Below are 114,264 nucleotides of genomic sequence, written 5' to 3' on the forward strand. Positions count from 1 at the left end.
AGGATCAGGTCGCGTTCGTCGACTTCAGCATGCTCGAGAACATGGCGGTGGTGCCCTCGATGATCGCCGGCGCGATGGGGATCGCGGTCCAGAGCGAGGATCCGCTTGCCGTGATCCTCGGCCATATTCGCGATCGCCCCTTTCTGCTCATCCTCGACAATTGCGAGCACGTCATCGAGGCGGTCGCCGGAATCGTCGAGCGGATCGTCGAGGAAGCGCCCCGGGCGCGCGTGCTGACCACCTCGCGCGAGCCGCTGCGCGTGCGCGCCGAACATGTTCTCCGCCTCGACGCGCTCGGCTACCCCGAGGACCTATCCGGACTGACGCGCGATCAGCTGCTGGCCTATCCCGCGGTGCAGCTCTTCCGGGAGCGTGCCACCGCCGCCGACAGTGCGTTGGTGATCGACGAGGACGACGCCCGGCTGCTCGCCGAGATGTGCCAGCGCCTCGGCGGGATGGCCCTGCCCATCGAGCTGGCCGCCGTCCGGGTCGCCACGCACGGCATCGAAGCCACCGCGCGCCAGCTCGGCGAGCGCTTCAGCCTCGGCTGGTCGGGCCGGCGCACGGCGCAGCCGCGCCAGCAGACGCTTCAGGCTACGCTCGACTGGAGCTATGATCTGCTCTCCGATGCCGAGCGCGTCGTGCTCGAGCGGCTCTCGATCTTCGTCGGCCCCTTCTCGATCGACGCCGCGCTGGGTGTGGTGGCGGATGCGGGGATCGGATCGGACGAGGTTGCCGTCGCGCTCGACGAGCTCAGCTCCAAGTCGCTGATCGCCCCCGATCGCTCGCGCCGCACTGGCACCTATCGGCTGCTCGAGATGACGCGCGCTTATGCCCGCGAAAAGCTGGTCGCGCGGGGCGATGCGGCGCACCCCACCATCGCCCGCCGCCACGCAGCCTTCTTCCTCGCCGAACTTGAAATGGCCGAGCAGGAGGAGGGCGTGCTGCAGGACGCCAGGCCGCTCCGCCCCCAACTCGGCAATATCCGCAGCGCGCTCGACTGGTGCTTCGGGCCCGAGGGTGATCGCAGATTGGCCGTACGCCTCGCTGCCGCCAGCGCACCTGTATTTCTCAACCTGTCGCACCTGATCGAGTGCCGCACCTGGTGCACCCGCGCGCTGGGGGAGATCATGGACGATCAGCGCGGCAGCGCGCTGGAACTCGAGCTTCAGGCGGCGCTCGGCATCACGCTGATGTTCACGCGCGGCAACAGCGAGGCGGCGGGGAATGCGCTCGTCCGCGCGCTCGAAATCGCGACGACGCTCGACGACAAATGGAACCAGCTGCGCCTGCTCGGCCGGCTCCATATCTTCCACGAGCGCGTCGGGGAATATGCCGTCGCGATGCGCCACGCCGAGCATGCGGTCGCGGTTGCCGAGGTGATCGGCGCGCCCGAGGCGATTGGCGTCGCCTATTCGCTTTCGGGCATCTCGCATCATCTCGCGGGAGACCAGAAAACCGCGCGGCACGCGCTCGAGCTTTCGCTGCAGATGAGCCCGCCTTCGGCCCGGGGTCGGACCATTCACTATGGCTTCGATCATCGCAACCGCTCCGGGATCGCGATGGCGCGAACCCTGTGGCTCTCGGGCGATGCCGAACAGGCCGGCCGGCTGGCACGGCAGTTCGTTCGCGAGGCGGCGCGGCTCGATCATCCGCTCACGCATTGCATCGCACTGATCTGGTCGCTGTCGGTCTTCCTGTGGATGGAGGATTTCGCCGCGGCCGAGGCCGATCTCGCTGCCTTCACCGAATGCGCCCAAGTCAATGCGCTGGGCCCCTATATCGCCGCGGCCGCCGGCTTTCGCGGCGAGCTGGACATCCAGCGCGGTCGGACCCGCGACGCGCTCGGCGCAGTCGAGGAAAGCCTCTCGCGGCTACGCGCGGCGCGCTACGAGCTGCTGACCACGCCCTTCTCGATCGCGCTCGCCCGCGGCCTCGCCGCGGAGTCGCGGACCGGCGAGGCGTTGGCGCTGGTCGATGCCACGCTCGCGTGCTGCGAAGCCAATGGCGAGCGCTTCGCGGTGCCCGAGCTGCTCCGTCTCAAGGCTGGGATCGTGCGTTCCACCGGGGCGAAAGATGCGGGCATAGCGCTGCTCGAAGAAGCGCTCGCCCTCAGCCGCGAACAAGGCGCGCGCGGGTGGGAGCTGAGAGTGGCCGCCGACCTCGCCGCCAGCGATCCGCGGCCCTAGCTGGGCTAGGCTGCAGCCATTTCGATCCGGTGCGAGATCCCAATCGCCTCGAGGAAGCGATCGTCGTGACTGACGACCAGAAGCGCGCCGTCGAAGGCGCCCAGGCCGGCCTCGACCGCAGCGATCGAGTCCATGTCGAGGTGATTGGTAGGCTCGTCCAGCACGAGCAACGGCGGCGGCTTCACTCCACCGAGTACGCAAGCCAGCCCCGCACGCAGCAGCTGCCCGCCGCTGAGGGTCGCTACGCGGCGATCGGCGGCATCGGCCCTGAACTGGAAGCGCGCCAGCGCCGCCCGGCAATCATTGTCGATCATGCCGGGATTCAGCGCCCGGAAATTTTCCGCGATCGAGACTCCGGGGTCGAGAATGCTTACGCGCTGGTCGAAATAGGCGAATGGCACATGGACCGTCGTTCGCCCTTCCCATGGCGCCAGTTCGCCCGTGATCACCCTGAGCAGGGTGGATTTGCCGGAGCCGTTCGGGCCGCAGATCGCCACCCGCTCCGGGCCGGTCAGATGCAACGACACGTCGTTCAGCAATGGCTGGTCCGGAGCATATCCGAAGCGGACATGCTCCACGTCGAGCACGCGCATTCCTGCCGCAAGGCCGCTCGATGCCAGTTGCAGGGTCATGGTCGTGGTCCGCTCGAGGCGGCTTCTCGCCGCGGCGAGCGACTGATCGGCCTCCGCGCGCATCCGGTCCGCGAGGCGCGCGCCCTCCCCGCCGCTCTTCTCCGCACGGTCGCGGCGTGCACCCACCAATATGCGCGGCAGATCCCCCCGCGCACCCCGACGGCCGCCCGCGGCATCGCGGCGCTGCTGCCGCTCCACGGCTTGCTGTGCCTTGCGCGCGACCTCTGCGGCCCGACGTTCCGCCGAGGCGAGATCGCGCTCGATCGCTTCCTGCTCGACCGCCTTGCGTTCCCGATATGCGCTCCAATTTCCGCCGTATCGCGTCGCGCCGAGCGAGGTCAGCTCGACGATTGCGTCCAGCGATTCGAGCAGCTCGCGATCATGGCTGACGACCAGCGCACCCGCGCACCAGCCGTCGAGCAGTTCGCGAACTGCGCGACGGCCGTCACGGTCCAGATTGTTCGTAGGCTCGTCGAGCAAAACGAAATCGGGTTGCTGGAACAGAACGCCGGCGAGCGCCGCGCGGGTCCGTTGCCCGCCGGAAAGGCTGACGAGACGCGCATCCAGCTCCGCGTCCAATCCTACCTTGGCCAGCGCTTCGGCAGCGCGCGCTTCGAGCATCCAGTCGGCCTCGGTCAATTCGTCGATCGACGCCCTGCCTGCCTCCGCCTTGCGCAACAGCTCGACGCCGGCAGACGCACCCATGAGATCGGCAACCGTCTCGAACGGGGATATCTGAACCGTCTGGCGCAAGGTGCCTACCGAGCCGTCCACCACGATGCGGCCGCGATTCGCGGTCAGATCGCCCGAAATGAGCTTGAGGAGCGTGCTCTTGCCGACGCCGTTGCGGCCGATGATTCCGGTGCGTTCGGCCTGGAAGCTGAGCGAAAAGTCCGAAAGGACGGTGTGTCCGTCAGGCGAGGACCAGGAGAGGTTGGAGATGGTAATGGAGGGCATGGATCGTGGCTTTCCTGACGGCGAGATTTGAAAACGCTGCTGTCAGGGCCAAATCCATGTCGCTGCACACTCCGCTTGGTTGCGCCCGGAGATAGGAGGCGAGCCGCCGCGCGACAAGCGGTGCCGCATTCCTTGTTGTGGAGGATGCGATCGATCCAAAATGAGCGTCCGCTTTCGGGATTGGTCGTCACGTAGCTGAACGTCCGCGATTGGGGTGCGTAGCGGCCGGCACGATGAGCTTGAGATCGAATTGCGGCAGGCGCCCATTGCGGACATCAACGACGGCGCTACCATTCAAGCGTGAGACGGCCGCCTGTTCCCTTTCTCGTTGCGCTAATCGTCGCGGCTTGCTCTGCCTCCCAGCCTGCCGGAGCTGAGCGCTATCATCGCATCCAAATGGCGGGTTCGCCTGAATGTCTTGCTCAAGTGACGGAGCAAGCGTTGACCGGACAATGGGACAAATTGGACGCGCCGGAGTTTCAGGGTCGAGGCGTTCGTTCGAACAGGGCCCCGATGGCGACCACGCTCCCGGAGCCCGCCTCGACGACGAAAGGCCGCGTCGAATCCGGCGCGACGTCGAATCGCGCGCGTCCGCGCAGCAGCCGGAGCCTTCGCTCGCGCGCCGCCAATCGTATCTCGATCGCCGAGTGCCGGTCGAGCGTGACGCGGGAGCCGTCCGAAAGTCGCAGCGAGCGCACGCCTCCCTCGGCGACGGCGCGCTCCGGGCTCGCTCCGGCGAGTTTCCCCTGCCAGACCGCATGAAAGGCAGCGAACCCGCCCGCAGTGAGGAGGAGCAGCAGAATCCCCTCCGCAGCGGCCCATCCGTGGGGGATCCGCGAAGCCGCGCGCGAAAGGTCCCGATCCAGCGCAACCTTGGAGTGCGCGAGGAACATCGAGCGGTCCCAGGCCTGTTCGAGTCGTGCGCAGGCTCTCGCATTGCCGGGCTCCGCGCGCCAGCGCTCGAATGCTGCGCGCTCCTCGGCGCTCGCGGCGCCGCGCAGGAGCGCGAACCAGCCCTCGGCCGAGCCGGGCAGCCGCGAGCCCCGCAGGGCGTCAACTGGCACTTCCTCAAGCCTGAAGAACCGCGCGTCCCGCTGCGCGGCCGCTGAACAGGCAGCCCCCCAGGAACGTGCCTTCGAGCGAGCGGTAGCCGTGCATGCCGCCGCCTCCGAAGCCGGCTGCTTCGCCGACCGCGAACAATCCGCCTACAGGCTCGCCATCCGCTCGAAGCACGCGCGCGTCGAGGTCCGTTTCGAGCCCGCCCAACGTCTTGCGAGTGAGAATGTTGAGGCGGACGGCGATGAGCGGACCATTGGCCGGATCCAGGATCGGGCGTGGCGGCGCGGTGCGCATCAGCTTCTCCGCCAGGCCGAGCCGCGCGTTGCGAATGCCCATGAGCTGGAAGTCCTTGGAGAAGCGGTTGCCGAGCTCGCGGTCTCGCGCGACGATCGCCTGCTCGATGCGGGCGCGGTCGAGCAGACACGCTCCCCCGACGCGGTTCATGCCTTCGACGAGCGTGGCGATGTCACCCGCGACAACAAAGTCCTCGCCGCGCTCCTTGAACGCCTCGACCGGGCCCGGCGCGCGTTTCCCGACGGCGCGTCGAAGCGTCCGCCTCAGGCTTCTGCTCACCAGATCCGGATTTTGCTCGGAACCTGAGAGCGCGAACTCCTTGCGGATGATCGACTGGTTGAGCACGAACCAGCTGTAGGGATTGCCGCCCTCGAGCAGATGGCGAAGCGTCCCAAGCGTGTCGTACCCGGGATAAAAGGGCGCAGGCAGCCGCTCGCCGGCCGCATCGAACCACATCGAGGAAGGTCCCGGCAGAATGCGGATGCCGTGATTGCGCCAGATCGGCCGCCAGTTCCTGAGGCCCTCGACATAGTGCCACATGCGATCGGGATGGATCAGATTCCCGCCCGCCGCCTGCGCGATGCCGATCATCCGTCCATCGACATGGGCCGGTACGCCCTGTACCATGAAGGCGGGCGGCGCGCCCATGCGCTCGGGCCAGTTGCGGCGCACCAGGTCGAGGTTCCCGCCGATGCCGCCGGACGCGACGACCACGCTGCGAGCCTCAAGCCGGAAGCCTGCACGCTCTTCGCGCGAACTGGCCACGCCCCGCAGCGCATCGTCGGATGCCAGAACCGCGCCCGATACTCCCGTCACGCGTCCGGCTGCCGTCTCCAGCGCATCGACCCGGTGGCGCCACAAGAAGCGCAACCTCCCACCGCGCTCGGCCTCGCGCGCTCGATCCGCGAACGGCTTCACAACACCGGGGCCGGCTCCCCACGCGATGTGGAACCGCGGAACCGAATTGCCGTGGCCCTGGGCCCGTCCATCCCCCCGCTCCGCCCAGCCGACGATCGGCACGAGCGAGATGCCGAGCTCCCGGAGCCAGTCCCGCTTTTCGGTTGCGGCAAAATCGACATAGGCTTCCGCCCAGCGACGCGGCCATTTGTCCTCGGGCCGGTCGAACCCTGCTGTGCCGAGCCAGTCCTGCCAGGCCAGCGCATGGCTGTCGCGGATCCCCAGGCGCCGCTGCTCGGGTGAATCGACCAGGAACAAGCCGCCGAGCGACCAAAAGGCCTGACCGCCCAGATTCTGCTCGGGTTCCTGGTCGACCACGATCACCGAGGCCCCGCCTGCTGCCGCCTGGGTGGCCGCGACCAGGCCTGCAAGCCCGGCGCCCACGACGATCACGTCCGCTCCCCTGCTCTCCATCAGCGTACCTCTCGCCGCAGGATCTTTCCCACGTTCGTCTTCGGAAGCGGCTCGTTGCGGATCTCCACGACTGAGGGCACCTTATACCCGGTGAGCCGCTCGCGGCAGTGCGCGCGAACCGCATCCTCGGACAGATGCGGCGTGCGCGGATAGATGACCGCCTTGATCCGCTCGCCCTTCACCGCGTCGGGGACGCCGATCACGGCGACCTCCGCGACGTCGGGGTGGCTTGCGATCACTGCCTCGACCTCGGCGGGATAGACGTTGAACCCCGAGACGAGGATCATGTCCTTGATCCGGTCGATCAGCCGGACCTCGCCGTCGCGGCCCATCACCGCCACGTCGCCCGTCGCGAGCCAGCCATCCTGTGAAAGCACGCGCGCGGTCTCCTCCGGCTGGCGCCAATAGCCGCGCATCACCTGCGGGCCGCGCACGCAGAGCTCGCCGGGTTCGTCCAGCCCCGCCCAGCTCCCGTCCGCGCGCCGCATGCGAACCTCGGTCGACGGCACCGGCAGACCCACGGTGCCGCTGTAGCCCATCACCTCGGGCGCGGAGAAATCGACAGGACGAATGCAGACTACGGGCGCGCATTCGGTCAGGCCATAGCCCTCGACCAGCGGCTTGCCCGTGAGGGCCTCCCAGCGTGCCGCCACCTCGGAATGCGTGGCCATACCGCCCGCGATGGTCAGCCGGAGGGCCGAGAAATCCCGTCCGTGGAAGCCCGGCTCGTCGAGCAGGCTGGCGAACAAGGTGTTCACACCGGCGAGGCCGGCGAACTGCTCCTTGCGCAATATCCAGCTCACCCGCCTGGTATCGCGCGGATTGGCGATCAGCACGTTGCGGCCGCCGACACCGGTGAACATCAGCAGGTTCGCGGTCAGCGAGAAGATATGGTAGAGCGGCAGCAGCGTGACGTTGGTCAGCACCTCGGCATCGCCGATCTGCGACATCACCCAAGCGCGCCCCTGGAGCACATTGGCGACGACATTGCGGTGCGTGAGCATCGCGCCTTTGGCGATGCCCGAGGTTCCACCGGTATATTGCAGGAACGCCAGATCCTCCTGCGCGATCGCCACCCGCTGCAACGACAGCCGGCGCGCGCGGCGCATCACTCGTTTCCACCAGTGCACGCCCCGCCTTGGATAGGGCGGCGTGCTCCGGCCGCCAGCGCGCATCATCAGCCCGATCGCGCGGCCCTTGATCGGACCGAGCATGTCTCCGATCGAAGTGACGACGACATGGCGAACTTCGGTCCGTGCGGCAATCGAGGCGAAGGTGGCCGCGAACATGTCCATCACCACGATGACGACCGCGCCGCTGTCGCGCAGCTGATGCTCCAGCTCGTGCGCAGTGTAGAGCGGGTTGACGTTCACGACCACGGCGCCTGCGAGCAGCGTGCCGAACAGCGCCACCGGATATTGCAGGCAGTTGGGCATCATCAGCGCGATCCTCTCGCCCTTTTCGACGCCGAGGCTCTGCAGCCACGCGGCGAAGGCTTTCGCGTCACGCAGCACCTCGCCATAGGTGCGGCCCGTGCCCAGGCTGACGAACCCTTCGCGATCTGCATAGCGCAAGGCGTCGCTCTCGAAGACGTCCGCCATGGTTCCCGCATTCTGCAAGACATCATCGATGCTGGCGGGCACCCCGGGGCGATAGAAGCGGGTCCAGAACCGCTCCGCCCAAAGCCTGTCCGCATCGTCGAGCGGCATCGGACCCGCGATCATTTCTCGACCGCCGCCACCACGCCCTGGCCGCCGGCGGCGCAGATCGAGATAAGGCCTCTTCCCCCGCCCCGCCGGTCGATCAGGCTGGCAAGCGTCGCAAGGATCCGCCCGCCGGTTGCCGCGAAAGGATGGCCTGCGGCCAATGAGCTGCCGTTGACGTTGAGCCTGGCACGGTCGATCGGTCCGGGCGGAACCGTGCGGCCCAGCCTGTCGCGCGCGAAGTCCGGATCCTCCCAGGCAGCCAGTGTGCATAGCACCTGCGCGGCGAATGCCTCGTGCAGCTCGTAGAAATCGAAATCCTGGAGCGTGAGGCCGAGCTTGTCGAGCATGCGCGGCACAGCATAGGCGGGCGCCATCAGAAGCCCTTCCGCCCCGCTTGCGAAGTCGACCGCGGCAGCCTCGCCCGCGCGCAGATAGGCGAGGATCGGCAACCCACGCTGGCGTGCCCAGTCCTCGCTCGCGAGCAGCACTAGGGCAGCGCCGTCGGTCAGCGGCGTCGAGTTGCCGGCGGTGAGCGTGCCGGTATCGCGATCGAACACCGGCTTGAGCGCGGCGAGCTTGTCGATGCTGCTGTCGGGCCGAAGATTGTTGTCGCGCGCCAACCCGCGCCACGGCGTCACCAGATCCGCGAAGTCGCCGCGGTCATAGGCCGCGGCCAGGTTGCGATGGCTGGCGACGGCCAGCGCGTCCTGGTCGGCGCGGGCGATACCCCATCGCTTGGCCATCAGTTCGCAATGCTCGCCCATCGACAAGCCGGTCCGCGGCTCGGCGTTGCGCGGCAACTCTGGCCGGAGCACCATGCTGGGCCGGATGGATGCCAGCGCCCGCAGCCGGCGCCCGGTGGTGCGCGCACGACTTGCCTTCAGCAGCGCGCGCCGAAAGCCTTCGTTGAGCGCGAGGGGGGGATCGGAAGTCGTGTCCACCCCCCCGGCTATCCCTACGTCGATCTGGCCGAGCGCGATCTTGTTGGCGACCAGGATCGCAGCTTCCAGCCCGGTGCCGCACGCCTGCTGGAGATCATAGGCCGGGGTATCCGGCGAAAGGCTGGTCGAAAGCACCGACTCTCGCGTAAGATTGATGTCGCGCGCGTGCTTGAGCACTGCGCCCGCGGCGACCTCGCCGAGCCGCTGCCCGGAAAGATCGAAGCGATCGACCAGCGACTGGAGCGCGGCGGTCAGCATTTCCTGGTTCGATGCATCGGCATAGACGGTGTTCGAGCGAGCAAAGGGAATCCGCCGACCGCCGACAATCGCCACACGGCGAAGTGCGCTACTGCTCTGCATGAGGTTCCTCTTGAAATGCCGGGCCTTTGGCCAACCGGCCGACTAGGTGCAGCCGCTCGCCCGCGCCGTCTCGCACCGCCAAATCCACGGCAGGATCGCGGCTGCCGACAAAGAAGCTGGCTCGGCCGGGCAACAGAATCGGCGCACGGAAGGATATGTCGATGGTGATCCGATCGACGGGTTCCGGCAGCGCGAGCGCCAGCGCTCGCGCCTTGGTCCACATGCCATGCGCGATCGGCCGCTTGAATCCGAACAGCCGCGCGCCGAGCCAGGATAGGTGGATCGGGTTGCGATCGCCCGAGAGACGCGCATAGCGGGGTGCGATCGCACGCGTGACGGTCTCGGCCGCGATCTCGGTCGTGGCGCCTTCGGCAGAAAGCGTGGCGAGCGGCTCGCCGAGCCGCGAGGGCGCACCGATCCGCAAATAGCTGCTCTCGCTTTCCCAGACGGTCTTCCCGTTCTGGCCGGCCGTTGCCGCTATGGTGAACGCCTGCCCTCGCGGATGGGTGCGCAAAGCCCCGCACACTGCCGAGACAGTCAACGGCGCGTCCGGGGCGATAGCGCGGTGCTGTACAATGCGGTTGGCAACATGGACCAGCCCGGCAATCGGATAGGGAAAGCCCCGCAGCATCATCAGCTTGAGATGCAGCGGAAATGCAAGCAGATGGGGATAGGTGGGCGGCACTCCATGGCCGTCGTCGAACCCGCATAGCTGGCGATATCTCGCGAGATGTGCCGGATCGATCATCACCCGGGGGCGAACGAGCCGCTGACGCGGCAGCACCGGATGTAGCGGCGAGGGCCTGGCTAGCGTCGTCAGACCTGCGAGCAGCACCGCCGGCAGCGAGGGAGGCTCACCGACGATCACCGTTACGGGCTCCACAGCGCTCACGCTCCCAGCAGGCTCTGGCCGCACACGCGGACGACCTCCCCGGAAATGCCGCCGCTGCCGGTGTCCGCAAGCCAGGCAATCGTCTCGGCAACATCCTCGGGCCGCCCCCCCTGCCCCATGGAGTTCATTCGCCGGCCTGCCTCGCGGATCATGAAGGGAATTGCGGCGGTCATTTGGGTCTCGATGAAGCCCGGGGCGACAGCATTGGCGGTGATGCCTTGCGACGCTAGGTCCTTCGCGAGCCGCTGAATCCATCCGATCACCCCGGCCTTGGACAGCGCATAGTTGGTCTGGCCCAAATTCCCCGCGATCCCGCTCAACGATGAAACCGCGACGATCCGGCCTCCCCGCCGGATCTGCCCGGCATCGAGCAGCGCCGTGGTGATGCGCATGGGCGCGGCGAGATTGACTTCCATCACCGCATTCCAGCGCTCGGCAGTCATGCGCGCGAGGGTCTTGTCCCGCGTGATGCCGGCGTTATGGACAACAACGTCATAGCCGCCGCGGACACGTGCATCTGCTGCAATCCGCTCCGGCGCATCCGCCGCGGTGACGTCCAGCGCCAGCATGCTGCCCCCGAGCCGGCTCGCCTGCTCGGCGAGCGCCGCCTGCGCCGCCGGAACGTCGAGCGCTACGACATGCGCACCTTGGCGCGCGAAGGTTTCTGCGATCGCGGCGCCTATCCCGCGCGAGGCGCCGGTGACCAGCACCCTGGGCCGCGCGCCACCCGTCGCCGGAGGCGCTGCGCCCATCCCGATCCGGATCGCCTGTCCCGAGACATAGGCGGAGCGGCCGGAGAGCAGAAACGCCAGCGTGCTCCCCAGCGCCGGCGTGCCTTCGGCGCAGACGTAGAGCAGCTGGACGGTGATCGCCTTGCGCACCTCCTTGGCGAGCGATCGGACGAATCCTTCGAGCCCGCGCGACACCGCCGCCGCTTCATGCTCCGCTGCCTGCTCGGGACTGCGCGCAAGGAGCACGATGCGCCCATGCGGCTGCACGGCGTGGAGGTGCCCCTGGAAGATCGCGTGGAGCCGTGCGGTAGCGGCTATGGTGCGGCAACCGGTCGCATCGACAAGAAGGGCATCGATGTCCTCCCCTGTTGCGCTGCCTGCTGGCATGAGCGCGATGCCGAGCCGCGCGAGCTCCGCCTCGGCCAGCGTCGCCAGCTCGCCGCCGCCGGCATCTGCCAGCAGGGCCCGGCGGACGATCCGTTGCGGGTTGCGGTTGATCGGCACCGGCTGCGGCAGGCCGAGCGCGCCGGTGAGCCACTGCCCGGGGCCGGAATTCGCGAAGCGCAGATAGCGGTCGGTCATTCCGCTGCCTCCGCTGCCCCCCGATCGTTTTCCGCTTCGCGCCGTCGCCGCAGGCCTTCCGCCATGCCGAAGTCGCTTGGGAAATCGTCGACCTGGATTGCGATATCGGCGTGCTCGGCGAACCGGAGGACCGCGGCACGTTCTTCGGCATCGATCAGTCCCGCCGCCTGCGCCTGCGCTGCCCATTCGCCCAGCGCGCGGAAGTTCTGCGGCAGGCGCGCGATGCGCCCGGCGCGGATCGCGGGACCGAGGCGCCGCTCGATCGCCGCCACGGCCGGATAGAGCGCGAACGCGATATGCGTCGCTGCGATCGGATCGATTTCCATGCGCGGCGTCCACGAGCCGGCCAACAGCCGCTCGCGTGCGCCGCCAGGGGATTGGACGAGCTTCGCGACGGCGGCTGCAAGGCGATCGTCAGGCCCATCGACGCGTCCGCCGAAGGGCCGGACGAGCAGCCGCAGCAGCCACGCGGCGGCGCGGCTCGGATGGTTGGCGATTGCCTCGCGCAACGCTGTGTCCGCGCGCGCCAGGGTATCGCGCGCCGCCCAATGCACTAGCGGAAGATCCTCGGCAGGGCGCCCCTCGTCTTCGAACCGCTTGAGCACCGCGGACAGGATGAAGAGCTGGGAGAGCAGATCGCCTAGCCGCCCGGTAACCGTCTCGCGCCGCTTGAGCGTGCCGCCCAGGGTCGCCATCGAAAGGTCGCTGGCCAGCGCGAGCCCGGTCGAGAGCCTTGTCGCCCGTCGGTAGTATCGGGCGAGCGCCGGTGCGCAGCCGTCAGGCGCGCGAAGCAATGCGCCGGCCGGCGTCGCGAAGAGAAATGCGCGTGCGGCATTGCGCAGCACGAACCCGAAATAGCCGAACAATGCCGTGTCGAACGCGACGAGCCCGGCGCGATCCTGCGCCTGCGCCGAGCGCATCAGCGCAAGCACATAGGGATGGCAGCGGATCGCCCCCTGACCGAAGATGATCAGCGCGCGCGTCATGATGTTCGCGCCTTCGACGGTGATCGCGATCGGGATCTGCTGATAGGCGCGCGCGAGGAAATTCCCCGGTCCCATACAGATGCCCTTGCCGCCGATCAGATCCATCCCGTCATTGACGATCAGCCGCGCGCGTTCGGTGACGTGATATTTGGCGATCGCCGAGATGACCGAGGGCTTCTCGCCCTGATCGAGCGCGCTTGCCGCAAGCCGGCGCGTCGCGTCGATTGCATAGAGATGCCCGGCCATGCGGGCGAGCGGCTCCTGCACCCCTTCGAACATGCCGATCGGCACGTTGAACTGGCGGCGGATCGCGGCATAAGCGCTCACGCTGCCTACCGTGAGCTTGGACATGCCGACGTTGGAAGATGGAAGCGAGATCGCCCGCCCCGCCGCCAGGCACTCCATGAGCATACGCCAGCCATTTCCTACCTGGTCGCGGCCGCCGATCACCATTTCCATGGGTACGAACACATCGGCGCCCGCGGTGGGACCATTCTGGAACACCGCATTGAGCGGCCAGTGGCGCCGGCCGATCTCCACGCCGGGATGACCGCTCGGGATCAGCGCGCAGGTGATCCCGAGATCCTCCTCGCCACCGAGCAGTCCATCGGGATCGCGGACGCGGAAGGCCAGGCCGAGCACCGTGGCGATCGGCGCGAGCGTGATGTAGCGCTTGTTCCAAGTGACGCGGAACCCCAGCGTCTCGCGCCCTTTCCAGACGCCCCGGCAGATTATGCCGGTGTCGGTGATCGATGCAGCATCCGAGCCCGCATAAGGGCTGGTGAGCGCAAAGCAGGGAATTTCCTCTCCGCGGGCGAGGCGCGGCAGATAATGGTCTTTCTGCGCCTCGGTGCCATAGTGGAGCAGCAATTCGGCCGGCCCGAGCGAATTGGGCACCATCACCGAAACCGCCGCCGCGGAGCAACGCGTCGACAGCTTCTGGATCACCTGGCTGTGCGCATAGGCGGAGAAGCCGAGTCCGCCGTAGTGCTTCGGAATGATCATCCCCAGAAAGCCCCGCTCGCGCGCATAGGCCCAGGCCTCAGGGGAGAGGTCCTGCCAGACCGAGGTGGTCTCCCAGTCGTTGGCAAGATCGCATAGCTTCTCCGTCTCGACGTCGAGGAAGCGTTGCTCCTCCGGCGTGAGCTGGGGAGCGGGCGTGTCGAGGAGCCTGCGCCACCTGGGGCTGCCCGCGAACAGCTCGGCATCCCACCATATCGTGCCTGCGTCGATCGCGGCCTGCTCGGTCGGGCTCATGCGCGGCATCACCCGGCGGAATGCTGGGAGGAGCGGCCGCGAGATCAAGCTGCGCCGCAGCGGCCGGATTGCAATCACAAGGAGAGGAAGCAGCGCAACGGCCAGCACCGCTCCACTCCCAATGCCTGCCAACCCTAGGCCAACGCCCGTTCCCAGCCAGGCGGCAAGCACCCCAAGCGCGAGCCAGGCGGGCGCACCGGCAAGGGTCAGTCCGAAGGCCGCCACGATCAACACGCCGATCCAGAACGCCATTCCGATATCTCCCTGGCAGCGGAACTATATTGACATTAATGTCAATATTATCCAGCGGCAGTCAAGCGGCAAGTTCCGATGGAAAGGTCGCCGGGGCGAAATGCCTGAGGTAGGGGCCGGCAAAAAAATGCCGGGCGGCCTGCGCGCCCTCAGCGCCGGGTCGAGGGGCGCCTCCGCATGGGCGCGGCGAGTTGCCGCCCGGCTAGTCGGTGAGAGAATCCCCGAGCCGGGGGGCCGAACCGCCCGGCTCGGGTGACGAGTCAGGGAATGGTGAACGATAGCGCCGGCGTGGTCTTGACCTTGCCGGTGATGCTGCAGGGATTTCCGCCCGAGGTCGACGGCAGCGTCGCATTGGCGAAGGTGATTTCACCCGTCGCCTGATTGAAGGAGCCGGTCAGGTTGCCGGCGCAATTGCCGGTGATCGCGGTAACCACGACACCATTGATCGTGATCGAGCTCGTCGACGTGGAAGTAACCGCATAGGGCGTTCCCGAGAAGACGATCGACCCGCAGAGGCCGCCGGTGAGATTGATGCTCGTCACGCTTGCCGCGCCGCTGGAGCTGACGTTGCCGCTACCGGTCAGACCGCAGCTTAGCGTGATCCCCTTGGTGACGGAGATCGTGCCGACGTTGGTCAGGGTGAAAGGCCCGGTCGGAGAAACCGTCTGGGCGGACGCTTGAGGCACCAAGAACGCAGCGGACGCCAGAACGGCACCCGCGGACAGGATTTTCTTGATCATCATTCCTCTCCTTCGTTTTTTTGGGCATTGGAATGCCCGTTCGAAGGCGGCACTTCCTGCCACCCCCACTTCGAAAGACGCGCGCGGCGCGATTTCGGGGGGAGCAGCGCGGGAAATAGAGTTCAAGGAAAGCATCAATGCGGGCCAGTCGCAGGCAAGAAGCCACCAAATTGACGACCGATCGGTCAAGTCGCTCCCTCGCGGCTCCGATCGGATCGGGAGAAACGCTGGTAGATCGAGCATGCGCGGGGAAGACGACACCGCCCACCGCTCTTTGCGGCCTGGGCGCGTCATGACGGTGTCCACGGGCAAACGGCGCAAGCGCAAGGCAGAGGAGGCGCGCGAGGAGGCGCTCGTCGCGGCGCGCGCCTTGCTCCTCGAGAAAGGGCCGGCGGCAGTCACGCTTGCCAATGTCGGCCGTGCGATCGCCATGTCGCACTCCAATGTGCTCCACCATTTCGGCTCGGCCGCAGGGCTCCAGACTGCGCTGATGGAAGCAATGATCCGCGATCTCGCCGATGCGCTGGGAGATGCGGTGAGCGCGCTTCACACCGATGCGGACGCGCCCTCACGCTTGGTCGACAAGGTGTTCGATGCATTCGGCGAGGGTGGCGCCGGCCAGCTCGCCGCTTGGCTGGTGCTCGCGCGCGAGCTCGAATATTTCGACACGCTGGAGAGCGCGGTGGCGGATCTGGTGGCCGCAGTGCGGGCACGCGTGCCCCTTGCCGCGGACAGCGAGCCGCGGATCCGCGGAATCGTTCTGCTGATCGCCGTCTGCGCCTTTGGCGACGCGCTGATCGGACCGCACCTGAGGCGAATGCTGGGACAGGACGACGCCGCAACGCGCGAGCTGATCGCCCAACTGCTCCCGCGCATGATCGCGCCGGCGCTCCCGACACAATGATCGGCTCCCGCTAGCGGGCGCGGCGCCAGGTCTGGGTTCGGCAGAGGAACGCGGCGATGCACCCCCTCACCTTGAGCGTGTGGGCGTCGACGAGAGTGAGCGTGCCCGACGGTGCTCGATTGCCAGTTTCCGGATCGTAGAGCGGCCCACCCTTCCACTTCTCCGGACCGCCGGTGAACCCGTTCAGCACGCGCAGGCCCATCACCTTGCGGTCGCGGAGCGCAGGATCCGGATTGCGCACGTCGCGCTGGTCCCGGTTTGCGCGAAGCGGCGCACCGTCGAGGACGCGCCCGCACAAGGCTTGGCCGCAAGGATGGATTTCGACCACCCCCCCCTCACGCTCCGTATGCCAGCGTCCGATCAAAACCTTGTCGGTGGCTGCCGGACCCGCCACGACGACACCAGCGGCGGGTGCCGGCACCAGAGCCAATGCAGATGAGAGCAGCAATGCCCCCGCCGCAAGAAGTTGGGAACGCAACATGTCCGGCATACGCCGCCTCCATACTGACACACATGTTCATAAACCCATTATAAACATTGATGTCAATATGGAGGCTGAGCGCTCCCCCTTTTAGAATCGCTTGGCTAGGCGGAAGCCGAAGATGCGCGGCTCGAGCGTGAATATGTTGGTGGTGAGGCCGGTGTCATCGGAGTTGGTGAAGGCGTCGGTGATCGGCGTGTCGTTGAGCACGTTCTTCACATAGAATTGCGCCGTCAGGTCCCAGGGGACATTCTCCAGCGTGATCGCCAGGTTTACATTGTCCCACCCGCGCAATCTGTCGTACTCGGTGTTGTAGACGCGGGCATAGCTCGGCCCCTGGCGGTAATAGTCCCCGCGCAGCGTCACCTTCCATTCGTTCAGAAACAGGCTGTACTGCGCGCCCAGGTTGAAGGTCAGGCGCGGAGAGTTGGGCAGTTCGTTGCCGCTGAGATCGGCATAGAAGCCACGTCCCCCGTTGGGCGCGCCGCTGCGCGGATCCGTGCTCCCGAACGGCGCAATCGGACTCAGCGTCGGATCATAGGGCAGCAGCGGATCGTAAAGGAACCCGAAGAGGGCATAATAGGGTACCTGCCCCTCCGGCAGCTCGGGCTCGTAATCGCCCAGCCGGCTCGAGGCGCTGCAAAGCGCCGCCAGCGCATAGGGCCCGATGCCGCCATCGGGCGCTTGGGTCAGCGGGGAGTTTAGGATCGCCTCCACCGCTACGCGCGGCGCAACGCAGTTGGACGGCACTTGCACCCAGGGGCGCACGACCACCCAGTCCGGATTGCCCTGGGTTCGGTCCATCACATCGATCGATTGCTCGCCATCGGCGATGCGCGTTCGCAGATAGCCGAGGTTGGCGTCGAGGCGAAAGCTGCGCGAGGGCTGCCACCACGCCTCCAGCTCCAGCCCCATCGACGTCGAGTCGATATTCTCGTTGAGCGAGATGCGGTCGACGATCTGCGACACCTGATAGTTGGTGTAATCATAGTAGAAGCCGGTCAGGTTAAGTCCGGCCTTGCCGTTCGCGAAGACGTTCTTGGTGCCGATCTCGAACGCGTTGACATATTCGGGCTCGAAGGTCTGCGCGAGCGGCTGATAGCGCACGATCTCGGGATCGAAATCCACGCGGGGCGGATTGGCGCCGCCGCCCTTGTAGCCGTGCGCGAACGAGGCATAGACGAGCGTGTCGTCCGAAAAGCCGACGTCGGGCTTCCAGTCGAGCACGGCGCGGCCGCTGAAGCGCTGCCATTTCTGCACGATATCCGGCTGCGGCGGATAGCCGATCGCCACCTTGCCGCCCGTCGAGCCGGTGAGCACCGGTCCAATCCCCAGGAGCAGCTGGCTCGGATAGGGCGTGCTCGTCTTGGTGTCGTTGGTGTAGCGAAGCCCGCCGGTCAGCTTCAGCCTGTCGGTGAGCTTGTAGTAGAGCTCGCCGAACAGCGCCCAGGATTCGGTCTCGACGACGTTCTTGCTACGGAAATAATTGTGGCCGTCCCCGTTGATCCGGTCCAACGAATTGGGGTCGACATAGATGCAGTCGGCAGTTGCGTCATCCGGTCCTGCCGGCTGGCACGGGCGTGTTCCGATCGTGTAGCGATTGTTGTCGAAATCGAACTGGGCGTCCAGATTGTAGAAATATTGCGCGCTCAATGTGAACAAATTGCTGAACACATAATAGTCATCCTGCGAGTTGAACTTGAGGTAGTTCGCGCCGAGGTTGAAGTTGAGCGCGCCGTCCCACGCGGATTGCAGCCGGACCTCCTGGGTCCACTGCTCGTTGCGCGACTGGCTCAGATCGACCGAGAGGAAGCGATCGGAGGCGCCGAGCTGGGGATCGGTGAATATGCCTCCCGGCGTCAGGTTTGGTGCGTAGACGGGAAGGTCCAGCGGCCCGCGAAGATCCGGATTGGTCGAATCGTTGAAGATCGGATTGGAAGCGAAGCGGCTATAGTCCTGTGACGAATAATAGCGATCGCGAGCATAGGCGGTCTGCGACACCAGTTGCAGCCCCTGCCCGACTTCCACATCCAGATTGAGCTGGAAGAAGTCGTTCTTCGCGCGGAAGACCGGATCGTAGCTGGTCGATATCTCGCGCAGGTCGCGCGACTGGGTGACGCCTTCGAAAGGGTCCGTGAGCTGCGGCACAGCGAAAACCGGCGTGCCATCGGGCAAGTTGCCGAGGCCGATGTTGCTGGCAAGGAAAACATGGGGGAAGCTCTCGGCATTCGGAACGCCGAACGCGGCGTCCGAGAAGAGCGTCCGCGCAAGGCATCCCTGGCTGAAGCGAGCACGCAGCGCCTCCGGAACCGGCGTCTCTCCTATCTGCTCGGGTCCCGGATCGCGCGTGCACAGCTGCTTGCCGCTGCGCGAGCGATTATCGTCCTCTTCGAAATGCTGCCAGATGAAGCTCGCCCGTACGCCGGCGGTGGGCTCCCACAGCGCCGAGACGCGGGTCGACCAGAGATCGCGGCCGTTCACTCGCGTGTCGTTGAAGCTGTTGTATTCGAACCCGTCGCGCTTGGTGTAGGCACCGGCGGCGCGGATCGCGAGCGTGGAGGTGATCGGCACGTTGATCATCGCCCGCGCGCGCCGCGTCTCGTAGCTCCCGATTTCTGCCTCCACCTCCGCCTCGAAGGTCTCCGCCGGCAGTGCCGGCAGCACGTTCACCACGCCTGCGGTTGCGTTTCGTCCATAGAGCGTGCCTTGCGGACCGCGCAGCACCTCGACACGCTGAACGTCAAAAAACTCTTGCTCGAACAATCGGTTACGAATCAGAGGGGTGTTGTTGAAGCTCACTGCGACCGCAGGATCGGTGCTCGCCGATACCGCCTTGGTTCCCACCCCGCGGATCGAGAAATTATATCCGGAAAAATTGCTCTTCGAGAAGGTAACGTTCGGGATCGAACGCAGCAATTCACCGCCGGTCTCGATCTTGAGGTTGTCCAGAGTCTCCCCCGAAAAGGCGGAGACCGCGATGGGTACGTCCTGAATCGATTCCTCGATCTTCTGCGCGGTCACGATGATCTCGTTGTCGACCGCCTCCTGCGAAGCAGTCTCCTGCTGCTGCGCTTCAGCGGGCGCCGACGCTGCCGCAGGACTCGCCACCACCACATAGAGATTGCCGCGACGGCGATACGTCAGCCCCGAGCCTTGGAGGAGCGCCGTCAGCGCCGCGTCGACGCCGCTGGTGGCCATGTAACGCGGCGCGACCTTGCCTTGGGTGAGTGTCGCGTCTGCAAGGATCGAGACCCCGCTCTGCATGGCCAGGTCCCGCAAGGCGGTGGCGAGCGGCTGCGCTTCGATCCGGAACATCGTCTCGCGCGAAGCCGCTTGAGCCGGAGCAACCGTCGCCACCAATCCCAAATGGGCGACCCCGATCAGCAAGAAATGACGCAGCTTCGGCGCGGTAGCACCCATAGATTCCCCCTCCTGAGCGGAGCGTGCCCCGCATCGCCTGCTGCGATTATCCGCAGTCTAGAGATATGACGCACTTGGGAAATGGTCGGGGGGATCGATGAAAAAATATTGGTCGGCCAGCGTGGCAGGAAGCAGATCTACATCTCGCAACTGCAACATTCCGTATCACGCCGCAGCGCACAACTTACACGAAACGGCCCTTTTGCGTCGGAAGTGGGCACTATTGACAAACATGTGAACAAAAACATTCCTTCCGGCGGCGGAGGTTGCTGTGCTCAGGCTGGAAGGGGTGTCCAAATACTACGCAGCGCCTGACGGAGCGTTTGCGGTGCTTCAAGACGTGACGCTCGCGGTAGGCAGCGGCGAGTTCTGCGCGATCGTGGGGCCTTCTGGGTCCGGGAAGAGCACGTTGCTGAATGTGATAGGGCTGCTCGATCAGGCGAGCAGCGGCAGCCTGTCGATCGACGGCTTGCCCGCGACCGGCTGCTCTGCACATGAAAGCGCGCGCCTGCGCAACCGCCTGATCGGCTTCGTCTTTCAATCCTTTCACCTGCTGCCTCGCCTCACCGCCTGGCAGAATGTAGCGCTGCCGCTGCAGTACCGCGGAGTGCAGCGGGCCGACCAGCGCGCGGCGGCAGAGGCGATGCTGGCCCGCGTCGGGCTATCCGACCGGAGCGATCATTTTCCCGGCCAGCTGTCCGGAGGCCAGAGCCAGCGCGTCGCGATCGCGCGCGCCCTGGTGGGCTCTCCCCGGCTGCTGCTTGCGGACGAGCCCACGGGCAGTCTCGACAGCGGTACCGCGCGCGACATCATGGCACTGCTCGCGTCCCTGAACGACATGCTTTCGGTGACGATATTGATGGTGACGCATGACAGGGACCTGGCGGCCGCCTGCTCGCGCCGGATCGCGATGCGCGACGGCAGGGTGCTGGATGGCTCGTCGGGAACCGAAGCATGATCGCCAGCCTGCCGCGCCACAACGCATTGGGGAGCGACACCTGGTCCGAGGCGTGGAGCAACCTGCGCTCGCAGGGGCGCCGGTCCGCGCTGGCCTTGCTCGGAATCGTGATCGGAACGGCGTCGATCATCGCCATGCTGAACGGCGGGCACATGGCCCAGCGTGAGTCGCTCAAGCTCTTCGCCAAGCTCGGTGTCGACATGCTGCAGATCCAGGCAGCGCCGTCCGGGGATCGCGCGGCGGCATTGTCGCGCGCCGCGATCGACGCCCTGCCGGCGACCGACCCGGACGTGCTGGAGGCGGTCCCGCTGGCTACCGGCCGATCGTCGGCGCGGGCGAATGCCCATATGGCCGATGTCGCCACGCTCGGGGCACCCGCTGGCTTCGCAGCGTTCACCGGTCTGCGCATTGCCGAGGGGCGGCACCTGCGGCCCATCGACGATTGCGCGCTTTCCGCAGTGCTGGGCAGCGCCGCCGCGCGCGCGCTTTCGGGACCTGCAGCGCAGGTCGGCCCGGGCAGCGCCATATCGGTAGGCGGCTATGGCTACACGGTGGTGGGCGTACTGGCGCCGGTTGCGCCCGAGACGCTCGATCCGGTGGATTACAACATGACCGTGCTGACGTCGCTCGGCTGTGCCAGGCGTCTCGTCCCGAACGAGGGCCCGAACGCGCTGCTGGTCCGCTTGCGCCCCGGCGCGAACACCCAGGCGGCAAGCGAGCGGATCAGCGCCAGGCTCACGCACCCCGATATCAAGCTCACGGTGCTGGACGCGCGATCGATCCTGCGCACCATGCAGGAGCAAAAGGCAGTGCACGCGCGCATGCTGACGGGGATCGGTGCGGTGTCGCTGCTGGTCGGAGGAATCGGCGTGATGAACGTCATGCTGATGAGCGTGATGGAGCGTCAACGCGAGATCGGCCTTCGCGCTGCCATCGGCGCCACGCCCACCGACATCCGCTCGCTCTTCATGGCCGAAGCCGTGCTGCTGAGCGGCGCAGGGGGTGTCCTGGGCTCGGCGCTGGGCGCAGCGATCAGCTTCGGTATCGCGCGCAGCTCCGGCTGGGACTTCAGCCTCGCGCCCTGGACGCTCGCGCTCGGTCCTGCCGCCGCCGGTGGCATGGGCCTCGTCTTCGGCCTCTATCCCGCCATCACTGCATCTCGGCTCAACCCGATCGAGGCGCTGCGTGCGGACTGATGCCCTGCCCTGTCGCCCGAGCAGCGGCATGGGAGCGCTGCTCTGCGGATTCGCCCTGCTCGCGTCGCTCAACGCACGGGCGCAGACGGCGTCGCCTTCCGCGCCGATACCCCCTCCTTCGGGCGTTCGCCCGTCGATGATCGGCAAGCCCGTTCCGCTGAGCCTGATCGATGCCGTGGCGCTCGGCCTGCGCGACAATCGCACGATCCGGGCCGCCTTCCTCGAACGGGTCGCGCAACGTTTCCGGCTGCACGCGGCGGAGCAACGTTTCGCCCCGCGGCTGGATATCGTCGCCGATCTCTACCGCGAGGATATCGCCGGCGCCGTCATCGGCAGTGCGAGCGTCGGCGGCACCGGCAGCCTGCTGCTGCCCAGCGGCGCGCAGATCGGCTTCGTCTGGGACCGGCGCGAGCGGCTCGACGGGCGCGGCAACGCCGATGCCGCCAGCCTTGCGATCACCCAACCGCTGCTGCGCGGCGGTGGCTTCGCAGTCAACCGCGCTCCCGTCCGGATCGCGCAACTCCAGGATTCGATCGATCGGCTTTCGCTCAGGAACACGCTCTCGGAGGGAATCAGCCGCATTGTGTTCGCCTATCGGGCGCTGCAGCAGGCGCAGGCGCAGGTCCGGCTCGCCGAGCTGGCGCTTGCGCGCACGGCGGAGCTGATCGCCACCAATCGCGAGCTGATCGACGCTGGCCGGATGGCGGCGGCAGACATCGTCCAGTCGGAAGCCGATCAGGCGAACCAGCAAGTGGCGCTCTATCAGACACGCCAGCAGCGCAATTCCGCGCAGCTCGCGCTGCTCGAGCTCCTCTCGGTCGATCCCGGCACCAACATCGTCGCCTCCGATCCAATCGCTGCAGAACAGGTGCCGGTTGACCTGGAACGGGCGATCGCCATTGCCCGCGCGAGCCGGATGGACCTCCTCGCGCAGCAGCGCGTGGTGCAACAGGCCCGCGAAGGGCTGCGGATCGCACGCAACCAGCGGCTTTGGGACCTGTCGCTCGTCGCCGCGGCGACCCGGGTCGGCGGGCGGGATCCGGCGCTCGGACCACTGCCCGCGCAGACGGACAATCGGATAGGGGTTCAGCTGGCGATTCCGCTGGGGGACCCTGCGCCGCAGCTGGCAGTGGTGGAGGCGGACACGGGGCTGCGCACCGCCGAGCTTCAGCTGGAGGCGATCGACCAGGCCGTCGAGACCCAGGTGCGAGACGCAGCGCAACGGGTGGAGGCCGCCTGGCTGCAGGTCGAAGCAGCACGACGCTTCAAGGCGCTCGCCGCACGAGCAGTCGACGTCGAGCGCGAGAAGCTCGCCGCAGGACGTTCGAGCAACTTCCAGGTGCTGTCGCTGCAGGACGGCCTCCGCGCCGCGGAGGTTCAGGAAGTCGCCGCGGTCGTCGCCTATCTCGATTCGCTGACTTCTTTCGATCTCCAGATCGGCGCGACGCTCGACAGCTGGAACATCGAATGGAGTGACCAGTGAAGCGCCTTGGGGATCTTGGCCGGGCGAAGCGGCTCGGCATTTGGCTGGTCGCAGCCGCGCTTTTGCTGGGCGGCTTGGGGTGGTGGTGGACCCGCGCGACTGCCGACGAAGCCGGCGCGGGCCCGGAGCACAGCCTGCTCGTGCAGCGGCAGCCTTTCGTCGCCAGCCTGGCGTTCGCGGGCAAGATCGCGCCCGGAGACGCGATCGCGGTGACCGCGCCGTTCGACGGAACCGTGCGCGCGGTCCATTTCGTCTATGGTTCCCATGTTGCAGCGGGCGAACCCTTGCTGGCGCTCGACACAGAAGAGATCCTAGCCGCGCGCAACCAGGCCGAAGCGACTTATCTCAAAGCCAGCAAGCCGGCGGCTGAAATAGCCAATTGGAAGCAGGCCCCCGAAGTGGCCGCGGCCCGGCGGCGAGTCACCCTCGCGGCACTCGAGCTGGCGCGGCTAGAACGCGAGCTCCGCGAAAGCCGGCGGCTGCTCGACAAGGGGCTCATCCCACGCAACGAGCACGACGGTGTGGAGCAGCAGCTCGCCGCTCAACACATGGCTGCCGCCGCGGCGCGCGACGAGCTGGCGGAAACGCTTGCCCGCGGCGATGGCGTTGCCGCGCGCGTGGCGCGTCTCGACCTCGAGAATGCGCATGCCGAACTGCGCCGAAGCGAAGGCGACATAGGCAAGGCCCTGGTGCGTGCCCCCGCTTCCGGCGTGATGGTGGCGCCGCCGGTCGCAGGCGCGCGAGGCGCGGAAGGGCCGCTTCATCCAGGTACCCGCGTCACTCGCGGGCAATTGCTCGCCACGCTCGCGCGCGACGGCGGTCTTTCAGTCACTTTCGAAGTCGACGAAGCCGATGTGAATGCCCTAGCGGTGGGGCAGCCGGTCGTGGTCACCGGATCGGGCTTCGCAGGGCTCGCGCTGCGCGGACGGCTGAGCGCCGTCGCTGCGGAGACTTCGTCCTCGGGGCCGGCAACCGGCCCCACCCGTTTCGTTGCGCGAGCCCAGCTCGATGCCCTTCCTCCGGGGCAGGCGAGCAACGTCCGCATCGGCATGACCGCCGCGGTCGCGGTAACCACCTATCAGGCACCGGCAGCGATCGTGCTGCCGCCCGAGGCGGTGCAGGGAAGCGCTCCCTTGGCGCGTGTCCGGGTGCGTGCCAACGGAAGAATCGTCGACCGGCAGATCCGGGTGGGTCGTGTGACGCCGGCCGGCGTCGAGGTCCTGTCCGGGCTGCGCGCGGGCGAGACAGTCGTCTGGACCCAGCCGTCTCCGGCCGCAGACACGCAACAGCAGGCCAGCTGATATGTTCGCGCTGCGATCCCCCCCATTCATGCCGGTTGGCGTCAATCCCTTCAGGGAGGGGGCAACCACCGAAGGCCTGGCCTTCGGCGCGACGGGATGGATAGCGCGATGTGGAGGGGCGCGTCGACATTGCAGCGGGAGAAGGCCGTGAGCGGCGCGTCTCCCGCGCATCCGGACCTCGCGGGCTGGGCACGGCAGCACGGCCCTGCCCTTCGCAGCTATTTCGCCCGGCGCGTCAGCGAGGTGGATGCCGACGATCTCGTGCAGGAAGTCTTCCTTCGGCTGCATGCGATGCGGGGCGACGCGCCGATCCAGAATGTCGACCGGTTCATCTTTACTGTGGCCCGCAACATTCTGATCTCCCGCCACCGCTATCTCAAGGCCCGGCATGCCGGCGCACATGAGCCGCTGACCGAAGCCTCCGACCCGGTAGATACGCTCTCCCCGGAACGCATCGTCATCGGCGCAGATGAATATGAACGGACCGTCCAGGCGATCCTCGCATTGCCTCCACGGGCACGCGCCGCGTTCCAGTTCCATCGTTTCGAGAAAATGACGTATCAGGAAATCGCCGTTCGCATGGGGATATCGCGCGATTCGGTGAAGGAACTGATCCAGCGCGCGCTGGTGCGGCTCGCTGAACTGCTGGATAGCGACGCATGATACGGCGACTGCGCCCGCAACGCGAAGCTCGCCGGTTCCGCGCCGCGGACCTCCTGCTGCGCCGCCGGAGCGGCGAAGACGGACCGGAAGAGCCTGCGACCTCGCTCGACGAAGAGGCGATGCTCGAGATGGAGCGTATCTGGTCACTCACCGGAATGGTGGCCGACGATCCACGAATCCGCCGATCGGTCGATGCCGATCTCGCGCGCCTCCAAGCGGTCGCGCCGACAAGGCGCTTTGCGGCCATCGCGGCTGCGCTGGTGCTCGCAGTCACCGGGCTGATTTCCCTCGTATGGATGGGGGACGAGCCGGCCACGCGCATCGCCGCCGCGCCTGCGCCCAGCTTCGCTACCGAAGTAGGCCAGCGCAAGCGGATGATCCTCCCCGATTCATCGCGAGTAGCGCTCGACACCGACAGCGAGATCGCCATTCGCATGGACGACACCGCGCGCACCGTAACGCTTCGACGCGGCCGCGCCTATTTCAAGGTGACCAAGGACCCTAAACGTCCGTTCGTCGTGGTGGCGGGAGACAAGCGCGTGCGAGCGGTCGGCACTGCCTTTGAAGTGCGGATCGACGCCGAAAGGGTGATCGTGACCGTCGTTGAAGGAACGGTAGAGGTCGCCGAACGCCGCGGCGCCCAGCCAGCGGCGCATACCGCCCGCATCGACGCCGGAACCCAGCTCGTCACCCTCGCCCGGAACGATTGGGCGATTCATCGCATCGACCCGGACCAGGCGACGACTTGGCTTACCGGCCGGCTGTCCTTCGTCGATGAGCCGCTCGCGATGGCCGTGGGTGACATGAACCGCTATGCACGCCAAAAGCTGGTCTTCCGCAACGGCCAGGTTCCGGACGAACGGATTCTCGGCGTCTTCCGAGCAGGCGACACGCTGGCCCTTGCTCAGGCGATCGAGATGAATGGCTTCGCCCGGATCGTCAAAATCACCCCCGAGCAGATCGAAGTCGAAGCGGAGTAAGTGTGTCGGCCGTCAGAGCTGACAGGTGGCGCACCCGGCCTCGCCGGGCTCGCTCGAATTCCAGATCCCCAGGAGACTCAAATGTTCCGCTGCGCCCGGCTCAAGGAGCAAGCCGCTGGTGGCTGCGCTCTTCTCCACGGCAGCGCCAGATCGTCGTGGAGGATGACACGTATCCGCGCGCAGCTGCTCGGGCGCGGGCGTTACCTTCGCGCTGATTGCCGCCGGGATCGCCTATTCGCTGTGGAAGACGCGCGGTGCTCCAGAAGCCGATAGGCCTTCAGAGACGAGGCCTGATGATCCGGCTCGCAGTCCTTAGACGCCGCCGCAAGATCTTACCATTCACGCTCGCTCGGGGCGTTTGGTCCGTGCGGCGCGGCGATAGTCGGAAGGAAGAACCCCCATTATCCCCGCAAAAACGCGGGTGAAATGTCCAAGGTTGGAGAAGCCAACGCGAAGCGCTGCCTCGGTAACGGATGCTGCCTCGTCCTCCAGTATCTCCGCCGCCCTGGCGATGCGCATGCGCTGAAGACAGGCAAGCGGCGTCATTCCGCTGGTTTCCCGGAATGAACGAAAGAAGTGGCCGGTGGATACGCCCGCGACGGTCGCGAGGGCCGAAACCGAGATCGGCTGGCCGATATGGGTACGGATATAATCCTGCACTGCGCGCATCTGTCGGTCGGTGAGCCGGCTGGCCGTTCGTTCGTCAGGCAACGCGCCGTGGCGCCGGCTGAGATAGTGCACAAGTGCAGCCGCCATACTTTCGGCATAGGCGGGATCGAAATCCCCATCGAGGCGATGAAGACGTGCGCATTCGGCAACGGCAGCAACGACGAACGGGTGGCGCTCATTGGTGAAGGCTCCCGCGGACGGGGCTGAGGTGTCCGGCCATAGGCGGGAGAACATGTCGGTGGGGAGCGAGATCGAGGCCCAGCGGGAACGCACGTCCTGCAAGACGAAGCGCCGCTCACAGCCTGCTGGTACGAACGAGACCGCGCCCATGGTCTCAGGCCCTTGGAAGCGGTGGCCGCAGTCGGCGCGGACCTCAAGTTGGCGCGCGCCTCCGGTCAGGGTGACGAACAGCATGTCGTGGGAGGTTCGGATGAAGCCCTCGACGAGTGGTGTGGCAGCTCGACTTCCGGTGTCGAACGCTCCGCCGGCGAAGGGTGCGTTCACCCAATCGCTTGCGCGCGGAGTGACCCTGCGGATGTCGGGCTCTGCATTTGACATCGTGACGTCCTCAGCGGGGCATCGCTCATACGCAGGCGTCACGATCGGACCAAGATAGATCAGGATGCGACGAGCGGCGGCAAGGCCAAGCCGTTACTAGCGGGGTATGAGCCGGATGTCAGAGAAGGATTTATGCTCACGCGTCGTAACTTTGTCCAAACCTGCGCCGGTGTGGCAGCAGCGGCTGCTTTTCCTGGACTTGCCCTGGGCCAAACCGGGGAGCCACATCGGCGGACCATCCCAAAAACTGGCGAGGCAATCTCCGCGATCGGCCTCGGCACCTTCCTGACGTTCGATCTGCTGCCCGGCGCCGACCGCCGGCATCTCGCGCAGGTGATGAAGACCTATGTCGTGGGCGGCAGCAACGTGGTCGACACGTCACCGCTCTACGGCATGGGCGAGGTCAATGTCGGCGACGTCGCGGCGATGTTCGGAATGAACGACCAGCTATGGATCGCGAGCAAGGTGTGGGAAACGGGCGAGTACCTCGGGGACTCCAGCCACGCCCGCCAGAGCCTTGACCGATCGATGCAGCGGCTCTGGCGCAGCCGGATCGATGCGGTCCAATGCCATAGCCTCGTCAATGTCGACACAGTGCTGCCGCGGCTGAAGGAATGGAAGCAGGAGGGACTGATCCGCCATATCGGCGTCTCACACCACGACGATGCCTATTACGAGCCGCTCGGCCAATGGATCGAGCGCGGCGATCTCGATCTCGCCCAGCTCCACTATTCGATCGCGATGCGAGAGGCGGAGGAACGGCTGCTGCCGATGGCGGCCGATAAGGGCGTAGGCGTGCTCGTTAATATGCCCTTCGAGAAGGCGAGGCTGTTCAACCTCGTCGGATCGCGGCCGCTGCCCGATTTCGCGCGCGAGCTGGGGATCGCCAATTGGGCGGACTATTTCCTCAAATGGGTGCTCGGCCATCCGGCAGTGACGTGCGTGCTGTGCGCGACTTCGGTGCCCGCCCATGCGGAGGAGAATGTCGCAGCGCTGCGCGGCGAGATCCCCGATGCCGATATGCGGCGACGCATGGCCCGCTACGTCGAAGCGCTGCCGGGCTATGACGGTCTGCTGCGAGCGCCTTGGTATCCCGGCAAGCAGTATCGCGGTGTGATCGCCCGCGCGCAGAACGGCAACAGATGACCATTATCTGCGGAGGGACGATAGGAGAGCAGAAATGGCAGATGAAAATCGCGTCTGGTTCATCACGGGCGCCTCTTCCGGGTTCGGACACGCCCTGGCCGAAGCGGTGTTGGCGCGGGGGGAGCGAGCGGTCCTCGCCGCGCGCCGGGCCGAGCGCCTGGCCTCGCTCGCGGAGCGTCACGATGGACGAGCCCTGGCGCTTGCGCTCGACGTCACAGATGCCGATGCGCGGACCAAGGCCGTTGAGGAAGCGATCGAGCGGTTCGGACGGATCGATGTGCTGGCCAACATTGCCGGCCGCGGATCGCTGGGTGCGGTGGAGGAATTCGCGCCCGAACAGCTGCGCGAGCAGATCGAGCTCAATTTCATCGCGGCGGCCGAGCTCACCCGCGCCGTCCTGCCCCATATGCGCGCGCAGGGCTCCGGCCATATCCTCAACCTCACCAGCATCGGCGGGCTCGTCTCGATCGGCGGGTTCGGCGCCTATTGCGCGGCGAAGTTCGCGCTCGAAGCGTGGAGCGAGGCGCTTCGCGACGAGGTCGCGCCGCTGGGCATCCGGGTCACGATCGTCGAACCGGGCAGCTTCCGCACCGAGTTCGCGGGCGACGTCAACATGCGGCCGCTACAGCAGATCGAGGCTTATCGTCCCGTCATCCAGCCGGTCGAGGCGTTCCTCGACGGACAGGCTGGCCGCCAGGCCGGCGATCCGGACAAGGCGGCGGCGTGCATGATCGCGGTGGCCGAAAGCGAAACGCCGCCGCTCAGGCTGATGCTTGGCGCTGACGCCTACGAGCTTTGGGACCGCACCGTCGCTGCACGCAACGCGGAGCTGGCCGCCTGGCGCGAACGCGGCGAGGCGACCAGCTTTGCGGACGCGCAGATGACGCGGATCGGCGGCGCAAGCGGCCATGGCTAAGGCGCGCCGACGCCGCGCGGATGGCTCACGACCGGGAGGCGTTGAAATGCGCGGCGATGGCATCCGCCGCCGCGGCGATCAGGCGCGGATTGTCGTAGAAGTCGACATGATTGGCCGAGGTCAGCCACAGTTCGGACTTGCGCCCGCGAACTTCGGCGAGGAAGCGGCGCGCAAGGTGCGGCATCGCCGCCTGATCCGAATGGACGACCAGCACCGGCACCTCGATCGCGGAAGCATAGCCGATCGCGTCCCAGCTCAGCACCTCGGCATAGGACTGGACGGCAAAGCCGTTGACGTAATTGGAGTGAGCGGCGCGGCGGCCATAATAGTCCCAGGCTTCGGCAAAGGGCATCGCCACATCACCGCCGTCCGGCCCCACCGCAGGAATGGTCTCGGAAGACCCGGTCCTCTCCAACCGTTCGCGCGCCGCCACCCCGCGGGCAATCAGCCGATCCAGATCGGGCATTCGCAGAAGGTGGCCGAGGTGGTCGCAATCTTCTCCGGCCTTCAGCTTGCTTCCGGAGGCACTGCGTATCGCGCATAGCGTACATCAGGTTCGCGCGCGGCAGGTTATCAACGGATCAGGTCACGCGCAAACTTAAGACCATGCTGCGGCAGGCGGGCTGCGCCTTCCATGCTGCCCACCGATCGCGGTGTGGGACGGTGGGACGCGGCGCATTATCAAGCCACCAAGTAGGTAGATCCTGCGAGATGTGCGCGGTGTGCACGTAACCTCCACGACCTATGCACGGGAAAGGATAAGCTCGATCATGTAATTTCGCGCTGCTGGTGCATGGCTGGAAAGCAAGCGATTGAGCGATGGCACCACGATCAAATGTGGAGAGGAAAGATGCGCATCTCCGAAAGCGAAACAGCCGCGCCAAAGGCAGTGGAGCGAGCGCATTTTCAGGCGGAGCTGGATGTACTGCGAGTGCGGGAAAAGGCGCACACGCGCGCAGGCGACGAAATCGCGGCTGCGCGGCGCCGGCTTCCAATGGTTGCGGTGGACGGAGCCACCCGGATTGTCGGCAAAAATGGCCCCACGACGTTGCTGGATGCGTTCGAGGGCCGGCGAATGCTGATCGCCTATTACTACAATGTGGCTCATCGGCAGGCCGGCAGCAAGGCAATGCCAGGGATGCACATGGTTCACCTCGCAAGTCCGTGAGCTGAGCTACCTGCATTCCCGCGACGTGACCTACGCCACGTTCTGCCAGGGGCCGTACGAAGAGAGCGTGCGGTATCGCGATTTCATGGGGTGGGACGTGCCGTGGTATTCGGTCACGGATTCACTCGACACCCTGCTGGCTGGCCGCGAAGCCGGCAGCATGTATCTCATCTGCTACCTGCGCCAAGGGTCCGATGTCTTTGAGACGTACTGGACGACGCGTCGCGGTGTCGAGGCGATGGACAATAGCTACCGGTTGCTGGACCTCACCGTCTATGGGCGACAGGAGGAGCAGGAGGTGTCGCCGCCGGGCTGGCCGCAAGGTTGGGGGGAAAACGACCGCGTGCATCCGTTCCGGATTGACGGACGGCCGATCGCGCAATGGCCGCGCCTGAACGCCGGCGTTTCCGACGATCTGGGCAACTGACCGCTAAGAGCCGCCGTGCGGCGCGCGTGACAGACAAGGAATCAGCAATGATCAAATGGCGCCTGACGACAACCTGCATCGCGGCGATGATCGTCGCCGCATGTTCGTCCGAACCGCCAAGCGCCGGAAATGAAGGCGAACCAGCGCGATCGATCGTGCGGACGGGCCCAGTCGTCGATTCCTTCCATTTGCCACGCGACCTCGAGATTCAGGTGGCGGAGAGCGCGCTGCCGCGGCATCTGCAGGAGCGGGCCACGATCTACGTGCTCAACCCGCGCAAGGGCTTTGAGGTCGCCCGGGCCGGGACGAACGGCTTTCACGCCTTCCTCGCCCGAATCGGTGACGATGCATTTCGCGGGAACTGGTCGTTCACCGAGTACCGGACCGATATCATCTATCCGATCGCGTTCGACGAGGTCGGATCGAAGGCCAACATGCGGGTGTTCTTCGACGCGGCAGAGTTCCAGGCGCAAGGCACCCCACCTGCCGATCTCAAGAAGCTGATCAAGCAGCGGTATGCATCGGGATACTACAAGGCGCCGGATCGCGGCGGCGTGTCGTATATGCTCTCCCCGATCCTGCGGACCTATATCGATCCCGAGAATTCGGGAGACGTCGAGACGTCGACCAACCCGCACATCATGCACTATGCGCCCAATGTATCCAATCAGGCGCTCGGCGGGGTGAAGCCGAGCATCAATCCGTTGACCTTCATCATCCAAGAGGGGCCTCATGGTTTCGCTGTCCAGCACCTCGGGGAAAAGGAGATGGCCGCGATCAAGAACCATTATGCACCAATGCTGGACCGGCTTTGCGGCCTCAATCCGCTGTGGTGTCTGCCCGACGATGGCAAGCAGTGACAGCCTCCACGGCGCGAATTTGAGCCGCTAACCGCTTGGCAGCGTGTGCCTGGTTAGGGCTGCGGACGCCTTGCAGCGGGATGTGTTTCGCCGATTACGCAATTTCGTCGCGACCCTCCTCGACCGCGAGCGCAAGAATCCGATCGCGCAGTGTCAGGACGGCTTGGCGGGTTTCTCCCGCACGCACGCAAACGAAGTGGCTGGCGGGATTCTTCATATTCTCAGACGTTATGGTCGTTAGCCTCCCGTCAATCAGCCAGTCGGCCGCAAGGGGTTGACGAATCAGCGCGACGCCGAGCCCCACCTCTCCCGCTGCGAGCACCGTATCATAATCCTCGAAACGACGATCCTGCCATCGCGGCCGGTACGAGATCCCGAACCTGCTCAGAAACGCCCGCCACTGCGATATATCGGAGTCGTGAAGCAGAGGCCATTGAAGCAACTCGGCAATCGCCGGCGCGGCGCTCATTCGGCTGCGCAGGTCGGACGAAGCGGCCGGCGCGAGCGTTTCCTCGACAATTTGCCTCGCTTCGACGCCAACCCATGTGCCGCGCCCGTAGCGGACCACGACGTCGGCTTCCCGGGCATCCAGGTCCATTACCCGATGATCGAGAGACAGGTCGATATGCGTGTCGTTTCGCTCGATGACAGGGAGGCGGCGCAGCAGCCAGAGCCGCGCGAATGACGGGACGACCGACATTCGGACGGTCTGACGGCCGCGTCTCGGCCGCCATTGCTCGGCACTCTGCGATAATCCGGCGAGGCTCTGCCGGGCAGCGTTGACAAAGCGGAGCCCCGCCGGGGTCAGCCGGACACCTCTGCCATGCCGCTCGAAGAGTGACGCACCCAGCCAATGCTCAAGCGATGCGATCCGGCGACTGACCGAGCCGTGCGTAAGACCTAGCTTCGCGGCAGCCGCGCTGAACGATCCTTCCTCCGCCGCTGCTAGCATCGCCGTAAGGCCATCGAGCGGCGGGAGATCGTATGAGCTGTGCGCCATACGCACATCATCGCAACGACCTATGTGCGAGGTCAAGTAGCGTTCGACATGTGATTATCAGCGGATGTCATACTTTACTGCTAGGATAGGTCTGACCGCTGTATCGCTACTCACTTTGCTGGCCGGCTCGCCCGTGCTCGCTCAGAGGGCCGACGATAACGCGATCGCCGACGCGGAGGATGCTTTCGGTTCCAACGATGGCGGCGAAGTGCTCGGCATCTACAATCCAAACTCCGTGCGTGGCTTCTCTCCGATCGACGCCGGCAATGTGCGATTGGAAGGTTTGTATTTCGACCGCCAAGGCGATTTTTCGCCAAGGCTCGTGGAAGGCAACCGGATCAGGGTCGGCGCCTCAGCAGTCAGCTATGCCTTTCCGGCGCCATCGGGCATAGTAGACTATCGCCTTCGTACGCCCGGCGACGATGCAATATTGAGCGGAGTGATCCAAGCCAACAGCTGGGGTGGCGCGCTAGTCGAGATAGACGCGGCCCTGCCGATCAGCGATGTGCTGAGTGTCGGCGCAGGCGCAAGCTTCAGCCGGAGCGAATACCCGTCGGGCAACAACGCCGACATCACCAACTTCGCCGCTATCGCGCACTGGCAGCCAATGCGTGGCACCGATATGAAACTCTTCGCAAGCCGCACGCGCATCGCGGATGAGGATATTTACCCCATCATCCTGGGTAACGGCGTCGAGACACCGGACCGCCTGACGCGGCGGCGCTTCCTGGGTCAGCCTTGGGCGGATGTCGAGACCGAGCGTTACACGTTCGGCGCGATGGGACGCACCAGCATCGCCGGCTTTGCGGTGCGGGCCGGACTGTTCAGGTCGGACAACGAGGTGCGGGAGGGCCACAATATCTTCCTTCGCGCCGGACCATTGGGAACGCCGACGGATCGCATCGTCAGCGCCTATCCGGGTCGAGCCGGGGTTTCGAGCAGCGGAGAGCTAGGTGCGGCGCGCATGTTCTCCACGAACGCTTTTGAACATCGCGTCCAGCTCGTGGTGCGCGGACGCGCGCAAGACCGCCGATACGGCGGTTCAGTCCGACGCGCGGTCGGCTTTGCGCCGTTCGGAGAGGCCGATTATGTCGCCAGGCCGGACTTTGCCTTTTCGGCTCAATCCCGCGACCGCGTTCGCCAATGGTCGATCGGCCTGGACTATCAGGTGCGGGTGAGCGGTCTTGGGCAATTCAGCCTCGGCGCGCAGAAGGTCGACTACAGCAAGCGGGTGACCGCGCCAGGCGGCCCCGCACCAGAGTCGCGCGATAGGCCCTGGCTGATCAACGCGACTGCCACGATCGATCTGACTTCTCAGGTGTCGCTTTATGGTTCGTTGACGCGGGGTCTTGAGGAGAGCGACGTGGCGCCGGAAGCTGCGGCAAATCGCGATGAAGCGCCGCCCGCGATACGCACGCGACAATTCGATGCCGGCGCGAAAATCCGTGCCGCAGGGATGGCGCTGATCGCCGGCATATTCGATATTCAACGACCCTATTACGGTGTTGCTGGGAGCAATCTGTTTCGGCAGTTGGGCACCGTGCGACATACAGGAGTCGAGGCGTCTTTGAGTGGGTCGCCTGTGCCTGGGTTGACGCTGATCGCAGGCGGATCTCTTATCCAGGCTCGCTTGACAGGTGACGAAGTCTCCTCAGGTGCGATTGGCAGCCGGCCGATCGACGTGCCATCCCGCAAGCTCGTCGCCAGTGCTGATTGGCGTCCGCCTTCATCCTCCATATCTGTCGACGCTACCGTCGAGCATGTCGGGCCGAACACGGCGGACGCGCTCAACCGGGTTCGCGTTGCACCCTACACGACGTTCAACGTTGGACTGCGCGACCGCTTCGCGGTCGGTCGGTCGACCGTCCTTTTCCGCCTTCAGGCCACGAACCTGTTTAATGCTTACGGCTGGGAAGTGGCAGGCGATAACGCCTTCGTTTATGTCCAACCTCGTCAAGTGATAGCTAGATTGGTGATGGATTATTAGCCTCTGAAGGTCGCTGGCTGGCCAATCTGAGCGAGTGCCAGCTCCCCCGGCGGTGAGAACGTCGAAGAGGCTGCACTGGGCCGCAACGAGAGCGCTGAGCCGGATCATCCGACCTCCGATCTCTCCATTCTCCGACCGGCGTACTGCGTAACAGAGACGGCTCTTGAGGGATATGCGGCGGCAGACGGCGGTCTATGGCGCGCCCGGAAGGTTCGAACTATCTGTTGGTCGTGACACTACCTGAGTGAGTTTCGTCCGCTTTTGGGTGCTATTATTCACGCCTGAACGTCTCAAATGAGGGCGCATTCCCGTCCGGCCGGTATGGGCCGTGAGTGGTCGGTCCGCTTTTGGGCGCGAGATGGTCCATAGCTGCCGATCGACATCGGTCTCAGCGGTCTGACCGCTGACCCTCAGGCAAGCCGGCGGTCTGCTTCCGAACGGCTGGAAACGACAGCCGATGGAGATCTGCCCCCGCATGGCGCTCAATCGGATCACGCCCGACCGGCCTTTGCGATGCGTAACACCGTGCCTCTTATTCGTAAGAAATCAACTTTCCGATGCTTCTCGGCATCTCCGCACCCTCGAAGTCGGTAGATAGACTGACCGGCAGCCACTCCGCAGCAACCTGTCTGCGCCTGTCCTCGGCCGCCTCGATCATGGCTACCGCATGGGGGCCTAGGACAAGGTGTTCGGGTAGGTCCGGCTTGTCCGCCAGGGCGAAAATCACCGCCGCATACCGGCCCGGATCGCCTGGTTCATGCCCAGCGAAGCCTCTCGCGAATTCGAGCAATTTGCCGATCGTCGGTTGGTAGTCGGGGAGCACGTCCAGATCTCGGGCGCTCGCCACGCGAGTCCATTCGGTCCGCATGCTGCCGGGTTCAACTGCCACTACCCGTACGCCAAACGGTGCCACCTCCTTGCCGACGGCCTCGGAGAACCCTCCGACTGCGAATTTCGCGGCACAGTACGCCGCACTACCTGGATGGCCCACTCGACCCGAGCTGGACGAGATATTGACGATCAACCCAGAGCGCTGCTCGCGCATCACTGGAATCGCCGCGCGCGTCGGGCTGACGACACCATAGAAATTTGTGTCCACCACTGCCTTGAAGGCTGCTTCCGGCATCTGCTCGAACGGTGCGATCTCGGCATAGCCGGCATTATTTACCAGCACGTCAAGCCGGCCGAACTGCTCCACCGCGTGCTGGACGGCGAGGGTAGCCGCATTGGGATCGGTTACATCGAGCTCGAACAGCGTAACTCGATCGCCGTACAGACCCTGCAAATCCGCGAGGCGCTCAAGGTCTCGGGCCGTGGCGACCAGCCGGTCACCCTCTGCGAGCACGGTCTCCGCCAAATGGCGTCCAAGCCCACGGCCGCTCCCCGTGATCAGCCACACTTTCTGGCCGGTCCCTGTCATTCCAATTCTCCAGTAATGAAGGCCATGTCGTGGTGGCAGGGGTCATCTGCCCGAAGCGGCAGTCTCGATAAGCTCGGTGACTTCGCCCGGGTGAGACACCATCACCGCATGCGAGGCGCCCTCGATGACGACCGCCTTCCGTGCACGCGCCCGTTCGGCCATGAACTTCATCACCGCGGGAGGTATATTTCGGTCGGCGGTGCCGTAGATCATGTAGGATGGCAGCGTCTTCCAGCTGGCGACGCGCGACGGTTCGCCCAGCGCAGACAGCGTTACAGGGCGTTGCGTGGCCGCCATCGTCGCGGCCTGCGCTTCGGGAACGTCGGCGGCGAACTGGGCGCGGAACTTTTTGGGACGGATGTAGAGATCCTTCCCGCCATCGGGGAGCGCGATCGTCGTCAGGCTGTCGCCCAAGGTGCTGCCCGGGAATTTCGCGGAGAGCGTGAGGCTTGATTCTCCGGTGTCGGGCGCAAAGCCGGCGACATAGACCAGCGCCTTCACATTGGCATTGCCGTTGGCCGCCTCGGTAATCACCGGGCCGCCATAGGAATGGCCGACCAGCACGACCGGCCCCTTGATCGACTTGACGATACCCGAGACGGCGGCGGCGTCGCTCGCGACCCCGCGCAAGGGATTAGCGGCGGCGATGACGGCATAGCCGTCCTTCTCGAGCCGGGCGATGACCGAATCCCAGCTCGAGCTTTCGGCGAAGGCGCCGTGCACGAGCACGATTACCGGTTTGTCGGGCGTGGCTTGGGTCTGAGCCAAAGCGGAACCGGAGAGGAACAAGGCTACGGCAAGCAGCAGGCTGGCACAGCGCATGAAGGGTCTCCTTTTAGGGCTTTAGTTGACGGGCATGGAGAGTCGGGGCGGCTGCAGGCTGTCACGCAGCCAGTCGTCGAACCTGAGCGTCGCGATACGCGCCCCGGGACCGGGCAGCAGCGAGCGCTCGCCAAGTGCGGCGCCGAAATAGGGCGCACCAATATCCACTACGATCCGGCGGGTATCCTCGAAGGCGGTGGCGATCTCGGCTGCCACCTGATCGAGCCGTAGCTGCTCCGGCCCGGCGACTTCCACCATGTCATTGAACGGATCGCTTAATGCCGCGTCGGCTAGCATGTCGGCCAAGTCCTCGCCCGCGATCGGCTGGACGAGCGCCGGCGCAATGGAAATGTCGCGGACCGTACCGGCCTGCACCACATCGCGGACGAATTCGAAGAACTGAGTCGATCGCAGGATCGTGAACGGAATGCCCGATCCGGCGGCCATCTCCTCCTGCGCCTTCTTGCCGCGGAAATAGCCACTGGCGAGCAGGCCGTCGGTACCGACGATCGACAGGACGATGTGATGGCGCACTCCGGCGCGGCGTCCCGCCTCGAGCAGGTTTCGGCTGGAGGTCTCGAAGAAGCGCAGCGCCGCATCGCCGTCATCGGGCGAGACGTTGGTGACATCGATCACCACCTCCGCCTCGTCCAGCGCTTCTGCCAGCCCCGTCCCGGTGACGCTGTCGACGCCGGTGCGGCGCGACGCCTCGACGACACGAAGGTCCTCCTGGCGCAGGTTGCGCACCAGCCGCTCGCCGATCCGGCCGCGGCTGCCGATCACCGCAACCTTCATATCAGTGCCTCGATCGAAGACGTGTCGATCGAGGGAAGCGGCACGAACAACCCCTCCTCGAGAAGCGCCTGGCGGACGGTGGGCCGTTCGGCGACGCGCTGGAAATAGCCGAGCATCGACGGCGATATCAGCACGTCGAACGCCTGCGCCCAGCGCAGCATGACGAAGAGATAGGCGTCGGCCACCGTGAAGCGCGGACCGAACAGATAGAGCTCGTTAATATGTTCTTCGATCAGCGCCAGCCGCCGGGCGACAGCTTCGCTGGCCGAGGCGCGTTCTGCCTCATCCTCGGAATGCCAGAGGGGCTTGAACGCCACGTGCAACTCGGTCGAGAGCCACGACAGCATCTCGATTAGCCGGGTGCGACCGAGGGGGCCGCCCGGCGCCAGTCCCGGATCCATGCCGGCGATGAACTCGAGGATCGCAGTGTTCTCGCTCACCGCATTGCCGTCATCGAGCACCAGCAAGGGCACGTAACCCTTGGGGTTGATCGTGACATAGTCATAACCGTGCTCGGTGGTCTTGGTCTTGATGTCGACCCGCTCGAACTCGGCGGCGAGGCCAGCCTCGTGCAGCGAGATCCGGCCCGACAGGCTGCAGGCGCCGGGGGCGTAATAGAGTTTCATGATCTGGTCTCCTGGGGAAGGGTGGGCAAGCGCAGGGTGACAACGGTTCCGACGCCGAGCTCGCTCTCGATCGAGACGCTGCCGCCTGCACCGCGGACAAAGCGTTCGACCATGGGCAAACCGATGCCACCCAGGCCGTCGCGCCTGGTGGTGAAGAATGGATCGAAGGCGCGCGCGAGCACTTCGGGCGGCATACCGGACCCGCGATCACCGACGCGGATGTCGACCGATCCGGCCACGGCGAGGGCGTCGATGCGCACGCTCCCCTGCCCGCCCATCGCATCGCGTGCATTGAGAACCAGGTTGAGCATTGCGCGGCGCAACCCGGTGGAGTCGCAGGCGATATCGGGCAGCCCCGGTTCGATCGCAATGTCGAGGGTCAGTCCCGCATCTTCGCGGGCGACGATCAGCGTTGCGATGTCCGCCAGACAACTGGCGATATCGCAGCGCGGGAGCAGCGCGGCGGTATCGCGGGCACGCACCACGGACTGCCGAACAATCGTGCCAGCGTGGTCGAGCGAGGCCCGAGCGCGATGCAGGATCGGATCACGGCGACTCCCCGGCATTTCCGGCGCGCGGGCGATGATGTTAAGTGCGGAGCTCGCGATCTGGATCAGGTTGCCCAAATCGTGGAGCACTCCTGCGGCAGCGACCGCGAACTCGTTATTGCCCTGCGGCCCTTCGATGGGCGGCAGGATTTCGGCTGCGGGCGGTTCAGGCTGACAGAGCATCGCGTCGTCCTTTTCTAAAAGGGGGGCCGCAGGGCGCAGAGTGGGTGGCCCCGCGGCCCCGCCGATCAGGCAGCGGCCGCCGCCGGCGCCTCGACGGGATGGACGGCGCGCAGGCTGATCTGCACCCGGTTCCACAAGTTAATCGCGCCGATCGACAGCGTCAGCCAAGCGATCTCGGCCTCGTCGAACTGGGCCTGGAGCATGGCGTAGTCGGCATCCGGTGCATGGCTCTTGCCGATGCGGGTGACCACTTCAGTCCAATTGAGCGCGGCGCGCTCGCGATCGGTGAAGGCCGGGGAATCGCGCCAACCGTCGAGCAGGTGGATGCGCTGGTGGCTCTCGCCGTTCTTGATTGCGTCCTTCACGTGCATGTCGATGCAGAAGGCGCAGCCGTTGATCTGCGAGGCGCGGATCTTCACCAGCTCGAGCAGGCTGTGCTCAAGGCCGCTCTTCTCGATCGCCGCTTCGACGCCGATCATCGCCTTGGTTCCTTCGGGCGCGACCTGGAAGATGTTCATACGGGGGGTCATGGATAGTCTCCTTGCTTGGGGGTCAGAGGTTGCGGGCGGCGCGACGGTCGCGCAGCGCGAACAGGGTGAGGCCGGCGCCGATCAGCGCGGGCAGCGAGACGGCAGGGAAATCGCGCAGCAGCACCGAGGGGCCGCAGATTCCCACCGCGACTTCCCAAAGGTGGAAGAGGGCGTGGCAGGCGAGCCAGAGCGTCGCCCCACCCCACAGCACCAGGCGCACCTCGCGCCGGAACGCGCCGATCAGGAACGCCGCGCCGATGAACAGGAAGATGATTCCGATGTCGCGGATGAAGTGCTGGTTGAACGGACCGGTGGTGGTCACGCCGGGCACGGCGAAATACCAGCCGATCGGCGAGACGAGCATGTAGGCGCCATTCGCCAGGCCGCCGACGCCGAGCAGCACGGCGAGGAAGATGCAAAGTTGGCGCAGCACCGGCATGCCCTCGCCCGCGGGGATAGCACGCGCGCTCATTTCGTCACCGGCGCGGGCACATTGGCGAGCCACCAGTCGAAGCCGGTGGTGCCGAGCCGGGCATCGGGCCCGGGCATCAGTGAGGCGTCGTCGATCGTGACACCGAAATAGGGCGCCGCCGGATCGGCGACCACGCGGCGCGGATCCTCGTCGAACGCGAGTACCCGCGCGACGAGTTCGTCGATGCGCCAGGCCTGAGGGCCCGCCACTTCGATCATGCCGTCCACCGGCTCAACGAGCGCAGCCCGGGCCACGGCGGCCGCGACATCCTGCGCCGCCATCGGCTGAAAGCGCGCGGACGGGAGGCGGACCGTGTTGCCCTCGGTCGCCGAATTGGCGATGCCGCGCAGGAACTCAAAGAACTGGGTGGCGTGGATCAGCGTGAACGGGACGCCCGAGGCGGAGATCCCCTTTTCCTGAGCGAGCTTCGCCTGGAAATAGCCACTGGCCTGAAGCCGATCGGTACCGACCACCGAGAGCGCGATGTGGTGACGCACTCCTGCCCGCTTCTCGGCCGCGGCGATATTGCGCCCCGCCTTCTCGAAGAAATCGAGCGCCGCCGGGCCGTCGAGCGTCGGCGAATTGGAAACGTCGATCACCACGTTGGCGCCTTCCAGCGCGCGATCGAGACCCTCGCCGGTCAGCGTGTTCACGCCGGTATTGGGGGCGGCCGCGAACACGTCGTGCCCGTCTTTGGCGAGCAGGGCGACGGTCTTCGAGCCGATCAGGCCGGTACCGCCAATCACTACGATCTTCATGTCTCTTCCTTTCCGTTGGGGATCAGGCCGGCGCGAGAGAGCGCTGGAGCCAATGTTCGAAACCGGTGTCGCCCGAGCGCACCGTCTCGCCCGTGACCAGCGCATCGACTCCCGGCCGCGCGCCGAAGAAGGGTGCGGCGACGTCGACCAGCACGGGGCGGTAATCCTCGGCAGCCGTCAGGATCTGCTGGGCGAGATCGGGCAACGCATAGATGTTCGGGCCCGCGACCTCGACGATTGCGTTAATGGGATCGCGAAGCGCCACCTGCATCAGCACCCGCGCAGCGTCATCCGTGGCGATCGGCTGGACGCTGAGCGGCGGCACGCGGACCGATTCCTCGCTCCGTCCGGCGTCAAGGATGGCGTCGATATATTCGAAGAGCGGGGTCGAGCGGACGATGGTGAAGGGAATGCCGGAAGCCACGACCAACGCCTCCTGCGCGTGCTTGCCGCGGTAATAGCCGCTGCCGATCCGCTCGGCGCCGATCGCTGAGAAAGTGATGTGATGCCCGATGCCCGCCATGTGCTCGGCGGCGAGAAGCGTGGCTCCGGCTGCCTCGAAGAAGCGCAGCATATCCACCGGATCTACATAGCCCGGGTTGGAGGCATCGATGACGATCTCGGCACCCTCGAGTGCCCGATCGAGTCCGGCCCCGGTGACGATGTCGATACCGGTCGAGCGCGCGGCGACCACGACATCATGGCCCGCCGCTTCGAGTTGGCGGACGACCTTGGTTCCGACCAGACCGGTCCCTCCAGCGACGACGATGCGCATGATTGCTCTCCTCCGCCCGGCACCGGCATGGCGCCTCGGCATGGAAGGAAGATCGCGGATCGGCCGTGGCGCCTCCATCGTACGCAAGGATGCGCCAGGCTCGCTTTTGGGCAGGCGACCCTATGCCCAGGTGCAGGTCAGTCCGGCCGGATGTGGGATCGAGCCTGCCCCGACACGCAAATCCGCCGCTATGCCCTGGTCGGCCAAACCATCGGCGAACTCCCCCTCTCCTCGCGTTGGGGCAGATCGCGCCTCCGGTGCGGTCGCCGCGCGAAAGGCCTCCCGCCTAGCTTCCCCTCGCCACCAGGCGGCCCGCAGCGGGCCGCGCGGCGCTTATTCAAGGAGACCTGCGGTGCCGATCTTCACCACCAGCGACGGACACGAGATGTACTACAAGGACTGGGGCAAGGGCCCCGTCGTCACCTTTTCCCACGGCTGGCCGCTCAGTTCGGACGCCTGGAGTATCCAGATGCAATTCCTCGCCGAGCAGGGATATCGCTGCATTGCGCATGATCGCCGCGGTCATGGCAAGTCGGCGCAGACCAGCACCCGCAACGACATGGACGGCTATTCCGACGACCTGGCCGAGCTGTTCGACGCGCTCGACCTGCAGGACATCGTCATGGTCGGCCATTCGACCGGCGGCGGTGAAGTCGCGCGCTATATCGGCCGCCACGGCACGAAGCGCGTCAAGAAGGCGGTGCTGCTCGGCGCGGTGCCGCCGGTGATGGTGCAGAGCGAGGGCAATCCCGAGGGGCTGCCGGTCGCGGTGTTCGACGGCCTGCGTCGCGACATCCTCGCCAACCGCTCGCAATTCTACAAGGACTTTGCGATCCCGTTCTACAGCGCCAATCGCGATGGCGCGAACGTGTCGCAAAGCCTGCTCGACGAGTTCTGGCTGATCAGCATGCAGACCGGCCTGAAGAATGCCCATGACTGCATCAAGGCATTCAGCGAAACCGACTTCACCGACGATCTGAAGAAGTTCGACGTGCCTACGCTGATTGTCCATGGCGAGGACGACCAGATCGTGCCGATCGCTGACTCGGCCTATAAATCGGCCAAGCTGGTGCAGGGTGCGCAGACGATCTTCTATCCGGGCCTTCCCCACGGCCTGACCGCTACGCATGCGGACCGGTTCAACACCGATCTGCTCGCGTTCCTGCGCAGTTGAGGCACGGGGCGTCCGGCGGCGTCCCCAGCGCCGCCGGACGTTCAGGCGGGAATCGCTGGCAACCAGAAATGGAAACAGGCGCCACCCTGTTCATGGTTCGCCACCGCGATCGCTCCGCCATGCGCGGCGATGATCGACTGGCAGACTGCCAGGCCGATACCCATCCCCTCCGCCTTTGTGGTGAAGAAGCCCTCGAACACGCGATCAATATTCTCGGCAGCGATGCCAGGCCCCGTATCGCGAATCGAGAAACGCACACCGCCGGCACCGTCCGGACCGGTGGCAAGCTCGATCCGGCCTTTCTCGATGCCCGCCAGCGCCTGGAGGCTGTTGACCAGAAGGTTGACTACGACCTGCTGGAGTTGGACGCGGTCGCCGAGCACGCGCGGCACGCCTATATCGAGCCGCACCGATAGCAGGATCGCCCGCGCCTCGAGGTCGTGGCAAACGAACATCAGCGCCTCCTCTACCACTGCGTTTAGGTCGAGTGGCGCCAACTCGGACACATGACGCGAGGCCATGCCGCGGATGCGCTTGACGATCTCGCCGGCGTGGCGGGCGCTGTCAGCGATGCGCCGGGTGAGTTGCTCTACCTTGGCGAGATTGGGTTCGTCGCGCGACAGCCAGCGGAGGCTGGTCTCGGCATTCATCGCGATCGCGGCGAGCGGCTGGTTGACCTCGTGCGCAATCGAGCTGGCGAGTTCGCCAAGCGTGGAGATGCGCGCGGCGCGGGCATGCTCCTCCTGGAGCTGGCGGAGCTGCATCTCGGTGCGAAGCTTGTCGGTCACGTCCTCGAGCGTGAGCAAGGTCACATCCAGCCGCTCTGGCGGCATAGGGAAGGTCACAGTCAGCTCGACGTCGAGCAGCCGGCCGTCGAAAGTCTCGAGCTTGATCCGTTCGACATGGCTGCGTCGCCCCTCGAAATGAGCGATGGTGACGTTGCGCGCGGTCTCCGACGCCCGGGCAAAGACGAAAGCGACCGGACCGATCAGATCCGTCACCCCACCCGCTCCCATCAGCCGGGCAGCACCGCCATTCGCGTCAGTCACGCGCACCATCGCGCAGGCCTGCTCGACCAAAGCGGGATGCGCGTCGAGGTGGGCGACGATGTCCGTCACGCCCCCTGCTCGCAGCTGGTAGAAGATGGCATCCATCGGCCGCGCATCGACCTGGAGCAGCGCGCCGGGTAGATGGTGGATCAGCCGGCGATAGCGCTGCTCGCTGGCGCGTACCGCCCAGAAGGAGCGGTCATCCGCAATCTCGCCATCCACCTGCACCCATATCGTGTCGGCCGCACCCGGCGCACCCCACACAGTGAGCGTAGCGTCGCGCAGCATGAAGGAATTGACCGCCTGGGTGCGCGCCGCGTGCATCGGATCGTTGGCGACCGCGACGATCAGCGCGGCGAGGGCATTCCAGCTTTCCTGGGGGCAGAAACTGGCGACCGGCTGTCCAAGAATGATCTCGCGCGCCAAGGGGGCGCCGACGAGCTCGAGACTGCGCGTATTGGCATCGACGATGCGCGCGCCGTGCAGCAGCGCGGCGACCCAATCGACCCATTCGCCCCCGGCGGAGACCGTGTCGATCAGGGCGCGGACGTGCGACAGATCGACTTGCCAGCAGGCGGACTCGGGCGCGTCCTGCACTGCTGCCGAGCCGGTCAGCATCGCGGAAGCAGCGCCCTGAGGGCTCCGAGCAGCGCTTCGTCGTCAACCGGTTTGGTGAACCAACCGGCCGCGCCGCCCTGGAGTGCGCGGGTGCGCAACGCTTCCTCGTCACACGAAGTCACATAGATCACCGGCATCGCCGAACCGCCGGCGCGCAGCCGGCGCTGGAGCTCGATCCCGTCAGTCTCGGGCATGCGGACATCGGTGATCACGCAGTCGAAATCGCCACACGCCTCGAGAAAGGGCGCCGCTCCTTCGAAGGTGCGCGCAGGCAGCCCCTCCACCTGGAGCAGGTCGAACAGCGCGTCGCGCACGGCCTCGTCGTCATCCACGATCGCGATCACCGATGGTCTGGACAAGCGGAGGGTCCCTCTCGACGCGCAAGCCGCGCCCGCCTCCGGATGTCGCTGAATTCACAACGCGTTGGTACCATACCATGGTCTAGGTCCCCTCGTGCCTAAGGGGTTCGGGCAGCAGGTCCCAGGCGCGGATCAGCTCACCGACCGTATTGGCCGCCATCTTGCGCATCACGCTGCTGCGGTGGAGCTTCACCGTGACTTCACTGATGCCGAGGTCGAAGGCGATCTGCTTGTTGAGCCGACCTTGCGCTACCTGGCGAAGCACTTGGCGCTCGCGCGGGGAGAGCGTTCCGTACCGATCGACCTGGAGCTTCGTGACCTGCGCGCCGACGCGTTGCGCAAGGTCGCGCTCGATGCCGAGTGTCACCGCGTCGAGCAGCGACTGATCGCGCACCGGCTTGGTAAGAAAGTCGATGGCGCCGGCCTTCATCGCCTGCACACTCATCGGGATATCTCCATGTCCGGTCAGGAAGATTATCGGCTTGGCATTGCCCGCTGCCGCCAGATGCTGCTGCAGATCGAGCCCGCTTGATCCAGGCATGCGCACGTCGAGCACCATGCAGCCGGGCCGCTCGGGCAACTTCGCCTCGAGCAGCTCGCGCGTCGAGCCGAAGCCTGCCGCATCTATCCCCACCGAGAGCATCAATTCCTCGATCGAAGTGCGAACGGCGGCATCGTCATCGACGATCACCACCAGCGGTCGATCCTGCGCGGCGGGCGGGTTTATCTGCAATCCCTCGTTCATCATGCGACCTCCGGGCTGGTGTGGCTGGAGACAGGCAAATCTCTCATGACGGGCACCCGTGCATAATCCCGAACCCGGTTAAGCCGGACCTCCCCGTTCCGGGGACCGCGGCTCCAGCCGGATCACGCGGCGGCCGTAGAGGTGCGCGTCGATCGACCAGGCGCCAGGGCCGAGCAGCATCAGCGCCACGGCCCCACCCGAGCAGCTGGCCAGGAACCATGCGAGATCTCCTCGCGCACCGCCAACGCCGATCGCCAGCACGGCCGCGAGCAGCAGCGCCGCAGCCCTCGCGCCGAAGCCTGATATAAGCGCCAGCGCGATCGCTGCCGCGCCGAGCCCCATGGGCGCCGTGATCGACGGCGCGGGCCAAAGGCGCGCGAGCGCCGGAAGCGCGATCACGGCATAGCACAGCCGCAGGAGCAATAGCGCGACGCCGAAAAGGCCGTCCGGATAGCGTAGGATCAATTTGGGCACACTCAGGCGATAGCCCTCATGCGCGCCCGGGCCAGCCTTCGCTCCGGGGATTTTCCACTCCCCCATTCGGGGGTAGCATCGCCGGCGCGCCTGACGGCAAAGGCCGGTTGCTTCGGATTAGGCTCAAGCGGGGGATTCCGGGGAGTTGCTAGAACGACGATGCAGCTGATCGGGGCCCTTCTCACCGCGGCGCTGCTGCTACAGCCGGTCGCCATCGCGGCGGCCGGTCTCGATACGGGTTCGCCTCGCCTGATGGCGCATTACACCCACCAGCGCTGGAGCGAGGAAAGCGAGGCTCCGCGACCGGTGTTTGCGCTGGCTCAGGATCAGCGCGGCTATCTGTGGATCGCTGCCGCGGTGGGGCTTTTCCGCTTCGATGGCATCCGCTTCGAGCCGGTGAGCGCCGGCATCGACCTTGTCGCCCAAGGGGCGCCATCGGCGATCCTCGTCCGACGCAACGGCGATGTCTGGACCAATTTCGAGCGTACGGGCCGCTTCGCCGTCTATCGCAACGGTCGGCTGCGCCTGCTCGACGCGCCGCCTTCGCCCGATCGTGTGCTGGCGATGCACGAGACAGTCGATGGCACGATCTGGGTGCTGACCGAGAAGATAGGACTGCCTCTGCTGCGATACCGGGCGAGTCGCTGGGCTTCGTTCGGCACTGAAGCCGGCGCACCGCTCGACAATCCGTTCAGCATGGTGGTCAGCGCGGACGGGACTGCCTGGATCAGTTTCGCGCTGTCCGGCAAGGTGGCGAGGTTGCGTCCCGGCGCCGCCAGGTTCGAATTCATCCGTCACGATCCGGATGCCCAGGGGCGATTATCGTTGGATCCACAGGAGCGCGTCTGGATCAGCGACGTGCACGGCAGCTATCCGCTGACCGGCCCCGGCGCTCGGGGCGCACCGCCGCGGCTGCGCTATCCGTACGCGACCGACGCGGGGGAGATTCGCGGCTGGCCGCGCTTCGATCGCGAAGGGAATCTGTGGATCGCCACCTATTATGGCGGACTGCAACGCGTGACCCGACCAGACCCACGCGGAGCCGCGACCAAGGCCGAGGCCACTGCGCGGGTGGAGCGTTACACGGCGCGCGACGGGTTGTCGTCGAACGCAACGACCCGGGTCTTCCAGGACACGGAAGGCAATGTTTGGACGGGCACCCAAAACGGTCTCGATCGGTTTTGGCCGGCGACCCTGCGCTACGAACCCGGGCTTGCCCAGCCCGCCGCCTACGGCGACCTGTTGCTGCGTGCATCCGACGGCAGTGTCTATATCGGACAAGCAGCGACTATATATCGCGTACGGCCAAACGCGCGTCCCGAGCCGATCTTCCGAAGCCCAGGCAACGAACCCCGTACGCTTTGCGAGGCACCCGACGGCGCGATCTGGATCGGCCTGAACAATGGAAACGCGACCGGTCCAAATCCGGGCAAGCCGATCATGATCTGGCGGAATGGCAGCATTCGTCCTGGGCCGCGCGTCCCGCTCGACTATGTCGTGTACGACTGCGCCTTCGACGGGCGCGGCGATTTCTGGGTAAGCGCCTGGCTGGGCGGGATGGCGCGCTTGCATCAGGGACGCTGGCAGCGGATCACCGGCGCGCCGGGCCAGCCATTTGCGCCGCGTTCGATGATGACCGACGATCGGGGCCGGATCGTCGTTCATTGGAGCGATCACGTGCTGAGCCGGCTCGATGGGCTCGCCCGGCAGTCCTTTCCACTTCCGTTCGGCCGATATGCGCCCGACGACATCTCGCTCAACCGCGATATTTCCGGCGCCCTTCTCGTCGGCGGAGAGTTTGGTCTCTCCCGCTTCGATGGCACGGTGTTTCGCACGGTCACTGCGCCTCGATTGCCGCTGTTCAGCGGGGTCAACGGCGCGGTTCGCACCGCTACCGGCGACACCTGGCTCGCCAGCCCGGCAGGCATTTTGCGTTTGCGTTCGGCCGATCTCGACCGTGCCTTTGTCGAACCCGCCTGGATACCGCCCATGCAGGTGTTCGACGCGGCGGATGGCCTCCGAAGCCGCCCCCATTCGCACAGTCGCAACGCGATCGTGCAGGGTGGCGACGGACGCCTTTGGATCGCTACCCAGACAGGCACGCTATGGCTCGACCCTAAGGACGTGAAGCGCAGCCTGAGTCCACCCAAGGTGGCAGTCGGCGCGCTCGTCGCGGATCGGATCTATCGCGACCCGGTCAACGTGACCCTCCCCGCGGGGCACTCCAATATCGAAATCAACTTCGCGGTGCTGAGCTTCTCCAATCCGCGCGCCGCCCAAGTCCGCTACCGCATCGAGGGACAGGACACCGGTTGGGTGGAAGCCGGCACGCGGCGCCAAGCCTTCTACACCAATCTCGCTCCCGGCATCTATCGCTTCCAGCTGATCGCGGCGAACAACAACGGCGTGTGGAACGAAGCCGGTGCCACGGTCGAATTCGTCATCCCGCCCACCTTCGTCCAGTCGAAGTGGTTTCTCGCTTTGTGCGCGGCGGTCGTGTTGGCGCTGCTTTGGCTCGCTTATCGGCTGCGCATGGCGCACGTCGCCGGCGGGATCCGCGCACGGCTCGAGGAGCGGATGGGCGAGCGCGAGCGGATCGCGCGCGAGTTGCACGACACGTTGCTGCAAAGCGTGCAAGGGCTGGTGCTCCGCTTCCAGTCGGTCGCCAACAAGATGCCGCCGGAGGGGCCGGCACGCAGCCAACTCGAATCGGCGCTCGCGCGCGCAGACGACATCATCGCCGAGGGCCGTAATCGGGTTCAGGATCTGCGCGGCGCCGGCGACAAGGGAGACCTGCCGGAGCTGCTCAAGGAGCGCGCGGTGGCGGCGGGGTTCGATCCGGCGATCGGCGTGCGCATCGTGGTCGAAGGCCGGCAGCGCCCGGTCGAACCCCTCGTCGCGGTCGAGCTCGGGCGGATCGTCGACGAGGCGCTGTTCAACGTCTGCCGGCACGCCAATGCAAGCGCTGTCGAGATCGCCGTCCGCTTCGGCAATCGCCAGCTCGGCGTGGAGATCCGCGACGATGGCGTGGGCATGCCGCCCGAAGTGGTCGCGCAGGGCCACAAGTCCGGCCATTTCGGCTTGGTCGGAATGCGCGAGCGCGCCGGGCGGATCGGGTGCAGCTTCTCGATCGACAGCCGCCCGGGCATGGGATGCGCGATTACCATGACCTTGCCTGCCCGGCTCGCCTTCGCCGATCACGCGCCCGACCGGCGCTCGCGGCTTTTCTCCCGACTTGGTCGCAAAAGGAAAGAACCGAGCCATGCCGCCTGACAAGGGCGCCTCGCCCATCCGCATCCTGATCGTCGACGATCACCCGATCCTGCGCGAAGGCGTCACCTCGATCCTCGAGGGCCGCACCGACATGGTCGTGATCGGCGAGGCGCGTGACGGCGCCGAGGCAGTTGCGCGCTACCGCGAGTTGCGGCCCGATGTGACGCTGATGGACCTGCAGATGCCGGTGATGAACGGCCTCGATGCGATCACTGCGATTCGTACCGATTTCCCCGATGCCCGGATCCTGGTCCTCACCACCTATGCCGGTGATGTACAGGCAGTGCGCGCGCTCAAGGCGGGAGCTACGGGCTATCTGCTCAAGAGCAGCCTGCGGACCGAGATGCTCGATGCGATATACAATGTCCATCGCGGGCGCCGCCACGTGCATGGCGATGTCGCCGCTGAGATCGCCATGCACGTCACCGACGACAACCTGAGCGGGCGTGAAGTCGCAGTGCTGCGCCTCGTCGCCGAAGGCAAGGCGAACAAGGAGATCGGCCATGCCATGTCGCTCTCGGAAGAGACGGTGAAAGCGCATCTCAAGAGCATATTCGCGAAGCTGGACGTTAGCGACCGCACCCACGCGGTGACGGTCGCCGCGCGGCGAGGGATAATCGAACTCTAAAGGAGCGCCATCCCGCCATCGACGCGCAGGTTCACGCCGGTGATGAAGCTGCTCATGTCAGACGCAAGGAACAGCACCGCATTGGCAAGTTCCTCCGGGCGTCCGAGCCGCCCCAGCGGGATCGCCGCCGCCATCTGCGCCTCGAAGGCCGGGCGCTGCTCGGGCGTGACGCCGAGCTTGCCGAGTATCTCGGTATCGGTCGGTCCCGGGCTCAACACATTGACGCGGATCCCGCGGTCCTTGAGCTCTAGCGCCCAACTCCGCGCGAAGGCGCCGATCGCCGCCTTGGAGCCGGCATAGACGGCATGACCGTCAAGCACCTTCTCGCTGGCGAGAGAGCCGGTGATCACGATGGCGGCCTGATCGCGCAGGATCGGCGCGATCTTCTGGACGCCGATGAACACGCCGCGCGTATTGGTCGCAAACTGTGCATCATATTCCGCTTCGGGCACCTCGCCGGAATGGCGGATCGTGTTTATTCCGGCATTGGCGACATAAATGTCGAGCGCGCCGAACCGATCGACGATCTCGTCGGCTGCCCGGGCGTGGAATTCAGGATCAGCGACATCGCCCAGGATGTACGCGGCCCGCGCTCCGATCCGCCGTGTCGCTTCTTTCGCCGCATCTTCGCGGCGCCCGGAGACGATCACCTGCGCGCCCTCCGCCGCGAACAGCGTTGCGATAGCGAGGCCGATGCCACTGGTGCCGCCCGTGATCATCGCGGTCTTGCCTGTGAGCAATGCCATGTGTTCCTCCTGAAAAATACGTTCACCGGAGATGGGCTCGAGGGCCCATGAGCGTCACCTGTCCCTTGGTTCAGCCCCGCACCTTCCAAGGTCTTGGCTGCTCCCTTCCCCTGGCCAGATGCGGCCGCCGCGCAAATCCATCACAAGACGGCCGAGGCTCCGGTCGAAGCATTGGAGCAGCTTGGGGAGCCGTGTTAATCGGACGTGACAGGGATGATGAACGCAGGGGTTTTTCCGATTTCACCCTGCGGCCAACGAAATGGCAGTCGAGCGTCCCACCTGTCCGGCTCTTCCAGCATTCAGGGAGGTAGCAATGGCGTCGCCGATCCGTATCCTGCTCCAGACGACGATTCCGGGGATCGAGGACGACTGGAATATCGGCCGCTTCTCTATGCTGCGCGACTATCTTGCCGGGCTAACCGACGAGGACGGAGCGCCATTGTGCGAGGTGACGGCCCGGGATCGCACCGCGCCAGGCAGCCCGGATCCGATACTCTCGACGATCGACCGATCCGATTATGACGAACTCTGGTTGTTTGCAGTCGATACCGGCGATGGCCTCGATCCGGAGGATTGCGCGGCGATCAGCCGGTTTCGGAAGAACGGCGCGGGCCTGCTGGTGACGCGCGACCATATGGACCTGGGCTGTTCGGTCTGCACCCTGGGCGGCGTGGGCGAAGCGCATTTTTTCCACAGCAAGAATTCGGAACCGGACGAGGCGCGTCGGATCATCGATGATCGCGAGACCAATTATATCCTCTGGCCGAACTATCATTCCGGCGCGAACGGCGATTTCCAGGAGATCGACATCGTCGGCGAGCCGCATCCTGTACTGCGCGATCCCGAAGCGCCCGGCGGGCTGATCCGCTACTTGCCTTCGCATCCACACGAAGGGGCAGTCGATGTGCCAGCGGGCGATCCGAACGCGCGCGTGATCGCCACAGGGGTGAGCAAGGTGAGCGGCAGACGGTTCAATCTCGCGGTGGCCTTTGAGCCGTCGTCAGGCGACGGGCCCGCAATCGCTGAGTCCACCTTCCACCATTTTGCCGACTATAATTGGGACCCGACCAGGGGTTGCCCCAGCTTCGTTAGCGAACTGCCCGGCGACGGGCTCGCCCATTCGCCGGAAGCGCAAACCGCGATCCGAACCTATGTGCGCAACCTGGCGCTCTGGCTCGCCGGGCGGCTTTCTGACGCGCGCGAGGCGGAACTGGAGGAGGCCCTGGACGAAAGCTTCCCCGCGAGCGACTCGGCCGCCTTCCATTGAGTTCGGAGCGCACGGCTTAGCATTCGCTGGTGGAGCTTCACATTGCGACTGAATGACTGCTTTCGGGAACAACGAACGGATGCCGGAACGACGACAATTGGGGCGCATTCCCGGCCGGCCGGTATGGGCCGGGAGCGGCCTGGCGGCTTTCGTTCGACAATAGCCAAAGCGGACATCCGCGGATTACCACGACGAATGCCCGGGATGGGGACGCGCCTCGAGCGGCTCGACCCCCATGACATTTGCGTCATTTCACGGCGAAAGGCGATGCATGCCGCACCGACACGACAAAGTCGTCGATTGTTGCCAAGCCGAGTCAGATTAGATGAAGCGCATTGCCAAGAAAATACTACACATGAAAGTACTACGAATATTTACTATCATGCTTTAGTGCTCGTTGGCCTGCTTCACTAGAGCATCAAACGGTCGGGAGAGGAAAATGGTCGAACTGCGCACGTTCCTGCCGGCACTCGTCGCAGCGACTGTTCTGGTCGCCGCACCATCTGCCGCGGCGCAGGAAGCCCCGCCACGCCGATCCTTCTCCGGCGCGATGATCACCAATCCGCCGGGAAGCATCGTCAGCGCCGAACCGATTCGTACCAATGTCCAGGGCGCCCGTGCATGGCGTGTAATCTATCGCTCCAGCGGCGTGAACGGCGAGCAGGTTGTCGTCTCCGGCATGATCGTCGCGCCCGATCGGCCGCCGCCGGCCGCGGGCTGGCCGACCGTGGCATGGGCGCATCCGACGACCGGCATCGCGCGCAAGTGCGCGCCCTCGAGCGGCGCGCATTTCGAACGCACCGTTCCAGACCTCGCACGCCTCGTCCGGGAGGGCTTCGTCGTCGCGGCCACCGATTATCAGGGGCTCGGCACCGACGGGCCGCACCCATATCTGGTCGGTACGAGCGCTGCGCAGTCGGTGCTCGACTCAGTGCGTGCAGCGCGGACGGTGGCCGGCGCGGGCGCGCGCTTCGTCGTCTGGGGACATTCGCAGGGAGGCCACGCTGCGCTCTGGACCGGTCAGCTCGCCGCCCGATATGCGCCCGACCTCAAGCTGCTCGGCGTCGCCGCCGCCGCGCCCGCGAGCGAGCTCGCCCAGCTGTTCGAGGCTGATCTCACCACACCGGGCGGCAAGGCCTTTACCGCGCTCGCGCTGCTCTCCTGGTCCAAGGTCTATGATCTCGATCTCACGACGGTTATTGATCCCAAGGCGCTTCCTGGCGTGCGTCTCATCGGCGACGGCTGCATGACCAATCCACTCGGCCTGCTCGTCGACGGTCTCGGCCTGCACCTGATGCCCAAGCAGTTCCTGCGCGCCGATCCGACGCGGATCTCGCCCTGGCGCGACATCATCGCGCGCAACACGCCGGTATCGATCCCGCGAGATGTCCCGGTGCTGATCGCGCAGGGCACCGCGGACACGGTCGTGCTGCCCGCAGTGACCCGCGATTTCGCGCGGCGGCTCTGCCGTGGTGGGACGTCGGTGCGCCTGATCGAGATGAACGCCGACCATCTCGGCATCGCAACCGGCAGCGCCGACCAGATCGTCGACTGGATCGGAGGCCGCTTCGCCGGAATTCGGCAGGGAGGCGGCTGCGCACTGCCGTCGGGCTGAGCCGGCCGGCGCCGCTTTAATGGGAGAAGGGCATGATCCGCACATTCATCACATCGGCCATCGCGCTGATCGGTCTAGGCTGGCTGGCCGCACCGGCTTCGGCGGCGAGCTTTGACTGCGCCAAGGCGCGCACCCGGGATGAGATCGCCGTCTGCAACACCCCCGCGCTTTCCGCGCTCGACAGCGAAATGGCCGGGCTCTGGTACGCATATCAGAAGGCCCCGCTCCTTATGGGAGCGAGCGGCGCCCGCCACGACGAGGCGCAGGCCTTTCTCGCGCGCCGCCGCGAGTGCGGCGTGGACCGCAATTGCCTGGCTCGCGCCTACTCCGAGCGGATCGCGGAGCTCCGCCAGCGACTCGATGGCTTTATGTCCGCGATGCAGGGCCAGACCGTCGGCGCACCCGCCGCGGCCGCTCCGGCGCTGCCGGCTCCCGTGGTGGCGGCGATCGCCGCCTATCCGGGGCAGTGCACGAAGCTCGGTGGCACGCTCGCCAATCCCGCGTCTGCCGGGATCATGGCTGCGGACCTCGATGGCGACGGCGCAATGGACTATGTGCTCAACCCGCAGCCGCTCGACTGCCGCGGCGCGGCCACCGCCTTCTGCGCGAACGCCGGCTGCGACATTCGCCTGCACCTCTCCCGCAAGGGCTATTCCGACCCGATCAGCGTATTGGGCGGCCAGCCGGCCCTGGTCCAGCGTGGTGGCAGGACGGACGCGGAGATCTGGGTGAGCCGTAGCAGCTGCACGAATGCGCGCCCCGGCAGCGCTTGTTGGGCGGTCTATGCCTGGAAGGGCAAGGACGGCGCATTGACCACCGATCTCCAGGCCCGACCCGAGCCCAGCTGAACAGCGGCGGCCAGAACTGTAGCCATTTTGAATGGTTGATTGGGCGCCGAGCGATTATCGCCTCCCAGGATCCGCGCTCCCCCGCCGCAACGGGACAGCTGCCGATGCTACGCCGGCGTACTTTGGACGGCTCCTGCGTCGCGTGCAGCGGCGGATGCCAACACTGACATCACGGTGAACGAAGGGCGGCTTTCAAGATCGACGGCAACCCGCCTGAACGACCGCGATTTGGACGCAAAGCTGCCGGCAGTTTCTGGGCCGGCGAAAAGCTGAAAATGTTGAAGCGTTACCTGAGAACGCATTTTCAGATGACGCCGGAACAGTACCGCGCCAAATGGGATCTTCCGGCAGACTATCCGATGGTCGCGCCGAGCTACGCCGAACTGCGCAGCAATTTAGCCAGGAGCATCGGCTTCGGCCGCAAGCCCGGCGCGCGCCGGCCTACTGGCACGCGCTGACCTCCACTTGCTACCCGGATGGGCAGACGATCAGGTTCGAGCTAGCCGGAGCAGCTCCGGCTAGCGCATCAGCGCAGAAAGAACCGCTGGATCTGCCGAATTCCGCCAGCCCGCCAGCCCGGCCCAGGCATCCTCGAACTGCTCGATCGCGTGCCGATCCGTGAACGGGCGACCCACACCAGGACCGGCTCCCTCTCGCGCACGGGAAAGGCGGGAAATTGTTGGGGCCGCCTTGGGATTCGAAGACCGCGACCGGCTTGGCCCCTGCCGCGAACAGCGCCGGTCGCATGAAAGTTTCGAAGAATTCGCCAAACGCCCTGGAGGGCTCGCCCGCAGGTAATGGGCCGATACGAGCAGCACCTCATTGCCGCCGCGCCGCAGATCCGGCCGCTGCCTCGCCGCGCAGGCCTGCCGGAGGAGAAGCACGTTGTCGGAGTCGAGCATGGTCGCATTCGCAGCCTCGCGGTGGGCCTTATGCGGGACCCCCGTAGAAGTCGCGAAGGGCTCGGCCGCGCACCTCCAGACTTTCGAAGCCTCGAAACCAGACGAGCGGCCAGGGTTACCTTCGTCGCGGAAGGAGGGAAGCGCGAAGCATCATGACCAGGAGCAACGTCAAGCCTGCGGCCATCAGCCCGACCAGCCCTGAGCCTAGCTCCCGTCCAACCGTGATGGCGATCATCCTGAGGATGAGTAGTCCGACAAGCCACAGGAGCGCCCGTCCGAGGAGGAATGCCGTGCGCTTGGCAGCCACGTTATGCCGCGCTCCCTGCGACAACTTTCGGAGCCGAGCGAAAGCCGTGCCACATCGCCTCAAGCCGAGGCAACGGCAGATCGACAGCCCCTCCCCCAGCGAGGCCCTTCTGTTCGCTTCGGTTCCGGATGCCTGGTTCAAAAGGCGCTTGTCGCAGCCGTCGCATGTCTGCGTCTTGAGCATCGGCCCGACCCTGGCGATGCGCGGGACCCGGCAGCGGGCGCCCCGCCGGTGAAACGAGGCGCCCATCAGGTCCTCCTCAGAAGTTATAGCTGACGAACGCAATGCCGTAGGGCTGCGTCTTCCGCTTGACGATCGGGCTATCCTTCACGTCACCCAGAAGGCTCGTGACACCGCCCCCGACACCGACACCCATCCGGTCGGTCAAACGATATCGAAGACCGAGATTCGCCTTCACGTCGATGAAGCCACTATCGGCGCGAAATTGCGGGAGTCCCGAGGCCAGCGCCTGCTGCGAGGTCACTCCGAAATAGCGGTCGTTGTGCTTCTGGTCGCCGTAGGTCGTCCCGACTGAAGGAACGAGCGTGAGCTTCTCGCTGATCCGTACCGGATAGGACAGACTCGCATCGACGACGAACCCCTCGGTACTGCCGGTGAGGATCTTGGTGCCGCCGAGCGTCGCCTCGAACCCGAACTGGCGAAGCTTCACGAAGCCGCGCGCGCCCAGCCCCACCGAAAGCTTGCCAATCCCCGCCGGTGCGTCCTGCCTTCGATACCCGTCTGCCGGAGTGAAGCCGACGCCCACGGTCAGGCTCTCGCTGTTGAAGAGGTTGGCGCCTATTCCGTCCTGCAAATTGAGGAAGAAGCGGCCCAGCTGGATGTCAATCGCAGGCAGGGGCTGGAACCGGTATTTCTCTGCCCCCTGATATGCAGGCATATAGGCTCCACCGATCCCGATCGAGATATGGTCTCCGCCTCCTCCCGAAGCTTCGGCCTCGATCGGCACCGCAGCCGCCGCTTCGCCACGAACCGTTTGCGCGAGAGCGGCACCGGGCCACAAAGAAATTGAAAACACCGCGATTCGTACCGCATTGTTCGACATACCGTTAGTAAACTTCATGAATAATCCTGTCATGTTATCAGTTGATCTATTTAATTATGCCGCGCGGACGGAAAATCACTTCGCCGAAGACGAATAATTCATTCACCATCCGACGCACCGTCCACTTTTCCGGTCGATTTTGGTCAACAAGGTCATTGATTTCTTCTATTTTCTTGCAGCTGAACCCGGCCTCCCACAGCTGCCCGCGCTCCGCCTCGACCCCGGTGCTCCCCCGCACGCGGCGGACGATGGCGTACTGCCGCAGCGCCTCCAGGCGCGGATTGGCGAGCGGGAGCGGGCCAGGCGGCAGCCCCAGGATCCAGCCGCGCTTCCTGCCTCGCGACCGCAGGCTCGAAATCGGATCCTGGCGCGACAAGGCCACCACCGCCCTCTCGAGCGGCGTCAGTTCTTCGGACATGAGGGTTTTCTCCTTCCTGCCCTGAGACACCGAAAGGTCGGAGGAGCCTCACAAGAAAAATGGCCGCCGCTCGCGCGCCATGCGAAGCCCCTGCTAATGCAGGCGATTAGGCGGCCGGGTTGGTGGCTTGTCTTGCCTCCGCTCAGAAACGGGCATCGAAACCCAGTCGGACGGTCCGCGGTCGCAGTGGCGTGATCTGGTTCTGCCGACTCAGCCCGAAGGGATTGCCGAACGCGAAAGTGTTGGCACGCGCGTCACCGAGGTTCGCGACATCCAGCGAGATGCCGAACCGCCCGAAATCGATGCTGCCTCCCAATCCGGCAACGAGATACTGGCCTTGAATCACGTCCAGGGGCGGGGTTGCGCCGAGATGCGATTGACCGACATAGCGCGCCCATGTCTCGGCCGTCAGCGTGACGCCGCGGCCCAGCTCGAACCGCCACGCGCTGTCGATCCGGATCCCGTCCCTCGGGATGTTGGGTAGCGTGATCCCATCCGCGTTCGCCGGCGCATCGGGTCCGACCAGATGACTCTCGTTCAGGAAGGCCGCCACGGTCAGCGTCCATGCCTGCGACGCGCGCCATCTGACCTCGCCGTCGAGACCATAGATCCTGCCATTTCCGATGTTCACGGTGGTGGGCAGGCCGGAACTGGTGACGAGATCGGCCTGAATGTGGTTCCAGTCGACGCCGAATATGGTCGCGCGGGCGGACAGCCGGTCGCGCGCGGGGTCTCGCCATCGAATCCCCAGTTCCATCTGGCTGAGATCGTCCGCCTGGAATTCCTGGCTTTGGGTAGTCGATCCGCCGGAGGCCACTGCGAAGCCGCCCGGGCGAAATCCATCTTGATAGTGGAGGAAGACCGAGAGCGACGGCGTGAGATGCCAGTCGAGCGCCAGGCTCCCCGCGAACCGCACGCGGGGCTTGCTCGATTCCTCTTCTCCGCCACTGGTCTCGTCGAGCAGCCTTCCTGCACCGTCTGATAGGGTCAGACGGCCTCCGACAGTCGCGACGACCGATCGGGCGATCGGGCGCGAAGCCTGGCCGAACAGCGAAAACTCTCCCTGGCGGTTGCCGATGCCCGCAATCCGCTCGGGATCCTCGGGCGCCCCGAGGAAACGCCTCAGGCGACTGAAGCTGTACACCCCCGAGAGACCGACAACCCAAGGTACCCGCGGATCGCCGCCTGCCAGCCGCGCCTCGTTGGAAAGCACGAGGATGTTGTTCTTTTCTTCAAACCGCCGCGGCGAAGTCGTTCCGTCGGATCCCGTCGCATCGAATATCGTCTTCAGATCATGCCAGACCAGCGACGTCGTCGACACGAGTTCGGCGCCTCCCAGCACCGCGCGCCGCGCCGTGACATAGGCGAGGCGATAGTCGTTACGGAATGGCTGGGCGAGGACGTTGCTGCGCGCGAGCTGCGGATCGCCACGCAGCGTATATTGCCCGTCGTCGGTCTTGATGTTCTGGAAGACGCCCCCCGCGTCGATCGTCCAGCCCAACACGTCATCGGCATGGAACATCAGGCGCTGGCCGAAGCTTCGGCTGTGGTTGATATCGCGCAGGCCCCGGGAAGGATCGTCGATGTAACCGGGCTCGCGCGTGCCATAGGCTACCAGTCGCAGTGCCATGCTGCCATCGCCAAGCGGCAGGTTCAGCATCGCAGCAGCGTCTGTTCCTATGCCGCCAAATCGCGTCGCGCTCACCCCGCTCGACGTGGTCGCATAGGCCCGCTCGCCGTCCGGCAGGTTGGGGACGAGCCGCACCACACCCCCCAAGGAGCCCGCGCCGTACAGCGTACCCTGGGGGCCGGCGAGCACTTCGATCCGCTTCATGTCGTACAGGTTCAGGTCCGGATCCGGCGCGCTGTAGTTGAGCCGGGCCTCGCCTAGATATTGCCCGACGGTGGCCTGGGTGGGGCCGTTGAAGCTGCTGTCGGCGATCCCGCGCACATAGAGCTTGTTGCGCCCGCGGCCGAGATTGGTGGAGTTGAGCGTCGGCAGCGTCTGCGCGAGGGCGGCCGTTCCTCCCGAGCCGTTGCGCGAGATCCAGGCCGGTTCGAAATCGATGATCTTGGCCGAGCCGGGATAGTTGTCCAGCAGCATGTTCTGCTTGCTGGCAGTAACGACGATCTCGGCCGGCTCGGTCGTACCCTGGGGCGCCTCGACGCTGTTCAGCTTCTTCCTGCTCGGGCGAGGTTTCTCGCGCCCCTTTATGATCCGGACGGTCGTGGGATCGTAAAACACTGCCTCAGCGCCCGTTCCGCGCAGCGCTCGCTCCAGCGCGACGCGCGGGGAAAATTTGCCGCGCACCCCTGGCGAGAGGCGTCGCGCGAGCTCGGGGTCGGTGACAGCGATGGTGATTCTCGCCTGAGCGCCCAGCGCAGCCGCGACGTCGCCGAGCGGGCCGGGCGCGACATTGAACGTCTGCGCCCGCGCGACACCGGACGCGCCGAGGCCGATTGCTATCGCGACGAGTGCGGTCACCCCATCAGCGGGTCGCACTGCCGGCCGGTCTCATGATCCACCCGTCACGCCCCTTCTCGAGGCTCACGTTCAAGGCGAGCTGCAGGCGGCGGAACTGTTCGGAGCCGCTGCCGTCGAGCGCGATCGTTCCCGAGAAGGGGCGATCCGCTATGGCAGGCGCGACACGGATGCGAACATCCATGGAACGGCTCAGATCGGCGGCGACCCGTGACAAGGGAGCCGCCGAATAGACGAGCGACCCGTATTTCCACGAGCCGACGCGCTCGACCGGAACCTGCGCCACGTCGATCCTGTGCGATGCGCCACGGTCAACCAGCGCCTGCCCCGCATCCAGTGCCACCGGGCGCCGCCTCGGATTGTAGACGACCCTCCCCTCGGCGACCGCGACGCGAACCTCGCCGGCCTCGTGGACGACATTGAAGATCGTCCCCGCGTCCTCGACGAGATTGTCGCCGACTTCGAGCCTGAACGGGTTGGCGCTGTCATGCCGGACCTGGAAAAGCGCCTCTCCCTTTGCGAGCGAGGCGAAACGGGGATTGGCGCGGTCGAACGTCATTTGGGTCGCGCCGTTCAGCGTGACCTGCGTGGCCGGGTCGAGCTGGATCACCCGCCGTTCGCCCGGGCGGGTGGCGACTTCGTAACGCTGCGATTGCGCATTGGGCAGCAGCAGCGCAGCCGCTGCGCCCGAGGCAGCGAGCGCGCCACCTGCCAGAACCCATCGGCGCGCCCGCCGCATCGGCCGTTCAGGCTCCTCCTCGCCATCGTTCGCGGCCTCGCGCAAGATCAGGTGCGGGAGCAACGGTTCGATCGCCAGATCCGCCTGCTCGACGGCCTCATAGGCGGCCGCATGGCGCGGATCCTCTGCGAGCCATTCCGCGAAGCTTTCCCAGGTCGCGTCGTCCCCATCGCGCAGCCTTATGTGCCATGCGATGGCGCGGGCATCGATGCTCGCTGTCGATTCAAATGGCATGGCGGCCTCTTTCCCCCGTGAGACTCCGCCGATCGGGATGATCCTCATCGAGCCGAAGCTTCGCAGCCGAGATTGCCTCATAGGCGCGTGCGAGATGTTTCTCCACGGCGCTGACGCTGATGCCGAGCTCGCTGGCGATCATGCGCTGGGGTTCACCGTCGATGCGAAAGCGGCGAAAGATGATCCGGGTCCGTTCGGGTAGGCCGTCCAAAAGGCGCTGCAATATCGCGAGCTGCTCTCTCGCGATGAGGGTGGTCTCGATCGACGGCTGATCGTCCACCTCCCCGCTGCCGCCATGCGCGCTTACCCATTTCTCCTCGCGGCGCTCACGCCGTCCTGCGGTGCGTCGATGCAGGAGAAAATGATTGTTGGCCATCTTGTAGAGATAGGCGCGAGGTTGCGCGACCGGCCCCGACCGTTCGTCGAGCAGCTTGATATACACGTCCTGAAGAATGTCTTCCGCTTCATCCGCGGAAGCTCCGCGGGATTGAAGAAAACGCGACAAGGCCTGCCGCAATTCGGTGAACAGTGGGATGAGACCGTCGCCACTCAACATATCATGCCCACATTCGGCTTCCGGCAACGCTGCTCGATAGACGCCCGGGCATTTCCCGCTCGATCGCATCGATGCCCGGCCGGACACCGATGATGGCATCAGGCGCGCTCTATTGCATCGCTCCCGGAACGACGTCAACGCCGTGCAAAAGACGCCCGGCAGCCTCGGAGGCGCCGCGTCGTTGAATACGAAGAGCTTGGCGGCTCTCCACGAGCAATCGAGACCGGCCGATGTTGGCCCTCGCGCCTGGGTGGATAGCGGAAACATGTCGGGGGCAAGCCGGGCCGAGAGAAGCGGTTCCGCCCCCCATAGGAGGCTGCGCCTCGGCCTTGTCGAGCCAGGCCGACAACGCGCGCAGCATCTGCAGGTAGGTAGGCGTAAGGACATCAGGCAGGTTCATCATGTTCTCTTGGAAATTTGCAGGTGAGCGCGACAGCCGCCGCGCAAGTTTGAGCCTTCGCGGGCAAATCGTAATCGCTCCCTCAGATGAGATCCTCGATGCGGATAGGCAGGTGCCGGACACGCTTGCCGGTTGCGTGATAGACGGCGTTCACAATCGCGGCGGTGGAACCGACAATGGCGACCTCGCCGACTCCCTTCACCCCGGAGATGTTGAGCGAGGTATCCGGCAGATCGAGCAGTTCGACCTCGATGTCGCCGACGTCTGCGTTCACCGGCAAAATATAATCGGCCAGATCGTTATTGAGGACCCGACCGTACCGCGGATCGACCTCGCCGATCTCGCACAGTGCAGCGCCTATGCCCCAGACCACCCCCCCGCGAACCTGACTCGCTGCCGCCCGATGATTCATCACCCGTCCGCAATCCGCCACGCTAACGACGCGTTGAACCCGCACCCGCCCGAGGTTTGGATCGACATGTACCTCGGCGAAATGCGCGATCCAGCTGAACGCCGAAGGCTCGGGCGCCTCGGGGCGAGCACCTCCCGGTCCGCCGGCGTCATGCCCGGACGGCGGAGCGACCCCCGACGGCCGCGCTTGGCCGCCTCCTGGCGGCGCGCCCGCACCTCCGCCTCGCGGATTGCCGCCTGGCGCAGCGAGTTCGGCAGTGAGGAAAGGCCGCTTGGCCCGAGCCAGAACAACATGTGCGGGGCCGCTCGCATTCTCAGGCCCGACAAGTTCCGCCAACTGCTCGCGCATCCGGAGCGCAACAGCGCGAGCGGAAGGGGCCGCGCTCGAACAGCCTCGCGACCCCACGGTCATGGCTTGTTGGACGCCCGACGTCTCGCCCACCTCGACGGTGAGTTTGTTCGGATCGACCTGCAGGACGTTGATGACCTCCGCAGCGATCGCGCTGCGCATACCCTGACCCATCTCATGTCCGCCGACGGCGATGTGAGCCGATCCATCGGCGTTCAGCCTGAGGCGGGCCGCCACGCGGCCGCCTGAGGCTGAATAGGCGCCTGCAGCAACGCCGAAGCCGATGAGGTCGCCATTCGCCGCTTTGCGTGCTCGCGTTTCGGGCGTCCATCTATCCCAGCCAAAGCGCGCCGCACCGCGCCGAAGGCATTCAGCCAGTCGTCGGGACGTGTAGCCCCCCCCGGTGATGGGATCGGTTTGCGTATCGTTCATCAGACGCAACGCAACCGGATCGACGCCAAGTTCGAATGCGAGTTCATCATAGGCGCATTCCGTGCCGTAGCTCGCAGGATGTTCGTGCGGTGCGCGTTGGTGGGCGACAGGCTGCGTGTCGATCCGGATGCGGCAATGGGTCGAACGCCAGTTCGGCGTCGCATACATGCGACTGGGATGTTCGCCATGGGCGCCGCCATATTGGTCGTACCGGCTGTTCTCCTGCTCGGTGTCATAGAGCACCGCTTCCATCCGACCCGCGGGCGTCGCACCGATCCGGGTGCGATGCGTGCTTAAGGGACGATGCCGCGTCGTGTGGAAAAGTTGATCGCGTGGCATCACCAGCTTGATCGGGCGAGCCATCAGCATGGCGGCGCGCACGACGAGCGCCGTATGTTGCTGAACGCCGTTCTTCTGCCCGAACCCGCCGCCGATATAGGGACTGCTGACTTCTATACTGTTTGGCTCGATCCCGAGCATGGCGGCCAGCCCGGTCTTGATCCCGCCTGAGTTCTGCGAGCCCTCCATGACGATGATCTTGCCATCGACGAAGTCGACGGTGGTGGACAGCATCTCAATCGGATTGTGATATTGCTGGGGATGCAGGTAGCGCACATCGATCGTCCGGGCCGCCGCTTTGAAGGCGGCCTCCGCGTCACCGGCTTCCTCATCGGTCTGGGCCGGCTCGCGCTCTGCGCCGGGAAGATCGTACCTCGCGGTAAAGGGCGCCGGCCTGTAGCGGACACGTACCGCTTCTGCGCCTTCGACTGCCGCTTCGAGCGTTTCAGCGACGACCATTGCAACGGGTTCGCCGCGATGCCGCACCGACGGCCGCTTCATCGGCTGATAGCCCGGCTGCTGGCCGCCGCCGCCGATAAGGGCTGGCGTCTCCTTGATGTCGCCAAAGTCCCGCCAGGTCAAAACACGGATCACGCCCGCAACGGCTTCGGCGGCGCTCGTATCGATGGCTTCGATATCGCCCTTGGCTATGGTGGCCGGAACGAGGCGCGCATGGAGGACGCCGCGGACCTGGCGGTCCGCTGCGAACAACGGCTTGCCCGTCACCTTCTCGATCGCATCGAAGCGGGGACGATCGGGATTTGTCTCGAGAGGCATCAGGCCTTCCTTCCGCTTGCGATCATGATGGCGTCCGCGAGCGTGCGGGCGCCGAGTTCAATCTTGAAGCCGTTCTGTGCGCCCGCCTGCGCGTTTGCGAATGGTAGACGGGCAGCGGCGAGAGCGCGCTCGTAAGTGAGGCGCTGCCCTTGCAGCTGCGCCTCCGTCTCCCGCGCTCGCCAGGGCCGGGTTGCGACGCCGCCGAGCGCGATGTGCGCCCGCTCGATCCGGTCGCCTTTCATCGAAAGCGCAACGGCCGCCGAGGCCAGAGCAAATGCGAATGACTGCCTATCCCGCACTTTGTGGTAGGTCGAGCGGCGGCCGGCCTCGGTCTTGGGCACCGATATGCCGGTGACGATCTCACCGGACCTCAGCGCGAACTCGATATGTGGCGTCGCTTCCGGCAGCCGATAGAACTCTTCGATCAGAATGGTGCGAGCGCCGCCAGGGCCAAGCACCTCAACGTTGGCGTCAAGCGCAGTCAGCGCAACCGGCCAGTCCCCTGGCGACACGGCGGTACAAGCCGCGCTTGTGCCCAGCACCGCCTGGCCGCGGTCGAGGCCGCCGATCGCCGCGCACCCCGAACCGGGCTCGCGCTTGTTGCAGGGGTACACGCCACCTGCGCCATTGCGGAAATAGAGGCAGCGTGTCCGTTGCATGAGGTTGCCGCCGACGCTCGCCATGTTCCGCAACTGCTGTGACGCAGCCTTGGACAGGCTCTGCGCGAGCACGGGGTAATCGCGCCGGACGACCGTATGCTCCGCGACATCTGCCATCAGCGCGCCTGCACCGAAGAACAGCCGCTCACCCCGCGTCTCAATTCGGGTAAAGCCCTCCAGCGAGGCTATGTCGATCAGGTGGGTGGGCCGCTCGACGCCGAGCTTCATCAGGTCATACAGCGTGGTGCCGCCGGCGATGTAGCGAGCGTGCTCGGATGCCCTGGAGAACGCCTGAACGGCTTCGGCAGCGGTGCGCGCGCGCGTGTATTGGAGTGGCTGCACGGTCTAGGCTTCCTTCATCTGGGCAGCGGCCTGTTCGACCGCGGCGACGATGCCGACATAGGCGCCACAGCGGCAGATATTGCCGCTGAGATACTCGCGGATCTGATCGCGCGACGTCGCATGCCCTTCGCGCACGCAGGCGATCGCGGCCATAATCTGCCCGGGCGTGCAGTAGCCGCATTGCAAGGCGTCGTGGTCGATGAAGGCCTGCTGCATCGGATGCAGCGTCTCGCCGTCGGCGATGCCCTCGATGGTCGTCACTTGGCGCCCGTCCACCTTGGCCGCCATGGTGAGGCAGGACGCCACGCGCCGTCCGTCGACATGGACGGTACAGGCCCCACACTGCCCATGGTCGCAGCCCTTCTTTGCGCCGGTGAGCGACAGTCGTTCGCGGAGCATGTCGAGGAGCGAGGCCCTTGCATCCACCTCAAGCGTGACCGCGCGACCATTGATGCGCGTGGCGATCGGGACAGTGATGCCATTCTCTGGCAACCTGGCAGGCGCTGCGGTCTGCGCTTGCGCACCCTCTGCGACGGCCAGGCCGACAAGCGGGACGACGGCGCCGGCTTCGAGCACGTCGCGGCGCGTGACGGCTCCGATTGTATCCTCCGCTCGGGAAGGATCGTGTCGCCGCCTCACAGTCCGTCTCCCATCGCTGTGTCAAGAGGCCGCGGAAAGAAGCGCAGAGCAGGACGGAGCCTGAAACGAGGTACAGTCATGGGAATGCCCTTTTCCATCGCATACGGATCTGAGAGAGGCTGAAAGGCCGGCGCCCGCTACCGCGGAGCGGCACATCTGCGGACGAGGCCTGCGTTGCCGTTCGGGACGGCTGAGATGCGCCAGCGCCAATCCTGCGCGCGAGCGTAAAGCCGATCGTCACCTTGCCGTCGCCGTTGACGGCGCTGACCCCGCCCCCATGCATCTGGGCAACAGCCTTGACGATCGCGAGACCAAGGCCGTGCGTGTTCCCATCGGACCGGCGCGACGGGTCGGCACAATAGAAGCGATCGAAGATGCGCGGGAGCGCGGAGTCGGGAATTGGCGGACCCGAGTTGGTGACCGTCACAGCGACTTCGTCGTCCAGGGCCTCTACCCTGACGAGCACATGCCCCTTGGGGGCACCGTGCCGAATCGCGTTGTCGAGCAGATTGGCGAGGGCGCGCCCGAACAGGGCACGCTCAACGCAGCATGTCACATGCCCCTCGATGCTGACCGTCGCGTCATTCTCCTGGAAGAGAACTTCCATGAACTCCGTGGTTCGCTTGCACTCGGCGGCCAAATCGACCAGCACGAGATTGCTCACGATGCCGCCAGCGTCGGCGCGGGCGAGAAAGAGCATGTCGTTGATGATCGAGCGGAGCCGGTTCAGATCCTCGAGGTTTGATCGCAACACCTGCGCCAGCTCGTCGCGCGAACGCTCGCGCGCGAGCGCCAGTTCGGTTTCGCCGATCAGGTTGGTGAGCGGCGTCCGTAGTTCGTGCGCGACATCGGCGTTGAAGTCCGACAGTTTTCGATGGGATCGGTCTAGGCGGCCGAGCGCCTCGTTGAAGGACAGCACCAGACCTTCCAGCTCGGACGGTAGCCCGTCGGTCGGGAGCCGCAGCGCGAGATCGCCTTCTCCGAGACGCTGGGCGTGCGTCGAAAGGCGATCAGCCGGCTCAAGACCCCGGCGGGCGATCCACCAGCCAAGCCCGGACACCGCGATGATGGTCAGCAGCGATGTGGCGAGAATGCCGAGCGCAAGCGCCCTGCGTGCTTCACGCAATGGCTCCTGATCGAGGGCGATGATGAGCCGGGTGTCGGGCCGTCCTCCTTTAGCGGAAATGGTTCCTGCGAACGTCGAGTAGGTCCGCCCGTTAAACTCCACGCTGTCGTGGCCTTCGCTTGCGCGTGCGAACTGCGCCTGTGCCAGAACGCTTGGACCAAAACGATAGCGGGGATCCTCGCTGTCGGTAACGAAGTGCAGACCCGGATCAGTCGCTTCAAAATCCGCGAACTTTTCCGTCAGGCGCGCCCATCCGCCATGATCTTCATTGAAGGCTGCCATTCGCGCGACGATCACATATCTGCCGCGCAGCTCCTCGAGACTGTGCCTGCTGAACTCGGCGGACTGTTGCATGAACAGGCCGGCGCTCGCGATCAGGGAGACCAGGGCGGTCGCGAGGCCGAACATGATGGCCAGACGCAGCGAAATGGAGCGGCTCCGCTTCATTCGGCGACCACCTCGCCACGGGGCTCAAGCGTGTAGCCCATGCCGCGAACCGTATGCAGCAGCTTCTCCTCTCCCGGCTGCTCCAGCTTGGCCCTCAGCCGCTTGACCGCAACCTCGACGACGTTGGTGTTCGTGTCGAAGTTGATATCCCAGACGAGCTCGGCGATCGCCGTCTTGGAGACGATGTGCGAACGCCGACGAGCCAGGACCTCCAGCAGCGCGAACTCCTTGGCTGTCAGGCTGAGCCGGCGAGCCTGACGGGTCACGCGCCGCGCGATGAAATCGATGTGCAGGTCACCGACCTGGAGGGTTGTAGCCGGGTGCGGCTGCTGACGGCGCACCATCACGCCGAGGCGCGCCAGCAGCTCGCGAAACGAGAACGGTTTGACGAGATAATCGTCTGCGCCGCCCCTCAAACCCCGCACCCGGTCGTCGACCTGATCACGTGCGGTCAGCATGATAACTGGTGTCGCGCATTCGGGCCGCAGTTGTTGCAGCACGCCGAAGCCGTCGAGGCCAGGAAGCATGACGTCGAGAATGATTGCGTCGTAGATGCCGGTCTGCGCCAGGTAGAGACCTTCCGGTCCCGTCGAAGCGACCTCGGCAATCCAGCCTTCTTCCGACAAGCCCTTGCGCAGATAGTCCCGCGTCTTTGGCTCATCCTCGACAATCAGAATCTTCATGGTCCGTTACTGCCTCCAGATCGTCCTGGAGATACACCGTCACCGCGTGTGCACCCAATCGTCAGCCAAGCCATACTTCTGGAGCAGGCCCGGCGCAGGCGACAGGACGGAGCGCTTCGCGACCCGAAGGTGCGTTCCGTGGCAAGGCACCGCCACGCGCCGGGGTCCTCACCGCCGTGTTGCTGCGAGCGAACCTTCCACACAGGGCGCAAATGGAAGGCGTGCCGGCGGCCGGGGCATACGAACACAGTCGGCGAGGACAAGTTGGACCGCGCCATGCGCGGCGATCGGCTGACAAGGGCGCGGACCATCGTCATGGCCGTGCCGGCGCGATCTGGACGGACAGGATACGGTCGTCGGTAGGCTTCGGGGTATCGCCGCGGCCGTCCGTGTTGTTCGTCACGAACCAGAGGTTCCCGTTCGAGCCTGCAACGACATCGCGGATGCGTCCGTACGTGCCGGCATAGTGAGCCTTAGTGATCGATCGTCCAGCGTCGTCGACGACTACAGACCACAGCCGCTGCCCGGTCAGCCCGGCGATGAAAAAGGTCCCGTTGATATAGGCAAGCCCGCTCGGCCCCATTTCGGTCGTCCGCCACTGGACGACGGGATCGACATAGGCAGGGTTGCCCGCACGCCGCTCGACCGCCGGCCAACCATAGTTCTTGCCAGGCCCGATCCGGTTGAGCTCGTCCCACCCCTTGTCGCCGAACTCCGTCGCCCACAACTGGCCCTTGGTATCCCAGGCAAGCCCCTGCGGATTGCGATGGCCGATCGAATAGACGGCCGAGCCCTTGATGGGATTATCGTCCGGCACCTTGCCGTCAGGGGTGATGCGCAGGATCTTGCCGGCGAGCGATTGTGGGTCCTGCGAGAGCGCGGGGTTGCGTGTCTCCCCCGTCGCGACATAGAGCATTTTATCAGGCCCGAACGCGATGCGACCACCATTGTGCCCGCGCCCCACCGGAATGGCCGTGAATACGATCTCCGGGTCGCCAAGCGCCCCGTTCGCGTAGGCCATGCGCACAATGCGATTGTCGGAGGTGGTGCTGTGGAAGGCGTAGATCCACACCTTCCCCTCCTTTTCGAGCGCAGCCAAGCCGAGCACGCCGCCGTCTACCGGCGTCGCTACATTGGGCACGGTGCCGAGCGACCGGGGTCTTTCGCCGGGCCGGAAGGCAAGGATCTCCATCCCGTCGCGTTCGCTGACGAGCGCCTCATCGCCGACAAGCACAATCGACCATGGAACGTCCAGTCCGGTGATCACTTCGGCCGGCGTACCTGTGGGCGCAGCGCCCGTGGCGGCAATTTCGGCCTGACCGGAAGTCGGCTCCGCAGCAGAGCAGGAGGACAAAGACCCTTGCGTTACGACCACTAGCGCCACCGCGAAGGCTTTCGCCGTGACGAAGAAGGTGTTTGCGCCCGCGGCGCCTCCACCTTTTGAGCGCTGCCGACGGATTATGGAGAAGGCAATCAATGTACCAAGCTCCCAACGGCTCTGCGCCGATGGTTGGCGCGGTGGTCGAACTCGGAAGACCGAGCAACTCCTCGCCTGTGCAATGCCACCGCGACTGGTCGTTAGCCTGACAATATGCTTACAATTTCGTCACATTCAGCCGTTCAGGGGATGAGATTCTATTTCTGAGGCCCAGACGTTTCGCGGCAAGGAGATCGGCGACGCCTTCGCGCTGGAGGGCAGCGCGCTCGCGCCGGGCCTGCGGCCCAAGCGGGTCGAGAACATCGAAGGCGGCGTGAAGTACGACCGCGACGGGACCACCGCCTCGGCCGTTTATTACCGCACGAAGATCCGCGACGTGGTGCTTGATCAAATCGGTCGCGCGCCGCCGCAGCCGACAACCTATTACGAGAATGTCGGGAATTTCGTGGCCGAGGGCTTCGAGCTGCGCGCGGGATACCGCACCGGCCCCTTCGCGATCGATGGCTACTTCAACCATTACGCTTCACGGCTCAACGGCAAACGGATCGAGGGCTATGAGCACATCACGCTGGGCAATTCGGTGGGCGACAACTGGGCGGTGAGCGCGTCGTTTGATCCCTCGCCGGCGCTTGCCCTGCGCGCCACGACCTCTGGGCGGGCAGTTCGGTTACACTCCTATCTGCGACCCACTGTAGCGCAACACCCACAGGCCTTGGTTTTTGTCGGTGACGAAGATGTTGCCGCGGCGATCGACCAGCACGTCCTCGGTCTGGGCGACGAGCGGTCCCTGGGGCATCGGCCCGAGCCGTTCGACAGGGTCGGGCGGCATGAACCAGCCGATCTCGCGCGGCAAGCGCGGGTGCGAGACGTCGTAAATGCGCAGCCCCGCATTGAAGTGGGCGATGTAGAACAGGTTGCCCTGCCGCTGGACCGCGGGATTGTGCTGGAGTTGGTTGATATTGTGCGGACCGCTCCAGCCCGGGCGCTCGGAGAAGCTTCGATAGGGCGCGTGCTCGGGCGGGATCGGTTCGGGAAACAGGGAGATGAGCTGTGGTCGTGCGGGATTGCGGATGTCGAGGATACCGGCGAAATGAGCGGCGCCGCGGCCGTAGGAAGTGTCTTCCGAATTGAGATAGGCGACACCGCGCGACGGCACAGGCAGCACGCCGTGAACGCCGAAGGTCGAATGGAAAGGCGGCGTGAAGGGAACGCGCGCGATCTGGCGAGGACGAGTGACGTCGGAGATGTCGAGCACGATCAGCCCCGCCGCGCCGTAGGGCAGCCAAGCCCGGGTGCCTTCGATTACCGCCGGACCGTGGAGTGAGACGTCCTTGCCATCGATGTTGCAGAAACCCGCTGCCTCCATCGCTTGGCGCTGCACGGGAACGGTCTCATTGGCACCCGGCGGTCGCTGCTGGCCAGGCACCCACCACCGCCCGACTTCGCGCGGCGCGGCGCGATCCCGGATGTCCACGATTGAATAAATGTTGCCATCGAAGCCCGGCGCGCCAGCGGCAAGGTGCATATAGCGTCCGCCCTGATAGCCATTGCGATGAGTGCCGCGCCCGCCGGTGCGATAATGGCCCACCTGCCGCGGCCGCACCGGATCGGCGAGATCCCACAGCAGCACCCCCTCCTCAAAGGCTCGGTTCGGGTCGAGGCCCCAGGGCGCATTGTCGAGCCCCTTCTCCAGCGCAGTGATCAGCGTGTTGTCGGCAAGCTCGACCTGGAGCGTGAACGTATTGTCCGGTCCGCGCACGAAGTTCACCAGTTCCGGCCGTGCGGGATCGGTCACCTCCACGATGTTCCAGCCGCGGTGCCAGAAACAACCCGTGTAGAGATACCAGCGCCCGTCGCGCTCCAGGATCGTCATCTTGAAGCCGGGCCGCCGATCGAGGTCGTGATAGGCGACCACGTCGACATTGTGCATCGTCGCGCCTGAGGGAACGGCCCCGTTGCGGCTGCCCGAGGCGCCGCAGCCGGCGAGCAGGCCGGTGGCCGCCAGCCCGCCCATAAAAGTGCGTCGATCCATGGTCATCGTGCGCTCTCCTTGTACCAGTGAGGTCCAGGCGAAGATCAGCGGTCGTTCACATCCAGCCCGCACATGAATTGAAGGATGGCTCGCCGCTCCAAGGTGCCGCTGGCGAACCCGCCGGCCAGATAGTGGAACGAGCCGTCGATGCGGAGCATCGCCAGCCCGTGAACCAGCGCCCAAGCCGCCACGGCCGCCACTTCCACCTGATTATCCTCCGCCATGGCGCAGAGATGATCCGCAATCGCGGTCCTGATCGGAATGAAGGATGCCAACTTTGCCTGGGCGACAGGCGGCCGCTCGTGCCAATCGGGCAGCGCGACCCCAAACATGAGACGGTAGCGCTGCGGGTGCGCGGCTGCGAAGGCGACATAGTCGAGCCCAAGTGCGACGATCCGGTCGCGGGCAGAACCTGCCTCGTCCGCGGCGCGTCGTTGCGATACTCCGAGATCGTCGAAGCCGGCTGCTGCCAGGATAGCGAGCAAATCCTCTTTGCTGACGAAATGGTTGTACGGCGCCGTCGGGGAAACCCCTGCCGCCCGCGCAACCGCGCGCAGCGACACCGCCTCGGGCCCGTCTCGCTCCAGCATCGCGGCGGCCGTGCGCACCAGCAACGGCTTCAGATCGCCATGATGATATGGGCGCTTCGTAGGCCCGTGCAGTTCTATCATGTCGTCTGCTTCTCCAGCCATGGCCGAATATTGACACTGCTCATATTCCGTCGCAAGCAAAACATATGAGCGCTGCTCATATTGCTTCCAGCTCGGAGAAGGCTCATGCACAAGCGTGACGAGAAAACCGGTGCCGAGCCGCTCTTGTTGCGGCTCCTCGCCGCGGGAACGGCGCTCGGTACAGTCATATTCCTGTTCATAGGCGACGGCTGGCGACTGTCGAACGTCTTCCTCTTTCCCGATCTCTGCGTCAGCGCCGCCTTGTTCATGTCGGTGTTCCTGCCGCGCAATCGCCTCTATCCCGCGTTGTTGAGCGGCTTCGCCATGGGAATCGGCGTGTTTGCCACTGCGACCGCCAGCCAACTAGTCGAAGGGCGGCTCGGAATCGGCGCGGGCATCGCGCTGGCGACCTCAACCCTGGGAGCCGGCATTCTTCTGCATCGAGCTCTCCCGGTTCGGGCAGGTCAACCTTTATAGGGTAATCTGCCTCTCGCCTTCGTTATCAAACCCGGCTTGGAGAAACGCCCAAGACCTCCCTCGCGTCGGGCAATCGCCGCATCGGATGATTCGAACTCCTATTCCGTCACTGGCCGCCCGGTCTACTATCCGGGCGTGGCCGGGGCGCCGCGGGGATAGAAAGCGGCGGGAAACGGCGGTATTTGGCGCCCCGCGCAGGACAAACATAACGAATATGTTTCGCCGTTCGTACTACCATAGCGCCGCCTGAAGCTGTCGTTCTCCGCCTTTTACCGTACCGCCTGACCGCGGGCGCTACTGCTCAAGGCTGGAAATAGCCGAAACCCTGTCCTTCAGAAGCGCACCGACCCTCACCGATTGGCTTTCGTCGGGCGCAAAGCTAAGGGACGCGCTCGGTAGTGATGAGCAGCGCTCATCCTGATTGCTTTTCAGATTCGGCGCGATCACACTCCTTCAGTGCAGATCAGTCGAACCGACCTGGCGGATTTCAGCTATTTCCTCGCGATCGCCAGACATCGCAGCTTCCGGCGCGCCGGTCTCGAGTTGGGCGTCAGTGCGTCTGCGCTCAGCCATGCGCTGAAAGGGCTCGAAACGCGCCTCGGCGTTCGCTTGCTCAACCGGAGCAGCCGAAGCGTGACGCTCACGGCTGCCGGCGAGGAACTGCGTGCGGCCATCGGTGCGCCGTTCGACGCGATCGGATCAGCAATCGAGGTGCTGAACCGCTATCGGGAAGAGCCCGCCGGGCGCATCCGGCTGAATGTGCTGGAGCATGCCGCAACACTTATCCTCGCACCGGTTCTGCCGACATTCGTCGATCGGTTTCCGGACATCGAGATCGACGTTTGCGTGTCGAATCATCTGGTGGACGTGGTTGCGGCAGGAGCGGATGCCGGGATCCGCTATGGCGGGACGGTTCCGGAGGACATGATTGCGCAGCGCCTGTCCAGCGACATCCGCTGGGTGGTGGTGGGCGCGCCGGCATATCTCGAACGCTTTGGGACGCCTGAGTACCCGCGCGATCTCCTCTCGCATCGCTGCCTGCGGATCCGGCTGGGCGATGACAGCATCTATCGCTGGGAATTCGAGAAAGGCGAGGAAACGCTCGCAATAGATGTGCCTGGGGCGATCACGATCGACGAAACCCAGTTCGCACTCGCCCTCACCACCGGGGGCGCCGCGCTGGCCTATTTGCCAGAACCGTGCGTGACCCCGCTGGTCGATCGCGGCGACCTGCGCCTGGTGCTGAAGGACTGGTCTTCGATGGGCTCTGGATTCCACATCTATTATTCGGGGCGCCGGCAGTTACCGACCGGGCTGCGCCTGCTGATCGACCTCATCCGCGAGATGCGCCCGCTCGGAATGTAGGAGGCGGTCCAGGTTCGCGAACGATGAGCCTGGCTCATCGCTTCATCAACGACGGAGCGGGTAATTCACCGCCGTCCCGCCGCATATATGGGCCTCTGTCGATCACGGTGCTGCCCGTGATCCCTCCAATGACAGATGGAACCGCGATATGGCCAGTAGCGCCAGCATCGAACAGATTTTTGCGCATGCCGACAGGTCGGGCGCCCCACGGTCCGGCTGGGGAGCGGTGCTGGCGCTGACGCTTTGCGTGTCGACGCTCATCGCGTCGGAGTTCATGCCGGTCAGCATTCTGACGCCGATCGCGTCTGACCTTCATCTGACCGAGGGCACGGCCGGGCAGGCGATTTCAGTCTCCGGGTTGTTCGCAGTGCTGACAAGCCTCTCCATTGCCTCGATAACGCGCGGAGTCGATCGCCGTGCGCTGTTGCTCGCGCTCACTGTGCTCATGCTGGTATCGGGCCTGCTGGTCGCCTTCGCCCCCAATTTCGGGGTGCTGATGATCGGGCGCGCGTTGCTCGGCATCGTGATCGGTGGCTTCTGGTCGATGTCGGCCGCCACGGTTATGCGTCTCGTGCCCGAAGATCAGGTGCCGCGAGCACTCGCGCTGCTCAACGGCGGTAATGCGCTGGCGACCACAATCGCCGCCCCGCTCGGCAGCTTCCTCGGCCAGTTCATCGGCTGGCGCGGCGCGTTCTTCCTCGTCGTGCCGCTCGCCGCGGTCACCTTCGCCTGGCAATGGCTGACGCTGCCCTCGATGCCTTCGGATCGCACGGTGCGCAGCGCCAGCGCGCTCGGTGTGCTGCGACGGCCCGGCGCCACGCGCGGCATGATCGCCATCGCATTGCTGTTCATGGGGCAGTTCGGGCTCTTCACCTACCTGCGGCCCTTTCTGGAGAACACGACCGGCGTGAGCGTGTCGCTCCTCTCCCTGATCCTGCTGGTGATGGGCGGCGCGGGTCTGATCGGAGCCTGGCTGATCGGCCATCTGGTCAGCAGGAGCCTGAACGCCACTCTGGTGCTGGCCCCGCTGGCCATGGCGATGGTGGCGCTTGCGCTGATCGCGATGGGGACTCTGCCGCTGCCGACCGCAGTGCTGCTCGCCCTCTGGGGCCTGATCGGGACCGGACTGCCGGTCGCCTGGTGGACCTGGCTGAGCCGCACGCTGCCCGACGACGCCGAGGCCGGCGGCGGACTGATGGTTGCGGTCGTCCAGCTGGCGATCACGCTGGGCGCGGCGGGCGGCGGGCTGCTGTTCGACGCCGGCGGTCATCAGGCGACCTTCCTTGCGAGCGCGGCCCTGCTCGGAGCCTCGGCCCTTGTCGGCGCGCTCGGCGCGCGCCGGTCGCGCGATCCCGCGCCCGCCCTCTCCTGCGGAGCATTCAGATGAACACCGAAAACATCTCTGAACATCGTGCGCTCAACCGAGCCGCTGCCGCCGAGCTGAGCCGGCGAAGCCTGCTTCGCCTCACCGGGGCGAGCGCAGCGGCGCTCGGCGCCTCCTTCTTCAATCTTCCAACCGCGGAGGGCCAAGACATGTCCAACGGAGCCAATAACTTTTACACCAGCGATCGCGTGACCTCCCGGAAGGTCATGTTCACGGACCAGTACCGGATGCAGGTCGCCGGCAACCTGTTCCTGCCCCGCGACCTCGATCGGAACGCGAAACATCCGGCGCTCGTCGTCGGCCACCCGATGGGCGCGGTGAAGGAGCAAAGCGCGAACCTTTACGCCACGAAGATGGCCGAACAGGGCTTCGCCGCAATGTCGATCGACCTGCCCTTCTGGGGCGAGAGTGAGGGCCAGCCGCGCAATGCAGTAGCGCCCGACTTCTATGCCGAGGCGTTCAGCGCCGCGGTCGATTTCCTCGGAACGCAGCCATTCGTGGACCGCAACCGGATCGGCGGGATCGGCATCTGCGGCAGCGGCAGCTTCATCGTCAGCGCCGCCAAGATCGATCCCCGCCTAAGGGCGATCGCGACCGTCAGCATGTACGATATGGGCGCCGCCAACCGCAACGCGCTCAACCATTCGCTGTCGGTCGAGCAGCGCAAGCGGATCATCGCCGAAGCCGCCGAGCAGCGCTATGCCGAGTTCACCGGTGGCGAGACCCGATATACCGGCGGGACGATGCATGAACTGACCGCGGACACTGACCCGATCCAGCGCGAGTTCTACGACTTCTATCGCACGCCGCGCGGCGAGTTCACGCCGAAGGGCGGATCGCCGCGCACGACGACCCACCCGACGCTGACCAGCAACGTCAAGTTCATGAACTTCTACCCGTTCAACGATATCGAGACGATCAGCCCACGCCCGATGCTGTTCATTTCGGGCGATCAGGCGCACTCGCGCGAGTTCAGCGAAGACGCTTTCCGGCGGGCGGCGGAGCCGAAGGAGCTGGTCTGGGTTCCGGGCGCGGGCCATGTCGACCTGTACGACCGGATCGACCTGATCCCGTTCGACAAGCTCACGTCCTTCTTCAACCAGCACCTCGCTTAAGGAGGGCGTCGAGATGAAGTCGATCGGAGCAATCCTCCTACCGGTGGCGCTCCTCGCCTGTTCGCCGGAGCAGCAGACGCAGGAGGCGCAGGAGGCGCAAGCGCAAGGCAATTCTTCCGAACAAGGAGCAGGGCAGATGGAAATCAGCCGCAGCGACACACGCCAGCCGACGCAGGGGCCGGCACAGTATTTCACCGGCACAGCCACGATCACGCCGCTGTTCGATCCGAAAGCGCCTTCCCAAGTCGGGGCGGCATTGGTCGCATTCGAACCTGGCGCCCGCACGGCGTGGCATACGCACCCGCGCGGACAGCGGCTGGTCGTGACCGCCGGCAGCGGACGGACCCAGGTCGAGGGCGGCCCCATCGAGGAGATCCGCGAAGGGGACGTCGTCTGGTGTCCGCCGAACGTTCGCCACTGGCACGGTGCTTCACCGCACTCCTCCATGGCGCACATCGCGATTCAGGAATCGGTGAACGGCTCCCCGGTCACATGGATGGAACACGTCACCGACGAACAATATGCGCAATCCCGCACTGGCTGACGAAGTTAGGAGGCATCCATGAGACAACAACGTCGAATGGCAATACTGGTCGCCACCAGCCTGGTCCCCGGCGCCTGCGGCGCCGGCGAGCGCACCGGCAATGCCGCAGCCGCGGGCGACGGGAACATTGTGGCGACCCGCCCGGGCGATAGCGCTCCAGCACGCGAGCCGGACGCACGAGCTGGACCTGCAATGACACAGGAACGCATCGTCATTTCGTCGGATCGGGGCCGGCTCACGGCCGAGCTTGTCGACAACGATGCTACGAGAGCGCTGCGGCGAATGCTCCCGCTCACCATCGAGATGCGCGACCATCTTCGGCAGGAAAAGACAGGGACTCTGCCCTCGCCCTTGCCCGAGCTGCAGCGGCAAACCGAGTTCTCCGCCGGCACGCTTGGCCTGTGGGGGAACGATGATTTTGTCATATATTACCGGAACGGCCACGTACCAGAGCCGGGAATCATCGTCCTCGGGCGAGTGACTGGTGATCTGTCGGTCTTCGATCGCCCGGGTGCGATCACGGTTCGGATCGAGCACGGCGGCTGAACCTTCACCGCGCAGCATCTCATTCTTCAAATCGCCGCTAAGTCCGCTTTGAGGAAGATGACCGATAGCAATGAACGTCCGCAATTGGGGGCGCGAAGCTGCCGCCCCGTACTCACCAACCCCCTTCGAGGACAAGGCAACAAAGAGGGCTCTAGGCGGCCATTGAAATGGAAAGGCCCGGGCCGTTAGCGGGCGAATGATCGTTGTGAAAATGATCGTTGTGAAAATGATCGTTGTGAAGGTGCAGACTAAGGACAGAAGCTTGTCTGGCGCCAGGCCTGTGATACCTTCAGATCTGATGCGTAGCCTGGATCGTGGATCCACCATTTTCCCCCATCACCCAGTATGGCGTGCGCTGTCATCCTATGTCGTGGGCCCTGAGAATGCGCGCTTGACCTTCGTGCAGCGGCTCGCGCGCGAGAATGGCTGGAGCGAAGCGCATGCGCTGCGTGTGTTCGCCGAGTATCGCCGCTTCTGCTTCATGGCCGCAACAAGCGACAATCAGTTGACCCCTTCCGATGCGGTCGATCAAGCATGGCACCTTCATCTCACCTATAGCCGGGATTATTGGGAGCGCTTCTGCCCCGACATACTCGGACGGCCGCTGCACCATGGACCGACCGCCGGAGGCGATATCGAGCGAGCGCGCTTCTTCGAGCAGTATGCTCGCACGCTGAAACGCTATGAGGAGGTCTTCGGTGTGCCGCCGCCACTCGATATCTGGCCTGGCGCGGCGCGGCGGCTCCTGGAGGATCCCCGCGCCCGGCGCGTTCACCCGCGCGACGGGATCGTGGTACCCAAGCCTGCGCTATGGGCGATTTTCGTCATTGCTGCGCTGGTTGCGATGCTTCACTTTGTCCTCTGGTAACGGAGCGTTGTCGCGTAGTGTTTTTCAGTCATGACGATCTGAATGGCAGCCAGTTCCTCGCGCTTTATGGCGCGCTCCTCCTCCTCGTCATCTATCTGGGGTTTGCCATTCCCCATTATCTCCGCAGGTCTGGCCGCGGGCCCGGGGCGATCGACGACGAGCAAACCGCCTACCTGTCCGGCGGTAGGGATCGCTTCTTCGAACTTGTCATCGCCCGGCTCCTTTCGTCGCAGCAGATCGCAATGGCCAAGGATCGGAAGGTCGAGATCGTCCAACCGGGTGCGGTTCGCGACAAGGCAGAGGCGAGCGTGCTCGCGCTGTCTTCGCCGTTTGACTGGAGCGTGGTCCAGAATGCACTGGACATGCATGCGCGCGCAGTTCGCAGGAGGCTTGTCGCCGATGGGCTCATGATGGGCCGAACGCGAGTAGAGGTGATCCGCGTGTGCCAGACCTTGCCCTATCTGCTGCTGATCGCGTTCGGCTTGTCGCGTTGGCGCTATGGCAATGAGCTCGGCCACCCCACCGGCTTCCTGACGGCCCTGTTGATCATCACCGCCATCTTTGGCCTGATGCGCTGGCTCACACCGGAAGCAAGAACGCAGCGCGGCATTGCCGCGATCGAGGAGGCGCAAGCGGGCGCCGAGCGTCTTCAGCGCGCGCCGACCGCCGGCGAGATCCCCTTGGCTGTGGCGCTATTTGGGACGACGGTGCTGGCCGGCTCCGGCCTGAACGATTTCCATCTCATGCGAACGGGCGACGGTTCGGGCGATGCCGGGGGAGGCTGCGGCGGCGGGGGTGGTTGCGGCGGGTGCGGAGGCTGTGGCGGCTGATGGTCGTGCTTTCCGCTTTTCTTCTTCGTCAATCAGCATTCGCTGCTGTCGCTGCCGCTCTGGATCCTTGCAGGTCTCGCGTCAGCGACTGATGCGCGCCGACCCCGGCGAGCACACCCGAGGCCGAGGCGAGCGTGGCGTTATGCATCGGCTGGGCCGCGTCGCCCGCAGCATATACCCCGTCGAGCGAGGTCTGCCCCCAGTCATCGACCTGAATGAAACGTCCAGAGGGCCCATCTGCGAACGCCACGCCCAGCTGCTCCGCCAGCGGGCTGGCCATGCGCGTCCTGGGGGCCGTGAAGAGCGCCGCAACCCGGATATCACGGCCGTCGGCCAGCCTGATTGCCTCGATCTCCGGCGCTGCGCCGAGAATTTCGACGACGGGCGTCCGCTCGATCGCGACACCACGTGCGGCCAGCCGCGCGGTCTCCACCTCATTCGGTTCGAATTGCCCCTGCGTGAAATAGGTGGTCGGGCCCCAATCGGGGATGAGCGCCGCCTGATGAGGCGACATCGGATGGTTCGCGATCACGCCCAGATTGCGATCCCGGACCTCATAGCCGTGGCAATAGGGACAGTGCAGCACCGTCACTCCCCAGCGCTCGGTCAACCCCGGAATTTGGGGCAGTTCATCGGTCACGCCGGTTGCCAGGACCAGTCTGCGCGCCTGCCGACGCTCGCCGCTTGCGAGGGTGACGTCGAAGTTGCCGATCTCGCCTTCCGCGCCGTACGCCTCGCCGTTCACGACGTCCGCAGAGGGATATGTAAGCAGCTGACGCCCAGCTTCTTGCATGATCGCATGGGGCGCCCTTCCGTCCTGCCCCAGAAAGCCGTGTGACGCAGCGGCGAACCGGTTCCGCGGCTGACCCGAGTCGATGATCAACACTCTCTGCCGCGCCCGCGCGAGCTGCATGGCAGCCGACTGCCCGGCGAAACTGCCGCCGATCACGATCACATCGTACTTCATCGCCGTCTCCGCACCTTCATGAAACTTTAAACGTTACGTATGCAGAAAAACAGGTTCATGCAATGATAAATGTTACGTGAGTTCCCCTGGAGTGCTCGATGCTACCTATGAGGATTTCTTCACCGGCGGCGGGACCATCGACAACACGGGCAATCACGTCCCGCGCCAGCCAGGCTGGGCTTGGCGCGTGACGCCCGCCTATGATGTCGAGCTTGGCAGTGTGCGTCCGTCGGTGTTCGCGACGCTGCAGTATACCGGCGACCGATATTCGGACCCCGAGAACAACCAGCTGCTGCCGCACTTCTATCAGCTAGACGCAGGTGTCTCGGTCGACATCAACGACCAGATCAAGCTCCAGGTGACCGGCAACAACCTCACTGACGAGATCGGTCTCACCAAAGGCAATCCGCGCACCATCGGCTGGCAGGGCTCGGGGCCGATCCTGGCGCGGCCGATCCTCGGACGGTCGTTCCGCTTCAGCGCCGCCTTCAGCTTCTGATGGCGCCCCTTCGAAGAGACAACGGCTATGTCGGCGTCCGACACTATTTCGTGAGGAGCCCGCCGATATTGCGCAGCTCAGCCCGACATGCCCACCAGTTCGCGATCCAGGACATAAGGGATATTCTCAAGAATTCGGCATTTTTGGCAGAAGAAGACAGGCGAGCGCCACCGCCTCCAGCACCGCGGCGGTTGCGGCGAGCGGCACCAGACCTTGCTGGATGAATGGCGCGGCCGCTGCCGTTCCGCCAGCTGTTGCTAGCATGATGAAAAGGATTACGAGCGCGCTGCCACGCGCATCATCGCCATGGCTCGCAAGAACGGCGCGGTAAAAACCGGGCGGGCCGCGCAAGCCGAGGCCGATATTGATCGGCACAAAGAAAACCGTGATGCCGTGTGGACGTGCGCCTCCCGCGAGCGCGTAGCTCAACATTGCCAGGGCACCGACTGCTGCGAGAACGGTGCCGAACGTGATCATCGGCTCGGCCCCGAAGCGCGCGACGAACCGGCTGGCGAGGTTGGCGGCAAGGATGAAGGTGGCAATGCCGCAGACCTGCATTATGATGAAGTCGACAAGATTCCCGCCGAGGCTGTGCACCATGACCGCGGGCGCTCCGAACACGAAGACGAGAAGCCCCCCGAGAACGAAAGCCTGACTGAGCGCGTAGCGAAGATAGACCGGATCCGCGATCAGTCGCGCATAGCTGCCGGCGGCACGGCGGCTCGTTTGGGGGATCAGCGGCAGGACGAGGTTGAGCGCGGCAAGCGCCAGCGCGATGGCGCCCATGAGCTTGAAGGATAAGGTCCAGCCGCCGAACGCCAGCAGCCAGATGCCGAGGATCGGAGCGAGCGCCGGGGCAAGCGCTTCTATGCTGCCGAGCGCACCGAGGGCGCGGATCGCACCGGCCTCGTCGAACATCGAGCGCACGATTGCCGGCGCGAACACGGCGGGGCCGGCGGCGACCGAACCCTGGATGGCTCTCAGCGGGATCAGCATCCACATGGAGGAAGCGAAGGCACAGGCGAAGGACACAATCCCGGTGAGCACGAGCGAAGCGATAAAGAGCCAGCGCGTCGGCAACCTGTCGCCCAAGGCTCCGTAAACCAGCAGGCCTAGGCTCGTGCCGCCGACATAGGCAGCAAGGACGAGCTGCGCCTCCGCAGCGTTGCCGCCCAGGCCTTGAGGCAGCGACGGAACGGCAGGAAGTACCAGGTCGGTGCCCATAATCCCGAGCACCGTTGCGGTCACGACCAGCGTCAGAGCCAGCCGAGGCTGCGCGATCGTGTCGCTTTGCATATCTTGATTCCCTTTAGTCGCAGGCACCGTTAGCGTAGGGCAGGACGCACGAGAATGGGCTCAACGCCTGCTCGAGCGCGTCGCCAAGCCGATCGGCACCCCGAGGAACGTCTGTTTTCGAGCCGTGGCGTTGGAGACTGAGCGGCCGCAGGCGGATCGGCGACGCCATGCAGCGATCAGCCCTGATCGCGCCGGCAGAACAGTCCCGCATTTCGCCTGCGCCAAGATTTTGCCATGATCGACCCGTCGACTCACCGTGGCTAAGCAGACGTCGATGACGTTCATGCTCTCCATGCGAATGGGTCAGCACCACCTCGCGGCGGCGGAGGCCGGAGACGGAGACGGTCGCGTAGTCCCGGTTGGAGGCGCCATCCATTCATCTCCGGATGCGTTCCGTAATCGGTCTTCTCGAACAAGCCCGCCTCCTGCGGACTAGCGCTTGCCCTTGTCGAGCGCGGCCACCTGGGTGGCGGCGAGCAGAAAGGCGCCGACGCCGTAATATTGGGTATCGCCGGGCTCGACCTTCTCAGGGCGGTCGCTCACCTGCTGAACATAGCCGAGGCGCCCGTCGGGCTGGATCGCACGCTGGAGCGCAATCCAGCCGCGGCGGACCGCCGGCTCATATTCAGCGCGCGGCAGCAGCCCTGAATTGATTCCCCAGGCGAGACCGAAGGTATAGAAGCCCGTGCCGCTCGACTCAGGCGGCGAGCCCTCCGGGGCGAGCAGCGAGGGAGACCAATAGCCGTCCGCCTTCTGCAGCTCCTTCAGGCGGCTCGCCATCTGGAGGAACAAGCCCTCCATCCGCACACGATCCGCGCTGCCTTTCGCGAGCAGCGGGATGGTGCGCGCCATGCCGGCGAACACCCAGCCATTGCCGCGGCTCCAGAACTCTTTGCGTCCTCTGGCATCGCGGCGCTCGAAGAAGCGGCTGTCGCGGTAATAGAGGCGTTCGGCGGGATCGTAGAGGAAATCGGTCGTCGCCCAGAATTCGCGCATCGCGAAATCGAGGTAGCGCGGGTCGCCGGTCTGCAGCGACATTTCGGCGAAGGCAGGCGGCGCCATGAACAGCGCATCGCACCAGCACCAACGCTTCAGGCATTCGGCCGCGCCATAGCCCTCGGGCGGAACGAAGAAGGCGAGCGACGTGACCGCGGGCTCGCCGATCACGCGATCGAAGGTGCGGCGGGCGGGCTTACGCGCCGCTTCGCCCGCACCGTTCCGCGCCGCCCAGAGATAGGATTGCGTGATGGCATGATCGTCAGCGAAATAGGGCAGCTTGCCGGGAAGCCACTGGTTGGCGGCACCCATGTCGAGGATCGCCTGCCGGACCCGCGGCGGGCCCCCGGCGTCGACTAGCGCCGTCATCCCGACCCAGAAGGCCGCCTGCTCCCACGCGCGCGGGTTGCGCGTCTCGCCCGTGACGCGCGAGACGGTGCCGCCGTGCATTTGGCCGAGCTGCCAGTCGGCGAGGCGGACCGCGGCCTCGATCACATCCGATGCGGGCCTTGCCGCGACCGAACCCTGAGCGAGAACCGCGGTCGGCGCAGCAGCCAGCAGTGCCGATGCCAAGGCGAGATGCTTCATTTTTGCCCCTTCTCCAGATCGTCACGAGTCAGGATTGCCCCGTTGCCCCTCCACCAAGGCTATATGCCCGAACACCGATGGGCCGACCTCCAGCCAGTCCGAGTTGCGAAAAAGAAAGGGTGCCTGCCGAATACAGGCGCCCTCCCCAGGGAAAAACTAGAACCGACCCCGGACGCCGAATGAGATGGTCGTGCCGTTGAAGAATGAATTGTCACGACGGCTCAGGCCATTGCCTTCCGGCTGGGTGGGATCCTCATAGTAGAAGAAGACGTTCTCATTGGTGATGTTCAGCGCATCGATGCGCAGCTCGATCCGGTCGTTCACCTTGTAGCTGATCGTGCCGTCGAGGAACCCCTGGGGAGCGAGATAGGGCACCTGGTTATTGCCGGTGTTGGTCGAGCTCTGCCCTGTCTTCGCACGATAATTGTACGACCCGCGGATCGAGAACGGCCCCTTCTCATAAAAGGCGGTGACGCTGTACGTATAGTCCGGCACACCCTGCATCGCGACGCGGTCGCCGTTCGTCAGAACGAAGTCGTCGCCCTCCTGGTCGATCAGCGTGAAGCTGCTGGTGATGCCCAGCCCGTCGAACGGCGCCGGCAGGAAGGTGAAGTTCTGCTGATATGCGAGCTCCAGCCCCTTGAGCTTCAGCTCGTTCTGATTCACCGTGATCGTGCGATCGAACAGGAAGTTTGGATCGATGACGTTACCGCCGAGCTCGGGTGGGCAAGCCCCGGCGCCCAGCGAAGCGCAGCTGAACAGGTTCGAGGGCAGGCCCAGCGTCCCGAACGGGACACGATCCACCACCGCGAACGGGCGATCGACGATGTCCTTTTTGAACACACCTCCACTCAGCAATCCGCCGGGCGCGAAGTACCATTCCAGAGCCGCGTCGAACGTGGTGGCCAGCTGGGGACGGAGGTTCGGATTCCCGACCGTAACCGCTGGGTTGAAGATGTTCGGCACCCTAGTGCCGGCCGCGATGGTTGCCAGCGACCCGCGCGTGATCGTCTGGCCCGCGGATCCCCGCAGCACGAGCTTCGGCGTGATGTCGAAGGCGAGGCTCGCTGAGGGAAGAAAGTTCTGATACCCGCCCTCCCGCTCGGCCGGGGCGAACCCGCCGCCAGGGGCGCTCTGGTAGTTGTTGATCAGCGTCTTGGTGTCCGAGTAGCGGATACCGAAGTTGCCGCGCAGCACGTGGCTGCCGACCGGAATCTTGAAGCTGGTCTCGAAGAAGGCCGACTTGACGATCTCCTCGGCGGTGAAGGCCTGGTTGAGCGCGGGCGTGGCCGCGCGATTGGCCGCATTGGCGTCGAGGACGTCCATCACGAATGTGCGCGAGAAGGTGGCGAACTGCGAAGGATATCCCGCGTTCCCACCGTTCGCCAATCCGCCGAACTGGACGAAGGGATCCATGTTCGCGAACACCCCTGTGGGGTTCGTAGCGAAGGTACCGCCCTGCGGAAGCGGCCGAGTGTTGGCGATGCTGCTGCCGTCCTGCCGCTGGACCCGCTTGGTGGTGGAGACATAGCTGCCGCCCAGCTTCATCGAGAGCAGCTCGTCGCCCGTCTCGAGCGGAGTCCAGTCCAACACTGCCCGAGCGGTCTTCTGCTTGTCGAATTCGTCATTGATCGCGAAGCCGAGCGACGGCGCTCGATAGTTGGCCGGGTCGGTGAAGTCGACCGGCGAGCTGATCGTCGGATAGGTGATATCCTTCGAAGGATCGAAGGTCGTGGTGATGCCGTAGATATTCGAGACGATCCGGTTCTCGGAATAGACCGCCTTGCTCTCGCTCAAATTGGCCTGCGCCGAGAGCTTCATCGTATCGGTAATGCTGTAGGCTGCGCGGATGATGCCGTATTTGAACTCGGTATGAGCGTCGCGATAGAAGCTTTCCGTCAAGATGCTCGAGTTCCCGAAGGTGCCGTAGAGATTGTTGTACTGATCGATACGCACGTCGAGCGGGATCAAACCCGAGTTGGTTCCGGTACCAGGCGCTGAGCTGCTGCCGGCGACCGTGCGCGAGTTGCGCACGGGCACGCCGAAGGTGAACTCGTCGGTCCGGTCGGTCAGGTCGGCGTAGATGCCGTCGATGCTCGCCTCGAAGCGCTCGCTCTTGTACTGGAGCGATCCGACGAAGCCGAGGCGCTCGCGCTCGTTGTTCGACGCAAAGACGCGATAGAAGCGCGGCAGATACGCATTCTCGACCTGCGCGCGGGTCAGGTTGCCGAAGTTGGCGAGCGGGTTGTCGAGGTCCAGCTCGAACTGGAACGGGCCGCTCGTGTTCGCGGGCACCGGATTTCCCGGCGTCGCATAATAGGGGCGCCGCCCGAGCGCCGACGAATTATAGCCACTGGTGCCGCCGCCGGTCGATTGGAAGCCCGAGCGCTCGTTGACGTTCTGCGCATAGGCGACGCCAAACAGCGCGCCGAAATTGCCCCAGGTATCGCTGAGCAGCAGCGATCCGCGCGGACGCCATTCCTTCGACTGGGTGTTGTAATTGGCCTGAGCGGTGTAGCGGATCACGCGCTCATCATTGTCGAACGGGCGCGGCGTCTGCAGATCCACATTGCCGCCGATGCCGCCTTCCTCGAGATTGGCCTGGGGCGACTTGTACACATCGACGCGGCCGAACAGCTCGGACGGGAAGACATCGTAGTTGAAGTCTCGGCTGGACCCGCCGACGTTCATCGCCGAGGTCGTGCGCACCGGCGCGCCGTTGATCGTCGTCACCGTGAATTCGGAGCCGAGGCCGCGAATGCTGATGCGCTGGCCTTCGTTCGAGGCACCGTCGCGCGACAGGATCACGCCCGGGATGCGCTGGAGCGAGTCAGCGACATTTGCCTCGGGAAACTTGCCGATGTCCTCAGCGACGATCGAATCGCGGAAACCGATCGATTCGCGCTTGAGCTCGATTGCCTTGCCGAGGCTGCCCCGAAAACCGGTGACGACGATCTCATCCGTCGAACCTTCCGGTTGGGCGTCGCCCTGAGGAGCATCCTGAGCGACGGCCCCGCCGGGCTCGGCCATCTGCGCGTGAGCGGGGACCGCGACAATGATGCAGGCAAGCGCACCGGCCGAAACAGCCGATGCGAGAATCGATTTCCCCATTTCCCTCTCCTTCACGTTCACGGCGTACGCCGCGCGTGTCCATGTTGTATGATAACTTTCGCCTAACCCGTCAATTGTCTGATTTGTTCGCTCCAGAGGAGGAAACAGGGCAAAAATAATGGGCGTCCGTCTACGAGCGCATCTCCGCAACCGAGCTAATCAGACAGATTCGCACATCAGCCATTCAGCCCAGGGTGGTTTCTTCCGGGCGTTTGCGGGCCCGCAGACTGGCGCTCAGCGTGGAGTGGCGAGTCAGGCTTTCATGCATGTGCCGCCGGGCGGCTTCGCGAGCGCGCGCCGAATCCATCCGAATGATCGCGTCGACGATCGCCTCATGCTCGGCGAGCACCTTTGCGGCATAAACCTGGTGCGCCGCGTCGGACTGGTCACCGAGATACAGGGTGCGCGAAGGCACGAGGCGCAGGCCAAGGAACTCGACGAACCGCGGATAATATTCGTTCTGTGTCGCTCGTGCGATCGCCAGGTGAAACGCTGCGTCCGCCTTTGCGGAAGCCATCGGGTCCTTGCCGACTGCCACCATTTCGGACAAGGCATCCTGGATCGCGGCGATATCCGAGGTCGTGCGCCGTGCGGCCGCCAGCCCGGCCATCTCCGTCTCCACGGCCATGCGGATCTCCAGCAGCTTGATGACGTCGGCGAGTTCCTGCACTTCCTCGCGCGTGATCTGAAACGCCCGGTATTCGGCGGTATCGGCGACGAATACGCCGGCGCCTTGTCGCGAGACGGTCAAGCCCTGGGCAGTCAGGCGCGCCACGGCCTCGCGCACTACGGTGCGGCTGACATCCTCCGACAGGGCGATCTCCTTCTGCGGCGGCAGACGCGAGCCCGCGGGAAGCGCGCCGGAGCGTATCTGCGCCTCAAGCTTGACGAATAATTCATCCGTCAGCGAGCCCGTTCGGGTCCGCCCCTCGATCGCGCTGGAGCCTCCGGTTGCGGGAGTCCCTTGTCGACTTGTCATACTAATCTCCGGTCGATACTCGTCGTCTAACACCGGCACACAAGGCAGTCGATCCGCCGGAAGAGCGGGAATAAGGGGACTTATGCGACCACTCGCGCGCGTTACGGCCTTGGCTTTTGTGTGCGCGCGCCCGGCGCTCGCAGCACAGGAGCGGCGCCGTCTATCCTGCCGCAGATCTCTCCGGATCGACGCGACTGGGGAAATCCTGCGGGCATGCGATCGGCAAGGAGCCGGCAATCACGCTGCGGCCCTTCAGGGAGGGCACCGAGCCTCACCGTGCCAATCCGGCAAATGCAGGAGAGCTGATTTGAACGCCGCCTTCACCTGCGCTGCCGAGCCGCTGGGCTTCCTTCCTTACCGCTGAGCGAACACCGCACGGAGCATCGCATGAAACGCCGTCACTTTCTCGCCTCGGCGCTCGGCGCCGGTACCGCCGCAACGTTCGCAGCCACACCCGCCGGTGCCCGTGCCCCCCTCCCGCAGGGCGCCGCCGACCGCCGCTACATGGCCGACCTGCTCGAGAAGATGGCCACGCCGGTGCTCGGCCCGATGTCGCAGGGAAGGCTGCAGGCCACCTTCCAGCCAGAGCTCAGCCCCAGCTGGGACGGGCGCAACCCCAAGGTCGCCTATCTCGAGGCCTTCGGACGGCTGATCTCGGGAATCGCGCCGTGGCTCGCGCTTCCAGACGACGATACGCCGGAAGGAAGCCTGCGCGCCAGACTCCGTCGTCAGGCGGTTGCGAGCTATGCGCATTCGGTGGACCCGAGAAGTCCTGACTATCTGCTGTGGCATGCCGAAGGCCAACCGCTCGTCGATTCCGCCTTCTACACGCGCGCCTTCCTCCGAGCGCCCAAGCAGCTCTGGGAGCCGCTCGATGCGACTACCAAGAATCGCGTGGTGGAGGAGATCAAGAGCCTGCGCCGGGTGCCGCCGCCCTATACCAACTGGCTGCTCTTCGCAGCAATGAACGAGGCGTTCCTGCTCTCGATCGGCGAACGATGGGATCCAATCCGAATCGAGCTTGCGATCCGCAAGATCACCGAATGGTATGTCGGCGACGGCTGGTACGCGGACGGGCCCCGCTTCCACTTCGACCATTATGGCTCCTACGTAATCCATCCGATGCTGGTGGAGATCCTCGAGGTGCTTGTCACGATGGGAGCCAAGTTCAACGCGCTCGACCCGCGTGCGCTGCTCGAACAGGCAACCAAGCGGATGCAACGCTATGGTGAGCACCTCGAGCGGTTGATCGGCCCCGATGGCAGCTATGCACCGATCGGCCGCTCGCTCACTTATCGCACGGCGGTGTTTCAGCCATTGGGGCTGCTCGCCTGGTGCAAGAAGCTTCCCAAGTCGCTGTCCGAGGGTCAGGTTCGTGCAGCGACGCTTGCCGCGCAGCGCGCCATCTTCGACAATCCCACGAATTTCACCCCGGAGGGCTACCTCACCATCGGCTTTGCGGGCCACCAGGCGACGCTGGGGGACGCCTATTCCAATGCCGGCAGCATGTACATTGCGGCCGAGAGCCTGATCGCGCTGGGGCTTCCTGCGAAGGACAGCTACTGGACCGCGCCGTCCGTACCGTGGACAAGCAAAAAGGCGTTTGGTGGCCAGACCTTCCCAAAGGATTATTACGTCGACTATTAGGTCGCCCTGGCGGCCGCGCTCCAGCCGCAGGTGATGGCTGCTCGCGGCAGGAAGCAGTGCCACGTAGCAGCCCGGCAGCGCAGCATCTCCCGCGCAACGCACCCTCGCCGAGCTCGCTCGGATTCCAGGCCCCGCGACAATCAAAATGTTCCACTGCGCCCCTGCCCAAGGTGCAAGCCGCTGATGGCTTGCGCGCTCCTCTACCGCAGCGCCAGATCCTTGTGGAGGATGAGCGTATCCGCGGGCACCTGCTCGGGCGCGGCCGAAGGCGCCGTCCAGCGCGGGAGGACTCCTGGTGAGGCTTCTTCCAGCGACGTTCTGCGCGTTTATGCACGATGTAGCTTGATTACGCACGATCAAGATCCTAGGCAAGATACATGCTCAGTGAAGTACCCTTGGCCCGTCGCGATGAGATCGCCGCCCGCCTCGAAGGTGGGCGGCCTGTAAACTCGGGGAGTCTCGCGGCTGAGTTCGGTGTATCCGAAGATGCAATCCGCCGGGATCTGCGGGCACTGGCTGCCGCCGGGCTTTGCCGACGTGTGTATGGCGGAGCTCTTCCGCTCACACCGGGCATGACCCCCTTGGCAGATCGGCTCGTCAGCGGTCAAGATCGCAAGCGTTCGCTCGCTCGGGCAGCGAAGGCTCATGTCGAACCGGGCAGCTTCGTCTTCCTCGACAACGGCAGCACCAATGTGCTGGTCGCGGAAGAACTGCCGCGGGAGAGCGATCTGACCGTAGCCACCAGCTCGATCGAGATTGCGGCGGCGCTCGCAGCACGCCGCGACATCCATATTCACATGATCGGCGGTGAGTTCGATGCAGCGATTGGAGGTTCGATCGACGGAACCGCTCTGGAGGCAGTCGCAAGATTGAACATCGACACCTGCTTTCTGGGTGCGTGCGCCCTGTCGGCTATCGGCGGCGTGAGCGCTTTCGATGCCGCTGACGCGACCTTCAAGCGGATGCTGGTCACGCGAAGCCGCCGGACACTGGTCCTCGCGACAAACGAGAAAATCGGCGGCCATGCCTCTCACCGGATCGCCTCCCTAGACGCAATTCATACCATCGTGGTCGAGCACGACGCGGCGAATGCGGCTATTGCCGAGCTCCGGACGGGAGGCAGCGACGTGCTTCGTGCCGGCCCGTTGCCCGATCCGAAATCTTGACGGGCGGATATCAAATGTTCGCACAGGATGCCGGATCGCGGCTCGCAACACGTATATCGTTCTTCGTAGCGGGATTTGGGCTCGCCTGCTGGGCCCCGCTCGTGCCTCTCGCAAAGGAACGCCTTGCCGTGGGCGACGGCGCGTTGGGCCTTCTCCTGCTGTGCCTTGGCCTTGGGTCGGTTCTAGCCATGCAGCTCGCGGGGCCGCTGATATCGCGGTTCGGGGCTCGCCCCTGGATCGTCGTGGGCGGGGTCGGCCAAGGCATCATGCTGCCTTTTCTATCGCTCGCGCCTACGGTTCCTGCGATGGCGGCCGTGCTCCTGCTGTTTGGCGGATTCCTGGGAATTATCGATGTCAGCATCAACGTGCATGCGGTCGAGGTCGAGCAGCGGGCATCCAGGCCGCTGATGTCGGGCTTTCATGGCCTCTTCAGCGTCGGCACCTTTGCAGGCTCCTTGCTGCTGACGACAGCGCTCTCCTCGAACGTAGCGGCGGTGACGGCGACAATCGTCGCCTCGATGCTGATGATCCCGGCCATGTTTTTCGTGACACCCTGGCTCATTGCGACCCCCACAGGCGAGGATACGCCGCTCTTCGTGGTTCCCCGCGGGATCGTCATCCTGCTGGCGATCCTCGCGGGCATAACCTTCCTAACAGAGGGGGCGATGCTTGATTGGGGCGCCCTGCTGTTGAGCGGCAAGGGATTGGTGCCGACTGCGCAGGCAGGCATCGGCTACAGCGTCTTTGCAGTCGCGATGACGGTCGGGCGTCTGGCAGGCGATGCGATCGTAGCGCGCCTCGGAGACCGCGGCACGATGTTCTGGGGCGGCATGCTCGCGATTCTTGGCTACATCCTACTCCTCACCGCACCGGTCGCGGCGCTTTCGCTGCTTGGCTTCCTGTTCATCGGCCTCGGCGCTGCAAACATCGTCCCGGTGCTGTTCAGGCTGGCAGGCTCGCAGACCGCGATGCCGTCTGGTCTCGCAATCGCATCTGTCACCACCGTGGGATACGCCGGCGTTCTCGCCGGGCCCGCGGGCGTCGGCTTTGTCGCACAAGCGATCGGTCTGCCTGCGGCCTTCTGGCTGCTGGCTGCAATGCTGTGTCTGGTGCCGCTGTGCGCTGGAAGCATCTCCCGGACGCGCGGCGCCTGCGCGACCGAAACGCGCTCCACTCCATGACCGTCGGATATCGAGAATGAATGATCGAATGATGCTCCACGCTGACGCCCTTTTGTTCGACATGGACGGCACGCTGGTGGATTCTACTGCTGTGTCAGAGCGGATCTGGCGCCGATGGTCTGCGGAACAAGGTGCCGATCCCGAAGCGGTGCTCACCTATTCTCATGGCCGTCGGACCCTCGACACGACGCGCCACTTCACCAGGGACGAGGAGACCGCCTTGGCCGCTGCTCGGTCTATCGAGGCGCAGGAGATCGCGGCAGACGATGGCACTCTGGCGATTGACGGTGCCCGAGCGTTGCTCGAGCGTCTGCCCTTTGATCGCTGGGCGGTGGTAACTTCCGCGGGACCTGCCCTTGCATCCCGCCGGCTGGCGGCCGCCGGTCTGCCGATTCCGCAGGTTCTCGTTACGGCAGGCGACGTGACGAAGGGCAAGCCCGATCCCGAAGGCTATCTGCTCGCGGCGCGCCGGCTCGGCGTTGACCCAGCGCGATGCATAGTCTTCGAAGATACGTTTGCGGGACATGAAGCGGCCCGGCGCGGGGGAATGCGATCGATCAATCGACACGCGACGCCACACGAGCACGACGGGCCGCTTCTCACGCTGGTCGGATATAGGTCTGTCGAGGTACAGATTCGCAACGCCTCGCTCCTTCTGCGCCTCGGGTCGGACGGCAAGGCGACGCCTGCGCTGCCCGTGGAGCACCCTGAGCCTTGTTGCGCGTCAACCAAATCGTGGTGACGAGCCGCTCCCGAACCTGAATAGCGAAGCGGCCCTTCGTCCCGTGGCACATCGCCGCCGTATTGGTCTGGTGCTGTATTGTTCCGCATAGAGCCCCAGAGCAGGTCCTCGACGAAAATCGGCAAGTGTCGGATGCGTTTGCCGGTGGCGTGATAAACAGCGTTCGCGATCGCGGCAGCGGCACCCGCCATGGCGACCTCCCCCACCCCCTTCGCGCCCGAAATGTTGATTGTGCCCGCTTCAGCATTGTTCCCTTTTCGTTCGATGTTTGTGCTTGCAAAATAGGATTTCGCTTGAGACCAAGAGAGGGAGGCGAGGTCATTCAAATGGCGCTGAAGCCGCCCTGCCGTCTTCGGCAGGATCGTGGCGCATCTGACGGAGGTCACGGCATGAACCGCTGGCAAGCATTGGTCGAAATCGTGAAGTCGTTCAACGAGAGGGGCCAGCATGGCCTCGCTTTGGCCGCGGTGGCCCTGGTCCTGCTGGCAGGCGTGGTGATCGCCGCCCTTCCGTTGCTGGGGACTGCTGCCATGGACTTGACGGGATAGCCTCAGCATTGTGGCGCTCCCGCTTACTCCCCCAGTGACAGGCGGGTTAGATGGAAAGGGAGGCGGAACCTTCTACGGCGTCGATAGCGTCAACGATCGCACCGTCCTTGTCCGGTTCGTGATCTCGAACATCCCGCCGAACTCCGCCCGATTTCGAACAGGCGTTCTCGGCCGACGGCGGAACGACGTGGGAAACGAACTGGATCGCGATTGACAACAGGCGCTGAGCGCACGGCCAAGCAGCAACTATCGAAAGGTTGAACTCGCCGGGTTTCTGTCACCCCGCGGCAGCGCGCCGGGCGGGCTCCTATCCGCGGCCAATCTGCACATGCCCAGCCGGTCAGCGCCGCCTTCTTCCGTCCGGCGCCAGTTTCACGATCTGTCGCGCTTCTGCCGACACATAGATCGCTTCGATGAGCCTGAGGTCGCGCAGTCCCATTTCGCCGGGCGTTCGGATCGGCGAATTGTCCCGAATGGCGTCCGCGAAATGATCGAGCTGGGCAACACGCGCAGTTCGCCGCCCCCTTCCTTCACCAGCGACTGGCCGAGCTCACCCTTGCCTAGCCTGTTCCCCGGACTTGATGATCTACCAAGTGCCGCGGATGAACACACGGACGATCTGTGAAAGAGTCTCTCCCAAGCACCGCGGCCTGCGGCAGCGGCGCATGCTGATCACTTTTCGTCGAGGTCGAAGTGCGGCAAGGTCGCGGCGGCACACGCGGTGAAGACCGGCGATGCCCGGATTGAGAGGGAAGGCGAATGCGCGCCAGTTTCCAGCCCAAGCTCGAGCCGGCAACGTACGGACAAGGAGGACGCGCGCCCGGTATCCGAGCGGACGCGCCCGTGGCGCAACCCGCCGCGGCGAGTTGCGCCACGGGCGCCGGCGCGCGCATCGCTGCGCCGCGAGAAACGATCGCCGACTATGCCCGTTCACACGCCTCAGGTCTCATCCGCGCAGCTGCGGCGCCCAACCACACCGGCCTGCCCGACCGGCTGAAGAGGAGCATCGAGACACTGTCGGGCATGACGATGGACGATGTCCGCGTACACCGCGATTCCGCCAGCCCCAGTCGGATCGGCGCACATGCCTTTGCCCAAGGCAGCGACATTCACCTCGCGCCAGGCCAGGAGCGGCATTTGCCGCATGAGGCATGGCACGTCGTCCAGCAAAAGCGCGGGCGCGTGCGGATGACGGCGCGGCTCGAAGGCGGTCCGCCGATCAATGACGATGCCGGCCTCGAACACGAAGCCGAGGTGATGGGTGCGCGCGCGCTGGCGCTGGACCCGCTGCGCACGGGATCCGGGCCGCTCGACCGCAGTCGCGTACCGGCCGGCGCAGCGCCGGTCCAGGGCGTATGGGTCAAACGCAAGACCGTGCGCGGCAAAGGCGCGCTGCCCGGCTCTTGGATTCCCGCAAAGGCAGGCGAGGACGGCGCGCAGGACACGCGGACGATGTCGGTCGCCGAGCGCAACGCGGTGCGTGGCGACCTCGACCTGATCAAGAAAGGCGACCGCGAGGGACAGGCGGCCCGCGACGCTCTCGATGAGGAGATCCACCTGATCTCCGGCGATGTAGACGAAGCCGAGATCCTTGCGCTCAGCAAGCCGCTTGCCGCGCTGCAAGCGGCGGCGGCCGGCGGGCTCGATGCCCAAGGCCAGCGCGAGCTCGAGGCGATCTCTTTCACCGTAGTGCGCGCGCTCAGCCTTTTGCGCGAGCACGACGATCTCGATGCCGACGCGACCAAGCTCCAACTGGTGCTCGAGGCCTATGTGCGCCAGATCAACGCGATCGATGGAGGGGCGCTTGGCAGCGCAGTCGAGGCGGCAGGAAGCGCTGTCGATCTTCACGTCACCACCGAGGACATCGCCGCCTACCGCAGCGACATCGCCGAGCGCGGCGTGTGGGGCAGCGGCGCGGAGGCGGCCGCCATCGCGACCGCATTCAACTTCCGCTGCCGGATCCTGATACTCGACCGCAACCGGCGCTATGTGCAGGTCGACACCGTCGGCCCACCGGCCGGCGCGGTGCGCGACATCGCACTGCTCAACGTCGGCGCGCACTACGAGATCGTCAACCAGCACGCCTTGGCAGGTGGCGCGTTCAATCCGGCGCATATTGTCTACGATCCCGCCGACGACGGCGACTGTCTGTTCCGCGCGCTGCACTATGTCGCTGCGAACGGAGCAGCCACGGTGAACGACGTTGCGCCGCCCCAGGTTCCGCTCGACGAGGAGGCGTTCGTCGCCCGTGCCCGTGCCATCGTCTCGGCCGGGCTCACCGACGCCGAGGTCACCAACTCGATCGTCGAAATTCGCAACTCGCGGAGCCGCTTCGGGCTCGGTCCGCGGCTGCGGGCGCGGATGAACATGCAGGACCTGAGCAGCGACGATCTGCGCTCGCGCCTCCTCCGGACGGGCAAGAACGACGCCGAGATGCTCAATCGGATCAAGGAACAGGCCGGCGGAACCGCTCTTGCGCGCTGGGCGAACAGCTTCAACAGTCTCGAGGCATTGCTCCAGGCATATCAGAGGGTGCGCGGCGACATGCTCGCCGAGCCCATGGAGGGCGCTCCTGCGACCAAGCGCGCGACGCATCTGGCCAATGCAAACGCGTTGCGCGACCTTCTGCTCACCGCCCTCGCCAAGGCGATGCCGCCTGTCGAAGCGGCATTGGTCGAGAGCGAGGGGCAAGATACCAAGCTCGAGGCCAAGCTGCGCCGCGACAGTCGGGACCAGCTTGAACGCAGCGGCGTCACGCTAGCCGCATCGCCATCGAATTCCGACCAGCTCATTATCACCCGCGGCAACGAAGAATTCGTGATGGACCGTATCGGCCAGCTCGTACCGCGCTTCGTCCACCGCGGCATCTCCGACTTCAACGAGGCCGAGCTCGCCGCGGCAGGCTTCATATACCCGACTGCGTTGAGCCCGATCCCCAAGTCGAAGAAAGGCGACTATGACGAGAAGCTCAAGAGCAAGTTCGCCAGGGAGGCAACGGTGAGCGCCTCCGGGATCAGCGCCAACAAGATCAAGGCTTCGCTGGAGATGGGCCACGTCGAGGGCGTGAAGCCTTCGCCCTTCTTGTCGACCACCGCGATCGCGGGCGGGACGAAGAACCCGCAGGGGCAGACCTTCGGCAGCTCGGTACGCGTCATCGACCTCTCGCATCTGCCGCCTTCGGCGATCGCCGCCACCTATACCGATCGCGGCATGGGCTATTTCCTGCTCTCGGCCTTCAAGGGGACCGCGAAGGAAAAGGCCGGACTGGCCAGCCACGCGCGTGAGTATGAGATGCAACAGTCCAGGACGCGCGAGCAGGCGAAGAGCAAGCCGAGCACCAAACTCTTCGGCGCCGACGATGCCGCCGCCGCAGATCCGGCGCTTTCGGGCAAGGAATGGCAGGCACTGATGGACGTGGTCCGCACCCAGGAAATCCTGATCAGCGCGGCCATTCCGGCCGCGGCGATTCAGCTGCCATCGAGGGAATAGGCACAGCCGAACCCCAGGCCGGGACCGGCGGTCGTTTCACTGACCCAGCTGACTGCCGGCTGCATTAAGCGCCTGGCTTCAGGCGCCGCTCGAGGCAGTTTCCTGGCCGGGTTCGTCGATCGTGATCTCGCCAAGCCAGTCGCACAGGCATGTGGAACCGGTGCACAAGGCCGGCACCCCCTCGAGCAGCACCGTCGGTGCGCCGGGAAACCAGGGTGTGGTGGTGACGGGGACGCAAGGCATCGGCGTCAGCACGCCGAGCGCCGCCGCGGTCGCCGCTGCAACCTCTGGATTGGCAAGGCTGGTGCACATCACGAACGAAGGAATGTTCTCGAGCGGGACGAAATCCATGATCGTCGCTGCCGGCATCGCATCCTCGAAGACCGGCGTCTCGGGCGGCACGATCATCGGCATCGGCGCCGTGCCGAAGCTGCATGAGAGCACGGCACCGAGGCTCACCAGCTGCGGCATCGGCCTCTCAGCTGTTGACGATGCCGGAGAGCGGCATCGCGTCGCCCGGACTGAGGATCTGGGTCTGCGGTCCCTGGGCGGTCGGCCAGGTCACCAGCGCCGGGCTGCTGGCGCCGTTGCGCAGATTGTTGAGCGTGACGGTGGGCTGACCCGAGCCCCAGCTGATCTGGATCGCGAGCGAACCGTTGAACATGGCGCCGGTTGCGGTCGAGACTATCACCTGCGTGCTGAGCACGGTGATGTTGGTCAGCGCCGAGGCCATCGCGACCGAAACGCCATAATCCGGCCCGGGTGCGACCTCGCAATTGGCCAACACCACTTCCACGCCCGTGCTCGTCGCGGTGCCGTCCGCAAAGTTGATCGTGATCAACGCGCTCATAGGTTCTCTCCGCGTCAAGGGGTGGAGGGCCGCCGCAGGGCGACGGCCCGTCCGTTCAGCCGGTGAAACCGTTCAGGGTGATCGACTCGCCCGATGAAAGCTGCTGATATTGGGGCCCGTTGCTCGTTGGCCATTGTACTTCAACCGAGCCGGAAAAATTGTTCGCAGTGAGCGTGGGAGCGCTGCCGCCGCTCGATGCGACTGGAATATTGGCGTTACCATTCACCGAAGTGCCCGGCGCCTGATTATAGAAGCTGATCGTCCCGCTCGAGATGTTGAGCGTGCCAAATGAAAACGACCCTTCCAATGTCAAGGAATCGTTGCTTCCAAGCTCGATGCTTCCGCCGTTACCAATGGTTATCGTTGAGGTATTGGCAGTGAATGTTGCATTCTGGTACTGTACTTGAACAGATGCAGTCATTTTTTCTCTCCTTCAACTCAAATTACTCACGATACTAAGATGCGCCTCGTTCCTGCGCGCCCTTCGCCGAAGCCGATGCTCCCTCGGGAGCCGTTTCGACCGGTTTTGCCGCCGGAGCCGATGCGGGCCGGAGCGGCGCCCGTTCGGCGATTTTCGTCGCCGGAACGGATTTCTCGGACTTCTCTGGGCTGGATTTCCGCCCCGGCTCGGCCACGCCCTCGCCCAGCGGCAACGCCCAATAGCTCGAACCAACAATGCGTATCCGCTCCACAACGGTCGCGACGGTGGTCTGGATATTTTCGGGCACCTGCAGCCAGCCGAATATGAAGGGGCTGCTGCACTTGATCTGCAGCGTGACCGGCAGAAGCGCCGGCGGACTGGTGACATCGAACTGGATCCGGCGCGGCTGCACGAACAGGTTGCTGACGAGCGCCGGCGCATCCGCATAGCTTGCCCCCAGCTGGATCGTCGGCACCGTCGTCAGCATCACGTTCTCGGCCCCCGCCGCGGCGGGAAACTCGATCCTGACCGTCCCCGACGGCAAGTTGTGCAGCATGAAATCGATCTGATGCCGCAGTATCGGATGGGTATCGGACACCATTCTCAGCGCCCCTGTAAAAATTTTAGGTAAACAAACCCTACACCCTCTGTCTATTTAGACAAAGGGACTCGTAATGGGAATCGATACAAATAATGCTATTGACGTATATGGGCCTCGTCAAGCACAACGTCGCATATTGTTTTGCGTACATTTTATGAACGCCGAGTCGTCAGCGCACCGCGCTCGCGTTGGAGAGTCATCAAATGCTTCAACTGACATATCCCGGTGTATATGTTCAAGAAATCCCGAGCGGTACGCACACGATTTCTGGCGTCGCCACATCGACGACAGCATTTGTCGGGTATCTGACTCGCGGACCGCTGAACACGCCCGTGCAATGTCTAAATTTTGGCGATTTTCAGCGGGTTTTTGGCGGACTGGATCAAAACAGTATTACCAGTTTTCAGGTATCGCAGTTCTTCCTCAACGGCGGCACCGAAGCGTGGGTCAGTCGCCTGTGCGCCTCCTCTGCGCCGCCTGTGCAACCGGCCGCGACATTGATCGGCGCCAATCCGCCAGCGACGCCGACACCGCCGCCCAGCGGCGCCCCTGCGCAGACAAAAGGCGTCAATATACTTCCCCTGCAATCGCAGAACCCAGGGACGTGGGGACAGAATATATTCGTCACCGTTGACTATATGACAAACAAATTGAATACGTTCAATTTAACGGCGACGCTCTATTCGACAACCAGCAACAGTAACTCTACCAGCACTAGCTACAGCGTCGTTCAGACGCAAAGCGTGCCGGGAGTTACTCTCGATATTGCGCAAGCGAACTCCATTATCGAGGTCATGCAATCTTCTTCAAACCAATATTCCCAATTGCTGGCGATACCCAACATAACCGCGACACCGTCGGTGCTCGTGCCGTTTGCGAGCGGCACCGTGCTCACCTTCACGCCACCCAAGAGCCCGGTAAGCGGAGTGACCTTCACCATCACGGTCGAGCCGCCCCCGGTCGGAGGCAAGCCGGCGCCACCGCTCACCGCAGCGTTCAGTATGGCTTTCACCGTCGCGACCGTCGCCGACCTGATCGCCGGGATCCAGGGCGCGCTCTCGAACGCGGCCGGCGTGCTCGGGATACCGAGCCTTGCCAGCGCGACGGTGCGCAGCTGCCTCTCACCCTACCCGCCGGCCGCGGGCCAGCCGCAGGCGCAGCTGGTGCAGGTGTGGTCACCGGACCCGGGCCTCGCCCAGTATCTGATCGGCGTCACGTCGACCCAGACCTCGCTCTTCTCGACGCTCCAGACCAATTATCAAGCGCAGCAGCTCACCTGCAAGAGCCAGAACAATCCGGACGGGCTGATCCCGACCGGCTTCGATGTGGCGGGCAATTCGGTCACGCGCACCGGCATCTACGCGCTCGACGCCATGCAGCTCGTCAACCTGCTGCTCGTCCCCGACATGCCGGCAATGGGCCCGTCCGACTATCTGACGGCAGCGACCGCGACGCTCAACTATGCGATTCAGCGCAAGGCATTCGCCATCCTGGACATGCCCAATGGCGTGCAATCCCCTTCGGACGCCGTCGCTTGGGCGACCGCCAATCCTGGAACCTTCGGCACCGGCATCATCAGTGCCGCGACCTATTTCCCGCAGCTGCTCGTGCCCAACCCGTTCTCGACTCAGCCGCTGCAGATCGGCGGCAGCGGCACGCTCGCGGGCATCTATGCCCTCACCGACCAGACCCGCGGCGTGTGGAAGGCACCAGCCGGCATCTCCGCGCCGCTCGCCGGCGCGCAGCAGCTCTCCTACGTCATGAACGATCCCGAGAACGGCCAGATCAATCCGCTCGGCATCAACGCGCTGCGCACCTTCCCGATCTACGACAATATTTCCTGGGGCGCGCGCACGCTGGCGGCGGCCAACATCGCCGACGAGGATTGGAAATATGTGCCGGTCCGCCGGCTCGCGCTCTACATCGAGCAGAGCCTCATTCAGGGGCTGCAATGGGTGGTTTTCGAGCCCAATGACGACCGGCTGTGGGCGCAGATCCGCCTGAGCGTCAACAGCTTCATGCATCCGCTCTACCTGCAGGGGGCATTCGTCGGCGCATCGCCGTCGCAGGCCTATCAATGCATCTGCGACGCCTCGACCACGACGGCGGAGGACATGGAGAACGGCATCGTCAACATCCTGATCCTGTTCGCGCCGGTCCGACCGGCTGAATTCGTCGTCATCAGCCTGCAGCAGATGGCCGGACAGTCTTCGAGCTGAGGATAGCCAGCAATGCCGAGCGTTTCCGCATCAAGTCAGCCGCCCGATCCCTATCTCAACTTCAAGTTCCGCCTGAAGTGGAACGGCAAATATGTCGCTGCAGTCAGCAAGTGCAGCCCTCTCAAGCGCAGCACCCAGGCGACGCCGTTTCGCGAGGGCGGAGACCCGAGTTCGCCGCATGTGCTTCCGGGGCAGACCAGCTTCGATCCGATCACGCTCGAGCGCGGGCTGACGCAGGACCTCGAGTTCGAGACCTGGGCCAACCAGGTATGGAACTTCCGCGGCGGCCCCGGCACCGAGAGCTCGCTCGCCAACTTCCGACGCAACATCACGCTGGAATTCTATAATGCGGCGGGACAGCTGGTCTATTCGTACAACATCTATAATTGCTGGCCTTCCGAATATGTCGCGCTTCCCGAGCTTGATGCCAGCTCGAACGCGGTCGCGATCCAGACGCTCGTCCTGCAGAACGAAGGCTGGGAGCGCGACACGAGCGTCAAGGTGCCGGCGCCGCCCAGCTATTGATCCACGCCGTGGCTCCCCGCCCTTTGAGTGCCGCCGAACTGCTCGACGCCATGTCGGTTTGCCGGGACAGGCCGGCGGACGAGGCGAGCGTGTATCTGGCGGCGCTCAGCCTGTCCGAGCCTTCTTTGGAGACATGCGCGCATCTTGCGATCGGCGAGCGCGACGTCGCACTCGCGGCGCTGCATGCAGCGATGTTCGGGCGCCAGCTCGAGCTTGCCGCAGTGTGCCCGGACTGCGGCACGCGGCTCGACGTCAGCCTGACCACCGACGCCCTGGCGATCGAAGCCGATGCCCCAACGGCGCAGGTAATCGACATCGGCGGGCGGCGCTTCGGGGTGCGTCCGGCCAACAGCACCGATCTGGCAGCAATCGCCGGGGTCGCGGATATCAAGGCAGCGCGCGAGCTGCTTGCGATCCGCTGCCTCGTGCCGCTCGAGCGGGAGAAGTCGCCCGCCGCGCTCAGCGAAGCCGAAGTCGACGCAGTCGCCGCCGCGCTTGCGAAAGTGGATCCGGCGAGCGATCCCTATGTATCGCTCACCTGCTTCGAGTGCGAGGCGCGATGGGATGCGCCGATCGACATCGCACGCATCCTTGCGAGCGAGATCGACGCCGCAGCGGACGCGCTGATGGATGACATCCACGATCTCGCGCTCGCCTACCATTGGAGCGAGGACGCCATCCTGGCGCTCGCGCCGGCGCGTCGGCGCGCCTATCTTCGGCGGCTACGCGGATGAGCGATATCCTCTCCCGCCTGATCGCGCGCGCTCAGGACGGCCCGACCAGCCTTACCCGTCGCGTCCGCTATCGCTTCGCGCCCGTCGACGAGCATGCCGAAGCTTGGCCGGGACACCAGGGCGCGGGCAGCGAGGCGGCCGGGGCGCAAGCCGATGCTCGCGCGGAGACCCAGGTTCGCCCGGACGTGCATCGCGAAACGGATTGGCCCGAGCCAGCAGCACCCGAGCTGCAGCAGATCGCGGGCCAGACGGTGCGCCCCGAGCTTTTGGAAGGGACGCACCGCTTGGCGCAGCAAGGAGGCCGGGGCGCCGATGCCGGCAGGCCTGCGCCAGAGGTCGTGCGCAGGATCGCAGGCGAGGAAGCGGGGATTGCGGCGGACACCAGCGAGGAGAAGGCGGCTGCGACGGCGGCGCCGACGCAGCCGCCGGCACACCGCTCGGACCGAGCATCGGCAACTGCCGCTGCGGGGCACGCAGCACGCGGGCGAGATATCCCCGGGCAAACCTCCCGCGAGCCTGGCAGGATTTCGGCAATGCCCGAGCGCACGCCTTCGCACGGACCGGCCGATGACCGGCCCGGACAGGCGATTGCGAAACCGGCGAAAATCAGCCGGGCACCTGCGAGCGTGACGCCCGTGGCGCAACTTCGCGCCGATCCAGCCTCGCCCGACGCGTCGCGCTCGCCTGCCCCCCTTCCGCCACCCAAGTCCGCAACATTCGCCGCGGAGCCTCGCCCTGGCCTTCGTCACAAAACCGCACGCGAGTCGCCCCCCTTCACCTCGACCGCACATCGAAGCGACCCACTCGCGACGCAGCCGTCGATCAATGCCGCAACCGCCGCCGGAGGCCCGCGTGACCAGGCCGCGCGCCGTGCCAATCAAGGACGCGCACTGCCGGCGACAGCGGCCGGCGGTGCGGCCCGGTCCTTGCGTGCGGACGCCAAACCAGCGCGCACCGAGGTGCAGCGCACGGCCATGGTCGATACGCCGACCAGGGATGCGGGCTCTGTACAAGTCGCGCCGCGCTCGCGCCGCTCGGGGCCCGCCGAGCATCGAAACGCGATATCGCCCGAGGGGCACGGTGTCCGGCAGACCGCGGCGTCCGAGCCGACGCGATCGCCCGGTGACGCGGTTGCGCCTGCGCCCGACGGTGGCTGGCCGCGACAACCGCGCCCGGTGGAGGACAATATTGCCGCCCACGTCCTCCAACGGCGCGCGGTTGCCGTTTCGCAACATCCGCCGTCGGGAGCAGCCGCTGGCCCGACCGCATCTTCTCCATATGAGAGTCGCGCATCGCAGCCCGCTTCGGCCTTATCCAGTCGCGACCGCCGATCGGCTCTCCTGAAAGGGGCTCCGACGTCCTCCTCCGCCATGTCGCCGTATCCTTCTGACGCGCTCGAACAAGCATCGCCGCGTCGGCAAATCGCCAGCGGCCGAGCGGCAGATCGCTCTGGCGAGCGGCCAATGTTGGAGCTTCCTCAATCCGGCCCGGATTTCCGTGAGGAGCAATCCCCGCCCCGAAGCGAACATGCCGCCGGCCAGGCCTCCCCCTCTCGCGCGATTGCCTTGCGACCGATGGCCGCGCCCGCGACACCGGCGCCGATCTCGAACGATATCCATATCGATATCGGCCATGTCCAAATCGAGCTGCCGCGCGCCAGGGCGCAGCGGTCCCGGCCAGAGCCGCCGCCCCTCCGAGGCAAGCCGCGCAGGGGACCGGACGGATGAGCTCGGGCTTTCCGATCGCCGCGGCCACCGTCGCCTTCGCTGACCGGCTGCACCTACTCATCGGCGATTCGGTGCCGGGGGCGCGGGTAACCACGCTCAATCCCAGCTCGGAATCGCTGCGCAGCGGCGATCCGATCGTGAACCTTTATCTGTTCCGTACGGTGCGAAACGGCTTCGTCTCGAACGACGACCTGCCGACGCGTGGCGCGGCCGGAAAGCCATTGGCCTCCCCGACGCTGAAGCTCGACCTCGACTATATGATTACCTTCTTCGGCGACGACGCGAAGCTCGACCCCCAGCGACTGCTCGGGCTGGTGGCCGGCGGACTCAATGCCCAACCCTATATCGCGCCCGACATGCTGCGCTCGGCAATCGCCTCAACGCCCTGGCTCGGTGCGGCTGGTGGTTCCGATCCGCCCTGCACGCGGATCAGCGTCGCGCCTCTCAACATGCCCCCCGACGCGATGGCACGGCTCTGGTCCGAGTTCGTCAACGTCCCCTATCAGCTGACGCAACTCTACACTGCCACTCCCGTGACGCTGGAGGTGACGCTGCCGGTGGAGCCGGTGCTGCCGGTGCGGCGCATCGGGCTGCGCGCCGTGCCGTCGCGTGCGATCGCCATCCTATCGCTCGTCAACGCGACCGATCCCAGCCTGCCCCCGCTGGCGGGCGGGCTGATGGGCATCCGTCTGGTCAATCCCGGCCAACCCGATCTCATCGTGCGCTTGAACGGAATCGTCGCGGAAGGCGTGAAGGCCGGCTTCGACGCCGACGGCTTCGCCGTGCTGCTGGTCGATCTGAGCGAGCGCCAGTCCGCGCCGCTCGCGGTGGGGCCGCTTACGGTGCAGGTGATCCGCACCGGTGCGGACGGGGCCGGCATCGTCGCGGAATCGCAGATCGTGACGACCGCGATCGTCCCCGCGTTCGCCCAGCCGCCGGCCGTCGACAAGGGGCAGCTCGTCATGATCATGGCGCTGCCGGTCGCTCCCGAAGCCGCAGCGGTGGTGCTGCTGTTCCCGCGCGGTGCGTCCAAGCTGCCCTCCCGACGTATTCCTTGCCTGCCGCGCACCGCGCCGTCGGCCAGCCTCACCGCGCCGCTCGCCGGCGTGCCTGCCGGCCGGTATCTGATCAGCGTCGAGGTCGACGGCGTGGCGACCCTGCTCGACTTCTCCGGCGAGGCCTATACCGGCCCGGTCGTCGACGTGCCGGCGGCGGGCTGAGCGATGGCCGAGGCCTCGCCCCACGTCGAGCGCCTGCAGCGTGCGGTAAGCGCGGTGTCGCGGATGCTCGAGCTCTATTCCCGCCAGCGCGCGCATGCCGGCGCCAGCTTCGCGCGCGAGTCAGGTCCCACCGGTCTTGGACCGCCGATCGAGGGGTCGGCGCTCGACGCGATGGCAAGCTGGTTCAGCCTGACCGAATTCGAGCTTGCGACGGTCGTGCTCGCCGCGGGCGTCGAGATCTCGCCCGACATGGCCAATCTCTGCGCGCTCGCGCAAGGCGATCCGGCGATCCCCTATCCGACGACGCTGCTGGCGCTCGCGGTGTTTGCCGGCCTCGAAGGCGCATCGCAGGCGGTGTTCGCATCTTCGGCACCTTTGCGTCATTGGCAGCTCATCACTACGCAAGCGGCGCAGCCTGGCGGCCGTCTTCAGCTCCATCTCGGCGTGCCCGACGCAGTGCTCTCGTTCCTCATCGGCCAGCCGGTGCTCGACCAGGAGTTGACCGAGCTCGTCCGTCGGGTCGCGCCTGCGCCGCTGCTTCCCGGGGACGTCGCACTCGCGCGCCAGCTCGCCACGACGCTTGCCAGCTCGGACGAGGATGCGATGATCCACCTCGTCTCGCCGCCCACCAGGCGCGCGCTCGCGGTTGCTGCAGCGACGGCGAGCGCGCTCGGTTTAACACCCTTCCACCTGCCGCTGGGCCGGTTGACCGCCGATGCGGAGCGCCGTGGATTTGCGCGGCTCTGGCAGCGCGATCGGCTTGCCCTCGGCGGCATGTTGCTTATCTCCTTCGAGGAGCAGCCCGCCGAACTCCAGCTCACCGCGCTTGGCCGCCTGCTCACCCAGGAAAGCGGGTCGATGGTCCTGATCGGCGCGGGAGGCCAGGCCATCGCCGAGCGGGCGCCATACGCCGTGATCCGTGCGCCGCTGCCCCCGAGTGTGCCGGACGAAGTGGCCGATCATGTTGCCGCCGGCCTCGGCCTACCGGCGACTCCGGCGCTGCGGGAGGCAGTGAGCCGTTTCCGGCTGCCGATCTCGACCCTTGACAGCTGCGCTGCGATCGCGCGCGTCAAGGCCGACGAGGCGCAATCTCCCGTGTCGATCGAGACGGTTCTGCCGCACATGCTGCCGCTGCTGCGGGATCAGATGCGCGAGGCAATGGCCGGACTCGCCGATCCGATCGAGGTGCGCATGTCGCTCGACGACCTGGTGCTGCCCGATCCTGCCCGACTGGTGCTCGACCAGATCATCGCACGCCAGCGCAACCGCTCGCGGGTACTCGACGAATGGGGCTTTCGCCATTCGGGCGGCGGTCCGCAGGGGATGAGCGTGCTGTTCGCCGGGCCGAGCGGCACCGGCAAGACGATGGCGGCAGAGGCACTCGCGCACGCGCTCGAGCTCGATCTGTTCCGCGTCGACCTGTCGCGGATCGTCGACAAATATATCGGCGAGACCGAAAAGCGTCTCGCCGCCCTGTTCGACGCAGCCGATTCGACCGATGCGATCCTGCTGTTCGACGAGGCGGACGTCCTGTTCGGCCGGCGTACCGAGGTGCGCGACAGCCATGATCATTATGCCAATCTCGAGGTCGGCTACCTCCTCCAGCGGATCGAGACCTTTCGCGGCATCGCCGTCCTCACCACCAATTTGCCGAATGCGATCGACGAGGCCTTCTCGCGTCGCTTCGCCTTCAGCCTCCATTTCGAGTTCCCCAGCGTCGCGGAGCGGCGCGAGATCTGGCGCCGAGCCTTTCCCGTGCGGGCGCCGACTGCAGAACTCGACTGGGACCGGCTCGCCAAGCTCTCGCTCTCGGGCGGACAGATCCGCGTCATCGTCGTCAATGCGGCGATGCTCGCAGCCGACGAGGGCAAGTCGATCGGCATGCCGCATGTCGCGCGCGCGCTGGTCAGCGAATATAGCAAGCAGCGCCGTCGCGTGCCGCCTGCCGAGCTCGAAGGGTGGCCGACATGAAGCCCAAAGCGCCTGTTGATTCCGTATCGATCCGAGCCGCCATGCGTGAAAGCCGTGCGGTCCGCGCGGCGCTCGCCCGGTTGCGTCCCGCCGATCGCGCCCACGCGGGCCAAGCCATCGGCGATGCGATCGCCGCTCGGCTTCGTCGCGAAGGATGGCCAAAATGAGCACCAGCGCCTATCCCAACAATCCCAACGTGCTCAAAGCCGCGCTGATCAGCATGGGCGGGACGATCCCTGTGCCTCGGCTGATCATGCTGCAGTACAATCCTGCCGAGCTCACCCGGCAGCTCGAGCCCGATTTCGAGAAGATCGGCGACACCCCGACCGGCACCAACCTGCTCGCCGGCCCCGCCACCGAGACGATCCAGATGACCGCCCGGATCAGCGCGGTCGACCAGCTTCAGGCCAATGACGCGACCGCGATCATGTTCGGCATCCATCCGCAGCTCGCCACGCTCGAGCTGATGCTGTTCCCCAGCAGCAGCTCGATCCTCCAGGGGCTGAGCGAGATGGCGCTGGGCGTGCTCGAGATCGTGCCGCCGGAGACTCCGCTGACGATATTCGTCTGGGGACCGCAACGTGTGCTGCCGGTGCAGATCACCAGCTACAGCGTCAATGAGACGATGCACGACACCCGGCTGAACCCGATCGACGCGGAGGTGACGATCCACATGAAGGTGCTGACCTATCAGGACTTCGAGCCGAGCCAGACCGGCTTCTACCTCTATCTCGCCAATTTGGCAGCACGCGAGGTGATGTCGGCGCTCGGCACGGTGCAGAGCGGGGCAAGCGTCATTTCGGGAGCGCTCGGGCGATGAAGCGGCTGAGCCGCTACCCGCTTTCGGTCGAGAACGCCGCGCCGGGCAAGCTGGTGCGCACGCGCACCCGCGCGGCCACCGGCAGCGCCGCCGGTCGCTCCCCTGCTTCCGGCGGCGAGCCCTCGGACTCCGTCACCTATCTCGGCCGCACGCTGCTGCCGCTTCCCGGCACGATCAAGCAGCAGTCCAGCTACACGATCCAGGCCGGGGACCGGCTCGACAATGTCTCGGCCAAGCTGCTCGGCAATCCCTTGCTCTACTGGATGCTGCTCGAGGCCAATGGCACCAGCGACCCGGCGCTGCTCTGCGCGGTCCCCGGCCGCAAGATCGTCGTCCCGGCGGCAGTGGGGCAAGGAAACGATCCGTTCGACGAGCCCGTGGGCGGGCGACGCAGCACGGCGGCAGCGCCAGCCAAGCGCACCGACGACGCCGGGGAGCAGCCATGAGCTTTCCTGTCGGCATCCAGCTCGCGGTTCTCGCCGGCAATCAGGAGGTGCCGACTCCGATCGGTCCGCTGCTCGCCGATCTCCTGATCGATGCCGAGGTTGTCGAGGTTGCCGACGGCCAGTGCCTGTTCCGCCTGACCTTCGGCGCGCAACGCGATTCGACCGGCACCGGAGCCGAAGTCGAGGTGCTGGCGGACGGGCGGCTTTCGCCCGGTAACCGTGTGCTGGTGATGGCCATGCAGGCGGCGCTGCCGACGGTGCTGATCGACGGGCTCGTCACCGACATCTGGCTCGACCCCGGCACCAATCCCGGCGCGAGCCGGATCGTCGTCAGCGGCGCGGACCTGAGCGTCGCGATGGACTTGAAGGAGCAGATCAAGGGCTATCCCGACCTGGACGACGAGATGATCGTCCTGGAGATCATCGCCCAGTATGAGCGATTCGCGATCGTTCCCGAAACGGTCCCGCCGATCGAATCGGATTTCCCGACTGCGCTGCAGCGCACGCCGATCCAGCACGGCACCGACCTCGAGTACATCTACGATCTCGCCAATCGCTATGGCTATGTCTTCACCATGCGTGCTGGGCCAGTGCCTCTCACGAATACTGCCTATTGGGGCCCGCCCAAGCGGGTCGGCATGCCCGCCCCTGCGCTGACCGTCGGCGACAGCACCTTCGCGAATGTCGACCAGCTCACCTTCAGCCAGAACGGGCGGGCCGCCTTCCAGGTGGTGGGGCTGATCCCGGGCCCGCTTGAGGAAACCCCGGCGCTGCCGATCGCCGCGCTGGAGCCCACGCTGCTCCCGCCGCTCGCGCTCAAGAGCCCGTTCCCGACGAGCTCGCTGCTCGGCCAGAAGCTGCCGACGGGATCGGACGGATTCGACGAGGTCCGCGCGATGGGGTTCGCGCAGGGGCGGATCAACATGTCCTCCACGCGTGTGGCCAACGCCGAAGGGGTGCTCGACGTCAAGCGCTACGGATCGATCCTGCGGAGCGGCGGCTTGGTGGGGGTGCGCGGCGCAGGGACGAGCTTCGACGGCATGTGGAACGTGACGCAGGTGACCCACAAGCTGCGGCGCAACGAATATAAGCAACAGTTCGTGCTGGGGCGCGACGGCATCGATCCGATCGAGCCGGTGGTGCTGCCGTGAGCGACGGCGGGCCCAAGGAGGGGCGATGAAGCATTTCTGGGGTAAGTACCGCGGGATCGTGATCGACAATGAGGACCCGCTGATGCTCGGGCGGCTTCAGGTCTCGGTGCCACAAGTGCTCGGCGAGGTGCTGACGGCCTGGGCGATGCCTTGCGTGCCCTACGCCGGGCCCCAGGTCGGCTTCTACATGATGCCTCCGGTCGGCGCTGCATTGTGGGTGGAATTCGAAGGCGGCGACCTCGACTATCCGATCTGGACGGGCTGCTTCTGGCGCGAGGGCGAGCGACCGGTCGAGGCCGAATTGCCGACGATGCGGATGATTCAGACCACCTCGAGCAAGCTCATATTCAACGATCTGCCCGGCGAGGGCGGTTTCACGCTGAACGTGATCGACCCGGCGGTGACGGTGCCGATCACGATCAGCGCGTCGAGTACCGGCGTGTCGATCACGCTCGCCGACGTGCGCATCGGCATGACGGAAACCGGCGTCACCATCACCGCCGAACCCGCGACGCTGGCGCTCGAGGTCGCCGGCGTCACGCTCGCCCATGGTTCTGCGATGGTCAATGCGGTCGAGCCGGAGGTTTCGATCAATGAAGGCTCGCTGACGGTGCTGTGAGCGGGCAGTCCGACGCTGCACAGGCGAGAAAGGGCTTGGCGAGTTCAGGATATGATCTCCCGCTGAAGAGAGGTGCGACATCTATCGATGACCGGCTATTTGAGCTTTCCGTACCAGATCGACGCTTCGGGGCAGACCGCGACCACCGATTTGTCGACCTATGTCCAAAATCTGATCTTGCTCGTCCTCGAGACCGATCCTGGCGAGCGCGTGAACCTTCCCAATTTCGGTGCGGGGCTCAAGTCCCTGGTCTTTGCGGGTATGGACAAGGGGCTTGCCAGCGCGGCGGAATCGCTGGTGCGCAGCAAGCTGCTTCAGTTCCTCGGCGACGCGATCACCATTCACACGCTCATCGTCTCGATGAAGGATGAGGAAGTCGAGATCGCCCTGACCTATTTCGTCACCCATTCCGGCGAGCTCGCCGAGACATCGGTCACCCTGCCGCTGCTGGGCGGCTCCGCTTCGGGCGGTTCGGGGCGCGCGGTGGCGCGGATCTCGGCCGCATGAACAACGCTTCGGTCGATATCATCCGGTCGCAACTGTCCGGCACCTCGCTGCACGTCGTGGTGGAGTGTCCCGAGCAAATCGCCACAAACGCCGTGAATGCGGTGCTCGCCGTCACCATCACCGATTTTCTCGGCAAGCCGGTGCCCGTCACCAAGGTGGGTCGGCCTCCCGGTGGCGGCGTCGCGTTGACGATCGAGGCGGCATTGCCCGACATCGATCCCGAAGCCGATCCGCCCTCCTATCTGCTCTCGATCGGCCAGCACGCGATCTGGTTCGCGCTCCCTTCCCCGGGCTCACTCGCGTCCGGCGCGGCGGGGGACCAGCCCCCCCCGGGGGCCGTCTCGATCGACTATCTCGCGCGCGACTACACCGCGCTGACCGAGATGATGCGCTCGCGCGTGTCGCAGATTGTCGAGGACGATTCGGCCTGGGCGCTCGATCATCCCGCCGATCCGATCACGACGATCCTGGAAGTGCTCGCCTATGCCGGTGACCATTTGTCCTTCCGCCAGGATGCGGCGGGCACCGAGTCCTACCTGACCACGGCGCGGCACCGCCTGTCGCTGCGCCGCCACGGGCGGCTGCGCGACTATGCGGTCAACGACGGCTGCAACGCGCGCACTGCGCTGGTCTTCGCGGTCAGCGGCGACGGGACGCTGCCCGCTGGCGTGCAGGTGGTGACGCTGCAGCCTGGCGAGCCCGACGTGATCCTGGCCGCCGACCCCGCGCTCGCCGCGAGCACGACGGTGTTCGAGACGATGCACGAACAGCCAGTCTCGCGCCAGCGCAACGATCTCGGCACGGCCTTGGCTCGGACCACTGCCTATACCATTCCCGCCGGCTCGATCACGCTCACGCTTCAGACCGTCAACACCGGCTTGATGCCCGGTCAGCTGGTCGTGCTCCAGCAGCTGACCGCGCCGGCCGGCGTGGCCGCGCCCTTTGGCGCGCAGGTGCTGCGCTTGCTCAAGGTGGAGGAGGTCGGGACCCAAAATGGCGTGCCCACCACCGTGCTCAGCTGGCATCCCGAAGACGCGCTGGCCGGCCCGCTTACCGTCCCCCCCGTCGATGTGGATGGCGCGGTCTCGCTCTACGGCAATGTCGTGCTCGCCGATCACGGCAGGACCCTGCCCGCCGCGCTCCAGCCAGCCACCGTTCCCGCGACAGCTGCCTATGCGCCGAGCGTGCAGGTCAACGACGTGGTCTCCACCGCCCCCCCGCCGCGCATCGCCGCCGCCTTCGACGGAACCCAGGATCTCGCCATCGCCAGCCTGATGGTCGATTCGGCCAAGGCAAGCCTCAATCCCGACCCCCGCAATGCCGCGCCGTGCATCTCGTTGAGGGGTGCGCGGCCGGGGATGGCGGGGGTCACCGACGTGTGGAGCGCCCAGCAGGACCTGCTCTCGGCCTCCTCGAGCGAGCGCGCCTTCGCCGCCTCGATCGAGGACGGGTCCGGCAGCGGGCCGCGCCAGCTCAACCTGCGGTTTGGCGACGGCACGCTCGGCTGCGCCCCCGCGCCAGACACCGTCTTCACCGCGACCGCGCGAAGCGGCGGCGGGCAAAGCGGTCGGGTGCGCGCCAATTCGCTGCTGCAGATCATTGGACCGGCGCCGCTGATCACCTGGGTTACCAACCCGCTTCCTGCATCGCCGTTCACCGCGGAGGATATGGAAGCGATTCGGCTGTTCGCCACGACCGGCTTTCGCACCAATCTTCGCGGCATCGAGCCCGATGACTGGACACGTATCGCCAGCGCCGACCCGCTGGTCACCGAAGTCCATGCCAGGCTGGGCCGGAACGGCCAGGCGCCCTGCAGCGTCGGGCTGACCACCCGAATGACGATACCTGACGACGTCGCCTTCGAGGTCGCGCGCGCGCGGTTGATGGACCATGCGGTGCTCGGCGCGCTGCCGACGGTCACCAAGAGCACGGATGTCGAGCTGGAGATCGCGCTCGTAGCCTATTGCGCTCCGGGCACCAATATCGCGGCGGCGCGCGCGCGGCTGGCCCAGCGCATCGGCACCGGAATGCTTCCCGACGGCTCGCCCGCCTTCTTCAATCCGCTCAACTGGCCGCTCGGCCGCCAGGTGCGGCTCGACGAGCTCACGCGCGCAATCCGCGCCGAACCGGCCGTGACGTTCGTGGCCTGCGATCCACGCAGCGATCCACGAATCGTGTTCGAGACGATCCTCGGCGATGACGATACGGCCGCCAACATCGCACAGGGCCGCATCACGATCGAGGCGCATCAGCGCGCGCGCATCGGCAACGACAGCTTCCGGCCGGCGCTCGGCGGCGTCCGCCTTTATCTGGCGGCAGGATCATGACCGACGACGGCAACGAGGCACAGATTTCCGCCGGGCTCGGCGACTATGCGAGCTTCAAGGCGGAGATGCTCGCGCTGATTCCGCGCGTGGTGATCGACACCGGCGGCGGGGCGCTCACGCGTCCGCTGGCGCGGCTCGACCGGAACGTGCCGAGCGATCCGACGCTGGCGATGGTCGATGCGTTCGCCGCACTGGCCGACATCATCTCCTTCTACCAGGACCGTGTCCTCAACGAAGGCTATCTCGGCACCGCTATCGACTATTCGAGCCTCGCGCTGCTCGCGCGCAGCATCGGCGAGACCACAGGGGCCTACATCGGGGCGACCGCGGAGCTTGCCCTGTTCGCTCAGCCCGGCGCACCGGTGACCGTGCCCCAGGGCGCCGCGATCCAGGCAAATCCTCCCAAGCCAAGCGGCAGCACCTCGGCCCCCAGCGGCGCTGCCGCGGCGAGCGCGAGCGATGCCGCATCGATCGCCCTGTCGCCGATCTTCGAGACTGCGACGCAGGTCGTCGCCAACCCCGCGCTCAACCAGCTCACGCCGCTTCAGACCAAACCGGCCTATCTCGATCCCGACAGCGACAGCCTATTGATCGCGGGAACCGGGCTGGGGCTGGCGGTGGGTGACTTTTTGCTGCTCGTGCGTCGCGGGACCCCGACGCAATGGGTGCGTCTAACGGTGTTTTCGGCAAGCGAGAACCATGTACTCTCGACCACAACGATCGGCATCGGCTCGAGCCTGCAGGCGCAGTGGACCGCCACAGGCGCCACGGAGCCGTTGCCGCGCGACGCCAAGGAGGGGCTCGAACTCTATGCGCTCGACCTCACCTGCCGCCTGTTCGGCTACAACGCGCCATCCTGGACATCGCAATCGGCAGCAGTGCAGCGCGCGAATACGCCGACCGGCATGTCGCCGGCCGAATTCACCGAATGGCCCGGGTACGGCATCGATCTGAATGATCTCGATCTCCAGGCAGTCTATTCCAAGGTGCTGCCCGGCAGCCAGTTCCTGCTCGAGACGCCCGTGGACAATACGCTCGGCGTGATCGCGTCGGTCTCGCGCCAGAACATCTCCGAGTTCGGGCTCACCGGACAGGTCACGCAAGTCACGCTTGAGCCCGAGCCTGCAGTGCTGCCTTCGGGCGTCGCGCTGATACCGGCGCGCAGCGGCGTCACCGCTAGCCTGCTCGGCGACGGGCGCGTGCTGCTCGTGGGCGGGATCGGCCAGGCAGGGGTGCTCGACAGCGTCGAGGTATATGATCCCGGCACCGGGCTGGTGAGCCAGGTTGCGACGCTGCCGTCCAAGCGTGGGCTGCATACCGCAACGACGATCAATGGCGTGGTCTATCTCGTCGGCGGCGTCACCGGCGACTGGGAATATGCAACCGACATCCTTCAGCTCGATCCGACGACGCTGACCTTCTCGGCGATTCCGGACGTCACGCTCGCGGTTCCGCGCGTCGCCCATGCCGCCACGGCGCTGCCCGACGGCACGCTGATGCTGAGCGGCGGGCTCACCGGCGATCCCGGGGTGCGCTATCCCACGCTCGAGG

98 protein-coding genes and 4 pseudogenes (2 of these 102 running past the window's edge) are annotated in these 114,264 nt (G+C 65.5%); 50 read left to right on the top strand and 52 right to left on the bottom strand.

Translation table 11 applies throughout. From position 1 onward, the window contains the following. Positions 1-2,189: the 3' portion of an ATP-binding protein gene (locus ACMGDH_RS10710; protein WP_436827914.1), read on the top strand. 556 nt of this gene lie to the left of the window's left edge; 2,189 of the gene's 2,745 nt are visible here — the last part of the coding sequence; the start codon falls outside the window, past its left edge; its stop codon occupies positions 2,187-2,189. Positions 2,190-2,194: 5 nt separating this feature from the next. Here ACMGDH_RS10710 and ACMGDH_RS10715 read toward each other — a convergent pair whose 3' ends face one another. From ACMGDH_RS10715 to ACMGDH_RS10755, 9 genes are all read right to left on the bottom strand, one after another. Continuing rightward, positions 2,195-3,778 (bottom strand): ABC-F family ATP-binding cassette domain-containing protein, encoded by a 1,584-nt coding sequence (locus ACMGDH_RS10715; protein ID WP_436827915.1) that lies wholly within the window; start codon positions 3,776-3,778, stop codon positions 2,195-2,197. A 479-nt stretch (positions 3,779-4,257) separates the two neighbouring features. Continuing rightward, complete coding sequence (locus tag ACMGDH_RS10720; protein WP_436827916.1) at positions 4,258-4,842, bottom strand: FecR family protein; 585 nt, start codon at positions 4,840-4,842, stop codon at positions 4,258-4,260. 4 nt (positions 4,843-4,846) lie between these two features. After that, positions 4,847-6,502 (bottom strand): FAD-binding dehydrogenase, encoded by a 1,656-nt coding sequence (locus ACMGDH_RS10725; RefSeq protein ID WP_436827917.1) that lies wholly within the window; start codon positions 6,500-6,502, stop codon positions 4,847-4,849. Then, on the bottom strand, positions 6,502-8,226 hold the full coding sequence (locus ACMGDH_RS10730) for an AMP-binding protein (RefSeq protein ID WP_436827918.1): 1,725 nt from the start codon (positions 8,224-8,226) through the stop codon (positions 6,502-6,504). The genes ACMGDH_RS10725 and ACMGDH_RS10730 overlap by 1 nt, the downstream gene beginning before the upstream one ends. After that, on the bottom strand, positions 8,223-9,509 hold the full coding sequence (locus ACMGDH_RS10735) for an acetyl-CoA C-acetyltransferase (RefSeq protein WP_436827919.1): 1,287 nt from the start codon (positions 9,507-9,509) through the stop codon (positions 8,223-8,225). Before ACMGDH_RS10735 ends, ACMGDH_RS10730 begins: the two co-directional genes overlap by 4 nt. Then, positions 9,496-10,401, bottom strand: a complete 906-nt coding sequence (locus ACMGDH_RS10740; protein WP_436827920.1) for a MaoC family dehydratase — start codon at positions 10,399-10,401, stop codon at positions 9,496-9,498. The genes ACMGDH_RS10735 and ACMGDH_RS10740 overlap by 14 nt, the downstream gene beginning before the upstream one ends. Continuing rightward, on the bottom strand, positions 10,398-11,714 hold the full coding sequence (locus ACMGDH_RS10745) for a 3-oxoacyl-ACP reductase (RefSeq protein WP_436827921.1): 1,317 nt from the start codon (positions 11,712-11,714) through the stop codon (positions 10,398-10,400). The genes ACMGDH_RS10740 and ACMGDH_RS10745 overlap by 4 nt, the downstream gene beginning before the upstream one ends. Then, entirely contained in the window at positions 11,711-14,209 is a 2,499-nt protein-coding gene (locus tag ACMGDH_RS10750) for an acyl-CoA dehydrogenase (RefSeq protein ID WP_436827922.1), read from the bottom strand. Before ACMGDH_RS10750 ends, ACMGDH_RS10745 begins: the two co-directional genes overlap by 4 nt. Positions 14,210-14,469: 260 nt before the next feature. Further along, on the bottom strand, positions 14,470-14,949 hold the full coding sequence (locus ACMGDH_RS10755) for a PraA/PraB family alkane oxidation protein activator (protein ID WP_436827923.1): 480 nt from the start codon (positions 14,947-14,949) through the stop codon (positions 14,470-14,472). 292 nt (positions 14,950-15,241) lie between these two features. On the opposite strand from ACMGDH_RS10755, the gene ACMGDH_RS10760 reads away from it, so the two are divergent. Further along, on the top strand, positions 15,242-15,853 hold the full coding sequence (locus tag ACMGDH_RS10760) for a TetR/AcrR family transcriptional regulator (protein ID WP_436827924.1): 612 nt from the start codon (positions 15,242-15,244) through the stop codon (positions 15,851-15,853). Positions 15,854-15,863: 10 nt separating this feature from the next. Here ACMGDH_RS10760 and ACMGDH_RS10765 read toward each other — a convergent pair whose 3' ends face one another. Then, on the bottom strand, positions 15,864-16,343 hold the full coding sequence (locus ACMGDH_RS10765) for a DUF2147 domain-containing protein (protein ID WP_436827925.1): 480 nt from the start codon (positions 16,341-16,343) through the stop codon (positions 15,864-15,866). A gap of 81 nt (positions 16,344-16,424) precedes the next feature. After that, positions 16,425-19,754 (bottom strand): TonB-dependent receptor domain-containing protein, encoded by a 3,330-nt coding sequence (locus tag ACMGDH_RS10770; protein WP_436827926.1) that lies wholly within the window; start codon positions 19,752-19,754, stop codon positions 16,425-16,427. A gap of 328 nt (positions 19,755-20,082) precedes the next feature. Here ACMGDH_RS10770 and ACMGDH_RS10775 point away from each other — a divergent pair, with 328 nt between their 5' ends. The 6 genes from ACMGDH_RS10775 (at position 20,083) to ACMGDH_RS10800 (ending at position 26,335) form a co-directional block, all read left to right on the top strand. After that, positions 20,083-20,712 (top strand): ABC transporter ATP-binding protein, encoded by a 630-nt coding sequence (locus ACMGDH_RS10775; RefSeq protein ID WP_436828247.1) that lies wholly within the window; start codon positions 20,083-20,085, stop codon positions 20,710-20,712. Further along, positions 20,709-21,908 (top strand): ABC transporter permease, encoded by a 1,200-nt coding sequence (locus tag ACMGDH_RS10780; protein WP_436827927.1) that lies wholly within the window; start codon positions 20,709-20,711, stop codon positions 21,906-21,908. The genes ACMGDH_RS10775 and ACMGDH_RS10780 overlap by 4 nt, the downstream gene beginning before the upstream one ends. 28 nt (positions 21,909-21,936) lie before the next feature. After that, positions 21,937-23,391: a TolC family protein gene (locus ACMGDH_RS10785; RefSeq protein ID WP_436827928.1), complete on the top strand. Its 1,455-nt coding sequence runs from the start codon at positions 21,937-21,939 to the stop codon at positions 23,389-23,391. Continuing rightward, complete coding sequence (locus ACMGDH_RS10790; RefSeq protein ID WP_436827929.1) at positions 23,388-24,692, top strand: efflux RND transporter periplasmic adaptor subunit; 1,305 nt, start codon at positions 23,388-23,390, stop codon at positions 24,690-24,692. Before ACMGDH_RS10785 ends, ACMGDH_RS10790 begins: the two co-directional genes overlap by 4 nt. A 96-nt stretch (positions 24,693-24,788) precedes the next feature. After that, positions 24,789-25,355, top strand: a complete 567-nt coding sequence (locus ACMGDH_RS10795; RefSeq protein WP_436827930.1) for an RNA polymerase sigma factor — start codon at positions 24,789-24,791, stop codon at positions 25,353-25,355. Then, a complete protein-coding gene (locus ACMGDH_RS10800) occupies positions 25,352-26,335 on the top strand; it encodes a FecR family protein (RefSeq protein WP_436827931.1) in 984 nt (327 codons plus the stop codon). The genes ACMGDH_RS10795 and ACMGDH_RS10800 overlap by 4 nt, the downstream gene beginning before the upstream one ends. 339 nt (positions 26,336-26,674) lie before the next feature. Here ACMGDH_RS10800 and ACMGDH_RS10805 read toward each other — a convergent pair whose 3' ends face one another. Then, the gene (locus ACMGDH_RS10805; RefSeq protein WP_436827932.1) at positions 26,675-27,508 is read right to left on the bottom strand and encodes a helix-turn-helix domain-containing protein; all 834 of its coding nucleotides are present in this window, start codon (positions 27,506-27,508) and stop codon (positions 26,675-26,677) included. A gap of 186 nt (positions 27,509-27,694) precedes the next feature. Here ACMGDH_RS10805 and ACMGDH_RS10810 point away from each other — a divergent pair, with 186 nt between their 5' ends. Together ACMGDH_RS10810 and ACMGDH_RS10815 are read left to right on the top strand one after the other, a co-directional pair. Next, positions 27,695-28,708: an aldo/keto reductase gene (locus tag ACMGDH_RS10810; RefSeq protein WP_436827933.1), complete on the top strand. Its 1,014-nt coding sequence runs from the start codon at positions 27,695-27,697 to the stop codon at positions 28,706-28,708. Positions 28,709-28,742: 34 nt separating this feature from the next. Further along, the gene (locus tag ACMGDH_RS10815) at positions 28,743-29,624 is read left to right on the top strand and encodes an oxidoreductase (RefSeq protein ID WP_436827934.1); all 882 of its coding nucleotides are present in this window, start codon (positions 28,743-28,745) and stop codon (positions 29,622-29,624) included. A gap of 25 nt (positions 29,625-29,649) precedes the next feature. Here the strand turns inward: ACMGDH_RS10815 and ACMGDH_RS10820 are convergent, their stop codons facing one another. Beyond that, positions 29,650-30,090 carry an alpha/beta hydrolase family protein gene (locus tag ACMGDH_RS10820; RefSeq protein WP_436827935.1) on the bottom strand — a complete coding sequence of 147 codons (441 nt, stop codon included), beginning with the start codon at positions 30,088-30,090 and terminating at the stop codon, positions 29,650-29,652. A gap of 384 nt (positions 30,091-30,474) precedes the next feature. Between ACMGDH_RS10820 and ACMGDH_RS10825 the strand changes: the two genes are divergently transcribed. The 3 genes from ACMGDH_RS10825 to ACMGDH_RS10835 are packed head-to-tail and all read left to right on the top strand — an operon-like array spanning position 30,475 to position 32,079. Next, positions 30,475-30,792, top strand: coding sequence for a DUF899 family protein (locus ACMGDH_RS10825; RefSeq protein WP_436827936.1), 318 nt, complete (start codon positions 30,475-30,477; stop codon positions 30,790-30,792). Continuing rightward, a complete protein-coding gene (locus tag ACMGDH_RS10830; RefSeq protein ID WP_436827937.1) occupies positions 30,722-31,219 on the top strand; it encodes a DUF899 family protein in 498 nt (165 codons plus the stop codon). Before ACMGDH_RS10825 ends, ACMGDH_RS10830 begins: the two co-directional genes overlap by 71 nt. After that, positions 31,174-32,079, top strand: a complete 906-nt coding sequence (locus ACMGDH_RS10835) for a hypothetical protein (RefSeq protein ID WP_436827938.1) — start codon at positions 31,174-31,176, stop codon at positions 32,077-32,079. The genes ACMGDH_RS10830 and ACMGDH_RS10835 overlap by 46 nt, the downstream gene beginning before the upstream one ends. A 94-nt stretch (positions 32,080-32,173) precedes the next feature. Here ACMGDH_RS10835 and ACMGDH_RS10840 read toward each other — a convergent pair whose 3' ends face one another. Further along, entirely contained in the window at positions 32,174-33,079 is a 906-nt protein-coding gene (locus tag ACMGDH_RS10840; RefSeq protein WP_436827939.1) for a LysR family transcriptional regulator, read from the bottom strand. A gap of 115 nt (positions 33,080-33,194) precedes the next feature. Here ACMGDH_RS10840 and ACMGDH_RS10845 point away from each other — a divergent pair, with 115 nt between their 5' ends. Continuing rightward, a complete protein-coding gene (locus ACMGDH_RS10845; protein ID WP_436827940.1) occupies positions 33,195-35,066 on the top strand; it encodes a TonB-dependent receptor domain-containing protein in 1,872 nt (623 codons plus the stop codon). A gap of 532 nt (positions 35,067-35,598) precedes the next feature. Here ACMGDH_RS10845 and ACMGDH_RS10850 read toward each other — a convergent pair. The 9 genes from ACMGDH_RS10850 to ACMGDH_RS10890 form a co-directional block, all read right to left on the bottom strand. Next, positions 35,599-36,486: an SDR family NAD(P)-dependent oxidoreductase gene (locus tag ACMGDH_RS10850; protein WP_436827941.1), complete on the bottom strand. Its 888-nt coding sequence runs from the start codon at positions 36,484-36,486 to the stop codon at positions 35,599-35,601. 42 nt (positions 36,487-36,528) lie between these two features. Next, complete coding sequence (locus ACMGDH_RS10855) at positions 36,529-37,308, bottom strand: alpha/beta fold hydrolase (protein ID WP_436827942.1); 780 nt, start codon at positions 37,306-37,308, stop codon at positions 36,529-36,531. A gap of 21 nt (positions 37,309-37,329) precedes the next feature. After that, on the bottom strand, positions 37,330-38,103 hold the full coding sequence (locus ACMGDH_RS10860; protein WP_436827943.1) for an SDR family oxidoreductase: 774 nt from the start codon (positions 38,101-38,103) through the stop codon (positions 37,330-37,332). Beyond that, entirely contained in the window at positions 38,100-38,729 is a 630-nt protein-coding gene (locus ACMGDH_RS10865; protein ID WP_436827944.1) for a glutathione binding-like protein, read from the bottom strand. Before ACMGDH_RS10865 ends, ACMGDH_RS10860 begins: the two co-directional genes overlap by 4 nt. Further along, on the bottom strand, positions 38,726-39,460 hold the full coding sequence (locus ACMGDH_RS10870) for a sensor histidine kinase (protein WP_436827945.1): 735 nt from the start codon (positions 39,458-39,460) through the stop codon (positions 38,726-38,728). The genes ACMGDH_RS10865 and ACMGDH_RS10870 overlap by 4 nt, the downstream gene beginning before the upstream one ends. 65 nt (positions 39,461-39,525) lie before the next feature. After that, positions 39,526-39,990 carry a carboxymuconolactone decarboxylase family protein gene (locus ACMGDH_RS10875; protein ID WP_436827946.1) on the bottom strand — a complete coding sequence of 155 codons (465 nt, stop codon included), beginning with the start codon at positions 39,988-39,990 and terminating at the stop codon, positions 39,526-39,528. A 22-nt stretch (positions 39,991-40,012) separates the two neighbouring features. Continuing rightward, a complete protein-coding gene (locus ACMGDH_RS10880; protein WP_436827947.1) occupies positions 40,013-40,462 on the bottom strand; it encodes a hypothetical protein in 450 nt (149 codons plus the stop codon). Next, a complete protein-coding gene (locus tag ACMGDH_RS10885; protein ID WP_436827948.1) occupies positions 40,459-41,220 on the bottom strand; it encodes an SDR family oxidoreductase in 762 nt (253 codons plus the stop codon). Before ACMGDH_RS10885 ends, ACMGDH_RS10880 begins: the two co-directional genes overlap by 4 nt. Before the next feature lie 22 nt (positions 41,221-41,242). Then, complete coding sequence (locus ACMGDH_RS10890) at positions 41,243-41,995, bottom strand: SDR family oxidoreductase (RefSeq protein ID WP_436827949.1); 753 nt, start codon at positions 41,993-41,995, stop codon at positions 41,243-41,245. A gap of 352 nt (positions 41,996-42,347) precedes the next feature. Between ACMGDH_RS10890 and ACMGDH_RS10895 the strand changes: the two genes are divergently transcribed. Then, positions 42,348-43,169 (top strand): alpha/beta fold hydrolase, encoded by an 822-nt coding sequence (locus ACMGDH_RS10895; protein ID WP_436827950.1) that lies wholly within the window; start codon positions 42,348-42,350, stop codon positions 43,167-43,169. A gap of 41 nt (positions 43,170-43,210) precedes the next feature. Here the strand turns inward: ACMGDH_RS10895 and ACMGDH_RS10900 are convergent, their stop codons facing one another. The 4 genes from ACMGDH_RS10900 to ACMGDH_RS10915 all read right to left on the bottom strand — a co-directional run bounded on the left by ACMGDH_RS10900 (position 43,211) and on the right by ACMGDH_RS10915 (position 46,414). Then, positions 43,211-44,836 carry a sensor histidine kinase gene (locus tag ACMGDH_RS10900; protein ID WP_436827951.1) on the bottom strand — a complete coding sequence of 542 codons (1,626 nt, stop codon included), beginning with the start codon at positions 44,834-44,836 and terminating at the stop codon, positions 43,211-43,213. Next, positions 44,830-45,195, bottom strand: coding sequence for a response regulator transcription factor (locus ACMGDH_RS10905; RefSeq protein WP_436827952.1), 366 nt, complete (start codon positions 45,193-45,195; stop codon positions 44,830-44,832). The genes ACMGDH_RS10900 and ACMGDH_RS10905 overlap by 7 nt, the downstream gene beginning before the upstream one ends. An 82-nt stretch (positions 45,196-45,277) precedes the next feature. Continuing rightward, the gene (locus ACMGDH_RS10910; RefSeq protein WP_436827953.1) at positions 45,278-45,940 is read right to left on the bottom strand and encodes a response regulator transcription factor; all 663 of its coding nucleotides are present in this window, start codon (positions 45,938-45,940) and stop codon (positions 45,278-45,280) included. Positions 45,941-46,018: 78 nt separating this feature from the next. Beyond that, positions 46,019-46,414 (bottom strand): hypothetical protein, encoded by a 396-nt coding sequence (locus tag ACMGDH_RS10915; RefSeq protein ID WP_436827954.1) that lies wholly within the window; start codon positions 46,412-46,414, stop codon positions 46,019-46,021. A gap of 159 nt (positions 46,415-46,573) precedes the next feature. Here ACMGDH_RS10915 and ACMGDH_RS10920 point away from each other — a divergent pair, with 159 nt between their 5' ends. After that, positions 46,574-49,687 (top strand): sensor histidine kinase, encoded by a 3,114-nt coding sequence (locus tag ACMGDH_RS10920; RefSeq protein WP_436827955.1) that lies wholly within the window; start codon positions 46,574-46,576, stop codon positions 49,685-49,687. After that, positions 49,677-50,315, top strand: a complete 639-nt coding sequence (locus ACMGDH_RS10925; protein ID WP_436827956.1) for a response regulator transcription factor — start codon at positions 49,677-49,679, stop codon at positions 50,313-50,315. Before ACMGDH_RS10920 ends, ACMGDH_RS10925 begins: the two co-directional genes overlap by 11 nt. Here the strand turns inward: ACMGDH_RS10925 and ACMGDH_RS10930 are convergent. Then, the gene (locus ACMGDH_RS10930) at positions 50,312-51,061 is read right to left on the bottom strand and encodes an SDR family NAD(P)-dependent oxidoreductase (RefSeq protein ID WP_436827957.1); all 750 of its coding nucleotides are present in this window, start codon (positions 51,059-51,061) and stop codon (positions 50,312-50,314) included. The two genes, ACMGDH_RS10925 and ACMGDH_RS10930, sit on opposite strands and share 4 nt — an antisense overlap. Positions 51,062-51,374: 313 nt before the next feature. Here ACMGDH_RS10930 and ACMGDH_RS10935 point away from each other — a divergent pair, with 313 nt between their 5' ends. The 4 genes and pseudogenes from ACMGDH_RS10935 to ACMGDH_RS10950 form a co-directional block, all read left to right on the top strand. Further along, positions 51,375-52,328 carry a hypothetical protein gene (locus ACMGDH_RS10935; protein ID WP_436827958.1) on the top strand — a complete coding sequence of 318 codons (954 nt, stop codon included), beginning with the start codon at positions 51,375-51,377 and terminating at the stop codon, positions 52,326-52,328. A gap of 439 nt (positions 52,329-52,767) precedes the next feature. Further along, complete coding sequence (locus ACMGDH_RS10940; protein WP_436827959.1) at positions 52,768-53,943, top strand: alpha/beta fold hydrolase; 1,176 nt, start codon at positions 52,768-52,770, stop codon at positions 53,941-53,943. A gap of 32 nt (positions 53,944-53,975) precedes the next feature. Beyond that, the gene (locus ACMGDH_RS10945; protein WP_436827960.1) at positions 53,976-54,791 is read left to right on the top strand and encodes a lysozyme inhibitor LprI family protein; all 816 of its coding nucleotides are present in this window, start codon (positions 53,976-53,978) and stop codon (positions 54,789-54,791) included. Between the two features lie 260 nt (positions 54,792-55,051). Continuing rightward, a pseudogene (locus ACMGDH_RS10950) lies at positions 55,052-55,249 on the top strand (MucR family transcriptional regulator); the annotation flags it as partial. Between the two features lie 1,010 nt (positions 55,250-56,259). On the opposite strand, the gene ACMGDH_RS10955 reads toward ACMGDH_RS10950, so the two are convergent. From ACMGDH_RS10955 to ACMGDH_RS11010, 12 genes and pseudogenes are all read right to left on the bottom strand, one after another. Next, the gene (locus tag ACMGDH_RS10955; RefSeq protein WP_436827961.1) at positions 56,260-57,081 is read right to left on the bottom strand and encodes a MipA/OmpV family protein; all 822 of its coding nucleotides are present in this window, start codon (positions 57,079-57,081) and stop codon (positions 56,260-56,262) included. Positions 57,082-57,109: 28 nt separating this feature from the next. Then, positions 57,110-57,481, bottom strand: coding sequence for a hypothetical protein (locus ACMGDH_RS10960; RefSeq protein WP_436827962.1), 372 nt, complete (start codon positions 57,479-57,481; stop codon positions 57,110-57,112). 142 nt (positions 57,482-57,623) lie between these two features. Further along, complete coding sequence (locus ACMGDH_RS10965) at positions 57,624-59,966, bottom strand: TonB-dependent receptor (RefSeq protein WP_436827963.1); 2,343 nt, start codon at positions 59,964-59,966, stop codon at positions 57,624-57,626. 4 nt (positions 59,967-59,970) lie between these two features. Continuing rightward, positions 59,971-60,936, bottom strand: coding sequence for a FecR family protein (locus tag ACMGDH_RS10970; RefSeq protein WP_436827964.1), 966 nt, complete (start codon positions 60,934-60,936; stop codon positions 59,971-59,973). After that, positions 60,926-61,591 (bottom strand): RNA polymerase sigma factor, encoded by a 666-nt coding sequence (locus ACMGDH_RS10975; RefSeq protein ID WP_436828248.1) that lies wholly within the window; start codon positions 61,589-61,591, stop codon positions 60,926-60,928. The genes ACMGDH_RS10970 and ACMGDH_RS10975 overlap by 11 nt, the downstream gene beginning before the upstream one ends. Positions 61,592-61,732: 141 nt before the next feature. Continuing rightward, positions 61,733-61,892: pseudogene (locus ACMGDH_RS10980) on the bottom strand (DUF1993 family protein); the annotation flags it as partial. Positions 61,893-61,974: 82 nt separating this feature from the next. After that, on the bottom strand, positions 61,975-64,200 hold the full coding sequence (locus tag ACMGDH_RS10985; RefSeq protein WP_436827965.1) for a xanthine dehydrogenase family protein molybdopterin-binding subunit: 2,226 nt from the start codon (positions 64,198-64,200) through the stop codon (positions 61,975-61,977). After that, positions 64,200-65,201, bottom strand: coding sequence for an FAD binding domain-containing protein (locus tag ACMGDH_RS10990; RefSeq protein ID WP_436827966.1), 1,002 nt, complete (start codon positions 65,199-65,201; stop codon positions 64,200-64,202). Before ACMGDH_RS10990 ends, ACMGDH_RS10985 begins: the two co-directional genes overlap by 1 nt. A 3-nt stretch (positions 65,202-65,204) precedes the next feature. Continuing rightward, positions 65,205-65,777, bottom strand: coding sequence for a (2Fe-2S)-binding protein (locus ACMGDH_RS10995; protein WP_436827967.1), 573 nt, complete (start codon positions 65,775-65,777; stop codon positions 65,205-65,207). 139 nt (positions 65,778-65,916) lie between these two features. After that, positions 65,917-67,413 carry a heavy metal sensor histidine kinase gene (locus ACMGDH_RS11000; RefSeq protein WP_436827968.1) on the bottom strand — a complete coding sequence of 499 codons (1,497 nt, stop codon included), beginning with the start codon at positions 67,411-67,413 and terminating at the stop codon, positions 65,917-65,919. After that, the gene (locus ACMGDH_RS11005) at positions 67,410-68,096 is read right to left on the bottom strand and encodes a heavy metal response regulator transcription factor (protein WP_436827969.1); all 687 of its coding nucleotides are present in this window, start codon (positions 68,094-68,096) and stop codon (positions 67,410-67,412) included. Before ACMGDH_RS11005 ends, ACMGDH_RS11000 begins: the two co-directional genes overlap by 4 nt. Positions 68,097-68,409: 313 nt before the next feature. Further along, a complete protein-coding gene (locus ACMGDH_RS11010; RefSeq protein ID WP_436827970.1) occupies positions 68,410-69,573 on the bottom strand; it encodes a PQQ-dependent sugar dehydrogenase in 1,164 nt (387 codons plus the stop codon). A gap of 211 nt (positions 69,574-69,784) precedes the next feature. On the opposite strand from ACMGDH_RS11010, the pseudogene ACMGDH_RS11015 reads away from it, so the two are divergent. Beyond that, positions 69,785-69,997 (top strand): annotated as a pseudogene (locus tag ACMGDH_RS11015) (TonB-dependent receptor); the annotation flags it as partial. A gap of 204 nt (positions 69,998-70,201) precedes the next feature. On the opposite strand, the gene ACMGDH_RS11020 reads toward ACMGDH_RS11015, so the two are convergent. Both ACMGDH_RS11020 and ACMGDH_RS11025 read right to left on the bottom strand, forming a co-directional pair. Next, a complete protein-coding gene (locus ACMGDH_RS11020; RefSeq protein WP_436827971.1) occupies positions 70,202-71,572 on the bottom strand; it encodes an LVIVD repeat-containing protein in 1,371 nt (456 codons plus the stop codon). A 38-nt stretch (positions 71,573-71,610) separates the two neighbouring features. After that, a complete protein-coding gene (locus ACMGDH_RS11025) occupies positions 71,611-72,297 on the bottom strand; it encodes a TetR/AcrR family transcriptional regulator (RefSeq protein ID WP_436827972.1) in 687 nt (228 codons plus the stop codon). A 45-nt stretch (positions 72,298-72,342) separates the two neighbouring features. Here ACMGDH_RS11025 and ACMGDH_RS11030 point away from each other — a divergent pair, with 45 nt between their 5' ends. From ACMGDH_RS11030 to ACMGDH_RS11065, 8 genes are all read left to right on the top strand, one after another. Continuing rightward, positions 72,343-72,714, top strand: coding sequence for a hypothetical protein (locus tag ACMGDH_RS11030; protein WP_436827973.1), 372 nt, complete (start codon positions 72,343-72,345; stop codon positions 72,712-72,714). A 456-nt stretch (positions 72,715-73,170) separates the two neighbouring features. After that, positions 73,171-74,079 (top strand): LysR substrate-binding domain-containing protein, encoded by a 909-nt coding sequence (locus ACMGDH_RS11035; protein WP_436827974.1) that lies wholly within the window; start codon positions 73,171-73,173, stop codon positions 74,077-74,079. 148 nt (positions 74,080-74,227) lie between these two features. Beyond that, positions 74,228-75,466, top strand: coding sequence for an MFS transporter (locus ACMGDH_RS11040; RefSeq protein ID WP_436827975.1), 1,239 nt, complete (start codon positions 74,228-74,230; stop codon positions 75,464-75,466). Continuing rightward, entirely contained in the window at positions 75,463-76,578 is a 1,116-nt protein-coding gene (locus ACMGDH_RS11045; protein WP_436827976.1) for an alpha/beta hydrolase, read from the top strand. Before ACMGDH_RS11040 ends, ACMGDH_RS11045 begins: the two co-directional genes overlap by 4 nt. 13 nt (positions 76,579-76,591) lie before the next feature. Next, positions 76,592-77,122 carry a (R)-mandelonitrile lyase gene (locus tag ACMGDH_RS11050; RefSeq protein ID WP_436827977.1) on the top strand — a complete coding sequence of 177 codons (531 nt, stop codon included), beginning with the start codon at positions 76,592-76,594 and terminating at the stop codon, positions 77,120-77,122. Positions 77,123-77,158: 36 nt separating this feature from the next. After that, positions 77,159-77,668: a cyclophilin-like fold protein gene (locus ACMGDH_RS11055; protein ID WP_436827978.1), complete on the top strand. Its 510-nt coding sequence runs from the start codon at positions 77,159-77,161 to the stop codon at positions 77,666-77,668. A 196-nt stretch (positions 77,669-77,864) separates the two neighbouring features. Beyond that, positions 77,865-78,536 (top strand): glycine-rich domain-containing protein, encoded by a 672-nt coding sequence (locus ACMGDH_RS11060; RefSeq protein WP_436827979.1) that lies wholly within the window; start codon positions 77,865-77,867, stop codon positions 78,534-78,536. Positions 78,537-78,553: 17 nt separating this feature from the next. After that, entirely contained in the window at positions 78,554-79,366 is an 813-nt protein-coding gene (locus ACMGDH_RS11065) for a TIGR04222 domain-containing membrane protein (protein ID WP_436827980.1), read from the top strand. Between the two features lie 28 nt (positions 79,367-79,394). Here ACMGDH_RS11065 and ACMGDH_RS11070 read toward each other — a convergent pair whose 3' ends face one another. Continuing rightward, positions 79,395-80,333 (bottom strand): NAD(P)/FAD-dependent oxidoreductase, encoded by a 939-nt coding sequence (locus tag ACMGDH_RS11070; RefSeq protein ID WP_436827981.1) that lies wholly within the window; start codon positions 80,331-80,333, stop codon positions 79,395-79,397. Between the two features lie 76 nt (positions 80,334-80,409). Here ACMGDH_RS11070 and ACMGDH_RS11075 point away from each other — a divergent pair, with 76 nt between their 5' ends. Continuing rightward, the gene (locus ACMGDH_RS11075) at positions 80,410-80,832 is read left to right on the top strand and encodes a TonB-dependent receptor domain-containing protein (RefSeq protein WP_436827982.1); all 423 of its coding nucleotides are present in this window, start codon (positions 80,410-80,412) and stop codon (positions 80,830-80,832) included. Between the two features lie 126 nt (positions 80,833-80,958). Here ACMGDH_RS11075 and ACMGDH_RS11080 read toward each other — a convergent pair whose 3' ends face one another. The 4 genes from ACMGDH_RS11080 to ACMGDH_RS11095 form a co-directional block, all read right to left on the bottom strand. Beyond that, the gene (locus ACMGDH_RS11080) at positions 80,959-82,128 is read right to left on the bottom strand and encodes an MFS transporter (protein WP_436827983.1); all 1,170 of its coding nucleotides are present in this window, start codon (positions 82,126-82,128) and stop codon (positions 80,959-80,961) included. A 432-nt stretch (positions 82,129-82,560) separates the two neighbouring features. Continuing rightward, positions 82,561-83,712 carry a glycoside hydrolase family 88/105 protein gene (locus ACMGDH_RS11085; protein ID WP_436827984.1) on the bottom strand — a complete coding sequence of 384 codons (1,152 nt, stop codon included), beginning with the start codon at positions 83,710-83,712 and terminating at the stop codon, positions 82,561-82,563. A 156-nt stretch (positions 83,713-83,868) separates the two neighbouring features. Further along, the gene (locus ACMGDH_RS11090) at positions 83,869-86,823 is read right to left on the bottom strand and encodes a TonB-dependent receptor (RefSeq protein WP_436827985.1); all 2,955 of its coding nucleotides are present in this window, start codon (positions 86,821-86,823) and stop codon (positions 83,869-83,871) included. Between the two features lie 184 nt (positions 86,824-87,007). Further along, positions 87,008-87,835 carry a FadR/GntR family transcriptional regulator gene (locus ACMGDH_RS11095; RefSeq protein WP_436827986.1) on the bottom strand — a complete coding sequence of 276 codons (828 nt, stop codon included), beginning with the start codon at positions 87,833-87,835 and terminating at the stop codon, positions 87,008-87,010. Positions 87,836-88,189: 354 nt separating this feature from the next. On the opposite strand from ACMGDH_RS11095, the gene ACMGDH_RS11100 reads away from it, so the two are divergent. The 5 genes from ACMGDH_RS11100 (at position 88,190) to ACMGDH_RS11120 (ending at position 93,086) form a co-directional block, all read left to right on the top strand. Beyond that, positions 88,190-89,449: a DUF2264 domain-containing protein gene (locus tag ACMGDH_RS11100; RefSeq protein ID WP_436827987.1), complete on the top strand. Its 1,260-nt coding sequence runs from the start codon at positions 88,190-88,192 to the stop codon at positions 89,447-89,449. A 377-nt stretch (positions 89,450-89,826) separates the two neighbouring features. After that, complete coding sequence (locus tag ACMGDH_RS11105; RefSeq protein WP_436827988.1) at positions 89,827-90,615, top strand: DeoR/GlpR family DNA-binding transcription regulator; 789 nt, start codon at positions 89,827-89,829, stop codon at positions 90,613-90,615. Positions 90,616-90,629: 14 nt separating this feature from the next. Continuing rightward, positions 90,630-91,796: an MFS transporter gene (locus ACMGDH_RS11110; protein ID WP_436827989.1), complete on the top strand. Its 1,167-nt coding sequence runs from the start codon at positions 90,630-90,632 to the stop codon at positions 91,794-91,796. Positions 91,797-91,812: 16 nt separating this feature from the next. After that, complete coding sequence (locus ACMGDH_RS11115; protein ID WP_436827990.1) at positions 91,813-92,538, top strand: HAD-IA family hydrolase; 726 nt, start codon at positions 91,813-91,815, stop codon at positions 92,536-92,538. Between the two features lie 389 nt (positions 92,539-92,927). Further along, positions 92,928-93,086, top strand: a complete 159-nt coding sequence (locus ACMGDH_RS11120; RefSeq protein WP_436827991.1) for a hypothetical protein — start codon at positions 92,928-92,930, stop codon at positions 93,084-93,086. A gap of 340 nt (positions 93,087-93,426) precedes the next feature. Here ACMGDH_RS11120 and ACMGDH_RS11125 read toward each other — a convergent pair. Beyond that, positions 93,427-93,585: pseudogene (locus tag ACMGDH_RS11125) on the bottom strand (Gfo/Idh/MocA family oxidoreductase); the annotation flags it as partial. Between the two features lie 344 nt (positions 93,586-93,929). On the opposite strand from ACMGDH_RS11125, the gene ACMGDH_RS11130 reads away from it, so the two are divergent. Continuing rightward, the gene (locus ACMGDH_RS11130) at positions 93,930-96,575 is read left to right on the top strand and encodes an eCIS core domain-containing protein (protein WP_436827992.1); all 2,646 of its coding nucleotides are present in this window, start codon (positions 93,930-93,932) and stop codon (positions 96,573-96,575) included. A 78-nt stretch (positions 96,576-96,653) separates the two neighbouring features. Here ACMGDH_RS11130 and ACMGDH_RS11135 read toward each other — a convergent pair whose 3' ends face one another. Genes ACMGDH_RS11135 through ACMGDH_RS11150 form a run of 4 tightly spaced genes read right to left on the bottom strand, consistent with a single transcriptional unit; the run spans position 96,654 to position 98,447 of the window. Beyond that, positions 96,654-97,046 (bottom strand): DUF4280 domain-containing protein, encoded by a 393-nt coding sequence (locus ACMGDH_RS11135; RefSeq protein WP_436827993.1) that lies wholly within the window; start codon positions 97,044-97,046, stop codon positions 96,654-96,656. 7 nt (positions 97,047-97,053) lie between these two features. Continuing rightward, entirely contained in the window at positions 97,054-97,425 is a 372-nt protein-coding gene (locus ACMGDH_RS11140) for a hypothetical protein (protein WP_436827994.1), read from the bottom strand. Positions 97,426-97,480: 55 nt separating this feature from the next. Continuing rightward, positions 97,481-97,846 (bottom strand): hypothetical protein, encoded by a 366-nt coding sequence (locus ACMGDH_RS11145; RefSeq protein WP_436827995.1) that lies wholly within the window; start codon positions 97,844-97,846, stop codon positions 97,481-97,483. Positions 97,847-97,880: 34 nt separating this feature from the next. Further along, complete coding sequence (locus ACMGDH_RS11150) at positions 97,881-98,447, bottom strand: hypothetical protein (protein ID WP_436827996.1); 567 nt, start codon at positions 98,445-98,447, stop codon at positions 97,881-97,883. A 203-nt stretch (positions 98,448-98,650) separates the two neighbouring features. Between ACMGDH_RS11150 and ACMGDH_RS11155 the strand changes: the two genes are divergently transcribed. The 13 genes from ACMGDH_RS11155 to ACMGDH_RS11215 form a co-directional block, all read left to right on the top strand. Beyond that, on the top strand, positions 98,651-100,666 hold the full coding sequence (locus ACMGDH_RS11155; protein ID WP_436827997.1) for a phage tail sheath C-terminal domain-containing protein: 2,016 nt from the start codon (positions 98,651-98,653) through the stop codon (positions 100,664-100,666). Between the two features lie 12 nt (positions 100,667-100,678). Next, positions 100,679-101,191, top strand: a complete 513-nt coding sequence (locus ACMGDH_RS11160) for a phage tail protein (RefSeq protein ID WP_436827998.1) — start codon at positions 100,679-100,681, stop codon at positions 101,189-101,191. A gap of 8 nt (positions 101,192-101,199) precedes the next feature. Continuing rightward, entirely contained in the window at positions 101,200-101,925 is a 726-nt protein-coding gene (locus tag ACMGDH_RS11165) for a hypothetical protein (protein ID WP_436827999.1), read from the top strand. 1,723 nt (positions 101,926-103,648) lie between these two features. Next, the gene (locus ACMGDH_RS11170) at positions 103,649-104,872 is read left to right on the top strand and encodes a Pvc16 family protein (RefSeq protein WP_436828000.1); all 1,224 of its coding nucleotides are present in this window, start codon (positions 103,649-103,651) and stop codon (positions 104,870-104,872) included. A gap of 3 nt (positions 104,873-104,875) precedes the next feature. Beyond that, positions 104,876-106,843 (top strand): ATP-binding protein, encoded by a 1,968-nt coding sequence (locus tag ACMGDH_RS11175; protein ID WP_436828001.1) that lies wholly within the window; start codon positions 104,876-104,878, stop codon positions 106,841-106,843. Continuing rightward, entirely contained in the window at positions 106,840-107,010 is a 171-nt protein-coding gene (locus tag ACMGDH_RS11180) for a hypothetical protein (RefSeq protein WP_436828002.1), read from the top strand. Before ACMGDH_RS11175 ends, ACMGDH_RS11180 begins: the two co-directional genes overlap by 4 nt. Next, a complete protein-coding gene (locus tag ACMGDH_RS11185; protein WP_436828003.1) occupies positions 107,007-107,663 on the top strand; it encodes a hypothetical protein in 657 nt (218 codons plus the stop codon). Before ACMGDH_RS11180 ends, ACMGDH_RS11185 begins: the two co-directional genes overlap by 4 nt. Continuing rightward, positions 107,660-108,109: a LysM peptidoglycan-binding domain-containing protein gene (locus ACMGDH_RS11190; RefSeq protein ID WP_436828004.1), complete on the top strand. Its 450-nt coding sequence runs from the start codon at positions 107,660-107,662 to the stop codon at positions 108,107-108,109. Before ACMGDH_RS11185 ends, ACMGDH_RS11190 begins: the two co-directional genes overlap by 4 nt. After that, on the top strand, positions 108,106-109,260 hold the full coding sequence (locus ACMGDH_RS11195; RefSeq protein ID WP_436828005.1) for a hypothetical protein: 1,155 nt from the start codon (positions 108,106-108,108) through the stop codon (positions 109,258-109,260). The genes ACMGDH_RS11190 and ACMGDH_RS11195 overlap by 4 nt, the downstream gene beginning before the upstream one ends. 25 nt (positions 109,261-109,285) lie before the next feature. After that, positions 109,286-109,879 (top strand): phage baseplate assembly protein V, encoded by a 594-nt coding sequence (locus ACMGDH_RS11200; RefSeq protein ID WP_436828006.1) that lies wholly within the window; start codon positions 109,286-109,288, stop codon positions 109,877-109,879. A gap of 87 nt (positions 109,880-109,966) precedes the next feature. Then, entirely contained in the window at positions 109,967-110,386 is a 420-nt protein-coding gene (locus ACMGDH_RS11205) for a GPW/gp25 family protein (protein ID WP_436828007.1), read from the top strand. After that, positions 110,383-112,713: a baseplate J/gp47 family protein gene (locus tag ACMGDH_RS11210; protein ID WP_436828008.1), complete on the top strand. Its 2,331-nt coding sequence runs from the start codon at positions 110,383-110,385 to the stop codon at positions 112,711-112,713. Before ACMGDH_RS11205 ends, ACMGDH_RS11210 begins: the two co-directional genes overlap by 4 nt. Beyond that, positions 112,710-114,264 carry the start of a tRNA wybutosine-synthesizing protein 4 beta-propeller domain-containing protein gene (locus ACMGDH_RS11215; RefSeq protein ID WP_436828009.1) on the top strand. The gene runs 3,704 nt beyond the window's last position, so 1,555 of the gene's 5,259 nt are visible here — the first part of the coding sequence; the start codon lies at positions 112,710-112,712; its stop codon lies off the right edge, out of view. Before ACMGDH_RS11210 ends, ACMGDH_RS11215 begins: the two co-directional genes overlap by 4 nt.

It is taken from the genome of Sphingomonas radicis, from assembly GCF_051400635.1.
Lineage (GTDB): Bacteria > Pseudomonadota > Alphaproteobacteria > Sphingomonadales > Sphingomonadaceae > Sphingomonas.

What these genes read in the sequence shown, in the direction of transcription:
- ACMGDH_RS10715 (WP_436827915.1), bottom strand. Translation starts at nt 3,778, where the DNA reads ATGCCCTCCATTACCATCTCCAACCTCTCCTGGTCCTCGCCTGACGGA.
- ACMGDH_RS10725 (WP_436827917.1), bottom strand. Translation starts at nt 6,502, where the DNA reads ATGGAGAGCAGGGGAGCGGACGTGATCGTCGTGGGCGCCGGGCTTGCA.
- ACMGDH_RS10730 (WP_436827918.1), bottom strand. Translation starts at nt 8,226, where the DNA reads ATGATCGCGGGTCCGATGCCGCTCGACGATGCGGACAGGCTTTGGGCG.
- ACMGDH_RS10735 (WP_436827919.1), bottom strand. Translation starts at nt 9,509, where the DNA reads ATGCAGAGCAGTAGCGCACTTCGCCGTGTGGCGATTGTCGGCGGTCGG.
- ACMGDH_RS10745 (WP_436827921.1), bottom strand. Translation starts at nt 11,714, where the DNA reads ATGACCGACCGCTATCTGCGCTTCGCGAATTCCGGCCCCGGGCAGTGG.
- ACMGDH_RS10750 (WP_436827922.1), bottom strand. Translation starts at nt 14,209, where the DNA reads ATGGCGTTCTGGATCGGCGTGTTGATCGTGGCGGCCTTCGGACTGACC.
- ACMGDH_RS10755 (WP_436827923.1), bottom strand. Translation starts at nt 14,949, where the DNA reads ATGATCAAGAAAATCCTGTCCGCGGGTGCCGTTCTGGCGTCCGCTGCG.
- ACMGDH_RS10760 (WP_436827924.1), top strand. Translation starts at nt 15,242, where the DNA reads ATGACGGTGTCCACGGGCAAACGGCGCAAGCGCAAGGCAGAGGAGGCG.
- ACMGDH_RS10765 (WP_436827925.1), bottom strand. Translation starts at nt 16,343, where the DNA reads ATGCCGGACATGTTGCGTTCCCAACTTCTTGCGGCGGGGGCATTGCTG.
- ACMGDH_RS10770 (WP_436827926.1), bottom strand. Translation starts at nt 19,754, where the DNA reads ATGGGTGCTACCGCGCCGAAGCTGCGTCATTTCTTGCTGATCGGGGTC.
- ACMGDH_RS10780 (WP_436827927.1), top strand. Translation starts at nt 20,709, where the DNA reads ATGATCGCCAGCCTGCCGCGCCACAACGCATTGGGGAGCGACACCTGG.
- ACMGDH_RS10785 (WP_436827928.1), top strand. Translation starts at nt 21,937, where the DNA reads ATGGGAGCGCTGCTCTGCGGATTCGCCCTGCTCGCGTCGCTCAACGCA.
- ACMGDH_RS10795 (WP_436827930.1), top strand. Translation starts at nt 24,789, where the DNA reads ATGGATAGCGCGATGTGGAGGGGCGCGTCGACATTGCAGCGGGAGAAG.
- ACMGDH_RS10800 (WP_436827931.1), top strand. Translation starts at nt 25,352, where the DNA reads ATGATACGGCGACTGCGCCCGCAACGCGAAGCTCGCCGGTTCCGCGCC.
- ACMGDH_RS10810 (WP_436827933.1), top strand. Translation starts at nt 27,695, where the DNA reads ATGCTCACGCGTCGTAACTTTGTCCAAACCTGCGCCGGTGTGGCAGCA.
- ACMGDH_RS10815 (WP_436827934.1), top strand. Translation starts at nt 28,743, where the DNA reads ATGGCAGATGAAAATCGCGTCTGGTTCATCACGGGCGCCTCTTCCGGG.
- ACMGDH_RS10820 (WP_436827935.1), bottom strand. Translation starts at nt 30,090, where the DNA reads ATGCCCGATCTGGATCGGCTGATTGCCCGCGGGGTGGCGGCGCGCGAA.
- ACMGDH_RS10825 (WP_436827936.1), top strand. Translation starts at nt 30,475, where the DNA reads ATGCGCATCTCCGAAAGCGAAACAGCCGCGCCAAAGGCAGTGGAGCGA.
- ACMGDH_RS10830 (WP_436827937.1), top strand. Translation starts at nt 30,722, where the DNA reads ATGTGGCTCATCGGCAGGCCGGCAGCAAGGCAATGCCAGGGATGCACA.
- ACMGDH_RS10835 (WP_436827938.1), top strand. Translation starts at nt 31,174, where the DNA reads ATGGCCGCGCCTGAACGCCGGCGTTTCCGACGATCTGGGCAACTGACC.
- ACMGDH_RS10840 (WP_436827939.1), bottom strand. Translation starts at nt 33,079, where the DNA reads ATGGCGCACAGCTCATACGATCTCCCGCCGCTCGATGGCCTTACGGCG.
- ACMGDH_RS10850 (WP_436827941.1), bottom strand. Translation starts at nt 36,486, where the DNA reads ATGACAGGGACCGGCCAGAAAGTGTGGCTGATCACGGGGAGCGGCCGT.
- ACMGDH_RS10855 (WP_436827942.1), bottom strand. Translation starts at nt 37,308, where the DNA reads ATGCGCTGTGCCAGCCTGCTGCTTGCCGTAGCCTTGTTCCTCTCCGGT.
- ACMGDH_RS10860 (WP_436827943.1), bottom strand. Translation starts at nt 38,103, where the DNA reads ATGAAGGTTGCGGTGATCGGCAGCCGCGGCCGGATCGGCGAGCGGCTG.
- ACMGDH_RS10865 (WP_436827944.1), bottom strand. Translation starts at nt 38,729, where the DNA reads ATGAAACTCTATTACGCCCCCGGCGCCTGCAGCCTGTCGGGCCGGATC.
- ACMGDH_RS10870 (WP_436827945.1), bottom strand. Translation starts at nt 39,460, where the DNA reads ATGCTCTGTCAGCCTGAACCGCCCGCAGCCGAAATCCTGCCGCCCATC.
- ACMGDH_RS10875 (WP_436827946.1), bottom strand. Translation starts at nt 39,990, where the DNA reads ATGACCCCCCGTATGAACATCTTCCAGGTCGCGCCCGAAGGAACCAAG.
- ACMGDH_RS10880 (WP_436827947.1), bottom strand. Translation starts at nt 40,462, where the DNA reads ATGAGCGCGCGTGCTATCCCCGCGGGCGAGGGCATGCCGGTGCTGCGC.
- ACMGDH_RS10885 (WP_436827948.1), bottom strand. Translation starts at nt 41,220, where the DNA reads ATGAAGATCGTAGTGATTGGCGGTACCGGCCTGATCGGCTCGAAGACC.
- ACMGDH_RS10890 (WP_436827949.1), bottom strand. Translation starts at nt 41,995, where the DNA reads ATGCGCATCGTCGTCGCTGGAGGGACCGGTCTGGTCGGAACCAAGGTC.
- ACMGDH_RS10900 (WP_436827951.1), bottom strand. Translation starts at nt 44,836, where the DNA reads ATGCTGACCGGCTCGGCAGCAGTGCAGGACGCGCCCGAGTCCGCCTGC.
- ACMGDH_RS10910 (WP_436827953.1), bottom strand. Translation starts at nt 45,940, where the DNA reads ATGAACGAGGGATTGCAGATAAACCCGCCCGCCGCGCAGGATCGACCG.
- ACMGDH_RS10920 (WP_436827955.1), top strand. Translation starts at nt 46,574, where the DNA reads ATGCAGCTGATCGGGGCCCTTCTCACCGCGGCGCTGCTGCTACAGCCG.
- ACMGDH_RS10925 (WP_436827956.1), top strand. Translation starts at nt 49,677, where the DNA reads ATGCCGCCTGACAAGGGCGCCTCGCCCATCCGCATCCTGATCGTCGAC.
- ACMGDH_RS10930 (WP_436827957.1), bottom strand. Translation starts at nt 51,061, where the DNA reads ATGGCATTGCTCACAGGCAAGACCGCGATGATCACGGGCGGCACCAGT.
- ACMGDH_RS10935 (WP_436827958.1), top strand. Translation starts at nt 51,375, where the DNA reads ATGGCGTCGCCGATCCGTATCCTGCTCCAGACGACGATTCCGGGGATC.
- ACMGDH_RS10940 (WP_436827959.1), top strand. Translation starts at nt 52,768, where the DNA reads ATGGTCGAACTGCGCACGTTCCTGCCGGCACTCGTCGCAGCGACTGTT.
- ACMGDH_RS10945 (WP_436827960.1), top strand. Translation starts at nt 53,976, where the DNA reads ATGATCCGCACATTCATCACATCGGCCATCGCGCTGATCGGTCTAGGC.
- ACMGDH_RS10955 (WP_436827961.1), bottom strand. Translation starts at nt 57,081, where the DNA reads ATGAAGTTTACTAACGGTATGTCGAACAATGCGGTACGAATCGCGGTG.
- ACMGDH_RS10960 (WP_436827962.1), bottom strand. Translation starts at nt 57,481, where the DNA reads ATGTCCGAAGAACTGACGCCGCTCGAGAGGGCGGTGGTGGCCTTGTCG.
- ACMGDH_RS10970 (WP_436827964.1), bottom strand. Translation starts at nt 60,936, where the DNA reads ATGCCATTTGAATCGACAGCGAGCATCGATGCCCGCGCCATCGCATGG.
- ACMGDH_RS10975 (WP_436828248.1), bottom strand. Translation starts at nt 61,591, where the DNA reads ATGCCATCATCGGTGTCCGGCCGGGCATCGATGCGATCGAGCGGGAAA.
- ACMGDH_RS10985 (WP_436827965.1), bottom strand. Translation starts at nt 64,200, where the DNA reads ATGCCTCTCGAGACAAATCCCGATCGTCCCCGCTTCGATGCGATCGAG.
- ACMGDH_RS11000 (WP_436827968.1), bottom strand. Translation starts at nt 67,413, where the DNA reads ATGAAGCGGAGCCGCTCCATTTCGCTGCGTCTGGCCATCATGTTCGGC.
- ACMGDH_RS11005 (WP_436827969.1), bottom strand. Translation starts at nt 68,096, where the DNA reads ATGAAGATTCTGATTGTCGAGGATGAGCCAAAGACGCGGGACTATCTG.
- ACMGDH_RS11020 (WP_436827971.1), bottom strand. Translation starts at nt 71,572, where the DNA reads ATGACCATGGATCGACGCACTTTTATGGGCGGGCTGGCGGCCACCGGC.
- ACMGDH_RS11030 (WP_436827973.1), top strand. Translation starts at nt 72,343, where the DNA reads ATGCACAAGCGTGACGAGAAAACCGGTGCCGAGCCGCTCTTGTTGCGG.
- ACMGDH_RS11040 (WP_436827975.1), top strand. Translation starts at nt 74,228, where the DNA reads ATGGCCAGTAGCGCCAGCATCGAACAGATTTTTGCGCATGCCGACAGG.
- ACMGDH_RS11045 (WP_436827976.1), top strand. Translation starts at nt 75,463, where the DNA reads ATGAACACCGAAAACATCTCTGAACATCGTGCGCTCAACCGAGCCGCT.
- ACMGDH_RS11050 (WP_436827977.1), top strand. Translation starts at nt 76,592, where the DNA reads ATGAAGTCGATCGGAGCAATCCTCCTACCGGTGGCGCTCCTCGCCTGT.
- ACMGDH_RS11055 (WP_436827978.1), top strand. Translation starts at nt 77,159, where the DNA reads ATGGCAATACTGGTCGCCACCAGCCTGGTCCCCGGCGCCTGCGGCGCC.
- ACMGDH_RS11060 (WP_436827979.1), top strand. Translation starts at nt 77,865, where the DNA reads ATGATCGTTGTGAAAATGATCGTTGTGAAAATGATCGTTGTGAAGGTG.
- ACMGDH_RS11070 (WP_436827981.1), bottom strand. Translation starts at nt 80,333, where the DNA reads ATGAAGTACGATGTGATCGTGATCGGCGGCAGTTTCGCCGGGCAGTCG.
- ACMGDH_RS11080 (WP_436827983.1), bottom strand. Translation starts at nt 82,128, where the DNA reads ATGCAAAGCGACACGATCGCGCAGCCTCGGCTGGCTCTGACGCTGGTC.
- ACMGDH_RS11085 (WP_436827984.1), bottom strand. Translation starts at nt 83,712, where the DNA reads ATGAAGCATCTCGCCTTGGCATCGGCACTGCTGGCTGCTGCGCCGACC.
- ACMGDH_RS11090 (WP_436827985.1), bottom strand. Translation starts at nt 86,823, where the DNA reads ATGGGGAAATCGATTCTCGCATCGGCTGTTTCGGCCGGTGCGCTTGCC.
- ACMGDH_RS11100 (WP_436827987.1), top strand. Translation starts at nt 88,190, where the DNA reads ATGAAACGCCGTCACTTTCTCGCCTCGGCGCTCGGCGCCGGTACCGCC.
- ACMGDH_RS11105 (WP_436827988.1), top strand. Translation starts at nt 89,827, where the DNA reads ATGCTCAGTGAAGTACCCTTGGCCCGTCGCGATGAGATCGCCGCCCGC.
- ACMGDH_RS11110 (WP_436827989.1), top strand. Translation starts at nt 90,630, where the DNA reads ATGTTCGCACAGGATGCCGGATCGCGGCTCGCAACACGTATATCGTTC.
- ACMGDH_RS11115 (WP_436827990.1), top strand. Translation starts at nt 91,813, where the DNA reads ATGAATGATCGAATGATGCTCCACGCTGACGCCCTTTTGTTCGACATG.
- ACMGDH_RS11120 (WP_436827991.1), top strand. Translation starts at nt 92,928, where the DNA reads ATGAACCGCTGGCAAGCATTGGTCGAAATCGTGAAGTCGTTCAACGAG.
- ACMGDH_RS11135 (WP_436827993.1), bottom strand. Translation starts at nt 97,046, where the DNA reads ATGCCGCAGCTGGTGAGCCTCGGTGCCGTGCTCTCATGCAGCTTCGGC.
- ACMGDH_RS11140 (WP_436827994.1), bottom strand. Translation starts at nt 97,425, where the DNA reads ATGAGCGCGTTGATCACGATCAACTTTGCGGACGGCACCGCGACGAGC.
- ACMGDH_RS11145 (WP_436827995.1), bottom strand. Translation starts at nt 97,846, where the DNA reads ATGACTGCATCTGTTCAAGTACAGTACCAGAATGCAACATTCACTGCC.
- ACMGDH_RS11150 (WP_436827996.1), bottom strand. Translation starts at nt 98,447, where the DNA reads ATGGTGTCCGATACCCATCCGATACTGCGGCATCAGATCGATTTCATG.
- ACMGDH_RS11155 (WP_436827997.1), top strand. Translation starts at nt 98,651, where the DNA reads ATGCTTCAACTGACATATCCCGGTGTATATGTTCAAGAAATCCCGAGC.
- ACMGDH_RS11160 (WP_436827998.1), top strand. Translation starts at nt 100,679, where the DNA reads ATGCCGAGCGTTTCCGCATCAAGTCAGCCGCCCGATCCCTATCTCAAC.
- ACMGDH_RS11170 (WP_436828000.1), top strand. Translation starts at nt 103,649, where the DNA reads ATGAGCTCGGGCTTTCCGATCGCCGCGGCCACCGTCGCCTTCGCTGAC.
- ACMGDH_RS11175 (WP_436828001.1), top strand. Translation starts at nt 104,876, where the DNA reads ATGGCCGAGGCCTCGCCCCACGTCGAGCGCCTGCAGCGTGCGGTAAGC.
- ACMGDH_RS11180 (WP_436828002.1), top strand. Translation starts at nt 106,840, where the DNA reads ATGAAGCCCAAAGCGCCTGTTGATTCCGTATCGATCCGAGCCGCCATG.
- ACMGDH_RS11185 (WP_436828003.1), top strand. Translation starts at nt 107,007, where the DNA reads ATGAGCACCAGCGCCTATCCCAACAATCCCAACGTGCTCAAAGCCGCG.
- ACMGDH_RS11190 (WP_436828004.1), top strand. Translation starts at nt 107,660, where the DNA reads ATGAAGCGGCTGAGCCGCTACCCGCTTTCGGTCGAGAACGCCGCGCCG.
- ACMGDH_RS11195 (WP_436828005.1), top strand. Translation starts at nt 108,106, where the DNA reads ATGAGCTTTCCTGTCGGCATCCAGCTCGCGGTTCTCGCCGGCAATCAG.
- ACMGDH_RS11200 (WP_436828006.1), top strand. Translation starts at nt 109,286, where the DNA reads ATGAAGCATTTCTGGGGTAAGTACCGCGGGATCGTGATCGACAATGAG.
- ACMGDH_RS11205 (WP_436828007.1), top strand. Translation starts at nt 109,967, where the DNA reads ATGACCGGCTATTTGAGCTTTCCGTACCAGATCGACGCTTCGGGGCAG.
- ACMGDH_RS11210 (WP_436828008.1), top strand. Translation starts at nt 110,383, where the DNA reads ATGAACAACGCTTCGGTCGATATCATCCGGTCGCAACTGTCCGGCACC.